The 115343-nt window shown below is 71.5% G+C and carries 99 protein-coding genes, 2 tRNA genes and 2 pseudogenes (2 of these 103 only partly in view); 38 read left to right on the forward strand and 65 right to left on the reverse strand.

The annotated features are described in order from the left end of the window. Both ilvA and CVS47_RS09665 read right to left on the reverse strand, forming a co-directional pair. Nucleotides 1–632, reverse strand: the 5' portion of a protein-coding gene (ilvA, locus tag CVS47_RS09660; protein ID WP_127095888.1) for a threonine ammonia-lyase. 595 nt of this gene lie to the left of the window's left edge; the window shows 632 of its 1227 coding nt (coding positions 1–632); the start codon lies at nt 630–632; its stop codon lies off the left edge, out of view. Continuing rightward, nucleotides 629–1825 carry an AI-2E family transporter gene (locus tag CVS47_RS09665; protein WP_127095889.1) on the reverse strand — a complete coding sequence of 399 codons (1197 nt, stop codon included), beginning with the start codon at nt 1823–1825 and terminating at the stop codon, nt 629–631. The genes ilvA and CVS47_RS09665 overlap by 4 nt, the downstream gene beginning before the upstream one ends. A 67-nt stretch (nt 1826–1892) precedes the next feature. On the opposite strand from CVS47_RS09665, the gene CVS47_RS09670 reads away from it, so the two are divergent. Beyond that, nucleotides 1893–3122 (forward strand): winged helix-turn-helix domain-containing protein, encoded by a 1230-nt coding sequence (locus CVS47_RS09670; RefSeq protein ID WP_127095890.1) that lies wholly within the window; start codon nt 1893–1895, stop codon nt 3120–3122. Nucleotides 3123–3177: 55 nt separating this feature from the next. On the opposite strand, the gene CVS47_RS09675 is transcribed toward CVS47_RS09670, so the two are convergent. The 13 genes from CVS47_RS09675 to CVS47_RS09735 form a co-directional block, all read right to left on the reverse strand. Beyond that, a complete protein-coding gene (locus CVS47_RS09675) occupies nt 3178–4299 on the reverse strand; it encodes a DNA glycosylase AlkZ-like family protein (RefSeq protein WP_127095891.1) in 1122 nt (373 codons plus the stop codon). 32 nt (nt 4300–4331) lie between these two features. Next, nucleotides 4332–5219: a M48 family metalloprotease gene (locus CVS47_RS09680; protein WP_127095892.1), complete on the reverse strand. Its 888-nt coding sequence runs from the start codon at nt 5217–5219 to the stop codon at nt 4332–4334. 8 nt (nt 5220–5227) lie between these two features. Further along, nucleotides 5228–5797, reverse strand: a complete 570-nt coding sequence (locus tag CVS47_RS09685) for a LemA family protein (RefSeq protein ID WP_127095893.1) — start codon at nt 5795–5797, stop codon at nt 5228–5230. Between the two features lie 81 nt (nt 5798–5878). Beyond that, the gene (locus CVS47_RS09690; protein WP_127095894.1) at nt 5879–7192 is read right to left on the reverse strand and encodes a D-arabinono-1,4-lactone oxidase; all 1314 of its coding nucleotides are present in this window, start codon (nt 7190–7192) and stop codon (nt 5879–5881) included. Further along, nucleotides 7189–8436 (reverse strand): alanine racemase, encoded by a 1248-nt coding sequence (locus CVS47_RS09695; RefSeq protein ID WP_127095895.1) that lies wholly within the window; start codon nt 8434–8436, stop codon nt 7189–7191. The genes CVS47_RS09690 and CVS47_RS09695 overlap by 4 nt, the downstream gene beginning before the upstream one ends. Before the next feature lie 37 nt (nt 8437–8473). Beyond that, a tRNA-Leu gene (locus CVS47_RS09700) sits at nt 8474–8550 on the reverse strand. Nucleotides 8551–8629: 79 nt separating this feature from the next. Beyond that, nucleotides 8630–10033, reverse strand: coding sequence for an NAD(P)/FAD-dependent oxidoreductase (locus CVS47_RS09705; RefSeq protein WP_127097296.1), 1404 nt, complete (start codon nt 10031–10033; stop codon nt 8630–8632). Nucleotides 10034–10078: 45 nt separating this feature from the next. Beyond that, nucleotides 10079–11398, reverse strand: coding sequence for a S8 family serine peptidase (locus CVS47_RS09710; protein WP_127095896.1), 1320 nt, complete (start codon nt 11396–11398; stop codon nt 10079–10081). Further along, entirely contained in the window at nt 11395–11910 is a 516-nt protein-coding gene (locus CVS47_RS09715) for a DUF501 domain-containing protein (protein WP_206502589.1), read from the reverse strand. Before CVS47_RS09715 ends, CVS47_RS09710 begins: the two co-directional genes overlap by 4 nt. A gap of 54 nt (nt 11911–11964) precedes the next feature. Further along, nucleotides 11965–12495: an FtsB family cell division protein gene (locus CVS47_RS09720; RefSeq protein ID WP_241240102.1), complete on the reverse strand. Its 531-nt coding sequence runs from the start codon at nt 12493–12495 to the stop codon at nt 11965–11967. Nucleotides 12496–12525: 30 nt separating this feature from the next. Then, the gene (gene eno / locus CVS47_RS09725) at nt 12526–13806 is read right to left on the reverse strand and encodes a phosphopyruvate hydratase (RefSeq protein WP_127095898.1); all 1281 of its coding nucleotides are present in this window, start codon (nt 13804–13806) and stop codon (nt 12526–12528) included. 83 nt (nt 13807–13889) lie between these two features. Further along, entirely contained in the window at nt 13890–14558 is a 669-nt protein-coding gene (locus tag CVS47_RS09730; protein WP_127095899.1) for an O-methyltransferase, read from the reverse strand. Between the two features lie 32 nt (nt 14559–14590). Beyond that, on the reverse strand, nt 14591–15418 hold the full coding sequence (locus tag CVS47_RS09735; RefSeq protein ID WP_241240103.1) for a cytochrome c oxidase assembly protein: 828 nt from the start codon (nt 15416–15418) through the stop codon (nt 14591–14593). A 177-nt stretch (nt 15419–15595) separates the two neighbouring features. On the opposite strand from CVS47_RS09735, the gene CVS47_RS09740 reads away from it, so the two are divergent. Next, the gene (locus CVS47_RS09740) at nt 15596–16840 is read left to right on the forward strand and encodes an APC family permease (protein ID WP_127095900.1); all 1245 of its coding nucleotides are present in this window, start codon (nt 15596–15598) and stop codon (nt 16838–16840) included. Here CVS47_RS09740 and hisS read toward each other — a convergent pair. The 3 genes from hisS to CVS47_RS09755 form a co-directional block, all read right to left on the reverse strand. Continuing rightward, nucleotides 16824–18080 (reverse strand): histidine--tRNA ligase, encoded by a 1257-nt coding sequence (hisS, locus tag CVS47_RS09745; RefSeq protein WP_241240343.1) that lies wholly within the window; start codon nt 18078–18080, stop codon nt 16824–16826. The genes CVS47_RS09740 and hisS overlap by 17 nt on opposite strands. Before the next feature lie 98 nt (nt 18081–18178). Beyond that, nucleotides 18179–18796: a nucleoside triphosphate pyrophosphohydrolase gene (locus tag CVS47_RS09750; protein WP_241240344.1), complete on the reverse strand. Its 618-nt coding sequence runs from the start codon at nt 18794–18796 to the stop codon at nt 18179–18181. A gap of 101 nt (nt 18797–18897) precedes the next feature. Beyond that, the gene (locus CVS47_RS09755) at nt 18898–20094 is read right to left on the reverse strand and encodes a Na+/H+ antiporter NhaA (RefSeq protein ID WP_127095902.1); all 1197 of its coding nucleotides are present in this window, start codon (nt 20092–20094) and stop codon (nt 18898–18900) included. Nucleotides 20095–20227: 133 nt separating this feature from the next. Here CVS47_RS09755 and CVS47_RS09760 point away from each other — a divergent pair, with 133 nt between their 5' ends. Together CVS47_RS09760 and CVS47_RS16790 are read left to right on the forward strand one after the other, a co-directional pair. Next, complete coding sequence (locus CVS47_RS09760; RefSeq protein ID WP_127095903.1) at nt 20228–22891, forward strand: phosphoenolpyruvate carboxylase; 2664 nt, start codon at nt 20228–20230, stop codon at nt 22889–22891. Nucleotides 22892–22939: 48 nt separating this feature from the next. Next, entirely contained in the window at nt 22940–23152 is a 213-nt protein-coding gene (locus CVS47_RS16790) for a hypothetical protein (protein WP_164734628.1), read from the forward strand. A 45-nt stretch (nt 23153–23197) separates the two neighbouring features. Here CVS47_RS16790 and mfd read toward each other — a convergent pair whose 3' ends face one another. Continuing rightward, entirely contained in the window at nt 23198–26824 is a 3627-nt protein-coding gene (mfd, locus tag CVS47_RS09765; protein ID WP_164734629.1) for a transcription-repair coupling factor, read from the reverse strand. A gap of 49 nt (nt 26825–26873) precedes the next feature. On the opposite strand from mfd, the gene CVS47_RS09770 reads away from it, so the two are divergent. Further along, entirely contained in the window at nt 26874–27563 is a 690-nt protein-coding gene (locus CVS47_RS09770; protein WP_127095904.1) for a DUF4064 domain-containing protein, read from the forward strand. Between the two features lie 27 nt (nt 27564–27590). On the opposite strand, the gene pth is transcribed toward CVS47_RS09770, so the two are convergent. Then, on the reverse strand, nt 27591–28178 hold the full coding sequence (pth, locus tag CVS47_RS09775) for an aminoacyl-tRNA hydrolase (RefSeq protein ID WP_127095905.1): 588 nt from the start codon (nt 28176–28178) through the stop codon (nt 27591–27593). Between the two features lie 75 nt (nt 28179–28253). Then, nucleotides 28254–28904 carry a 50S ribosomal protein L25/general stress protein Ctc gene (locus tag CVS47_RS09780; RefSeq protein ID WP_127095906.1) on the reverse strand — a complete coding sequence of 217 codons (651 nt, stop codon included), beginning with the start codon at nt 28902–28904 and terminating at the stop codon, nt 28254–28256. A gap of 556 nt (nt 28905–29460) precedes the next feature. Between CVS47_RS09780 and gndA the strand changes: the two genes are divergently transcribed. Together gndA and CVS47_RS09790 are read left to right on the forward strand one after the other, a co-directional pair. Then, nucleotides 29461–30894 carry an NADP-dependent phosphogluconate dehydrogenase gene (gndA, locus tag CVS47_RS09785; protein ID WP_277600981.1) on the forward strand — a complete coding sequence of 478 codons (1434 nt, stop codon included), beginning with the start codon at nt 29461–29463 and terminating at the stop codon, nt 30892–30894. Nucleotides 30895–30913: 19 nt separating this feature from the next. Next, nucleotides 30914–31933 carry an SDR family oxidoreductase gene (locus CVS47_RS09790; RefSeq protein ID WP_127095907.1) on the forward strand — a complete coding sequence of 340 codons (1020 nt, stop codon included), beginning with the start codon at nt 30914–30916 and terminating at the stop codon, nt 31931–31933. 4 nt (nt 31934–31937) lie between these two features. Here CVS47_RS09790 and CVS47_RS09795 read toward each other — a convergent pair. Continuing rightward, nucleotides 31938–32943, reverse strand: a pseudogene (locus CVS47_RS09795) (magnesium and cobalt transport protein CorA). A gap of 148 nt (nt 32944–33091) precedes the next feature. Here CVS47_RS09795 and CVS47_RS09800 point away from each other — a divergent pair. Both CVS47_RS09800 and CVS47_RS09805 read left to right on the forward strand, forming a co-directional pair. Then, a complete protein-coding gene (locus CVS47_RS09800; RefSeq protein WP_127095908.1) occupies nt 33092–33832 on the forward strand; it encodes a response regulator transcription factor in 741 nt (246 codons plus the stop codon). After that, on the forward strand, nt 33829–35364 hold the full coding sequence (locus CVS47_RS09805; RefSeq protein WP_241240104.1) for a sensor histidine kinase: 1536 nt from the start codon (nt 33829–33831) through the stop codon (nt 35362–35364). Before CVS47_RS09800 ends, CVS47_RS09805 begins: the two co-directional genes overlap by 4 nt. On the opposite strand, the gene CVS47_RS09810 is transcribed toward CVS47_RS09805, so the two are convergent. From CVS47_RS09810 to CVS47_RS09835, 6 genes are all read right to left on the reverse strand, one after another. Beyond that, nucleotides 35358–36950, reverse strand: coding sequence for an FAD-dependent oxidoreductase (locus tag CVS47_RS09810; protein WP_127095909.1), 1593 nt, complete (start codon nt 36948–36950; stop codon nt 35358–35360). The two genes, CVS47_RS09805 and CVS47_RS09810, sit on opposite strands and share 7 nt — an antisense overlap. Next, on the reverse strand, nt 36947–37798 hold the full coding sequence (locus tag CVS47_RS09815; protein WP_241240105.1) for an FAD:protein FMN transferase: 852 nt from the start codon (nt 37796–37798) through the stop codon (nt 36947–36949). The genes CVS47_RS09810 and CVS47_RS09815 overlap by 4 nt, the downstream gene beginning before the upstream one ends. 20 nt (nt 37799–37818) lie before the next feature. Continuing rightward, nucleotides 37819–38319 carry a hypothetical protein gene (locus CVS47_RS09820; RefSeq protein WP_127095911.1) on the reverse strand — a complete coding sequence of 167 codons (501 nt, stop codon included), beginning with the start codon at nt 38317–38319 and terminating at the stop codon, nt 37819–37821. Between the two features lie 111 nt (nt 38320–38430). Beyond that, complete coding sequence (locus tag CVS47_RS09825) at nt 38431–39465, reverse strand: ribose-phosphate diphosphokinase (protein WP_127095912.1); 1035 nt, start codon at nt 39463–39465, stop codon at nt 38431–38433. After that, nucleotides 39440–40903, reverse strand: a complete 1464-nt coding sequence (gene glmU, locus CVS47_RS09830; RefSeq protein WP_127095913.1) for a bifunctional UDP-N-acetylglucosamine diphosphorylase/glucosamine-1-phosphate N-acetyltransferase GlmU — start codon at nt 40901–40903, stop codon at nt 39440–39442. Before glmU ends, CVS47_RS09825 begins: the two co-directional genes overlap by 26 nt. Nucleotide 40904: 1 nt before the next feature. Then, a tRNA-Gln gene (locus CVS47_RS09835) sits at nt 40905–40976 on the reverse strand. Nucleotides 40977–41042: 66 nt separating this feature from the next. Here CVS47_RS09835 and CVS47_RS09840 point away from each other — a divergent pair. Both CVS47_RS09840 and CVS47_RS09845 read left to right on the forward strand, forming a co-directional pair. Then, entirely contained in the window at nt 41043–41540 is a 498-nt protein-coding gene (locus CVS47_RS09840; RefSeq protein ID WP_127095914.1) for a MarR family winged helix-turn-helix transcriptional regulator, read from the forward strand. Next, complete coding sequence (locus tag CVS47_RS09845) at nt 41537–42127, forward strand: hypothetical protein (protein ID WP_127095915.1); 591 nt, start codon at nt 41537–41539, stop codon at nt 42125–42127. Before CVS47_RS09840 ends, CVS47_RS09845 begins: the two co-directional genes overlap by 4 nt. Before the next feature lie 15 nt (nt 42128–42142). Here CVS47_RS09845 and CVS47_RS09850 read toward each other — a convergent pair whose 3' ends face one another. The 8 genes from CVS47_RS09850 to CVS47_RS09885 all read right to left on the reverse strand — a co-directional run bounded on the left by CVS47_RS09850 (nt 42143) and on the right by CVS47_RS09885 (nt 49858). Beyond that, on the reverse strand, nt 42143–43936 hold the full coding sequence (locus tag CVS47_RS09850) for an ABC-F family ATP-binding cassette domain-containing protein (protein ID WP_127095916.1): 1794 nt from the start codon (nt 43934–43936) through the stop codon (nt 42143–42145). An 84-nt stretch (nt 43937–44020) separates the two neighbouring features. Beyond that, on the reverse strand, nt 44021–44959 hold the full coding sequence (locus CVS47_RS09855; protein ID WP_127095917.1) for an ABC transporter substrate-binding protein: 939 nt from the start codon (nt 44957–44959) through the stop codon (nt 44021–44023). Further along, complete coding sequence (locus CVS47_RS09860) at nt 44956–45744, reverse strand: ABC transporter permease (protein WP_127095918.1); 789 nt, start codon at nt 45742–45744, stop codon at nt 44956–44958. The genes CVS47_RS09855 and CVS47_RS09860 overlap by 4 nt, the downstream gene beginning before the upstream one ends. Beyond that, a complete protein-coding gene (locus tag CVS47_RS09865) occupies nt 45741–46442 on the reverse strand; it encodes an ABC transporter permease (RefSeq protein ID WP_127095919.1) in 702 nt (233 codons plus the stop codon). The genes CVS47_RS09860 and CVS47_RS09865 overlap by 4 nt, the downstream gene beginning before the upstream one ends. Further along, nucleotides 46439–47263, reverse strand: a complete 825-nt coding sequence (locus CVS47_RS09870; protein ID WP_127095920.1) for an ABC transporter ATP-binding protein — start codon at nt 47261–47263, stop codon at nt 46439–46441. The genes CVS47_RS09865 and CVS47_RS09870 overlap by 4 nt, the downstream gene beginning before the upstream one ends. 90 nt (nt 47264–47353) lie before the next feature. Continuing rightward, the gene (locus tag CVS47_RS09875) at nt 47354–47656 is read right to left on the reverse strand and encodes a DUF427 domain-containing protein (RefSeq protein WP_127095921.1); all 303 of its coding nucleotides are present in this window, start codon (nt 47654–47656) and stop codon (nt 47354–47356) included. A gap of 146 nt (nt 47657–47802) precedes the next feature. Continuing rightward, the gene (locus CVS47_RS09880; RefSeq protein ID WP_127095922.1) at nt 47803–48741 is read right to left on the reverse strand and encodes a 4-(cytidine 5'-diphospho)-2-C-methyl-D-erythritol kinase; all 939 of its coding nucleotides are present in this window, start codon (nt 48739–48741) and stop codon (nt 47803–47805) included. 46 nt (nt 48742–48787) lie between these two features. Further along, nucleotides 48788–49858, reverse strand: coding sequence for an aldo/keto reductase (locus CVS47_RS09885; protein ID WP_127095923.1), 1071 nt, complete (start codon nt 49856–49858; stop codon nt 48788–48790). 204 nt (nt 49859–50062) lie between these two features. Here CVS47_RS09885 and CVS47_RS09890 point away from each other — a divergent pair, with 204 nt between their 5' ends. Next, complete coding sequence (locus CVS47_RS09890) at nt 50063–51658, forward strand: stealth conserved region 3 domain-containing protein (RefSeq protein ID WP_241240106.1); 1596 nt, start codon at nt 50063–50065, stop codon at nt 51656–51658. Here the strand turns inward: CVS47_RS09890 and CVS47_RS09895 are convergent. Both CVS47_RS09895 and rsmA read right to left on the reverse strand, forming a co-directional pair. Next, nucleotides 51603–52532, reverse strand: coding sequence for a phosphodiesterase (locus tag CVS47_RS09895; protein WP_127095924.1), 930 nt, complete (start codon nt 52530–52532; stop codon nt 51603–51605). The two genes, CVS47_RS09890 and CVS47_RS09895, sit on opposite strands and share 56 nt — an antisense overlap. Nucleotides 52533–52663: 131 nt before the next feature. Continuing rightward, nucleotides 52664–53521 carry a 16S rRNA (adenine(1518)-N(6)/adenine(1519)-N(6))-dimethyltransferase RsmA gene (gene rsmA, locus CVS47_RS09900; RefSeq protein ID WP_127095925.1) on the reverse strand — a complete coding sequence of 286 codons (858 nt, stop codon included), beginning with the start codon at nt 53519–53521 and terminating at the stop codon, nt 52664–52666. 68 nt (nt 53522–53589) lie between these two features. On the opposite strand from rsmA, the gene CVS47_RS09905 reads away from it, so the two are divergent. The 3 genes from CVS47_RS09905 (at nt 53590) to CVS47_RS09915 (ending at nt 58062) form a co-directional block, all read left to right on the forward strand. Beyond that, on the forward strand, nt 53590–55059 hold the full coding sequence (locus CVS47_RS09905; RefSeq protein WP_127095926.1) for a sugar porter family MFS transporter: 1470 nt from the start codon (nt 53590–53592) through the stop codon (nt 55057–55059). Between the two features lie 234 nt (nt 55060–55293). Next, nucleotides 55294–56562 carry an MFS transporter gene (locus tag CVS47_RS09910; RefSeq protein ID WP_127095927.1) on the forward strand — a complete coding sequence of 423 codons (1269 nt, stop codon included), beginning with the start codon at nt 55294–55296 and terminating at the stop codon, nt 56560–56562. 96 nt (nt 56563–56658) lie between these two features. Beyond that, entirely contained in the window at nt 56659–58062 is a 1404-nt protein-coding gene (locus CVS47_RS09915; RefSeq protein WP_127095928.1) for an HNH endonuclease signature motif containing protein, read from the forward strand. Nucleotides 58063–58171: 109 nt separating this feature from the next. Here CVS47_RS09915 and CVS47_RS09920 read toward each other — a convergent pair whose 3' ends face one another. From CVS47_RS09920 to rsmI, 3 genes are all read right to left on the reverse strand, one after another. Next, a complete protein-coding gene (locus CVS47_RS09920) occupies nt 58172–59050 on the reverse strand; it encodes a TatD family hydrolase (protein ID WP_127095929.1) in 879 nt (292 codons plus the stop codon). Further along, nucleotides 59047–60624: a methionine--tRNA ligase gene (gene metG / locus CVS47_RS09925; RefSeq protein WP_127095930.1), complete on the reverse strand. Its 1578-nt coding sequence runs from the start codon at nt 60622–60624 to the stop codon at nt 59047–59049. Before metG ends, CVS47_RS09920 begins: the two co-directional genes overlap by 4 nt. A gap of 64 nt (nt 60625–60688) precedes the next feature. Next, nucleotides 60689–61507, reverse strand: a complete 819-nt coding sequence (rsmI, locus tag CVS47_RS09930; protein ID WP_127095931.1) for a 16S rRNA (cytidine(1402)-2'-O)-methyltransferase — start codon at nt 61505–61507, stop codon at nt 60689–60691. A gap of 55 nt (nt 61508–61562) precedes the next feature. Here rsmI and CVS47_RS09935 point away from each other — a divergent pair, with 55 nt between their 5' ends. Beyond that, entirely contained in the window at nt 61563–63287 is a 1725-nt protein-coding gene (locus tag CVS47_RS09935; protein ID WP_127095932.1) for a dolichyl-phosphate-mannose--protein mannosyltransferase, read from the forward strand. Here CVS47_RS09935 and CVS47_RS09940 read toward each other — a convergent pair. Then, a complete protein-coding gene (locus tag CVS47_RS09940; protein ID WP_127095933.1) occupies nt 63284–65140 on the reverse strand; it encodes a thioredoxin domain-containing protein in 1857 nt (618 codons plus the stop codon). The two genes, CVS47_RS09935 and CVS47_RS09940, sit on opposite strands and share 4 nt — an antisense overlap. An 11-nt stretch (nt 65141–65151) precedes the next feature. Beyond that, the gene (locus CVS47_RS09945; RefSeq protein ID WP_127095934.1) at nt 65152–65988 is read right to left on the reverse strand and encodes an aldo/keto reductase; all 837 of its coding nucleotides are present in this window, start codon (nt 65986–65988) and stop codon (nt 65152–65154) included. A gap of 169 nt (nt 65989–66157) precedes the next feature. Here CVS47_RS09945 and hrpA point away from each other — a divergent pair, with 169 nt between their 5' ends. Together hrpA and CVS47_RS09955 are read left to right on the forward strand one after the other, a co-directional pair. After that, nucleotides 66158–70135: an ATP-dependent RNA helicase HrpA gene (gene hrpA / locus CVS47_RS09950; protein ID WP_127095935.1), complete on the forward strand. Its 3978-nt coding sequence runs from the start codon at nt 66158–66160 to the stop codon at nt 70133–70135. Nucleotides 70136–70187: 52 nt separating this feature from the next. Next, entirely contained in the window at nt 70188–71126 is a 939-nt protein-coding gene (locus CVS47_RS09955; protein ID WP_127095936.1) for a quinone oxidoreductase family protein, read from the forward strand. A gap of 66 nt (nt 71127–71192) precedes the next feature. Here the strand turns inward: CVS47_RS09955 and CVS47_RS09960 are convergent, their stop codons facing one another. From CVS47_RS09960 to CVS47_RS10005, 10 genes are all read right to left on the reverse strand, one after another. Beyond that, nucleotides 71193–71819 (reverse strand): alkylhydroperoxidase domain protein, encoded by a 627-nt coding sequence (locus CVS47_RS09960; protein WP_127095937.1) that lies wholly within the window; start codon nt 71817–71819, stop codon nt 71193–71195. Continuing rightward, nucleotides 71816–72427, reverse strand: coding sequence for a CMD domain protein (locus CVS47_RS09965; protein WP_127095938.1), 612 nt, complete (start codon nt 72425–72427; stop codon nt 71816–71818). Before CVS47_RS09965 ends, CVS47_RS09960 begins: the two co-directional genes overlap by 4 nt. Continuing rightward, nucleotides 72424–73461 (reverse strand): putative FMN-dependent luciferase-like monooxygenase, encoded by a 1038-nt coding sequence (locus CVS47_RS09970; RefSeq protein WP_127095939.1) that lies wholly within the window; start codon nt 73459–73461, stop codon nt 72424–72426. Before CVS47_RS09970 ends, CVS47_RS09965 begins: the two co-directional genes overlap by 4 nt. Then, complete coding sequence (locus tag CVS47_RS09975) at nt 73458–75089, reverse strand: dipeptide ABC transporter ATP-binding protein (protein ID WP_127095940.1); 1632 nt, start codon at nt 75087–75089, stop codon at nt 73458–73460. The genes CVS47_RS09970 and CVS47_RS09975 overlap by 4 nt, the downstream gene beginning before the upstream one ends. Continuing rightward, nucleotides 75086–75976: an ABC transporter permease gene (locus CVS47_RS09980; RefSeq protein ID WP_127097304.1), complete on the reverse strand. Its 891-nt coding sequence runs from the start codon at nt 75974–75976 to the stop codon at nt 75086–75088. The genes CVS47_RS09975 and CVS47_RS09980 overlap by 4 nt, the downstream gene beginning before the upstream one ends. 53 nt (nt 75977–76029) lie before the next feature. Continuing rightward, nucleotides 76030–77007 (reverse strand): ABC transporter permease, encoded by a 978-nt coding sequence (locus CVS47_RS09985; RefSeq protein ID WP_127095941.1) that lies wholly within the window; start codon nt 77005–77007, stop codon nt 76030–76032. A 1-nt stretch (nt 77008) separates the two neighbouring features. After that, complete coding sequence (locus tag CVS47_RS09990) at nt 77009–78646, reverse strand: TIGR04028 family ABC transporter substrate-binding protein (RefSeq protein WP_127095942.1); 1638 nt, start codon at nt 78644–78646, stop codon at nt 77009–77011. Nucleotides 78647–78792: 146 nt separating this feature from the next. Beyond that, a complete protein-coding gene (locus tag CVS47_RS09995; RefSeq protein WP_127095943.1) occupies nt 78793–80196 on the reverse strand; it encodes an NtaA/DmoA family FMN-dependent monooxygenase in 1404 nt (467 codons plus the stop codon). Beyond that, nucleotides 80193–81041 carry a sulfurtransferase gene (locus tag CVS47_RS10000; protein WP_127095944.1) on the reverse strand — a complete coding sequence of 283 codons (849 nt, stop codon included), beginning with the start codon at nt 81039–81041 and terminating at the stop codon, nt 80193–80195. Before CVS47_RS10000 ends, CVS47_RS09995 begins: the two co-directional genes overlap by 4 nt. A gap of 93 nt (nt 81042–81134) precedes the next feature. Continuing rightward, a complete protein-coding gene (locus CVS47_RS10005) occupies nt 81135–82463 on the reverse strand; it encodes a M20/M25/M40 family metallo-hydrolase (RefSeq protein WP_127095945.1) in 1329 nt (442 codons plus the stop codon). Between the two features lie 66 nt (nt 82464–82529). Between CVS47_RS10005 and CVS47_RS10010 the strand changes: the two genes are divergently transcribed. From CVS47_RS10010 to CVS47_RS10060, 11 genes and pseudogenes are all read left to right on the forward strand, one after another. Beyond that, nucleotides 82530–83537, forward strand: a complete 1008-nt coding sequence (locus CVS47_RS10010) for a Gfo/Idh/MocA family protein (RefSeq protein WP_127095946.1) — start codon at nt 82530–82532, stop codon at nt 83535–83537. Then, nucleotides 83530–84207 (forward strand): annotated as a pseudogene (locus tag CVS47_RS10015) (NYN domain-containing protein); the annotation flags it as partial. The gene CVS47_RS10010 and the pseudogene CVS47_RS10015, both read left to right, overlap by 8 nt. Before the next feature lie 399 nt (nt 84208–84606). After that, nucleotides 84607–84882, forward strand: a complete 276-nt coding sequence (locus CVS47_RS10020) for an OST-HTH/LOTUS domain-containing protein (protein WP_127097305.1) — start codon at nt 84607–84609, stop codon at nt 84880–84882. A 74-nt stretch (nt 84883–84956) separates the two neighbouring features. Beyond that, the gene (locus CVS47_RS10025; protein ID WP_206502593.1) at nt 84957–86144 is read left to right on the forward strand and encodes an ROK family transcriptional regulator; all 1188 of its coding nucleotides are present in this window, start codon (nt 84957–84959) and stop codon (nt 86142–86144) included. Between the two features lie 9 nt (nt 86145–86153). Then, nucleotides 86154–87239 carry a sugar ABC transporter substrate-binding protein gene (locus tag CVS47_RS10030; RefSeq protein WP_127095947.1) on the forward strand — a complete coding sequence of 362 codons (1086 nt, stop codon included), beginning with the start codon at nt 86154–86156 and terminating at the stop codon, nt 87237–87239. A 61-nt stretch (nt 87240–87300) separates the two neighbouring features. Then, nucleotides 87301–88191, forward strand: a complete 891-nt coding sequence (locus tag CVS47_RS10035) for an ATP-binding cassette domain-containing protein (protein ID WP_241240347.1) — start codon at nt 87301–87303, stop codon at nt 88189–88191. 92 nt (nt 88192–88283) lie between these two features. Continuing rightward, on the forward strand, nt 88284–89438 hold the full coding sequence (locus CVS47_RS10040; RefSeq protein WP_127097307.1) for a sugar ABC transporter permease: 1155 nt from the start codon (nt 88284–88286) through the stop codon (nt 89436–89438). Nucleotides 89439–89713: 275 nt separating this feature from the next. Continuing rightward, nucleotides 89714–90802 (forward strand): sugar ABC transporter substrate-binding protein, encoded by a 1089-nt coding sequence (locus tag CVS47_RS10045; RefSeq protein WP_127095949.1) that lies wholly within the window; start codon nt 89714–89716, stop codon nt 90800–90802. A 73-nt stretch (nt 90803–90875) separates the two neighbouring features. Continuing rightward, nucleotides 90876–91661, forward strand: coding sequence for an ATP-binding cassette domain-containing protein (locus tag CVS47_RS10050; protein ID WP_127095950.1), 786 nt, complete (start codon nt 90876–90878; stop codon nt 91659–91661). Next, nucleotides 91658–92926 carry a sugar ABC transporter permease gene (locus CVS47_RS10055; RefSeq protein WP_127095951.1) on the forward strand — a complete coding sequence of 423 codons (1269 nt, stop codon included), beginning with the start codon at nt 91658–91660 and terminating at the stop codon, nt 92924–92926. Before CVS47_RS10050 ends, CVS47_RS10055 begins: the two co-directional genes overlap by 4 nt. A 180-nt stretch (nt 92927–93106) precedes the next feature. Beyond that, nucleotides 93107–94213: a class I SAM-dependent methyltransferase gene (locus tag CVS47_RS10060; RefSeq protein WP_127095952.1), complete on the forward strand. Its 1107-nt coding sequence runs from the start codon at nt 93107–93109 to the stop codon at nt 94211–94213. A 124-nt stretch (nt 94214–94337) separates the two neighbouring features. Here the strand turns inward: CVS47_RS10060 and CVS47_RS10065 are convergent, their stop codons facing one another. Then, the gene (locus CVS47_RS10065) at nt 94338–95861 is read right to left on the reverse strand and encodes an ATP-dependent DNA ligase (RefSeq protein ID WP_127095953.1); all 1524 of its coding nucleotides are present in this window, start codon (nt 95859–95861) and stop codon (nt 94338–94340) included. A 59-nt stretch (nt 95862–95920) separates the two neighbouring features. Between CVS47_RS10065 and CVS47_RS10070 the strand changes: the two genes are divergently transcribed. Beyond that, on the forward strand, nt 95921–96331 hold the full coding sequence (locus tag CVS47_RS10070) for a DUF6157 family protein (RefSeq protein WP_127095954.1): 411 nt from the start codon (nt 95921–95923) through the stop codon (nt 96329–96331). A 10-nt stretch (nt 96332–96341) separates the two neighbouring features. Here the strand turns inward: CVS47_RS10070 and CVS47_RS10075 are convergent, their stop codons facing one another. Both CVS47_RS10075 and CVS47_RS10080 read right to left on the reverse strand, forming a co-directional pair. After that, nucleotides 96342–97220, reverse strand: coding sequence for an LLM class flavin-dependent oxidoreductase (locus tag CVS47_RS10075; RefSeq protein ID WP_127095955.1), 879 nt, complete (start codon nt 97218–97220; stop codon nt 96342–96344). A gap of 57 nt (nt 97221–97277) precedes the next feature. Then, complete coding sequence (locus tag CVS47_RS10080) at nt 97278–97697, reverse strand: DoxX family protein (RefSeq protein WP_127095956.1); 420 nt, start codon at nt 97695–97697, stop codon at nt 97278–97280. Between the two features lie 199 nt (nt 97698–97896). On the opposite strand from CVS47_RS10080, the gene CVS47_RS10085 reads away from it, so the two are divergent. After that, a complete protein-coding gene (locus CVS47_RS10085) occupies nt 97897–98688 on the forward strand; it encodes an LLM class flavin-dependent oxidoreductase (RefSeq protein ID WP_127095957.1) in 792 nt (263 codons plus the stop codon). A 137-nt stretch (nt 98689–98825) separates the two neighbouring features. Here the strand turns inward: CVS47_RS10085 and CVS47_RS10090 are convergent, their stop codons facing one another. The 3 genes from CVS47_RS10090 to CVS47_RS10100 all read right to left on the reverse strand — a co-directional run bounded on the left by CVS47_RS10090 (nt 98826) and on the right by CVS47_RS10100 (nt 103854). Then, nucleotides 98826–101387, reverse strand: coding sequence for an ATP-dependent Clp protease ATP-binding subunit (locus CVS47_RS10090; protein WP_127095958.1), 2562 nt, complete (start codon nt 101385–101387; stop codon nt 98826–98828). Between the two features lie 121 nt (nt 101388–101508). Further along, nucleotides 101509–103353, reverse strand: a complete 1845-nt coding sequence (nhaA, locus tag CVS47_RS10095) for a Na+/H+ antiporter NhaA (protein WP_241240108.1) — start codon at nt 103351–103353, stop codon at nt 101509–101511. A 45-nt stretch (nt 103354–103398) separates the two neighbouring features. Next, nucleotides 103399–103854, reverse strand: coding sequence for a MarR family winged helix-turn-helix transcriptional regulator (locus CVS47_RS10100; protein WP_241240109.1), 456 nt, complete (start codon nt 103852–103854; stop codon nt 103399–103401). 97 nt (nt 103855–103951) lie between these two features. Here CVS47_RS10100 and CVS47_RS10105 point away from each other — a divergent pair, with 97 nt between their 5' ends. From CVS47_RS10105 to CVS47_RS10115, 3 genes are read left to right on the forward strand one after another with little or no spacing between them, the layout of a single operon-like run. Beyond that, nucleotides 103952–104323 (forward strand): VOC family protein, encoded by a 372-nt coding sequence (locus tag CVS47_RS10105; protein WP_127095959.1) that lies wholly within the window; start codon nt 103952–103954, stop codon nt 104321–104323. A gap of 45 nt (nt 104324–104368) precedes the next feature. Continuing rightward, nucleotides 104369–106063 (forward strand): alpha-keto acid decarboxylase family protein, encoded by a 1695-nt coding sequence (locus CVS47_RS10110; RefSeq protein ID WP_241240110.1) that lies wholly within the window; start codon nt 104369–104371, stop codon nt 106061–106063. Nucleotides 106064–106083: 20 nt separating this feature from the next. Further along, complete coding sequence (locus CVS47_RS10115) at nt 106084–106899, forward strand: EI24 domain-containing protein (RefSeq protein ID WP_127095960.1); 816 nt, start codon at nt 106084–106086, stop codon at nt 106897–106899. On the opposite strand, the gene CVS47_RS10120 is transcribed toward CVS47_RS10115, so the two are convergent. Next, entirely contained in the window at nt 106856–107320 is a 465-nt protein-coding gene (locus CVS47_RS10120; RefSeq protein WP_127095961.1) for a DUF3817 domain-containing protein, read from the reverse strand. The two genes, CVS47_RS10115 and CVS47_RS10120, sit on opposite strands and share 44 nt — an antisense overlap. A 721-nt stretch (nt 107321–108041) precedes the next feature. On the opposite strand from CVS47_RS10120, the gene CVS47_RS10125 reads away from it, so the two are divergent. Then, entirely contained in the window at nt 108042–108380 is a 339-nt protein-coding gene (locus tag CVS47_RS10125) for a DUF7882 family protein (protein ID WP_127095962.1), read from the forward strand. 66 nt (nt 108381–108446) lie between these two features. Here CVS47_RS10125 and nrdF read toward each other — a convergent pair whose 3' ends face one another. From nrdF to nrdH, 4 genes are read right to left on the reverse strand one after another with little or no spacing between them, the layout of a single operon-like run. After that, entirely contained in the window at nt 108447–109421 is a 975-nt protein-coding gene (gene nrdF / locus CVS47_RS10130) for a class 1b ribonucleoside-diphosphate reductase subunit beta (RefSeq protein ID WP_127095963.1), read from the reverse strand. 30 nt (nt 109422–109451) lie between these two features. Continuing rightward, nucleotides 109452–111608: a class 1b ribonucleoside-diphosphate reductase subunit alpha gene (gene nrdE, locus CVS47_RS10135; protein WP_127095964.1), complete on the reverse strand. Its 2157-nt coding sequence runs from the start codon at nt 111606–111608 to the stop codon at nt 109452–109454. Next, a complete protein-coding gene (gene nrdI / locus CVS47_RS10140) occupies nt 111590–112048 on the reverse strand; it encodes a class Ib ribonucleoside-diphosphate reductase assembly flavoprotein NrdI (RefSeq protein ID WP_127097311.1) in 459 nt (152 codons plus the stop codon). The genes nrdE and nrdI overlap by 19 nt, the downstream gene beginning before the upstream one ends. Nucleotides 112049–112053: 5 nt before the next feature. Beyond that, nucleotides 112054–112287 (reverse strand): glutaredoxin-like protein NrdH, encoded by a 234-nt coding sequence (gene nrdH, locus CVS47_RS10145; protein WP_127095965.1) that lies wholly within the window; start codon nt 112285–112287, stop codon nt 112054–112056. A 408-nt stretch (nt 112288–112695) separates the two neighbouring features. Between nrdH and CVS47_RS10150 the strand changes: the two genes are divergently transcribed. Beyond that, nucleotides 112696–113901 (forward strand): MFS transporter, encoded by a 1206-nt coding sequence (locus CVS47_RS10150; protein ID WP_127095966.1) that lies wholly within the window; start codon nt 112696–112698, stop codon nt 113899–113901. 12 nt (nt 113902–113913) lie between these two features. Here CVS47_RS10150 and CVS47_RS10155 read toward each other — a convergent pair whose 3' ends face one another. Next, nucleotides 113914–114318, reverse strand: coding sequence for a pilus assembly protein CpaE (locus tag CVS47_RS10155; RefSeq protein WP_127095967.1), 405 nt, complete (start codon nt 114316–114318; stop codon nt 113914–113916). Nucleotides 114319–114373: 55 nt separating this feature from the next. Here CVS47_RS10155 and CVS47_RS10160 point away from each other — a divergent pair, with 55 nt between their 5' ends. Together CVS47_RS10160 and CVS47_RS10165 are read left to right on the forward strand one after the other, a co-directional pair. Then, nucleotides 114374–115126 (forward strand): alpha/beta fold hydrolase, encoded by a 753-nt coding sequence (locus tag CVS47_RS10160; protein ID WP_127095968.1) that lies wholly within the window; start codon nt 114374–114376, stop codon nt 115124–115126. Further along, a protein-coding gene (locus tag CVS47_RS10165; RefSeq protein ID WP_127095969.1) for an acyl-CoA dehydrogenase family protein crosses the window boundary here: on the forward strand, nt 115123–115343 show its beginning. 967 nt of this gene lie beyond the right edge of the window; only the first 221 of its 1188 coding nucleotides appear in the window; it begins with the start codon at nt 115123–115125; the stop codon falls past the right edge of the window. Before CVS47_RS10160 ends, CVS47_RS10165 begins: the two co-directional genes overlap by 4 nt.

Genomic DNA, 115343 nt, shown 5'->3' on the forward strand with positions numbered 1-115343 from the left:
TTCGTGGCCTGCACGCCGATGATGCGGACCTTCCGGCCCACCGCCTCCGTGCGCGCGCGCACCGCCGCGGCCACACCCGCGGCCAGTCCTCCCCCGCCGATGCTGAGGACGACGGTCTCGATCTCGGGCAGATCCTGCACCAGCTCTAGCCCGAGCGTGCCCTGCCCGATGATGATGTCGCGGTGGTCGAAGGGGTGGATGAGCACGGCGCCGGTGCGCTCGGCGAACTCGGCCGCCAGTCGCAGCGGGGTCTCGACCGTCGCGCCCTCCAGCACCACCTCGGCGCCGTAGCCGCGGGTCGCCAGGAGCTTGGGCACGGGGACACCCAGAGGCATGAAGATCGTCGCGGCGATGCCGAGCTTCTGCGCGGCGTGCGCCACGCCCTGCGCGTGGTTGCCCGCGGAGGCCGCCACCACGCCACGCGCGCGCTCCTCCTCGGTGAGGCGCGACAGGCGGTAGGTCGCGCCGCGGATCTTGAACGAACCCGTGCGCTGCAGGTTCTCCAGCTTGAGGTAGGCGGGCACTCCGAGCACCTCGGACAGGTGCTGGGACTCCTCGAGCGGCGTGTGCGAGATCACGCCGTTCAGCACCGCCGCGGCATCCTCGAATTCCGCCAGGGTGGGGATGTTCACGCGGATCTCCTCCGACGGGTGCGGGGGACGGTGCTCCAGATGAGGTCGCCCGGTGGTGGCTTCTCCCCCGTCGCCCAGGCGCGGGAGCCCAGATAGACGGCGACGACGTTGACGAAGGCCGCGAGCGGCACGGCGAAGAGCGCCCCCGGGATGCCGCCGATCATGGCGCCGCCGGCGACGACGAGCACGACGGCCAGCGGGTGCACCTTCACGGCCGAGCCCATCAGCAGGGGCTGCAGCACATGCCCCTCGAGCTGCTGCACGCCGAGCACGACGATCAGCATCCAGAGGGCGATCAGGGGTCCGTTGTAGACCAGCGCGAGGAACACGGCGACAGCACCCGTGAGCACGGCGCCGACGATCGGGATGAAGGCACCGAGGAACACCAGCACGCCGATCGGGATCGCCAGCGGCACGCCCAGGAGGAAGGCGCCGAGGCCGATGCCGATCGCGTCGATGGTCGCGACGAGCAGCTGGGTGCGCGCGTAATTGACGACGGTGACCCACCCGTTGCGACCGGCGCCGTCGACCGCCGCGCGCGCGGCGCGGGGGAAGAGGCGGACGGTCCAGCGCCAGATGCCGGCGCCGTCGGCCAGCACGCACAGCAGGATGAAGACGGCGAGGAGCCCGCCGGCGGCGACGTGACCGACGGTCGAGCCGATCGCGAGGGCGCCCGTCCACAGCGTCTCCGCCTGCTGCTGCAGGAACGTCATGGCCTGCGAGAGGTAGTCGTCGATCTGCCCCGTGGTGAGGTGCAGCGGACCGTCGATCAGGTACTGCCGCAGCTGCCGCGTCGCCTCGACGGTGCGCTGCTGCACGGAGGACAGCTCACGGGAGATCTGCCACCCGGCCAGCCAGAGGAGTCCCCCGACGATGCCGATCGTGCCGAGCAGCGAGACGACGATGGCGAGCCACCGAGGAACGCGGTGCCGCAGCATCCATGTGAACGCCGGCCACAGCAGCGCCGTGACGAGGATCGCGACCAGGAGCGGGATGACGAGGAGCTTGAGCTGGATGACCAGCCAGATGAGGAGGGCGATCCCGGCCGCGACGACCAGCAGCCGCCACGAGTAGGCGGTGGCCACCCGCAGGCCGTACGGCACGTGGGAGGACAGCTCGGAGGAGACCGTGCGGTGGGGGTTGCGGATCGCATCGAAGATCGAGCCCCGGGGCTTGTCGTCCGATCCACTCATCCCGCCAGTCTAGAACCGCCTCCTCCGCGCGAAGACCGTGTCGCCGCCCGTCGCTAGGCTTCCCCGCATGAGGGGTCGGCGGTTGGGAGCGGCGGAGGCCCGGCGGGTGGCTCTCGCCGCGCAGGGCTTCGACCGCGCCCGCCCCGTGACGGTCGGCACGCGCCGGCTGAACACCGCCCTCGCGCGGATGGGCGTGCTCCAGATCGATTCGGTCAACGTCTTCGCCCGCTCGCACTACATGCCGCTGTTCTCCCGGCTCGGTGCGTACGACCCTGCGCTCCTGGACCGCCTGCTGTTCTCCCGCCGCCCCCCGTACGCCGAGTCGTGGGCGCACGTGGCCGCCTTCATCCCGACCTCCGACTGGGGCTTGCTGCAGTTCCGGCGCGACGACCACCGTGCGAAGCACTCCGACCCGCCCGACAGCTGGATGGCGCAGCACGGTGCGGTGGTGGAGCGCGTGAAGGCGGAGCTCGCCGGCCGGGGTCCGCTGCGTCCCGCACAGCTGGAGCGGGTGGCGCCTGCGGCCGCCCGAGGGCCGTGGTGGGACTGGGATGCCGCGAAGACGGCTCTCGAGCACCTGTGGCGCATCGGCGAGGTGGCCATCGACGGTCGTCGTGGCTTCGAGCGTCGGTACGGCCTCGCCGAGGACGTCCTGCCCGCGAGCGTCCTGACCGCGCCCGTCCCCCGCGACGACGCGATCCGCGAGCTGATCCGGCGCGCCGCGCGGGCCTATGGCGTGGCCACCGCATCCGATCTGGCCGACTACTTCCGCATCAAGGACCGCGCCCGCGTCGTCGCCTCGATCCGCGATCTCGAAGACTCCGGTGATCTCCTCCCCGTCACCGTCGACGGCTGGACCAGCGCGGGCCGGCCGGCGAAGGCCTGGCTGCACCGCGACGCCGCGATCCCCCGTTCGGTCGACGTCGCCGCGCTGCTGACGCCCTTCGATCCGATGGTGTGGTTCCGCGATCGCGCCGAGCGCCTGTTCGGCTTCAGCTACCGCATCGAGATCTACACCCCGGCGCCGCTGCGCCGCCACGGCTACTACTCGCTGCCGGTCCTGATCGGCGACGACGTCGTCGGCCGGGTCGACCTCAAGGCCGATCGCGCGGCGTCCACCCTGCTCGTGCAGTCGGCGTGGTGGGAGCACGGGCGACCCGCGGATGCCGCTCCCCGGCTCGCCGCGGAGCTCGAGGAGGCCGCGCGCTGGCGTGGGCTCGCGCACATCTCGGTGTCGCGGTGGGGTGACGCGACCGATGATCTCGCCGCCGCCCTGCCCCGTGCCGCGCGGCACTGAGCCGCCTGGCGCTGATCGGTGCCGGCGCTTCGACCGTTCCGGCCGCAGCGGGCCGCTACGGCCGACCGGCGTCGGCCAGTCCGGTCCCCTCGAGCCCGGTGACCTCGAGCCCGAGCCACTCGGCGAGAGCCTCGATCTCGGCGCGCACGGCGGCCGCCACAGGACGGGTGAACGGCTCGTCCTGATGGACGGCGAACACGCGCAGCATCCCGGCCTTGCGGTCGGCCTTCGCGTCGAGCTTGCCGACGAAGCGGTCGCCGTGCAGGATCGGCAGCGCGAAGTAGCCCCAGCGCCGTGTGGCCGCGGGCTTGTACATCTCCAGGATGTACTCGAAGCCGAAGAGGTCCTGCAGGCGCTCCCGATCGAAGATGAGCCGATCGAACGGCGACAGCAGCGCCGTCCGCCCGGCGAAGCGATCGACGGCCTCCAGCGCCTCCGCATCGACGCGCCACTCGCCGTCGACGCCGTCGACGGTCGCCGGCTCTCCGACGGCGCCGACGTCCAGCGCCTCGTAGGGCTGCGCGACGCCCGTGCTGCGTGCGATGCCGAGCGAGCCCAGCCGGCGCTCGGTGCGCTCGCGTGCGGCATCCTCGGCGGACAGCTCGGGAAGGTCCCCGGGGTAGACCCGTTCGGCGAGGTCGAACAGCCGCCCCTTGCGATCGCGCCGGGACACCGCGACCGTGCCGTCGGACAGCAGCAGCTCGAGCATCTGCGCGGCGTTGCGGTTGTTCGTCCACCCGCTGGAGGCCCAGGACACCTGCGCGGTGTCGGGGATCTCGGCCGCGTGCAGCGGCCCCTCCGCGCGCAGCCGCGCCAGCACGTCTGCGCGGAATCCCTCGTTCGCGGCCAGCCACTGCCGGCCGTACTCGTGGAGCGGACGACGGGCCATGTCGGGCCGGATGAGGGGCAGATCCGACATCAGCCGGTAGAAGCCGCCCCATTCGAAGAGGTCGCGCTCGTCTTCCACGGCCCGCACGAGGTCGGCGGGCTGAAAAGGTGCGCCCAGCCGCGACCAGAGGATGAGGTCGGCGCTCGGCGCGATCGCGGCGGTGGGCTCGATGTTGACCGCCGTCAGCCCGTACACGGTCTCCACGATCGCCGCGGGGCGCTCGGCCGACAGCAGCTGCGCCTGGATGGCCAGGCGGCGCGCGTCCCGCGCCGAGAGCGTCATCGCCATGCGGCGAGGCTACCCCCGATGCCGGACACCGCTCAGAACGAGCCGCCGATCTGCGTCAGACGCGCGATCCGATCGGCGATCGGGGGGTGCGTCGAGAACATCCGCGAGAACGCATGCGGCTTCAGGGGGTCCGAGATCCACAGGTGCGCCATCGACGTGCTCGCTCTCTGCAGCGGCCGCCCGTACTCGTCGAGCTTGGCCAGTGCGGAGGAAAGTCCGTCGGGATCGCGGGTGGTCATCGCGCTGGTGGCGTCGGCGAGGTATTCGCGCTGGCGCGAGATGGCGGCCTGCACCGCCCCCGCGAGAAGCGGCGCCACGACGGCGGCGACGAGACCGAACAGCAGGAACACGACCTGCGCCTGGTTGTTGCCGCCCCGCGATCGCCCGCCGAAGAACGCGACGCGCAGCATGACGTCGGCCAGGATCCCCACGGCCACGACGAGTCCGAAGACGATCAGCGAGACGCGGATGTCGTAGTTGCGGATGTGGCCGAGCTCGTGTCCGAGCACGCCCTCGAGCTCGCGGTCGGTCATCAGCTCGAACAGACCCGTCGTCACGGTGATGGCGGCCTCTTCGGGCTTGCGTCCGGTGGCGAGGGCGTTGGGTGCGCCATCTTCCACGACGTACAGCTTCGGCATCGGCGTGCCGGTCGTGATGCAGAGGTTCTCCACCAGGCGCCAGTAGCGCGGGGCATCGGCCTTCGTGACCTCGACGGCTCCCGACAGGGCCAGCGCCTCGCGATCGGCGAGGAAGTACTGCACCGTGGCGTAGCCCGCGGCGAAGAGGAGGATACCGGCGGTGATCCACCAGTTGTTGCCGGCCGGCCACCCCGCGAGCAGCCCGACGGCGCCCAGCAGCAGCACGAACGCGATGAGGATGAACCAGGTGTTGCGCTTGTTGCGCGCGATCGCGCTGTACACGGGTCAGATCAGAACTGCACCCGGGGAGGCTCCGAGATCGCGGCGCCGTCGACCACCTCGAAGAACTCGCGCTCCGAGAACCCGAGGTTGCGGGCGAACAGGTTGTTCGGGAACACCTTGATCTTGGTGTTCAGCTCGCGCACGCCGCCGTTGTAGAACCGGCGCGAGGCCTGGATCTTGTCCTCGGTGTCGACGATGGACTGCTGCAGCTGAAGGAAATTCTGGCTCGCCTGCAGCTGCGGGTAGGCCTCGGCCACCGCGAACAGCGACTTCAGCGCCTGCTGCATGTGACCCTCGGCGACACCGGCGTCGGCGGGACTGCCCGCGGTCAGTGTCTCGGCCCTCGCACGGGTGACGTTCTCGAAGACCGCCTTCTCGTGGGCGGCATACCCCTTCACCGCCTCGATGAGGTTCGGCAGCAGGTCGGCGCGGCGCTTCAGCTGCACCGTGATGTCGCTCCACGCCTCATCCACCCGCACATTCAGCTGCACGAGCGAGTTGTAGGTCGCCCAAAGGTAGATGCCGCCGATCACGACCAGCGCGACGACGATCAGGACAGGGATCAGCCATTCCCACATAGCGTGGACTCCGTTCGAGGTTGTGTACATCGTACCGAGCGGGCGCTTACGAGCCTGCGACCGGGAGGCGACTCCCAGGGGTTATTCACCGAGTATGCGGCCGGTATACCGGTTCGTGAAAACCCGCTCCGGGTCCCATCGGTCGCGGAGCGCGACGAAGTCGTCGAACCGCGGGTAGCGGTCTCGGAGGGCTGCAGCATCCTGCGTGTGCATCTTTCCCCAGTGCGGACGACCTTCGTGCGCCAGCAGGATCTCCTCCGCGGCGGCGAAGTACGCCTCGGGATCCTCGCGCCAATACCGGTGCACGGCGATGTAGCCCGTGGCGCGGCCGTGCGCGGTAGAGAGCCACAGGTCGTCGGCCGCGGCGAAGCGCACCTCGACGGGGAACGAGATGCGCCACCCCCGCTGCCGGATGAGGTCGCGGAGCTCCTCGAATGCGGGCCGCACGTGCTCGGCGGGCAGGGCGTACTCCAGCTCGCGGAAGCGCACGGTGCGCGACTGCGTCAGCACCCGGTCGGAGCGGTCGGTGTACTCGCGATCTCCGGTCAGGCGCACGGCCAACCGCGAGAACGGCGGGATGATCGCCGGCACGATCCTTCCCGTCGCGCATGCGACCCGGTAGACGCCGTTGGACAGCAGACTCTCGTCGAGCCAGCGTCCGACCGGCGGAAGCGGCCGGCGCACGGCGTCGCCGGGCAGACGGGTCTGCGTCTTCGTCAGCGCCACGTCGGTGTGGGGAAACCAGTAGAACTCGAAATGATCGGATGCCGCGGCCCGCTCCCCGAGGGTGCCGAGCACGTCCGGCAGCGGCTCGGGATGCTCCACCGCCGCGAGGAGGAAGGCCGGCACGCACTGGAGGGTGACGTCGACGAGGATCCCTAGCGCTCCGAGCCCGACCGCGACGGCGGGGAGCATCTCGGGGTGTCTGGTCTCGTCGACGGTCAGCAGTTCTCCCTCCGCCGTGACCAGCGTCGCGCCGACCACCCGGGCGGAGAGGCCGGCGAAGCGCGCGCCCGTGCCGTGCGTGCCCGTGGAGATCGCGCCCGCGATCGACTGCCGGTCGATGTCGCCGAGGTTCTCCATGGCGAGACCGTAGGGTTCCAGCAGCGCCGGGATGAGATGGAGCCGCGTGCCCGCGTGCAGGCGGACGCGCCCGCGGGGCACGTCCACCTCGATCAGACCGGAGAGGTCGGACAGGTCGAGGAGCACACCCGGTGCGACCGCGATGCCCGAGAAGCTGTGGCCCGCTCCGACGGCCTTGACCCGCATCCCGCGGCGGCGGGCAGCCTGCACCGCGCGCTGAACGGCCTCGGCGGATGCCGGGCGCTCGACGCGCTGCGGGCGGATCGTCTCCGTGCGTCCCCAGTTCTGCCACGGTGCTCCGGGCCGGGTCACAGGAACGCCTTCCCTTCGCCGCGGTACGTCGGGGCATCGCCGACGACGCGGTCGCCCTCGACGAGGCGGTAGCGGTCGACGCGCTCGGCGAGCTCACCGCTCTTCGCGTGGCGGAACCAGACGCGGTCGCCGACCCCGAGACGGCGGGCGGCATCGCCCTGCAGCGGCGTCTGCACCTCGCCCGCACCCTCCCGCCCGAGCATCCTCAGCCGCGGCGGCCAGACGGGCAGCGGCTGACGAGACGGCGCCGGCGGGCCGGAGGCGACCCAGCCTCCGCCGAGCACGGTGACGATGTCGGGGGCGGGCTTGCGCACCACCTCGAGCGCGAACGCGGCCGCGGGCGCCGGCTGGAACGAACGGTAGCCGTCGAAGAGATGGCCGGCGAGCAGTCCGCTGCCCGCGGTCAGCTCGGTCACCGCCGGTTCGGAGGACGTGCGCTCCAGCGACCCGGTGCCTCCGCCGTTGACGAACTCGAGCGGGGCGATGCGCCGGAGGGCAGCCACGATGGCGGCGCGTCGGTCGGCGAGCTCTCCGGCCGATCGCCGCTGCATCCAGCGGATGACCGGATCGCCGGGGCCGGCGGCATCCGGCTGCCCCGCGATCTGCGCCTCGTACATCATGAGTCCGACGAGCCGGAAGCCGGGGCGCGCCGACACGGCACGCGCGAGTGCGGTCACCTCCCCCGCGTCGTGCACGGGAGACCGGCGCACGCCGATGTGGCCGAGCCCGCGTGTGCGCCACGACGCGTCGGCGTCGATGGCGACCCGCAGCACGGGCCTCCGCCCGGCGGGGGCGACGGCGTCGACCAGGTCGAGCTGGGCGACGTCGTCGATCATGAGCGTCACGCGCGCGGCCGCCTCGTCGTCGGCGGCGAGACGGGCGATCGCGGCGCGGTCGGCGGTGGGATAGCCCAGCACGACGTCGCGGTGGTCCTCCGCGAGCCACAGAGCCTCCGGCAGTGTGAAGGCGAGCACCCCGGCGTAGCCCGGCAGGGCGAGGGTGTCCTCGAGCACCCGGCGGACGCGGACCGACTTGCTCGCCACGCGGATCGGCACGCCCGCGGCGCGCGCGACCATGTCGAGCGCGTTGCGGCGCAGGGCTGACACGTCGATGACGGCCACCGGGCCGGACAGGTGACCGATCGCGCGGGTCAGCGCCGCCCAGTTCTGCGCCGGATCACGCCGGGGCTCGGATTCCGGCGCCGTCGGTGGGTCGCGTCGTGATCGCCCCGTCCGTCCGCGCATGGGGCTCAGCCTAGGACGCGCGCCCGACGGGCGCCGGTGGTGCCCCCGCTGGGATTCGAACCCAGACCTGGAGCGATTTTAAGTCGCCTGCCTCTGCCGTTGGGCTACGGGGGCGCCGCGCGCGGCACGCGACCAGGCTACCCAGAGGACGGCGGCCCGCCGACGTCGGAACGTCGGCGGGCCGCCGGGAGCCTCAGGAAGCGGCGGACGTCTTCGCGCCCGCACCGACCTTCTCGGGAGCCGCCTTGTCAGAGGGCGCCGCCTCGACGGGCTGCGGCGGACGGGGGCGGGCGGCGAACTGCTCGAACACCTCGCGCGGCTTCTGCACGGTCTCGAGGTTGACCAGGTCGCGGCCCAGCCAGAAGTTGTTCCAGAAGCCCCACAGGATGCGCCACTTGCGCTCCCACGAGGGCATCGCCAGCGTGTGGTAGCCGCGGTGGGCGAACCAGGCGATGAGGCCCTTGAGCGCGATCTTGCCGGACTGGAAGACGCCGTTGTACAGACCGAGGCCGGCGACGGCGCCGAGGTTCTTGTGGAAGTACTGCTTCGGCAGCTCGCCGCGGAGCACCGCGGTGAGGTTCTTCGCGAGAAGCTTGGCCTGGCGCACCGCGTGCTGCGCGTTGGGCACGCAGAATCCGCCGACACCGCCGCCCGACAGGTCGGGCACGGCCGCGACGTCACCGGCGGCCCAGGCGCCCTCGACGAAGGCCTCCTCGGTTCCGACGCGCAGGTCGGCGCGGGTCTGGATGCGACCGCGCTCCTCGACGGGCAGGTCGCCGCCGCGGACGACCGTGGGGTTGGCCATGACGCCGGCGGTCCAGATGATGAGGTCGGTCGGGATGACCTCGCCGGTGGAGAGCTCGACGTTGCCGTCGACGGCGCTGGTGAGCTGGGTGTCGAGGTGCACGTTGGCACCACGCTTGGCGAGGTCCTTCAGCACCCACTCGCTCGTCTTCAGCGACACCTCGGGCATGATCCGGCTCATCGCCTCGATGAGGTGGAAGTGCGTGTCGTCGAAGGACAGCTGCGGGTAGTTCTTCAGGAGCGCCGAGGCGAAGGAGCGGAGCTCCGCGAAGATCTCGATGCCCGCGAAGCCGCCGCCGACCACCACGACCGTCAGAAGACGGTCGCGCTCGGGACCTGCGGGGATGACCGATGCGCGGTCGAAGTTCGACATCAGGCGGTCGCGGATCGCGACGGCCTCCTCGATCGTCTTCAGTCCGATCGCGTTGTCGGCGATGCCCGGGATCGGGAAGGTGCGCGAGACGGCGCCGGCCGTCACGACGATCTGGTCGTACTCCTGCTCCCAGGGCTCGCCCTCGATCGGCGTGATCGTGGCCACCTTCTGGGCGTGGTTGATGCCGGTGACCTTTGCGGCCACGACCGTGGTGCGCTTGAGGTGGCGACGCAGGGCGACGACCGCGTGACGCGGCTCGATGGAGCTCGCGGCGACCTCGGGGAGGAACGGCTGGTACGTCATGTAGGGCAGCGGGTCGACGATCGTGACCTCGGCCTCGCCCTTGCGCAGCTCCTTCTCGAGCTTCCAGGCGGTGTAGAAGCCGGCGTACCCACCACCCACGATGAGGATCTTGGGCACAGCGGTGGTGACGGTGCTGGTCACGATGGGGGGTCTCCTAGCGGATCAACTGCTCGAAGCGCGGGACGGGCGCGCCGATCGGATGCGTCGGACAGCTGCGGTGACGCCGAGCGCCACCAGTATAGCGCTGAGGGTCAGAGCCAGGAGCGGGAGGGTTCCATACAGGAGCGTGTCCGAGCTCGGCAGCAGCGGCGACACGGGCCGCGCTGCAGCGTCGGCGGGCGGCAGCGCCGGGATGACGACCGGCGCCGATGTCGGGCCCGGTGCGGGGTCCGCGTCGGCCCTCCGGTAGAGCCGGATCCACTCCGACAGGCTCCCCATCGGGTTCTCGGAGACGTTCGGCACGGTGGCGGAGGTCGCGGCGACGGCGGCCGCGGCATCCACGATCCCGTAGCCGTACAGGAGGGGGTCGTCCCCCGCAGCAGGACGGGTGGTGCGGATGATGCGGTTGATGACGTTGTTCGCGTCGAGCTCGGGGTGGGCGGCCCGCACCAGCGCGATGATGCCGGCCACGATCGGCGCGGCACCGCTCGTGCCGCTCCACTGCACGAGGCGACCGTCGGCCGAGACGCCCAGGAGGTCCTCGCTGGGCGCGGACACGCCGAGCGTGATGCCCTGGGTGGACGCCTCGACGCTCGCCCGTCCGGAGCGGTCGACGCCGGCGACGGTCAGGACGCCCGGGATCGTCGCGGGTGCGCCCACACGGGTGGTGCCGCTCCCCCGATTGCCGGCGGCCACGACCACCACCACGTCGTGCTCGTAGGCGTAGAGGAACGCGCTGTCCCAGCTGGGGTCCCAGTCGGGCATGTTGGTGGTGAGGGACAGGTTGATGACGTCGGCGTCGTTGTCGACGGCCCAGCGCATGGCCGTGGCGATCTGCTCGACGAAGGGCACCTCGGCGGAGGCGCCGAAGCCGACGGAGATCGAGAGGAGCTCGGCTTCGGGGGCGACGCCGATCATGCCGGTGCTCGGTCCCGTGCCGCGCGCGGCGGCGAGTGACGCCACCCAGCTGCCGTGGTTGGCGTCCACCGCGCCCACCGGCGTGCGTCCGTCGTCGGTGCCGGTGCCCGACACGTCGGTGCCCGCGGCGACGGCGCCGGTGAATTCGACCGGACCGCGCGCGATGCCGGTGTCGATGATCGCGATGCGCGTGCCGGCTCCGCGGGAGGTCTTCCACGCCTCGGTGATGCCGGTGCCGTCGAGCCAGTACTCGGCGGAGCGCACCGGATCGGCCGTCGGCGAGGGCGCGACGGCGGCGGACACGGATGCCGGGACCGCGGCCGCACCCGCCGGCACAGCGGCCGCGCCGGTGAGCAGCGCGGCCAGCACGGTCATGGCGACCGCGGCGGCCGCGCGGCGCGTCATCCCGCCGCCCCCGGCTCCGCGCACACGCAGCGCGACGGCGACCACGTCGACAGCGCGAGCGCGCGGTCGCCGATCGGGTTGACGCCGGGCCCTGCGGCGAGTGCGTGCCCGGCGAGCGCGTGGAGGCACTTGACGCGGGTGGGCATGCCCCCGGCCGAGATGCCCGCGATCTCCTCCACGTCGCCGTAGCCGGCCCGGTCGGCCAGGTATGCCTCGTGCGCGGCACGGTAGGCGGCGGCGGTCTCCTCGTCCTCCAGCTCGGCGGCGAGGTCGGGCATGACATGGTCGGCTTCGAGGACCGAGAGCGCGGCCGTGGCCGCGGGGTGGGTGAGGTAGTAGAAGGTCGGGAACGGGGTGCCGTCGGGCAGCCGCGGCGCGGTCGCGACCACGGTCGGGTTGCCGCAGACGCACCGCGCGGCGATCCCCACGACGCCGCGCATCGGCCGACCCAGCTGCTGACGCATGACCGCCAGGTCGGCGTCGGTGACGGGCGGGAAGGGTGGGGTGCTCACCCCTCCAGAGTACCGGCGAGGCCGCGCGGGCCTCCCGCGGCGAGGCACTCGACGTCAGCCGGTGGGGGCCGGCGCCGGATCAGGGACGCCGATCTGCACGGGCACGGCGGTCTGCGCCAGCCCGCTCTCGGTGACCGAACGCACGAGCTGCGCCATCCAGTCGGAGCGGGTCTGCTCGACGGTGTCGCTGACCTCGGGCTTGTCCTGCGGAGCCAGCGAAGCGGGCAGGTCGTCGATGACGAGATAGAGCACCTCACCCGGGCGCGTGTAGTACAGCCGCTCACGCGCCTGCGCGGTGATGTACGCCGAGTCCTTCCACTGCTCCTGCTGCGCCTCGAGCGCGGAGACCTCGTCGGCCGTCACGGATACGGCGTCCTGCAGCGCGGCGATCTGCTGGCGCTGCGAGACGTAGGTGCCGATCGTGGGCACCAGCACGAAGGCGGCGAGCACCACGAGGCCCATCATGATCACCATGAAGCCGGAGAGGCGGAGGTTGCCGAGCCACCCGCGCACGTCGACACCGCCGGCCGCGGCATCCGTCGTCCTCCTGCGGGGACGGGAAGGGGGAGCCGTCCGATCAGCCACGGCTCCCCCTCTCGTCATGCCCTGCGGGCGTCAGCTCTTGAAGCGCGGGAAGGCGGCGCGCCCCGCGAAGATCGCGGCGTCGCCTAGGTCCTCCTCGATGCGCAGAAGCTGATTGTATTTCGCGACGCGCTCGCTTCTTGCGGGCGCGCCGGTCTTGATCTGACCCGCGTTCACGGCGACCGCGAGATCGGCGATCGTGGTGTCCTCGGTCTCGCCCGAGCGGTGCGAGAGCATAGAGCGGTAGCCGTTCTGCGTCGCGAGCGAGATCGCGTCGAGCGTCTCGGACAGCGTGCCGATCTGGTTGACCTTGACCAGCAGCGCGTTGGCCACGCCGAGGTCGATGCCGCGCTGGAGGCGCTCCGGGTTGGTGACGAACAGGTCGTCGCCGACGAGCTGCACCTTCGCGCCGAGCGCGTCGGTCAGCGCCTTCCACGCGTCCCAGTCGTCCTCGGCGAGGGCGTCCTCGATGGTGACGATCGGGTAGTTGGCGACGAGGTCGGCGAAGTAATCGGTCAGCTTCTCGGCTGACCACGACTGGCCCTCGACGGTGTAGACGCCGTCGGCGAAGAACTCGGTGGCCGCGACATCCAGGCCGACCGCGATCTCGGTGCCGGGCGTGAAGCCCGCCTTCTCGATCGCCTTCATGAGGAAGTCCAGGCCCTCGCGGTTGCTGGGCAGGTCAGGGGCGAATCCGCCCTCGTCGCCGAGCGCGGTGTTGAAGCCGGCCGACTTCAGCTCGCCCTTGAGGACGTGGTAGATCTCGGTGCCCCAGCGCAGCGACTCGCTGTACGTCTCCGCCCCGATCGGCGCGAGGAAGTACTCCTGGAAGTCGATGCCGTTGTCGGCATGCGACCCGCCGTTGATGACGTTGAACAGGGGGACGGGCAGGACATGGGCGTTGGGTCCGCCGAGGTAGCGGAACAGCGGCAGGTCGGCGCTGTCGGCGGCGGCCTTGGCCACGGCCAGGCTGACGCCGAGGATGGCGTTGGCGCCCGCGCGCGACTTGTTCTCGGTGCCGTCGGTCTCGATCAGCACCTCGTCGATGATGCGCTGCTCGCTGGCCTCGAGGCCCTCGATGGCCGGTCCGAGCTCGTCGATGACGGCGGCGACCGCCTTCAGGACGCCCTTGCCGCCGTAGCGGCTCTTGTCGCCGTCGCGCAGCTCGTACGCCTCGAACGCCCCGGTGGACGCGCCGGAGGGGACGGCCGCCCGCTGCACGATTCCGTCGTCCAGGAGCACCTCCACTTCCACGGTCGGGTTTCCGCGAGAGTCGAGAATCTCGCGCGCGCCTACTGCCTCGATGAGTGCCACAGGAGTGCTCCTTGCTGGTGGGAGGTGTTGCGGATGGAGCGTCGTCGGTCCGCATCCGAGTCTAGTGATGAGGGATGCCGCGGTCAGAGGACCAGCGCGACCGCGATGCCGTCCCATCCCTTGCGATCGAGCGTCTGCAGCGCCGTCGCGTCGAAGCGGGGATCCCGCGCGAGCATCTCCAGGGCGCGCTGCGTGCCGATCACCTGGGCGTCGTCGCTCACCGGGTCGGCGACGCCGCCCGAGCGGCCGATGTTGTCGAGCACGACCACGGTGCCCGGATGACCCAGCCGCGCCGCCCAGTCGAGGTAGATCGTGTTCGACTCCTTGTCGGCGTCGATGAACACCAGGTCGAACGCGTCCTCGTCGGCGAGCGTCGGCAGCACGTCGGCCGCCCGGCCCTCGAGGACCGTCACCTTGTGCGCCACCCCGGCGCGCGTGAGGCTCGCCCGCGCGACGTCGGCATTGCGGGCCTCCGCCTCGATCGAGACGACGACGCCGTCGGCCGGGATGCCGCGGGCCAGCCAGATCGTCGAGTAGCCGCCGAGCGTGCCGACCTCCAGCACACGGCGCGCACCGGCGATGCGTGCGAGGAGGTGGAGCAGCTTGCCGTGGAGCGGCGCCACCTCGATGGACGGCAGACCCGCGGCATCCTGATCCGCGATCGCGGACTCGAGCGCGTCGTCGTGGCCCACGAGGAGGTCGGACAGGTACGCGTCGACGCGCTGCCAGCCGTCACGGGTCGGTTCGGCCATGGCCACAGCCAATCCGTCGCGCCGGGGCCGTGTCAAGCGGCGCGGTCGCCGCGCAGGTGCGCGCGGGTGAGCTCCTCGTACTGCTCGTCGCTGAGGTCGTCGTAGGACTTCGCCTCCGTGCGGTCGGCGCGCATCCACCGCACCAGGAGGATCACGAGGATCGGCACGTCCACCGCCTCCGCGATGAACCAGAGCAGGTCTCCGGCGAGGTGCTGGTCGTGCAGCGGGGTCGGCCACCAGCCCGCCGTCCCCGCGACGCTCGCGCCGGCGTCGATGACGGTGTCGTTCAGGCGGAGCAGGATGCCCGGGATGGAGTCGATGACGAGCTCCACGAACGCGAGGAGGAATTCGATGGTGATGAACATGCCCGTGTGCACGGCGCCCAGCGCCCCCATCGGAAGCACCATCGCCAGGCCCACCAGCGGCGTGATGACGCCCAGGCCGGCGTCGGTCCACGGCGTCGTGCGCATCACTCCGGCGAGGGGCGTGAGGAAGAGGCAGAACACCGCCGCGATGAAGATCGTCGCGAAGATGGCGTTTCCGAACAGCCGCACGGGGCGTGAGCGCAGCAGGGCTGCGACGCGCGCCTCGGCGGCGGGACCACCGGCGCGGACGATGAGGTCGAGCGGCGCGCCGGCCGCCACGCCGGCCGGCACCGCGAAGATCAGGAGCGCGATGCGGGTGGTGAAGGCGAAGCGGAGGTCGGCGGACTCGGTGCCGAGGAAGCCCAGCTCGATGACGGCGTAGGAGCCGACGCCCAGGATCAGGAAGCCCAGGGTGCGCCGGAGCGGCCACGAGCCTCCGCGACGACGCACGCGCGCCACGCCCCACAGGTATGCCGCGACCGCGACGAGGATCACGCCGATCGCGAGGGGATCGGCGCGCCAGGTGAGGAGGAGGTCTGCGAGCGGAGGCGTGAGCGCACTGTAGGTCGCGGGTCTATGAGCGAGCCCTGGATGCGCGGCCCGTCGTGACCGCCCCTGCCGGTCACCGGGGACGACCCCCTGCCGGTCACCGGCGATGAGTAAGGTGTCGCCGTGTCCTCCCCCGGTCTGCAGCGGAGCCTCGGCCTCGGCGATGCGGTCTTCCTCGGTCTGGGATCGATGATCGGCGCCGGCGTCTTCGCGGTGTGGTCACCGGCAGCGGATGCCGCGGGCACCGGACTGCTGTGGGGACTCGCGATCGCCGCCGTCGTGGCGTTCGCGAACGCCACCTCGTCCGCGCAGCTCGCCGCCGCCCACCCGACCTCGGGCGGCACCTACGCGTACGGCCGGGCGGAGCTCGGCCCCTGGTGGGGCTTCACGGCCGGCTGGGGCTTCGTGATCGGCAAGACGGCGAGTTGCGCGGCGATGGCGCTGACCTTCGCGGCCTACGCCGCCCCGGCGGGGTGGGAGCGGCCCGTGGGGATCGCGGCGGTCATCGCCCTGACGGCGACGAACCTCTTCGGCATCACGCGCACGGCCCTGCTCACACGCATCGTCGTCGTGCTGGTGCTGCTGTGCCTGACCGTGGCCGTGGTGGCCGCGGCATCCGCTCCTCGTGGCCCTGTGGCCCCCGTCGACGCGGTCGACGGGGGCTCGTACGGCATCTTGCAGTCGGCCGGGCTGCTGTTCTTCGCCTTCGCCGGATACGCGCGCATCGCCACGCTGGGCGAGGAGGTGCGCGACCCGGCCCGCACGATCCCCCGCGCCATCACCCTGGCCTTCGCCGGCGCCGTCGTCGTCTACGCCGTCGTCGGGGTGGCGGTGCTCTCGGCGCTCGGGCCCGCGGGGGTCGCGGCATCATCCGACCCGCTGGCTGCCGCGGCGTCGGCCGGAGCGGCGTGGACGACGCCGATCGTCCGGATCGGAGCGGCCGCGGCATCCCTCGGCGCGCTTCTCGCGCTCATCGCGGGCATCGGGCGCACGACCTTCGCCATGGCGCGGGAGGGCGACCTCCCCCGCGCGCTGGCGGCTGTGCACCCGCGCCGGCACGTGCCGCACCGTGCAGAGGTGGCGGTCGGCATCGCGGTCGTCGCCCTGGTGGCGTTCGCCGACCTGCGCGGCGCCATCGGATTCTCCTCGTTCGGCGTGCTGCTGTACTACCTGGTCGCCAACGTCGCCGCCGCACGGCAGGGCGCCGCGGCCCGTCGCTATCCGCGGGCGCTGCAGGTGCTCGGCGCGGCCGGCTGCGCGGTGCTCGCCGCCACCCTCCCCTGGCAGAGCGTCGTCGCCGGGCTCGCGGTCGTGGCGATCGGACTGCTCCTCCGGGCGGTGCGGCTCCGCATCACGCGAGCGGCTTGACCTGCAGGGTCTCCCGCGTCGCACCGGCCGCCGCGGTCGCGAACGAGGTGAACCCGTCGGCCGCCGATCGCTCCAGCAGCGCCTTGAGGTTCTTGGGGCGCCGCTCGAGCCGCACCCGGCCGCCGTCCGCCACCAGCTGGGCTTTGAGTGCGAGAAGGTCGGCGAGGGGCACGTCGGCGTCATGCACGATGACGACGGATGCCGCGGCATCCGTCTCCGGATCCTCGAGCAGGTCGACCAGACGCTCGAAGCCGATGGAGAAGCCGACGGCGGGCACGTCCGAGCCGAGGAACCGCCCGATCATGCCGTCGTAGCGGCCGCCGCCGCCGAGGGAGTAGTCGACGCTCGGGTGCGCGAGCTCGAAGATCGTGCCGGTGTAGTAGCCCATGCCGCGCACGAGGAACGGGTCGAACACGAGGGGCGGCTCCCCCGCGCCGCGTGCGGCGGCGACCGCGGAGCCGATCGCGACGAGGTCGGCGATGACGGCGTCGGGTGCCCCCTCGGGCAGTGCGGCCCGGATCTGGCGCTCGCCGTAGGGGTGGTACTCCATCGTGCGGGGGCGGGTCAGGAACGCCTCGAACGCGTCGACCGCCGACGAGGTGGCGCCGCGGTCGCGGAGCTCGGCGACGACCCCCGTCGGGCCGATCTTGTCGAGCTTGTCGATGGTGATGAGCACGCCCGGCCGCTCGTCCGCGACGAACCCGAACACGTCGAGCATCGCGTCGAGCACGCGCCGGTCGTTGATGCGCACGGTCGCCCCCTCGAGCCCGAGCGCGTCGACGGCGTCGAGGGTGGCCGTGATGAGCTCGGCCTCGGCGCGGGTGGTCGCATCGCCGATGACGTCGATGTCGCACTGCACGAACTGGCGGTAGCGGCCCTTCTGGGGGCGCTCGGCACGCCACACAGGCGCGGCCTGGATCGCGCGGAAGACGCCGGGGAGCTCGGTCCGGTGGCTGGCGTAGAAGCGCGCGAGGGGCACGGTGAGGTCGTAGCGCAGGCCGAGGTCGGCGAGCGCGGCCGGGTCGGCGGCGGCCGCGGCGATCGCGTCGGCATCGAGCCCGCGCTTCAGGACGTTGTAGGCGAGCTTCTCGTTGTCGCCGCCGATGCCGGCGTGGAGACGGTCGTAGTCCTCCATGACGGGGGTCTCGATCTCGTCGAACCCGTGCGCGCGGTAGCGCTCGCGGATCACGGAGAGCACGCGCTCGCGGCGCGCCTTGTCGGCGGGGAGGAAGTCGCGCATGCCGCGCGGCGGGTTCACGGATGCCACTGCCCCATTCTTCCAGGCACGCCGCCCCACGGTGATCACGCCGGCTCTAGGAGAGGCGGGAATCTGCCGGGTCAGTGGGCCGGCGGGCGCTCCGCCGCGCGGACCTCGGCCTCCAGGCCGCGGAGCTGCACGCGCAGAGCGCGTTCGGCGTCCCAGCCGCGTGCGCGGGCGACGGCCACGAGATCCAGCAGAGCCGCGCCGAGGTCGGCCTCCGTGCCGGGTGCGTCTTCCGACTCCTCCCGGAGCGACGGGGCCGACACCCCCACCTGTGCCGCCTTGCCGAGCACCTTCTGCGCGAGCGCGAGCGACGGCATCCGCTCGCTCACCCCGTCCAGCACGCTCGTGCGCGTGTGCTTCTCCGCGGCTTTGGCCGCGTTCCAGTGCACGAGCACCTCCTCGGGCGTGTTCGCGACGGCGCCGGCGAACACGTGCGGATGCCGGCGCACCATCTTCTCGGTCAGGCCGCGCGCGACGTCGTCGATGTCGAACGGATCGTCGGGGTCGCGCGCGGCGATCTCGGCGTGGAACAGCACCTGCCACAGGAGGTCGCCGAGCTCCTCGCGGAGATCGGCGCGCGTTCCCTCCTCCACGGCGTCGATGAGCTCCGCGCTCTCCTCCACGAGGTACGGCACCAGGTCGTGGTGGCCGATCTGCTGCGTCCACACGCAGCGGTCCCGCACCGCGCGCATCGTCTCGGCGGCCTCGCGGAGGGCATCCGCGCCGGTGGCGCCGACCTCCGCCGGCGCGGACGGGAGACCGGATGCGGTCGGAGACGCGGCGTCGTCCATGGTCACGTGATGCGGCTCTCGTCGGGAGTCAGGTGGTGGGGGTCGTTCTCAGCGGGGGCGGCGCCCAGCCGGCGGTAGTGCCGTGCGCGCAGCGATACCAGCACGGCCGCGAGGACGAGGGACAGGGCGGACCCGGCGAGCACGCCGAGCGTCGCCTCGTCGCGCACGAGGGCGTCGCCGGTGAAGGCCAGCTCCGAGAGCAGGAGCGACACGGTGAACCCGATGCCGCCGAGCGCGCCCGCGGTCAGCAGATCGGCGACGGTCAGGCGAGGCGCGTCACCCGTCCCGCCGATCCGCTGGGAGATCCATCCCGCTGCCGTGATTCCCACGACCTTGCCCACGGGCAGCGCGACCAGCACGCCCCAGAACGCGGGCGACAGTTCACCGGGCGACACCCGGGGGATCACCACGAGTGCCGCGGAGAAGGCGAAGAGCGGCAGGATGATCGCGTTCACCCACGGCTCGAGGACGTGCCGCGCGCGCAGCGCGGGTCGCTGAACCATCGCGAGTCCGAGCGCGACGCCGGCGATGGTGGCGTGGACCCCCGACAGGTAGACCAGCACCCACGTCGCGACGGCGAGCACGATCAGCACGGCGACGATCACCGGCGCCCGCGGACCGCCGAGCTGCCTGCTCAGCAGGGCGAAGACCACCACCGATACGGCGGCGACGGCGAGCAGCAGGACGTTCACGCCCTCGGTGAAGAGGACGGCGATGAAGACGATGCCCACGATGTCGTCGAGGATCGCGAGGGCCAGCAGGAAGATGCGGATGCCGCTCGGCAGACCCTTGCCGAAGACGGCCAGAACACCGAGGGCGAAGGCGATGTCGGTGGCGGTCGGGATCGGCCAGCCGGACGAGGCGTCGGATCCGCCGGCGATCAGCAGGAAGACCGCGATGGGGACGAGAACGCCGCCGGCCGCCGCGATGGCGGGCTGCAGCGCCTTGCGGGCGGAGTTCAGCTCGCCCTTCGTCAGCTCGAACTGCAGCTCCACGGCGACGACGAAGAAGAAGATCGCGAGCAGTCCGTCCTGCACCCAGTGCCCGAGTGACATCTCGAACACGCCGGGCACGCCGACGTAGGTGTCCTTCACGGCCACGACGGCATCGCCCCAGGGCGAATTCGCGAGAGCCAGGGCGAGCACGGCCGCGATGAGCAGCACGACGGCGGGGAAGCGGGCGGAACGGAGCAGAGACATCCGCATCCTTTCGGTGGGGTCGGTCGACGTGACGCCGACCAGACTTCCCGGCACTCCGTCATCCATCGTAACGTGCGCCCGCGACCGGCCACCGCGGTCGGGGGCACCCCACCGGCGGCCCTACCCTGGTGCCATGCAGGAGCTCACGCAGACGCAGGCGATCGACATCGTCGGACGGTTCGAGGCGGGCCAGGAGATCCCCGAGGAGATGCGGGGAGACGTGCGGATGCTGGGGTCGCTGCTCGGCCGTGTGCTGCGCGAGAGCGGCTCCGAGGGGCTCTTCGAGGACGTCGAGCGCCTGCGCACCGCCACGATCCAGGCGTACACCGATGAGACGCCGGAGGCGTTCGCCAAGGCCGCGGGGATCGCGGACTCGTTCACGGTGGAGCGCGCCGACGAGGTCGCCCGTGCGTTCACCTGCTACTTCCACCTGGTGAACCTCGTCGAGGAGCACCAGCGCGTGCGCATCCTCCGCGAGCGCGACGCCCGTCCGGAGCGACAGGACGCCGCCGACTCCGTCGCCGCGGCCTTCACCCACCTGTCCGGAGAGGTCGGCGAGGAGACCGCGCTGCAGCGGCTGCAGAGCCTCCGGTTCCACCCCGTCTTCACCGCGCACCCCACCGAGGCCCGTCGGCGGGCGATCTCCACCAGCATCCGCCGGCTCGCCACGCTTCTCGAGGAGCACGACGGCGCCGTCCGCAGCGGGGCCCAGGCGCGCCGCACGCAGCGCCGCATGCTCGAGGAGATCGACACCCTCTGGCGCACGGCGCCGCTGCGCTCCGAGAAGCCCTCGCCCACCGACGAGGTGCGCGCGGTCATGGCCGTCTTCGACGACACGCTCTTCACCGCGGTGCCGCACGTGTACCGCCGCGTCGACGACGCGCTGCAGGGCGCCGCCTCCGGTGGCCGCCCACCCGTGGTGCGCCCGTTCGTGCGCCTCGGCTCCTGGGTCGGCGGCGACCGCGACGGCAACCCCTTCGTCACCGCCTCCGTCACGCGCAAGGCGGCCGGCATCGCCAGCGAGCACGTGCTCCTCGGCCTGGAGCGCGCCGCCCTGCGCATCGGACGCGGTCTGACGCTGGATGCGGCGACCACGCCGCCGAGCGACGCCCTCGTCGCACTGTGGCAGCGCCTGAAAGACGCGGACGAGGACGCGGCCAAGGAGATCGCGACCCGCTCCCCCGACGAGCCGCACCGGCGGATCGTGCTGCTGCTCGCGCGCAAGATCGCCGCGACGCGCACGCGCAACGCCGACCTCGCCTACCGCGACCCCGAGCACCTCCTGTCCGACCTGCGCGTCGTGCAGGACTCCCTCGCCGCCGCCGGGGCGCCCCGTCAGGCGTACGGGCACCTGCAGCAGCTGATCTGGCAGGTCGAGTCGTTCGGCTTCCACCTCGCCGAGCTCGAGGTGCGTCAGCACTCGGCCGTGCACCGCGCGGTGCTGGCGGAGGTCGAGGCCGGCGGCGCCCTGAGCGACCAGGCCGAGGAGGTGCTGGAGCTCTTCCGCGTCATCGCGTTCCTCCAGGAGCGCTACGGCCCGCGGGCCGCGGGGCGCTACGTCGTGTCGTTCACGCAGTCCGCCGACGACCTCGCCACGGTGCACCGCCTCGCCCGCGCGGCGGTCGGACCGGCCGGCACCGTCCCCGTCCTCGACGTCGTGCCGCTGTTCGAGACCTTCGCCGACCTCCGTGCGGCCCCCGGCATCCTCGCTGAGATCGTCGAGCACGAGGAGTTCCGCACGCGACTGGATGCCACGGGCCGCCGTCTCGAGGTGATGCTCGGCTACTCCGACTCCAGCAAGGACGTCGGCCCGGTCGCCGCGAACCTCGCCCTCTACGAGGCGCAGGCGGAGATCGCCGCCTGGGCCGACCGTGAGGGCATCGAGCTGACGCTCTTCCACGGCCGCGGCGGCGCGCTCGGCCGTGGCGGGGGGCCTGCGAATTCCGCGATCCTCGCCCAGCCGCCGCACTCCGTCGACGGGCGGTTCAAGCTCACCGAGCAGGGTGAGGTCATCTTCGCCCGCTACGGCGACCCCGCCATCGCGATCCGGCACATCGACCAGGTCGCCGCCGCCACCCTCATGGCCTCCGCGCCCTCGAACGAGCAGCGCAACAGCGAGGCCGCCGCGCGCTACGCGGACGTCGCCGAGGCGATGGACGCGGCATCCCGCGAGCGCTTCTTCGCCCTCGTGAAGGCCGACGGCTTCGCGTCGTGGTTCGCCCGTGTCACTCCCATGGAGGAGATCGGACTTCTCGCGCTCGGGTCGCGGCCGGCGCGGCGCGGTCTGTCGGTCGAGTCGCTGGAGGATCTCCGCGCGATCCCGTGGGTCTTCGCGTGGACGCAGGCGCGCATCAACCTCGCCGGGTGGTTCGGCCTGGGTACGGCGCTGGAGGCGGTCGGCGACGAGGACCGTCTGCGCGCGGCCTACCGCGAGTGGCCGCTGCTGCGGACGCTCGTGGACAACGTCGGCATGAGCCTGGCGAAGACGGATGCCCGCATCGCCCGGCAGTACCTCGACCTCGGCGACCGCGACGACCTCGCGCAGCTGGTGCTGGACGAACTCGAGCTGACCCGCTCGTGGGTCATCCGCGTCACCGGCGGTGAGCAGCTGCTCGACGGGAAGCCCGTGCTGCAGCGCGCCGTGAAGATGCGCAGCCCCTACGTCGACGCCCTGTCGCTCATCCAGCTCCGCGCGCTCCGTGCGCTGCGCGCGGCCGAGACGCCCGACCCGGAGCAGCAGCGTCTGCTGCTGCTGTCGGTCAGCGGCGTGGCGGCCGGGCTCCAGAACACCGGGTGACGCGCGTCGCTGCCTCCGGCGGCGCAGCACGGGTCTACCGTGTCAGCCATGGAGCACATCGGCGTCTCCGCCCACGTGGTGATCGAATCCTGTCCGGCCTGCGGGTCGGTGGACGTCTGCACGCTCGAGCCGCGATGGTTCCGCGTCGAGGTCGATCGACGTGACGAGCTGCACGACGCGGCGCACGCCGCACGGCACGATGACGGCCTGGCCGTCGAGGTGCGCTTCGCCTGCCGCGGCTGCGGCATCAGCTGGGACTGACACCGCCGCCGGGATCGTGGCCTGGACCGTCGCCGAGATCGTTGCCTAGACCGTCGCCGAAGCCTCCGCCGCGGCATCCTTCGGCTCCGGCCACAGCGCGTCGAGGAGCTGACCCACCCACGCGATGAGGTCGGCGTCGCGCATCGGCTCGCCGCCCGCGTTCGGCAGCGGCACCACGAGTGCGTCGCCGCTGGAGATCAGCTTCGCCTTCGGGTACAGCCGCTGCAGGCGCACCCGCATCGAGTCGGGCAGCACGGCCGGCGCGATGCGCAGGTTCGGACCCATCGCCACGACGTCGGCCAGCGACGCGCGTGCGGCGCGGCGACGCAGACGGGCGACGGCGATGAGGCCGTCGACCTCGGCGGGCGGCTCGCCGTAGCGGTCCTGCAACTCCTCGATGACCAGGTCGATGGCGTCGGGCTTGGCCGACGCGGATGCCGCGGCCGACAGCTTCTGGTACGCCTCCAGCCGCAGGCGCTCGCTGTCGATGTAGCTCTCGGGTATGCGGGCGTCCACGGGAAGCTCGAGCCGGAGCTCGGCCGGACCGTCGGTCTCGTCGCCGCGGAAGGTGGCGACGGCCTCCCCGATCATGCGCAGGTAGAGGTCGAAGCCGACGCCGGCGATGTGCCCCGCCTGCTCCGCACCGAGCAGGTTGCCGGCGCCGCGGATCTCGAGGTCCTTGAGGGCGACCTGCATGCCGCTGCCGAGGTCGTTGTTCACGGCGATGGTCTCGAGGCGGTCGGCCGCGGTCTCGGAGAGCGGCTTGTTCTCGTCGTACAGGAAGTAGGCGTACGCCCGCTCGCGGGCACGGCCCACGCGGCCGCGCAGCTGGTGCAGCTGCGACAGGCCGTACTTATCGGCGCGGTCGATGATGATCGTGTTCGCGTTGGCGATGTCGAGCCCGGTCTCGATGATCGTCGTCGAGACCAGCACGTCGGCGCGGCGCTCCCAGAAGTCGTCGACGACGTTCTCCAGCGCCTGCTCCCCCATCTGGCCGTGGGCGACCGCGACGCGGGCCTCGGGCACGAGCTCGGCGATGTGGGCGGCGACCCGCTGGATCGACTGCACGCGGTTGTGCACGTAGAAGACCTGGCCCTCGCGCAGCAGCTCCCGGCGGATCGCCGCCGCGACCTGCTTGTCGTTGCGCGGCCCGACGAAGGTGAGGATCGGGTGGCGGTCCTCCGGAGGCGTCTGCAGCGTCGACATCTCGCGGATGCCGGTCACCGCCATCTCGAGCGTGCGTGGGATCGGCGTCGCGCTCATGGCGAGGATGTCGACGTTCGTCTTGAGCTTCTTGAGCTTGTCCTTGTGCTCGACGCCGAACCTCTGCTCCTCGTCGATGATCATGAGGCCGAGGTCCTTGAAGAGCACGCCCTCGGTGAGGATGCGGTGGGTGCCGATCACCATGTCGACGGTGCCGTCGGTGATGCCCGCGAGCGTCTCCTTGACCTCCTTGTCGGTCTGGAAGCGCGACAGCGCGCGCACCTGGACCGGGAAGCCGGCGAAGCGCTCGGTGAACGTCTCGATGTGCTGCTTGACCAGGAGCGTGGTCGGCACGAGCATGGCCACCTGCTTGCCGTCCTGGATCGCCTTGAACGCGGCGCGGACGGCGACCTCGGTCTTGCCGAAGCCGACGTCGCCCGACAGCAGACGGTCCATCGGGATCGGCTTCTCCATGTCGGCCTTGATCTCGTCGACCGTCTGGAGCTGATCGGGCGTCTCGGCGAACGGGAAGGCCTCCTCCAGCTCGCGCTGCCAGGGGGTGTCGGGCCCGAAGGCATGCCCCTTGGAGGCCATGCGCGCCGAGTAGAGCTTGACCAGCTCGACGGCGATGTCGCGGACCGCCTTGCGGGCGCGACCCTTGGCCTGGGCCCAGTCGCTGCCGCCCATCTTCGACAGGGTCGGAGCCTCGCCCCCGACGTAGCGCGAGAGCAGGTCGAGCTGGTCGGTGGGCACGAACAGCTTGTCGCCCGGGTAGCCGCGTTTGGCGGGCGCGTACTCGATGACGAGGTACTCGCGCGTCGTCTTGACGGCGTTGCGCCCTCCGGTCGACACCTCGCGCTGGCTCAGCTCCACGAAGCGGCCGATGCCGTGCGTGGCGTGCACGACGAAGTCGCCGGCCTTGAGCTGCAGCGGGTCGACCACGTTGCGGCGGCGCGAGGCGAGCTTCTTCACCTGACGCGAGTCGCCCCCGATCGTGCGGCCGTAGAACTCGGCCTCGGTGAGCACGGCGAGCTTCGCGTCGGGCACCTCGAAGCCGCGCTCGAGCACCGCGGTGACGGCGTGCGCCACGCCGGGCTCCGGCGGCTCGAGGACGTGCTCGACCTTGCGCGCGGCGATGCCGCGCTCGGCGAGGACGTCACGGGCGCGGTCGACGAGGCCCGTTCCGGAGGCGGCCACCACCACGCGCCAGCCGTCGGCGAGCAGCTCGCCGATGTGCGCGGTCGCGCCGTCGACGTTGCCGTGGAAGCTCGGCACCGCGGCACCGGGCACGCGGATGAGCGCGGCCTGCTCGAGGGCGACGTCGATGTCGAGGAGGCCCTCCGCCGTGGCATCCGCCGCACCGGAGTCGAACGTGCTCATCGTCCACCACACGCCGTCGCGGTCGCGCGCGGCGTCGCGGAGGGCCGGCAGCGTGAGGAAGTCGCCGGCACCGAGATCGACCGGGGTCTCCGCGCCGGCGGTGGCGGCGTTCCACGCGGCCTCGAGGAACTCGCGGTTCGTCTCGCCGAGCGTGCGCGCACGGGTGAGCGAGCGCTCGGGGTCGACGAGGGCGACCGCCGAGCGGGGCGGGAGGTAGTCCGCGAGCGTCACGACACGGTCGACGAGCACCGGGGTGAGTGATTCCATGCCCTCGACCGGAATTCCCTCGGCCATCTTCTCGAGCATGCCGCGGATGCCGGGGAAGTCGCTCATGAGACCCCGCGCGCGCGAACGCACGCTGTCGGTCAGGAGCAGCTCGCGGCTGGCGGGCAGCTCGATGCCCGCCACGTCTCCCGGGAGAGATCGCTGGTCGGCGACGGAGAACGCGCGGATCGCGTCGACCTCGTCGCCGAAGAACTCGACGCGGTAGGGGTGGTCGGCGATGGGCGGGAAGACGTCGAGGATGCCGCCGCGGACGGCGAACTCGCCTCGCCGGGACACCATGTCGACGCGGTGGTACGCCAGCTCGACGAGCCCGGCGAGCACGGAGTCGAGCTCACGGCCGCGGCCGCCGACGCGGAGCTCGATCGGGGGCCGGTCGGTGAGGCCGCCGGCGAGCGGCTGGAGCGCGGCGCGCACCGAGGCGGTGATGATGAGCGGCGTCTCGTCGTCCTCCGCCACCTGACGGAGCACCGACAGCCGCCGACCCACCGTCTCGGGGCTGGGACTGAGCCGCTCGTGCGGCAGCGTCTCCCACGCGGGGAAGTGCAGCACGCGCGCTCCGGGCATCACGGACTCGAGCGCGGGGACGAGCGATTCGGCGCGGCGGCCGGTGGGTGCGATCACGAGCAGGGCGCCCCCGCGCGAAGCGGCGGCGTCGAGCCCCCGCCGCTGCGCGAGGAGCGCGGACAGGAGCGGAGCGTCGAGGCCTTCGACGAGCGAGAAGTCGGCGTCGGCGGATGCTGCGGCCACGGCATCCCGGAACGCCTCGGACTGCGCGAGGGCGCGCACGATCCCGGGAACTGTCACCGGAGAAGTCTACGGGCGTGCTCGGACACCGGCTCCTAGGATGGGCTCCGTGAGCGACGCGCAGAACGGTACGCAGGGGCAGACTCCGGCCTGGCCGGCTCCCGGACAGCAGTCGCCGCCGCCGGTTCCGCCGTACGGTCAGCCGCAGCCGCAGTCGCAGTCGCAGCAGCCGTACGCCCAGCCGCGGCCGCCGTACGGTCAGCCGCAACCCTACGCGCAGCCGCCGTACGGGTCGCCCCACGCCCAGCCGCAGCAGCCGTACGGGCCGCCGCAGGGCTACGCGCGGCCGCCGCAGTTCGCGGCGCCGTACGCCGCGGCTCCGACCGGCACGTTCGCGCCGGCCGTCGAGGCGGAGCGGGGCAGGGCGCTCGGAACCGTCGCGCTCGTGCTGGCGCTGATCGCCTTCGTCGTGCCGACGGTGATCGCCGCGGCCGCGGGGTACGACATCGGCGTCGGTCTGGGCCGCGAGGTGCCGTCGGTGTCGTCGGACACGTTCGACCTCGGGCTGCTGACGCCGGTGCGGGGATCGGTCCTGCTGGCGGAGGTCGCGTTCTGGGGCGGCACGGTGCTCGGCGTCTGGGCGATCGTCCAGGGCATCGTGGCTGCCGTCAGGAACCGCGGACGCGGTGCCGGCATCGCGGCGATCGTCATCGGCGTGCTGGGCGTGTTCGCGTTCGGCACCGCCGTCACGTGGGCGTTGACGGCCGGCGTCACGGTCTCCGCCGCCTCGGCGTTCTGAGCGCCGCGGCGCACTGCCGGGGCCGCCTCAGTCGCGCGGAGCGTGGTGCCGCTGCTGCGCGGCGAGCAGTCCGTCGCCGATGAGCTCTTCGACCGCATCCGCGGCGTCCGAGATGAGGATCGGCAGGTTCGGACGCTCCGCCGCGCCGAACGGATCGAGCACCCAGTCCGCCGGGTCCTGCCGGCCGACCGGACGGCCGATGCCGACGCGCACGCGCGGGAAGTCGGCCGTGCCGAGCGCCTTGGCGATGTCGCGCACGCCGTTGTGACCACCGTGCCCGCCGCCGACCTTGAGTTTGATCGTGTCGAAGGGGATGTCCAGCTCGTCGTGCACGACCACGACGCGCTCGGGAGCGATGCCGTAGTACGCCGCGAGCGCCGACACCGGTCCGCCGGACGTGTTCATGAAGGAGTTGGACTTCGCGAGCACGAGCTTGTCGGCCCCCGGGCGCAGCCAGGTCTCCGCGACGCGCGCATTCGCCTTGGTCGCGCTCTTCAGCACCTCGCTGCGGCGCCGGGCGAGCTCGTCCACGACCATCTGACCCACGTTGTGCCGGGTCGCCTCATACCTCGGGCCCGGGTTGCCGAGACCGACCACCAGCCAGGACTGCACCATTCCGACATCCTCCCCGGACGACGACGGAGGGGTGCGCGATCGCGCACCCCTCCGATGTTCTGACGAACGATCCGATCAGGACTCGTCGGACTCTTCCTTGGCCTCTTCGGCCTCGATGGCCTGGTCGGCGGCCACGGCCGCGTCCAGCTCCGCGATCTCGGCCTCGGCGGCCAGCGTGTCGGTGGGGATCGCGACGGCGACCACGAGCGTGTCGGCGTCGACGGCGAGCTTCGCGCCGTCCGTGAGGGTGAGGTCACCGGCAGTGATGCGCGTGCCGTCCTCGAGCTCCTCGACGTTCACCTCGATGTTCTGCGGGATGTGGGTCGCCTCGACGTCGAGCGTGATGGTCGCGGAGTCGAGGTTCGCGACGGTGCCGGCGGCGGGCTCGCCGACGACGACCACGGGCACCTCGACCTGCACGCGCTCGCCGCGCGTGACCACGAGGAGGTCGATGTGCTCGATGATCTGGTGCACCGGGTCCTTCTGGACGTCCTTGACCAGCGTCAGCTGCTTCGCACCGGCGACGTCGAGCTCGAGGACCGCGTTCGCGCGGCGGATGAGCAGGGCGACCTGGTGACCCGGCAGCGCGACGTGGGTCGGCTCGGTGCCGTGGCCGTAGATGACGGCGGGGATCTTGCCGGCGGCGCGGAGTCGGCGGGCGAAGCCCTTGCCGAAGTTCTCGCGCGGCTCGGCGTGGACGGTGTTGTCGATTGCCTTCTCGGCCATGGTGATTCTCCTTGCGGGCTGACGGGCCCGGTGGTGGGTCTGTGGTTTCGACTCGAACGCGAGCGCGTGAGGAAAGCCGTGAGCCTGCATCACTGCGTCGATCACGGATGCGGCAGCCGCGTCCCTCGCCGAAGTTCAGCCCTGAGTCTACCAGGGCCCCCGCTACGATGAAGACGGACATCGCCCCGCACCACGGAGGACCATCATCGACAGCCAGCTCGCCGCGAACATCCTCGTCGGACTCATCGCGATCATCACCGTCGTCGGCCTCATCGGCACCGTCGGAGCCTTCTACTCCCTGGGCCGTTCGGGCTACCGCAAGGACTGAGCCGCCCCGTGCCGACGCGCTAGCCTGGACGCACATCCCGTCGCGTCCAAGGAGTCCCGCGTGCCCGAGAACGACCCCGCCGCCCTGCCCCTGTCGAGCACCGAGGGGGCGACGTCGCACACCGCCGCGACCGAGCATCAGGGCGGTCCGGCAGAAGAGGACGTCGCACGCCCCGCACCCTCGGCGGGTGAGCAGACCCCCGGCACCTCCGGTGTCGCGAACATCGGCGTGGTCGGCCTGGCGGTGATGGGCTCGAATCTCGCCCGCAACCTCGCGAGCCGCGAGGGCAACACCGTCGCCGTGTACAACCGCAGCCACGACAAGACCGAGCTCCTCGTCTCCGAGCACCCGGAGGCGCAGTTCGTGCCGGCCGGCAGCTACGCCGAGTTCGCGGCCTCGCTGCGCACCCCCCGCGCCGCCATCATCATGGTCAAGGCCGGCCGCGCGACCGACGCCGTCATCGACGAGCTGGTGAAGGTCTTCGAGCCCGGTGACATCATCGTCGACGGCGGCAACGCCCTCTTCACCGACACGATCCGCCGCGAGAAGGCGGTGCGCGAGACGGGCATCAACTTCGTCGGCGCCGGCATCTCCGGCGGCGAGGAGGGCGCGCTCAAGGGCCCGTCGATCATGCCGGGCGGATCCGACGAGTCGTGGGTGACCCTCGGGCCGATCCTCCGCTCGATCGCCGCGGTCGCGGAGGGCGAGCCGTGCGTCACCCACATCGGGCACGACGGCGCGGGGCACTTCGTGAAGATGGTGCACAACGGCATCGAGTACGCCGACATGCAGCTCATCGCCGAGGCGTACGACCTCATCCGGCGTGCGACCGGCAAGTCTCCCGCCGAGATCGCCGACGTCTTCGCCGAGTGGAACCGCGGCGAGCTCGAGTCCTACCTCATCGAGATCACCGCCGAGGTGCTGCGCCAGGTCGACGCCGAGACCGGCATGCCGCTGGTGGACGTCATCCTCGACCAGGCCGGCGCCAAGGGCACGGGAGCATGGACCGTGCAGACCGCGCTCGACCTGGGCGTTCCGGTGTCGGGCATCGCGGAGGCCGTGTTCGCCCGTTCGCTGTCGAGCCACCCCGAGCAGCGCGCGGTCTCGGGCGGGCTCCCCGGTCCCGACGACGAGATCGGCGACCACCTGACCGGCGAGGACGCGGACGCCCTCATCGAGCAGATCCGCCTCGCCCTCTACGCCTCCAAGATCGTCGCCTACTCGCAGGGCTTCGACGAGATCCGCGCGGGCGCCGCCCAGTACGACTGGAGCATCGACCTCGGGGCCGTGTCGAAGATCTGGCGCGGCGGCTGCATCATCCGCGCGCAGTTCCTCAACCGCATCGCCGACGCCTATGCCGACGCCCCCGACCTGCCCGTGCTGCTCACCGCGCCGTTCTTCGTCGAGGCCCTCGGCCGGGCGCAGCGCGCATGGCGCAGCGTCGTCGCACTGGCGGCGGCAGCCGGCATCCCGGCCCCGGCCTTCGCCTCGTCCCTGGCGTACTACGACGGGCTCCGCGCCGAGCGCCTGCCCGCCGCGCTCGTCCAGGGCCAGCGCGACTTCTTCGGCGCGCACACCTACAAGCGCATCGACAAGGACGGCACCTTCCACACGCTGTGGTCGGGCGACCGCACCGAGATCGAAGCGGTCGACACCCACTGACCCGGCCTAGGGTCGGAGGATGAGCGCTCCCCGCATCCTCTACATCGGCGGCACCGGTGCCATCAGCACCGCCTGCGTCGCCCGTTCGCTCGCCCTCGGCGCGCAGGTCACGGTCCTGAACCGCGGCCGCCGGTCACGGCCGCTCCCCGAGGGCGTCGAGAGCGTCGTCGCCGACATCCGCGATCCCGACGCGGTGCGTGCGGCTCTGCGCGGCCGCGACTTCGACGCGGTGGCGCAGTTCACGGCGTTCACCCCCGCGCACGTGACCACCGACATCGACCTGTTCGAGGGGCGGACGGGACAGTACGTGTTCATCAGCTCGGCGTCGGCGTACCAGAAGCCCCCGGTGCGCCTCCCCGTCCTGGAATCGACGCCGCTGCGCAACCCGTTCTGGGAGTACTCGCGGGACAAGATCGCCGCCGAGGACGTCCTGACGGCCGCCTACCGCGACCGGGGCTTCCCCCTGACCATCGTCCGCCCCTCCCACACCTACGACCACACGCTCTTCCCGAACTCCGGCGGGTGGACCGACGTGGTGCGCCTGCGGGCCGGACGGCCGGTCATCGTGCACGGCGACGGCACCAGCCTGTGGACGCTGACCCACAGCGACGACTTCGCGGTCGGCTTCGCGGGCCTGCTCGCGCACCCGCTCGCGGTCGGCGACGCGTTCACGCTCACGGGCGACCACGCCCCGACCTGGAACCAGATCTACACGTGGCTGGCCGAGGCGGCCGGCGTGTCCGACCCGACCCTGGTGCACATCGCGTCGGAGACGCTGGCGCGGCTCGACCCGGCGTCCGGGCCCGGCCTCCTCGGCGACAAGTCGCACTCGGTGCTGTTCGACAACAGCAAGGTGAAGGCGCTCGTGCCCGCCTTCGGCACCACCATCGGGTTCGACGAGGGTGCGCGCCGCCTCGTCGCGCACCACGACCGCCACCCGGAGGCGCAGCGCTACGACGCGGAGCGCGACGCCTGGACCGATCGGGTCATCGCCGCCGCCGGACCGGATGCCGCGGCATCCCGCTTCGCCGGACTCTGAGGCTCTACAGCCACCCCCGCTTGCGGAAGACGGTGAAGAGGGTCACGCTCGTGGCGACCATGAGCCCGAGCGCCATCGGATAGCCGTACGGCCAGCAGCTCGGGCATGTTGTCGAAGTTCATGCCGTAGACGGTGCCGACGAGGGTCGGCGCGAACAGGATGGCCGCCCACCCCGACACCTTCTTGACCTGATCGTTCTGGTCGAGTCCGAACTCCGTCATCCGGCGCATCTCCTCGTTCTGGTCCTGCGCGACCAGGGAGCTGTGCACGAGCAGCGCGCTCTCGAGGATCGAGCGGAACGCGTCGGCGCGCTCTGCGGCGTTGACCGCGTGGTCGAGCACGTCGCGGAGTCCGCGCCGCAGCTCGAGGTCGAGGCCCTCCTCCGCGCGGAGCGTCTCGATGATCGGCACCAGCGGCTTGACCGCGCGCTGGAACTCCATGACCTCGCGCGAGAGACCGAAGATGCGCCGCGAGACGTCCGGATCGCCGCTGAACAGCTGATCCTCGATCTCGTCGATGTCGTTCTCGAGCCCGGCGATGACCGGGGCGTACTCGTCGACGACCTCGTCCAGCACGGCGTAGAGGATCGCCGACGGCCCGAGGGTCAGCAGCTCCGGCTGGGACTCCATGCGGCGCCGCACGCGACCCAGATCGGGCGACTCGGCATGGCGGATCGTCACCACGAAGTCACGGCCGACGAACAGGTGCACCTCGCCGAACTCGACCTCCTCCTCCGCGTCGAGGTAGCGCGCGGGGCGCAGCACGACGAAGCGCGTGTCGCCGTAGCGCTCGAGCTTGGCCCGCTGGTGGCCGAGGAGCGTGTCCTCCACCGCGAGCGGGTGGAGGGTGAACTCCTCCGCGATCTCGCGGACCTCCTCCTTGCTCGGCCGATAGAGGCCGATCCAGGCGACTCCCCCGCGCTCGTGCATCACCTCGAACGAGTCGGTGAGGGATGCCGGATCCGGCGTCCGCTGACCGTCCACGTACACCGCGAGATCGACGAGGGGCATGGGGCACCGCCTTCCGCACCGCACGAGCCGCGGCATCCGCGCTCACGATAGCCCAGCGGGGTGTCGCCGCAGACCCCGTCGCCGATTCACAGCGGGCGCATAGCCGAATCCATAGGAGACGCATAGTTATGGGTCCACAATGACCTTCATGACCTCGTCGACCACCGCGCCTTCACCCGCCCTCCACCGCTCCGACGGCACGCCCCTGCGCGTGCTCGTCGTCGACGACGAGCAGATGCTCACCGACCTCCTGTCGATGGCACTGCGCATGGAGGGCTGGGACGTGCGCTCGGCCGCATCCGGCTTCCAGGCGCTGCAGTCGGCACGCGACTTCGAACCCGACGCGCTGGTGCTCGACATCATGATGCCCGACCTCGACGGCATGGCCGTCCTGCAGCGGCTGCGCCAGTCGGGCAACGACGTGCCCGTGCTCTTCCTCACTGCCAAGGATGCCGTCGGCGACCGCGTCGCGGGCCTGACCGCCGGAGGCGATGACTACGTCACGAAGCCCTTCAGCCTCGAAGAGGTCGTCGCCCGGCTGCGCGGACTCATGCGCCGCGCCGGCACCGCCTCCATCGGCGAGGGCGAGCCGATCCTGCACGTCGGCGACCTGTCGCTGAACGAGGACAGTCACGAGGTCATCCGCGGCGGCGATGAGATCGAGCTCACCGCGACGGAGTTCGAGCTGCTGCGCTACCTGATGCGCAACCAGCGCCGCGTCGTGTCGAAGGCCCAGATCCTCGACCGCGTGTGGAACTACGACTTCGGGGGGCGCTCCAGCGTCGTCGAGCTCTACATCTCCTACCTGCGCAAGAAGATCGACCAGGGACGCGAGCCGCTCATCCACACCGTCCGCGGTGTGGGCTACATGGTCAAAGCCCCCCAGTGACGCAGACGGCGGACGCGGAGACGGTGCCGGCCGATGCGGACGCGCCGCCGGAGCCGTCTCGCCGGCGTCCCCCGTGGACGCTGCAGCGTCGCCTCATCCTGACCGTCGTCGGGATCGTCTCGCTCATCCTCGTGCTCGTGGCCGTCGTCACGAGCGCCGTGCTGAACAACGTGCTGGAGGAGCGTCTCACCCAGCAGATCCGCGGCGCGCTCGACCGTCTCACCATCGCGGTGCAGCAGTCTCCGGGCGTCGGCGCGGGAACCGCTCTGCGGGAGAGCCCCGTCGCCCCCGGCACGCTCCTCCTCGTGCAGGAGGACGGCGGACCGACCCTCGGCGCCGTGCTCGAGTTCGACGGCGACACCGTGGGCCTCGACGACACGCAGATCTCCGACATCGCCGCCGCGCTGTCGCGCCCGACGGTGAGCACCGTCTCGTTGGACGGCCTGGGCGACTTCACCGTGGGCGTGCGCAGGTTCGACGGCGCGACGGTCGTCGTCGGCATCTCGCGCGAGGAGATCTCGGCCACCGTCGGCCAGATGCTGACCGCCATGGGCATCCTCACCGCGGGCGGACTGGTGCTGCTGGCGGCGGCCACCGCCTGGACCATCCGCGTCGGGCTCGCGCCGCTGCGCGACGTCGCCGAGACCGCGACCCGCGTCTCCCGCATCCCGCTCGACCAGGGCGAAGTGACCATCACGCAGCGCGTGCCCGAAGACCGCGCGGACCCGAGCACGGAAGTGGGTCAGGTCGGCGCGGCGCTCAACACCCTGCTCGACCACGTCGCGGCCTCCCTCTCGGCGCGTCAGCAGAACGAGGAGCGGATGCGCGCCTTCGTGGCCGACGCGAGCCATGAGCTGCGCACGCCGCTGGCCTCCATCCGCGGCTACTCCGAGCTGTCGCTGCGCGCGCTGAAGCAGGATCCGGATGCCGCGGCCCAGACCACCGGCCCGTCGCTCGAGCGCATCCAGGCGCAGTCTCTGCGCATGACCACCCTCGTGGAGGATCTGCTGCTGCTCGCGCGCCTCGACGAAGGGCAGGAGCTCGTGCACGGCACCGTCGACCTCACGCGCATGGCGGTCGAGGCTGTCGGCGACGCGCGCCCCGCGGGGCCCGACCACCGCTGGCTCGTCGACGTCGACGAGACCCCCGTCGTCATCACCGGCGACGCCGGACGCCTCCAGCAGGTGCTGGCGAACCTTCTGGCCAACGCGCGCACGCACACGCCGTCCGGAACGTCGATCACCACGTCGGTGCGGCACGAGGGCTCCGACGCGGTGCTCCGCGTGCACGACGACGGCCCCGGCGTCGACCCGGACGTCGCCTCCGAGCTGTTCGAGCGCTTCGCGCGTGCCGACCGCTCGCGCGCCCGCAACACGGGAGGCACCGGGCTCGGCCTCTCGATCGCCCGGGCCATCGTGGAAGCCCACCACGGCAGCATCCGCGTCGACAGCACGCCCGGCGATACGACCTTCACCGTGCGGCTGCCCACGGAGCCGGTGGTCGCCACCACCGGCTCCGTGCCCGCTCAGTAGCCGCTGAACGCGTCCGTCGTCAGCGAGCGGCTCTTCTCCAGCGCCGGCGCCAGGTCGGCGATGAGCGCGGGCGGTCCGGAGATGTACGTGTGGCGGGCGGCCAGGTCGGGCACGACCTGCTGCAGGCCGTCGGCGTCCAGCCGGACGCCCTGGGCCCACATCCAGGTGCGCGGGAGGTCGGCGGGGCGGTCGCGGGTGAAGACGATCACCGGCACGCCGGACTGCTCCAGATCCTCTCGGAACGCCAGCTCCGACGCCTCGGAGGCGACGTACACCAGCACGATGTCGCGATCCTCGCCCGCGAGCCGCAGCTGCCGCAGCTGGGAGACGAACGGCGTGATGCCGATGCCCGCGGCCACGAGGAGAAGCGCACTGTCGGTGCGCTTGGGCAGGACGAAGTCGCCCCAGATCCCCGTCAGGGACAGGGCGCCGTCGTCGGGCACGGCGGCCAGCGCGCGCTTGAAGCTCGAGACCGCGCGCTTCCCGGTCGCGTTGTCCTTGTAGGCGATGCGCAGCAGCGGCAGATCGGCCGGCGCCGAGGCGATGGAGAACTCGCGGCGCGTGCCGCGGGCGTCCGCGTGCCGGTGCGGCACGTCGATCTCGAGGTACTGCCCCGGCGCGAAGGACAGCGGCCGCGACACGCGGAACTCGAGCTGGCGCACCGTGGGCGTGACGTCGGCGCGGCGCTCGAGGCGCAGCCGGACGGCGGCGCGGGCGGAGAACGCCAGCGCGAAGGCGACCAGGTTGCCGATGAGCAGCGCGCGCTCCTGACCCAGGCTGATCGCGCCGAGGGAGATCGGCCACCCGGCCAGCACGCCCACGACGAGCGCGACCGTGAACTGCTGCCACCGCCGCGGCGGGAGGGTGAGCGGCTCGGAGAGCATGAAGGCGCCCAGGAACAGGAAGGGCGACGACCACAGGAGCTGCCAGAACGTCGTGCCGAGATCGAAGGGGAAGCCGGCCGCCTGGGACTGCACCGACACGCGCAGCACCGCCACGGCGACGGCGGCCACGAGGAACACCAGCACGATCCGCACCTTCTCGGTGCGCCACAGCACGGCGAGACCGGCGATGATCACCGGCAGCGCCATGGCCGGCGTCCCGACCCACCACGAGGGCGTTCCCAGGTCGGGGGCGACGATCGACAGCACCGCGAGTCCGGCCGCACCGGCCGAGGCCGGGTTGAGGATGTGCCGTCCCCGCCAGGCGATGACGTACTTCGACAGGGAGGCGACGGCCGCGGCCACAGCGATGCCGAGGAGGCCGAGCGGCTCGACCGTCGGGCGCAGGATGAACAGCAGGATGCCGGCGGTGATGAGCGACGACTCCAGCCGCCACGACAGCCCGAGCACGCGCCGGGCTCCGGCGTCCGCCGCCGCGCACACGACCACGAGCACGGCCGCCGTGGCCAGCAGCTCCAGCGGGGCGGGGGTGATGAGGGGCTCGGCGGAGAACACGCCGAAGGCCGACAGCACCAGGGCGATCACCGCCAGTGCCGACAGCGCCATCAGCACCAGCCGGTACATCGACACCCGCCCGAGGACGGCGACCACCCGGTGGGACAGGGACGTCAGGGTTCCGATCACGTGAACAGCTCCGCTTCGCACTGAGGCGACCACTCGACGTGGCCGTCGGTCATCATCCGCACCCAGGACGCGCCCCAGGCGACGGCCGCTTCCGGCCCGCCGTCGAAGAAGAGCGCGGTGGCGATCGCGTCGGCGCGCATCGCCTCGGGGTGCACCGCCCATGTCGCCGCGACCGTGCGCACGGGCGCACCCGTACGGGCGTCGAGCACGTGGTGCAGGCCCCCGCCCCAGGCACGCCGGTTGGTCGCGGAGGCGCAGAGCGCAGCATCCTGCACGCTCCACACGCCGATGGCCCGTCGCGGGTCGTAGGGGTGCTCCAGGCCGATGCGCACGGCGGCGCCGCGGACGGCCAGGTCACCGCTCGCGTCGACGACGAGATCACCGGACGCGTCCGCCGCGAGTGCGGCGAGCACGAGGTCGACGAGCCGGCCCTTTCCGAGAGCGCCGACGTCGATCAGTCCCGGTCCCGACTGGGCGAGGGTGTCGCCGGTCCAGTCGAGGAGGGCCCGCCACTCCCCCGGCGCAGGCGTGGGGACGCCGGCGCCGAGGGTGTAGGTCGCGTCGTAGCCGAGGCTCTCCAGCGACCGGCCGACGAGAGGGTTCACCGCTCCGCCGGTCATCGCCGAGAGCTCCGCGTAGGCGTCGAGCATGGCGGCTCCGTCGGAGGGCAGGGGGACGGCCCGTGCGCCGCGGGCGAGCGCCGTCACGTCGGAGTCCGCGCGGAAACGCGACCACTCGCGGTCGAACCGGTCGATGAGTGCCGTCACGCGCGCACGCGCATCGGCCGGCAGCTCGGTGTCGCTCTCGATCTGCCAGCTCGTGCCGATGGCCTCGAAGCGCCAGAGCACCCGAGCCGCCGTCGCGGGCACTAGGCGGTCGCTTCGGACTTGATCTCCCCGATCGCCTGGTTGAATCCGCCGCTGGTCAGCGACGATCCGGCGACGCGGCTGACGGAGATCTCGTCGATGCCCTTGCCGACCACCACATCGCTGATGCCGCCGATGAACTTCGACTGGTACTCCTTCGACTCCGCCTTCTGCGGGTCACCGGTCACCTCGACGGCCGTGATGACGTCGTCGGCCAGCGTCACGGTCACCGAGATCTTCTCGACCGACTCGGGCGTCTGGTAGGACCCCTCGGCCGTGTAGGTGCCGTCGGCATAGGTGGACGTGGATGCCGCGGCACCCGCCGTCGCAGCGGGAGCCGAGGATGCGGCGGTGCTGGGGGCCGTCGTGGCGGGGGCGCTCGGCGCGGTCGTGGCGGCGGTCTCGGTCGTCCCCGCGCAGCCGGCCAGGATCAGGACCCCGGCGATGCCGGCGGTGGCTGCTCCGACGCGGACGGGGCGGGGTACGGCGGTGGTGCGGATCATGAGAGGTCCTCCTTCTGCGGTGCCTCGCGGCGTGATGTACATCTACGCTAACGACACGAAGAAGAAGGCCCTGGGGTTCAGCTTGGAGCTTCCCCAGTATCCGGAATCACGTCAGGCGGCGCCGTCGAACATGCTGGTGACGGAGCCGTCCTCGAAGACCTCGTGGATCGCGCGCGCGAGCAGCGGCGCGATCGGCAGGATCGTCAGCGACGGGAAGCGCTTGGCCTCGGGCACGGGCACGGTGTCGGTGACGACCACCTCGTCGATGGCCTCGCTCTGGAGCCGCTGGGTGGCCGGGTCGCTGAAGATCGCGTGCGTCGCCGCCACGATGACGCGCACGGCGCCGTTCGCCTTGAGAGCCTCGGCGGCCTTGACGATCGTGCCGCCGGTGTCGATCATGTCGTCGACGAGGAGGCAGACGCGGCCGGAGACGTCGCCGACGATCTCGCTGACCGTCACCTGGTTGGCGACGTTCGGATCGCGGCGCTTGTGGATGATGGCGAGGGGCGCGCCCAGGCTGTCCGACCAGGTGTCGGCGACGCGCACGCGGCCGGTGTCGGGCGACACGACCGTGAGCCGCGCCCGGTCGTCGGGGCTCAGCGTCTTCTGGAAGTACTCCAGCAGCACCGGCTTGGCGAAGAGGTGGTCGACGGGTCCGTCGAAGAAGCCCTGGATCTGCGCGGCGTGCAGGTCGACGCTCATGACGCGGTCGGCACCGGCGGTGCGCATCAGGTCGGCGACGAGGCGCGCGCTGATGGGCTCGCGGCCGCGGCCCTTCTTGTCCTGACGGGAGTACGGGTAGTAGGGCGCCACGACGGTGATGCGCTTGGCGCTGGCGCGCTTGGCGGCGTCGAGCATGATGAGCGTCTCCATGAGCCACTCGTTGACCGGCGGCCCGAAGCTCTGGATCAGGAAGAAGTCGCAGCCTCGGATCGACACCTCGAAGCGGGTGAGGATCTCTCCCGAGGCGAACGTGCGGTACTCGGTGGGCACCAGCTCGGTCCCCATGTGCTCGGCGACCTGCATCGCGAGCTCGGGGTGGGAGCTGCCGCGGGCGACGACCAGCCGCTTCTTCGTCTTGGCTACCAGGCCGGGGGCGATGTCGTGCTCCCGGTCGAGCTCAACGGTCTTGCTCTTGCGCGCCATCGTCCGCTTCCTGTGTGGACCGGGAGACGGCGTCTGCCGCGGGGGTTCCCGGTCGGTTCTTCTCGACCCACCCCTCGACGTTGCGCTGAGGGGCCACGCTCAGTGCCAGGGCTCCGGCGGGGACGTCCTTGCGGATGACCGCTCCGGCCCCGGTCTTGGCGCCGTCTCCGATCCTAACCGGCGCGACGAAGACGTTGTGCGACCCGGCGTGCACGTGGTCGCCGATCTCCGTGCGGTGCTTGGAGATGTCGTCGTAGTTCGCCGTGATGGCCCCGGCGCCGAGGTTCACGCCGACCCCGATGGTCGTGTCGCCGATGTACGAGAGGTGCGGCACCTTGCTGCCCTCGCCGATGGTGGAGTTCTTGGTCTCCACGAAGGTGCCGATCTTGCCCTTGTCGCCGAGGTAGGTGCCCGGTCGCAGGTAGGCGAACGGACCGACGGTCGCCCCCGCGCCGATGACGGCCAGCGTGGCGTCGGTGCGGCTGACGACGGCGTCCTCGCCCACCTCGCAGTCCACGAGGCTCGTGTCGGGCCCGACCGTGGCACCCTCGGCGATGGTCGTGGATCGCAGGATCTGGGTGCCGGGCAGCACCGTGACGTCGGGGGCCAGGGTGGCGGTGACGTCGATCCACGTCGTCGCCGGATCGAGGATCGTGACCCCCTCGCGCTGCCAGTGGCGCACGGTGCGCGCGTTGAGCAGGCGCGCGGCCTCGGCCAGCTGCACCCGGTCGTTGACGCCCAGGGCCGCTGCGGCATCGGGAGCCACCGTCGCCGACACCCCCAGCCGGGAGTCGCGCAGCAGGGCCACGACGTCGGTCAGGTACTTCTCCCCCTGCGCGTTGGCGGTGCCGACGAGCGCGAGATGCGAGCGCAGGGATGCCGTGCGGAAGACGTAGACGCCGGCGTTGATCTCGCCGACGGCCGCCTCCTCGGCGGTGGCGTCCTTCTGCTCCACGATGCGGTGCACCTCGCCTGCGTCGTCGCGCAGCACGCGACCGTAGCCGGAGGCGTCGTCGAGCCGGGCGCTGAGGAGGGTGACGGCGGCGCCGCCCTCGCGGTGCGCGCGCACGAGGTCGGTGAGCGTGGCGGTCTCGAGGAGCGGCACGTCGCCGCTCAGCACGAGCACGTCGCCCTCGAACTCCGACAGCGCCTCCAGCGCCACCTCGACGGCGCGTCCGGTGCCGGGCACGTCGTCCTGGTCGACGACCTGCACACCCGGGAACTCCGTCACGACGGCGTCGGCGACGAGGTCGCGCTCGTGGCGCACGACCACGAGCATGCGCTCGGGCTCCAGCTCGAGGGCGGTCGCGAGCACGTGGCCCACGAGCGCGCGCCCGCCGATGCGGTGGAGCACCTTGGGCGTGCGGGACTTCATGCGCGTGCCCTGGCCTGCGGCGAGGACGATGACGGCGAGCGGGGTGGCGGTGATGTCGGACATGCTCCGCCGCCAGGATTCGAACCTGGACCGAACAGCTCCAAAGGCTGTCGTGCTGCCGTTACACTACGGCGGACCGTGCGGCCGGGACACGGACGCGCGTCAAGTCTGCCAGTCCCGCCCCCCAGTCGATAATGGAGCCATGGCGAACACCAGCGACGAGGTCGACCGCATCGTCGAGGCGTGGATCGCCCAGCGACCCGACCTCGACTTCTCGCCGCTGGAGGTCCTGTCCCGCGTCGATCGGCTCTCCCGGCACCTCGACCGCGCACGCCGCGACGCCTTCCGCCGCAGCGAGCTCGAGCCGTGGGAGTGGGACGTGCTGTCGGCCCTGCGCCGCGCGGGCGAGGACTACCAGCTCAGCCCGAAGCAGCTGCTGCAGCAGACGCTCGTCTCGAGCGGCACCATGACCAACCGGATCGACCGGCTGGTGGCACGCCGGCTCGTCAGGCGCGAAGCCGACCCCGACGACGGGCGCAGCATCCTGGTCACCCTCACCGATGACGGGCGCATCCGCGTGGACGCCGCCATCACGCGTCTCGTCGACGCCGAGGCCCTGCTGCTGGACAGCCTGTCCAGGGCCGACAGGGACCGCCTCGCCGGCCTGCTCCGCAAGCTCAGCCTGGGGTTCGACGCGTGAGCGCCGAGGATCCGGCCGCCGACGCGCAGGCCACCGACGCGCAGCCCGCGGATGCGCACACAACCGAGCCGGGGCATCCCGCCGCTCCTCACGCGCACCGGCCCCGCAAGGGCTTCGCCCACTGGTTCGACCGGCGCTTCCGCAGCTCGGTGTCGATCTACGGTCTCGTCGTCTACGCCGCCCTGATCACGATCAACGCCGACCACGCCGAGAGCGTGTGGGACATCCTGTGGCCGGCCTTCAGCACGCTGGTGGTCTTCTTCATCGCCCACACGTTCGCCCACACGCTGACCGACCATGGCGAGCGGGGTCTGTGGAAGGCGACGCGACACGCGATGCGGCACGCGTCCGGCATGCTCTACGCGGCCGTGCCCGCCTCGCTGGTCCTGCTGATCGCCGTCTTCGAGGAGGCCTCGGTCGACGACGCCTTCCGCGCGGCGATCTGGACGACGACGATCGTCCTCGGCCTGCTCGGCTTCTTCGCCTACGGCCGTCGCGGGGCGTCCGTGTTCGTGCGCGTGCTCGGCGGCGTCGGCACGGCGCTCCTGGGGCTGATCATCGTCCTGCTGGAGTACGCCTTCCACTGACGACCGCGGCGGCGCTCAGCCGATCTCCTCCGTCAGAACGAACCAGCGCTCCTCCATGGCCGCGACGTCCGTCTCGGCGGCCGTGATGCGGGCCATCCGCGCCGCGAGCCCCTCGTAGTCGGCGTGGTCGTGCTCCGCGAGCGCGGCGCGCGCGGCGTCCACCTCGCCCTGCACCTTGCCGATGCGCCGCTCGAGCGCGGCGACCTCCTTCTTCGCGGTGCGCAGGTCGGCACCCGAGAGTCCGGAGGCGGGGCCTGCCGCGGCCGATCCGGCGGAAGACGTCGGCGCGGCATCCTGCAGCGCGCGGAGGCGCAGGTACTCGTCGACGCCGCCGGGCAGGTGCCGCAGCCGGGCGTCGAGGATCGCGAACTGGTTGTCGGTCACGCGCTCGAGGAAGTAGCGGTCGTGCGAGACGACGATGAGCGTGCCGGGCCAGGAGTCGAGCAGGTCCTCCATCGCCGCGAGCATGTCGGTGTCGAGGTCGTTCGTCGGCTCGTCGAGGATCAGCACATTGGGCTGCTCGAGCAGGATGAGCAGCAGCTGCAGGCGGCGCTTCTGCCCGCCCGAGAGGTCCTTGACCGGCGTGGAGAGCTGCGCCGAGGAGAAGCCGAGGCGCTCCAGAAGCTGGCCGGGCGTGAGTTCCTGCGTCTTCGAGCCCGTGCCGAACGAGTAGCTGGTGCGCAGGCGCTCCAGCACGACGCGCACGGGGTCGTTCAGGTGCGCCTCGAGCTCGTCCAGGCGCTGCGTCAGGGTCGCCACCTTGACGGTCTTGCCGCGCTTCACGCGGCCCTCGGTGGGAGCGAGCGAACCGGCCACCAGGCCGAGGAGCGTGGACTTGCCCGCGCCGTTGACGCCGAGGATGCCGGTGCGCTCCCCGGGGGCGATGCGCCACTCGACATCGCGCAGGACGGTGTGGTCGCCGTAGCTGACGCCGGCGTCGAGGAGGTCGACGACGTCTTTGCCGAGGCGGGACAGGGCGAGGGACTGCAGCGCCGTCTTGTCGCGGATCTCGGGCACGTCCTCGATGAGCGCGTTCGCGGCGTCGATGCGGAAGCGGGGCTTGGAGGTGCGTGCCGGCGCCCCGCGGCGGAGCCACGCCAGCTCCTTGCGGGCGAGGTTCTGCCGTCGCGCCTCGGACGAGGCCGCCATGCGGTCGCGCTCGACGCGCTGCAGGATGTACGCGGCGTAGCCGCCCTCGAAAGCCTCGACGATGCGGTCGTGCACCTCCCACGTCATGGTGCAGACCTCGTCGAGGAACCACCGGTCGTGCGTCACGACCAGGAGGCCGCCCGAACCGGCGGGCCAGCGTCGCTTGAGGTGGCCGGCGAGCCAGGTGATGGCCTCGACGTCGAGGTGGTTCGTGGGCTCGTCGAGGAACATGACGTCCCAGTCCTGCGCGAGCAGATGCGCGAGGGCGACGCGGCGGCGCTGTCCGCCGGAGAGGTCGCCGAGCCTCGACTCCCACGGAAGGTCTCCGAGGAGCCCGGCCAGCACATCACGCGTGCGGGCGTCGCCGGCCCACTCGTGCTCCGGGCGGTCGCCCACGACGGCCGAGCGGATCGTGTCGTCGTCGGCGAGGGTGTCGGCCTGGTCGAGGACGCCGACCCGCACGCCGCCCCGCACCGTGACGCGGCCGCCGTCGGGCTCGACGAGCCCGGCGAGCATGCCGAGGAGCGTGGACTTCCCGTCGCCGTTGCGCCCGACGATGCCGATGCGGTCGCCCTCCGCGATGCCGAGGGTGACGGAGTCGAACACGACCTTCGTCGGATACTCCAGATGCAGGGATTCGCCCCCGAGAAGATGCGCCATATCCTTCCCAGGCTAGGCGAGAAAGCCGGGAGGCCGCCCCGCGGGTGCGGGACGGCCTCTCGGTGAAGCGGTGGCGGGCGCCGGTCAGAGCAGCCCGGCCTCCTTCAGCCAGTCGGCGGCGGCGGTGTTCGCGGACGCCTGCTCGTCACCCTCGACACGGTCGCGGAGCGTGATGAGGTCGTCGGTCGTGAGCTTCGCGGAGACGGCGTCCAGCACCTCCTTGAGCTCGGGGGTGTCGATGGAGGAGCTCAGGAGCGGGATCACGTTCTGGGCCGCGATCAGGTTCTCCGGGTCTTCGAGCACCGTGAGGTTCTCGGCTTTGAGGGCCGGCGACGTCGTGTAGATGTCGGCCACCTGCACCGTGTTGTCCACGAGCGCCTTGACCGTGTCGGGTCCGCCGAAGTCCTCGTAGGGCACGAAGGTGACCTGGTCGACGCCGTAGACCGACGCGAGGCCCGGGAGGCCGTAGCCGAGCTCGGCGAACTGCGGGTTGGCGCCCAGGGTCAGCGGCTGCACCTTGGAGAGGTCGCCGATCGAGGTCAGGCCGTTGGCCGTGGCGTAGTCGCTGGTGACGACATAGGCGTCCTTGTCCTCGGCCTCGGCGGACGAGTAGACCGTCAGCTCGTCGGCCGCGACCGCATCGGTCAGGGCGCTGTCGACGTCCTCCGTCGTGCGCTGCGTGAAGGCGGTGTCGTAGTACGCGAGCAGGTTGCCGTTGTACTCCGGGATCAGGTTGATCGAGCCGTCCTGCAGCGCCGGGATGGTCTGCTGACGCGGTCCGATGTTGAACTTGGTCTGCACGTCGAAGCCCTTGGCCGTGAGTGCCTGCGCGTAGATCTCGCCGAGGATCTCGCTCTCGGGGAAGGCGAACGAGCCGACGATGATGGTGCTGGAGGATCCGCCACCGGCCGCATCACCTGTTTCGGGAGCGGTGGGATCTCCTTGGGCGCACCCTGCCAGAGCCACCACAGCTCCGACCGCGATGACGCCGAGGGCGACCCGGCCTTTCTTGAGAATATTCATGCTGTGACATTCCTCTCTTGGTTTGGTGTTTCCACCGCCGCCGAGGGACGGGACGCCCGTCGGCGGAGTCGTGCACCCGGGGTCGCGGCGTCGGCGCCGCTCCCGGGAATTCTGGTGAAGCGCTGCACCAGCGCGAACGCGCCGTCCACGATGAGCGCCAGGACGGTCACCAGGATGGCGCCGCCGAGGATCTTGTCGTAGTCGTTCAGGCCGATGCCGCTGCCGATGATGCGGCCGAGGCCGCCGAGGCCCGCGTAGGAGGCGATGACCGCGGTGGCGATGATCTGCAGCGCTCCGGCGCGGAGTCCGCCGATGATGAGCGGCAGGGCGAGCGGGATCTCCACACGCGTGAGGATCTGCGCCTCGGTCATCCCGATCGCGCGGGAGGCGTCGATCGTCTGACGTGACACCGACTCGAGGCCGGCGTAGGCACCGGCGAGGATCGACGGGATGGCCAGGATGATCAGCGCGATCATCGTGCCCCAGAAGATGCCCGACGCCCCCCGCACGATGTTGCCGAGCACCATGGTGAGGAAGAACAGGACGCCGAGGGTGGGCAGGGCGCGCATCGCGCCGGTGAAGCTGATGACGAACTGGCGTCCGCGGCCCGTGTGGCCGATGTAGAAGCCCAGTGGCAGCGCGATGAGCGCCGCGATCGACAGCGCGACGACCGCGTAGAGCAGGTGCTCTCCGATGCGGTCCTGGATCGGGAGCGGCGAGATGCCGCCCGGCTTCCAGTTGGCCGGGTCGAGGATCCACGCGATGGCGTTGAGGAAGAGGTTCATGCCGGACCCCCCGCCGCGATGGGCGCGCTCAGGGCGACGCGACGGCTGCGGCGACGCGCGGAGCGGTCGACCTTCGACCACGGCATCAGCACGCGACCGAGCATCACGAGGATCACGTCGAACAGCAGGGCGATGAGGAGGCTCGCGACGATGCCGACGACCACCTCCTCGAGGTTGTTGCGCGCTTTGCCGTTCACGAAGAGGTAGCCGAGGTTCTGTGAGCCGATGAGCACGCCGACCGAGACGAGCGCGATGGTCGAGACCGACACGACGCGCAGCCCTGCCAGCATGACCGGACCCGCGAGGGGGAACTCGACCTGCCAGAAGCGGCGCCAGGAGGAGAAGCCCATGGCGGTGGCCGCCTGCTTCGTATCGGCCGAGACGGAGGAGAACGCGTCGCTGGTGGCGCGCACCATGATCGCGACCGCGTAGATCGTCAGCGCCACGATGAGGTTGACGTCGCTGAGCACCTTCGTGCCCAGGATCGCCGGGAGGATCACGAACAGCGGGAGCGACGGGATCGTGTAGAGGAGGCTCATCGAGGTGATGATCGTCGCGCGCGGGACGCGCCCGGACAGCGTCAGGCGGCCGAGCGGAATGGCGATCACGAAGCCGAGGAGGATCGGGATGACGCTCAGACGCATGTGGTTGAGCGTCAGATCGATGACGAGCGGCAGGTTCCCGAAGAGCCAGTTCACGGCGCCGGCTCGTCGATCAGCGCACCCTGGGTGCGGCCTTCGCCGTCGACGACGACCGTGCCGGTGGCGGTCTTCTTGAGGCGCAGGGCGCGCTTGCCCTTGTCGCTGCCGATGAAGGAGGCGACGAAATCGGATGCCGGCTGCTCCAGGATCTCGCTCGGGCTGCCCACCTGCGCGACGTGGGCGCCCTTCTCGAGGATGACGACCTGGTCGCCCAGGAGGAACGCCTCGTCGATGTCGTGCGTGACGAAGACGATGGTCTTGCCGATGTCGCTCTGCAGGCGGATGAGCTCCTGCTGGAGTTCGGTGCGCACGATCGGGTCGACGGCGCCGAACGGCTCGTCCATGAGCAGGATGTTCGGGTCGGCCGCGAGCCCGCGGGCCACGCCGACGCGCTGCTGCTGTCCGCCCGAGAGCTGGCTCGGGTAGCGGTCTGCCATTGCGGTGTCGAGGCCGACCGTGGCCATGAGGTCGAGGGCGCGCGTGCGCGCCTCCTTGCGGCTCGTGCCGAGCAGCACCGGCACCGTGGAGATGTTGTCGGCCACGGTGAAGTGCGGCATGAGGCCGGAGTTCTGCATCACGTACCCGATGCCGCGCCGCAGGGCGACGGGCTGCTTGCCGGAGATGTCGTCGCCGTCGATGTGGATGGAGCCGCCGGTCGGCTCGACCATCCGGTTGATCATCCGCAGCAGCGTCGTCTTGCCGCAGCCGGATGATCCGACGAACACCGTCGTCTGGCGCGACGGGATCACGAGACTGAAGTCATCGACGGCGCGGGTGCCGTCGGGGAACTCCTTGGTCACATGGCTGAACTCGATCACGGCTTCTCCTCGTCGGGCGCATGCGCCAGGCGGCGCCACGCGGGTGCGATGGTGGTGTGCGACCCTCGGGGCGGTGAGCCGGGTCGTCGGTCAATCGACGACCTGGACCTCTTTCCAGAACGCGACGTAGCCCGAGAAGTCGGTGCCGACCCGCTCGATGGCCGTGGGGTACGGGGTCGGGTAGGACCAGGCGCGGTCGTCGAGTCTCCGGCCGTCGGCCACGACGGCGTAATACTGCGCCTCGCCCTTCCAGGGGCAGGTGTACGGCGTGGCCGTCTCCTCGAGAGCTCCCGCGGTGACGCTGGCCGGGGGGAAGTACCAGTTTCCCTCGATGCGGACGAGGTCTTCCTGCGGGGCTTCGGCGATGACCGAGCCGTCGAGTACTGCCTTCATGATTCCTCCTGGCCGGCGATCCGATTCACGCCGTCGTCCGCTGCGGGCTGGCCGCAGCGGTGTTCCACGGTACCCCCCACCGCGGACAGGGACCCGGAAAAGACACCCCCTTGCCCTGAACGCGTCACGGAGTGTAATAGTGCGCGTCAGCCGATGACGCGGGCTCCCGCCACCGGGCCGTGCACGTGGAGTGCCGTCCGGCCGGAGGCCGACAGCGTGACCTGCAGCTCGAGAGCATCTTCCGGGCCCGCGGCCAGGAAGGCGAGCGTCGGACCCGAGCCGGAGACGAGGCCGACCAGGGCGCCGGAGCGCTCCCCCAGCTCGAGCGTGTCCCGCAGGTCGGGCCGCAGCGACAGCGCGGCCACCTGCAGGTCGTTGCGGGCGTGCTCGGCGAGCACGGAGGCATCGCCGGCGCGCAGCGCCTGGAGCACCTCGGGGGCGACCGCCGGGGCGCGGGGCGGCGGTGCGATGTCGACGTTGCGGCGACGGCGCAGTTCGTCGAGCCGTCCGTACACGTCCGGCGTGCTCAGGCCGCCGGCATCCGGCACGATGACCCAGTCGAACCGCCCCTTGGCCAGAGCCGGGCTCAGCTGATCGCCGCGACCCGTGCCCACGGCGGTGCCGCCCATCAGCGCGAACGGCACGTCGGCCCCCAGCCGGGAGGCGAGGCGCTGCAGCTGCGCGGTGCCGAGGTCGGCGTTCCACAGGGCGTCGCAGGCGACGAGGGCGGCCGCGGCATCCGCCGATCCGCCTCCCATGCCGCCGGCGACCGGCACCTGCTTCACGATGTCGAGGTGCACGCCGCCCCTGTGCCCGATCTCCTTCGCGAGCAGTCGCGCCGCGCGCAGAGCGAGGTTGCGGTCGTCGGAGGGCACACCGGAGACGTCCACGGCGCCCGTCACCGAGATCGTGAAGTCATCCGCCTCCTCGGCCCAGCAGTCCTCGTGGAGCGAGACGGCCTGATAGGCGGATGCCACGTCGTGGTAGCCGTCCGGCTGCACGTCGCCCACCTCGAAGAACAGGTTGAGCTTGCCGGGGGCGCGCACATGCACGCGGCCCGGGCGCCATGCCGTCGATCCGCTCATGCGTCGACCGGCACCCGGGGCCGCGGCATCCGCTCGCCGGCAGCGCTCATCTGTTCGCCGACTCCGCCCACAGGTCGACGTCGATGGCGTCGGAGAGGGCGTCGATGCGCTCGATCTCCTCCGTGTCGAACGCCGCCCCCTGGAGCGCGGCGATGTTCTCGTCGAGCTGCTCCGGGCGCGAGGCGCCGATGAGCGCCGAGGCGACCACCGGGTCGCGCAGCACCCACTGGATGGCCATCTGCGCGAGCGACTGGCCGCGCTCCTTCGCGATGACGTCCAGGCCCCGCAGCGCACCCAGCGCCGACTCCGACAGCGTGCCGTCGGGCAGCGTCGAGCGCTTCTGCGACCGCTCCGCCGCGCCGTCGGCGAGGTACTTGTCGGTCAGCAGGCCCTGCGCGAGAGGGGTGAAGGCGATCGCGCCCATCCCCTCCTGCGAGAGGACGCCGGTGAGACCGTCCTCGACCCACCGGTTCAGGATCGAGTAGGCCGGCTGGTGGATGACGAGCGGCGTCCCGAGGCTCCGCGCCACCGCGACGGCCTCGGCGGTGCGCTCCGCGCTGTAGGACGAGATGCCCACGTACAGCGCCTTGCCCTGGCGGACGAGCGTGTCCAGCGCGCCGACGGTCTCCTCGATCGGGGTCACCGCGTCGACGCGGTGGGAGTAGAAGACGTCGACGTAGTCCAGCCCCATGCGTCGCAGCGACGACTCGGCGCTGGCGATGATGTGCTTGCGCGAGCCCCAGTTGCCGTACGGTCCGGGCCAGAAGTCGTAGCCCGCCTTCGAGGAGATGAGGAGCTCGTCGCGGTACGGCGCGAAGTCCTCGCGCATCATGCGGCCGAAATTCGTCTCGGCGCTGCCGTAGGGCGGTCCGTAGTTGTTCGCCAGGTCGAAGTGCGAGATGCCGACGTCGAAGGCGTGGCGCAGCACGGCGCGCTGGCGGTCGAACGGGATGTTGTCGCCGAAGTTCCACCACAGGCCCAGCGAGACGGGCGGCAGGAAGAGCCCGGAGGTGCCCACCTGCCGGTAGCGGGTGGCGTCGTACCGCTCGGCGGCGGCGGCGTACGGACGGTGGATCTCGGGGATCCCGGTGCGGAAGCGGGGGTCGACGTCGGTCACGCTCCGAGGCTAGCGCGGCTGCGGCACCAGCGGTGCGGGCGGCCGCGTCGGATGCCGTCGTCCCCCGCCGCCCTCGCCCGTCGCCCGCCGGGTCGCGCGCGGGAGACAATGGAGCTCTGGCCCGCCGACGGGATCACCCTCCGCAACATCCCGGAAACGCCGAGCCGTTAGCGTGGCCTGCCTGCCTGCACCTCGAGGAGCACATTGACGATCCCACTCACCGCACTCCCCCGCGAACCCCGCCTCTGGCCCGTCCTCGCCGAGCGCGAGGACCTGATCCTCGCCGGCGGCGTGCTGCACGTTCCGCACGACGACCTCACGCCCGAGCAGGCCCGCACCGAGGACCTCCTCCTCATCCGCGACGCGCTCGATGCCGCCGGCATCCCCGTCCTGCTGCTGCGTCGCAGCGCCCGGGTGCCCGCGCTGGCCGTGGACGAGGAGCTCCGGGTCGAGGCGCTGGCGGCGATCGCGGAGCTGTGCGAGCGGGAGCCCGTCTACGGGAAGGTGCAGGGGCACGCGCCGCTGCCGATGCAGGACCTCCCCGTGGCCGAGGCCGGTCCGAGCGTCGTGCGGGTGTTCCGACCGCGCATCGCGGCCTCCGGACTGCGCTACGGCGCCGATCACGCGGTGGGTGTGGAGTTCTGGCGGATCGGCGAGGCCCTCGTGGAGGCTCCCCGTGAGAACGTCCTGACGCGCCGCGTGTTCGCCCGGTCGGATCTCGACATCGTCGAGGTGGAAGCCCACGGTCGCTCGTGGCGCACGATCCGCGGCATGTTCGACGCCCAGCCCCACGAGGTGACGGCCGAGATCGACATGGTCTTCTCGTGGGTCGACGGCTCCTCGAGCGAGTTCCTGCGCCAGCGTGCCGCGCGCCTGACCGAGTACGTCGTCGGCGAGGGCGATGACGGCCCGGCGCGCTTCCGCCAGGTCGACGAGCTGCGCTACGCGCTGCGCAGCGTGCACATGTACGCGCCGTGGGTGCGGCGGATCTTCATCGCCACCGACTCCCCCGCGCCGGCCTGGCTGCGGGATCACCCGCGTGTGACGGTGGTGCCGAGCGACGCCTTCTTCGCCGACACCTCGTCGCTGCCGACCCACAACTCGCACGCCGTGGAGGCACAGCTGCACCGCATCGACGGGCTCAGCGAGCACTTCCTCTACTCCAACGACGACATGTTCTTCGCGCGCCCCGTCGACCCCGACCTGTTCTTCACTCCCGGCGGCGTCACGAAGTTCGTCGAGAGCGACGTGCGGATCGGCCCCGGCGCCGCGCGCATCGAGCGCAGCGGGCACGACAACGCCCTCCGCGTCAACCGCGCACTCCTGGAGGAGCGCTTCGGCCGGATCATCTCGCGCGACCTCGAGCACTGCGCGACGCCGCTGCGCCGCAGCGTGATGGCCGAGCTCGAGGACGTGTTCGCCGACGACTTCCGTCGCACCGCGGCATCCCGGTTCCGCGCCGCCACCGACATCTCGGTCACCAACAGCCTGTACCACTACTACGCGCTGCTGACCGGGCGGGCGGTGTCGACCGAGCGGCCGCGCACGCGCTACGTGCAGACGACGCTGGCGCGATCGCTCGCCCAGATGGAGAAGCTCGCGGAGCGTCGCGACATCGACATGTTCTGCCTCAACGACGGCGGCGAGACCGAGGTGCCCGAGACGGTGCGCGTGCGCGCCGTGCTCGACCTGCTCGGACGCATGTTCCCGGTCGCCGCCCCGTGGGAGGACCCTGCCGTCGGCGTCAGCGCAGGACCGTCAGCGGCTCCGTCGGAGGAGAGATCCGCCGCGCATCGCTGAGAGGCGTCTCGATGCCCGCGAGCCGCAGCCGCCGCTGCGCCTCGTCGGCGTCGATGTGCTCGAGGGCCGGGGCGGCGTCGACCGCGACGACGGAGTGCACGACCGTCTCGTCGTAGACGTGCACGAGGTTGAACGAGTGCGCGCCGTCCTGCGGGCGTGTGCCCCCGGTCGGCACCGTGAGGTCCTGCGCGTAGCACGTGGATGAGGCGACCGACACGGGGATGCCCGCGAACGTCGCGAAGGTCGAGTAGTGCAGGTGGCCCGCGATGATCGCGCGGACGTCGGTGCCGCGGAGCACGCGGGCGAGCCGCTGCTGGTCGCGTAGCTCCACGCTCGCCGCCAGCGGCAGCACGGCGGGCACGGGCGGGTGGTGCATGGCCAGGATCGTGCCCAGCGGCGCCGGTGTGGCCAGCACGTCGGCGAGCCACGCGAGCTGGTCGTCGCCGATCTCACCGTGGTGGTGCCCGGGCACGGTGCTGTCCAGCGTCACCAGACGCAGGCCGTCGAGCTCGTCGACGCGGTCGACGGGAGCGGAGGGGTCGGCGGGATGCTGCCCCCACAGCTCCGCGCGGAAGGACGCACGGTCGTCGTGGTTGCCCATCACCCAGAACACGGGGGCGCCGAGCCGCTCCGCGAACGGCTCGACGAGCGCGCGCAGGGTGCCGTAGGCATCGGTCTCACCCAGGTCGACGAGGTCGCCGGTGAAGACGATCGCGTCGGGTCGCACGCGGGAGGCCTCGATGGCGCCGAGCGCACGGGCCAGCCGCCGGGCGCCGTCGATGCTGTCGAAAAGCATCGGGCCGGGCGCGCGCAGGTGGGTGTCACTGAGGTGGAGCAGGATCCGTTCGGGTGCCGGATACTCCGCGATGCGCATGATGTCCCTTTCGCGAACAGCGCCGTTGCCGCGAAACCGCGGTGGTCCATGTCTAGGACATGGTGGGGCGCTCTCCTGCGAACGACACATGACATCCGTGAGAACCGGCCGAGAACGTCCGGTGCCGGCGACTAAGACGCTGCGCGCGCAGCGGCGGCCGCGATCCGCTGGAAGTCGGCGATCGAGAGCTCCTCGCCCCGCGCCGTCGGCGCCACATCCGCCGCCTCGAGCACCGCGGAGGCCTCGGCGGAGCTCCCGCCCAGCACACCCGACAACGCCTGACGCAGCATCTTCCGGCGCTGCTGGAACGCGGCGTCGACGATCGAGAACGTGCGACGCCGTTCGTCGTCGTCACCGCGGGCCGCGGCATCCCGCGTGAAGGACACCAGGACCGAGTCGACGTTCGGCACCGGCCAGAAGACCTGCCGCGACACCGTCCCGGCGAGACGCCACGGCCCGTACCAGGCCGCCTTCGCGCTGGGAGCGCCGTAGACCTTCGACCCGGGCGGTGCGGCGAGACGTTCGCCGACCTCCGCCTGCACCATCACCACGCCGCGACGGAGGAAGGGGAACGTCTCGAGGAAGTGCAGCAGCACCGGCACGGAGACGTTGTAGGGCAGGTTCGCCACGAGCACCGTCGGCTCCCCGGGCAGCTCGGTGATGCGGAGGGCATCGGCGTCGAGCACCGTCAGTGCGCCGTCCGGCACGCCGCGCGCCGCCGCGGTCTCGGGCAGCCGTGCGGCCAGGCGGTGGTCGATCTCGACGGCGAGCACCCTCGCGCCGGTCTCGAGCACCGCGAGGGTGAGCGAGCCGAGCCCGGGTCCGACCTCCACGACGGTCTCGCCCGCACGGACACCCGCGACGGTGACGATCTTGCGGACGGTGTTGGCGTCGACGACGAAGTTCTGGCCCAGCTTCTTGGTGGGGGTGACGTCGAGCTCGGCGGCCAGCGCGCGGATGTCAGCGGCCCCCAGGAGGTTCACGGGCATTGTCTCACTGTAGCCATCGGCGACGCAGGTCCCTGTGCGGGCGGCACGGGCGTGGGTAGTGTGTGCCCATGACTGACGCCGGCGCCATTCCCACAGGTTCGTTCTCGTTCCGCAGTCCGTACGGTCGCAGAGCCGTCGGGCTCTCGGTGGCGGCGGCGGTGGGCGGGTTCCTCTTCGGCTTCGACTCGTCGGTCATCAACGGAGCCGTCGACTCGATCGAGGGCAACTTCGAGCTGAACCCCGTCATCACCGGCTTCGTCGTCGCCGTCGCGCTGCTGGGCTGCGCGGTCGGCGCGATCATCGCCGGCAGCCTGTCGGACCGCTGGGGCCGTCTGCGGGTGATGTTCCTCGGCGCGATCATGTTCTTCGTCTCGTCGATCGGCTCCGGTCTCACCTTCAGCGTCGGCGACCTCATCCTCTGGCGCGTCATCGGCGGTCTCGGCATCGGCATCGCCTCCGTGGTGGCACCGGCCTACATCTCCGAGATCGCCCCGCGCCAGATCCGCGGCGGTCTCGCCTCCCTGCAGCAGCTCGCGATCACCCTCGGCATCTTCACCGCACTGCTCAGCGACGCGGTGCTCGCCTGGGGTGCGGGCGGCGCGTCCTCGCCGCTGTGGTTCGGGCTGGAGGCCTGGCGCTGGATGTTCCTCGTCGGCGTCGTCCCCGCGGCGGTCTACGGCATCCTCGCGTTCACCGTCCCCGAATCGCCCCGGTTCCTGATCAGCAAGGGCCGTCACGACGAGGCACGCGCCATCTTCGCGCGCCTCATCCCGAAGGCCGACCTCGATCAGTCGATACGGGAGCTGACGAAGGCCATCGAGTTCGACAAGGAGACGCAGGGCGTCACCCTCCGCGGACCCGTGCTCGGCCTGCAGAGCATCGTCTGGGTCGGCATCATCCTGTCGGTGTTCCAGCAGTTCGTCGGCATCAACGTGATCTTCTACTACTCCACGACGCTGTGGCAGTCGGTGGGCTTCCCCGAGAGCGCCTCGCTCGGCATCAGCGTCGTGACCTCGATCACGAACGTGCTCGTCACGCTCATAGCGATCTTCCTCGTCGACCGGGTCGGCAGGAAGCCGATCCTGCTCACCGGGTCGGTGATGATGGCCGTCTCGCTCGCCTTCATGGCGATCTGCTTCATGTTCTCCACGACCGACGCCGAGGGCAAGGTGTCGCTGGACGCCCCGTGGGGGCCGATCGCCCTCGTCGCCGCCAACCTCTTCGTCATCGGCTTCGGCGCGTCGTGGGGCCCGCTCGTGTGGGTGCTGCTGGGCGAGATCTTCCCGAGCCGCATCCGCGGCAAGGCGCTCGGCGTCGCCGCCGGCGCGCAGTGGATCGCCAACTTCCTGATCACCGTCAGCTTCCCGGCCATGTCGGCCTGGTCGCTGCCGCTCACCTACGGCATGTACGCCCTGTTCGCCGCGCTGTCGTTCTTCTACGTGTGGCTCAAGATCCCCGAGACCAAGGGCATGGAGCTCGAGAAGACCGAGACGCTGTTCGTCACGCGCCCCAAGGGCACGGCGAAGACCACGTCGTAGGATCTGGGCATGACGAACAACAAGCCGGAGCACGAGAAGGTGCGCGAAGAGCGCGAAGCCGCCCAGAAGGAGAAGGACCGCCTCGAAGAGCGCGAGCAGGAGCGCCTCGACGACGAGGACCGCTGAGCCGTCGCCGGATGCCGGACCGTTCACGGCCGGCATCCGGCACCTGGTGTCCGGCACCTGGCGCGCGAGTCCGACGGCCGTGTCGGGCGTGCTCCCTAGGATGAGCCGATGACACCCGTCGCCGAGCTCATCGCTCCGCGGCGTCTCGGCCGGGACTTCCGCTGGCTGCTGTCGTCGTCGTGGACGAGCAATCTCGGCGACGGCATCGCGCTGGCCGCCTCCCCGCTGCTGATCGCCTCGCTGACCTCCTCACCGCTGCTGGTGGCGGCAGGGGCCATGATGCAGTTCCTGCCGTGGCTCCTCTTCGGCCTGTTCGCGGGCTCCCTCGCAGATCGCGTCGATCGGCGCCGGCTCGTCATGATCGCGAACGCCTCGCGCGCCGTCGTCGTCTCCGTGCTGGTGGTGTTCCTGGCGACCGGGCACATCACCGTGTGGGTCGTGCTGGCGACCGCATTCCTCTACGGCACCGCGGAGGTGTTCGCCGACACCGCCGGCAGCACGCTGCTGCCGATGCTCGTCGCACCCCGCGATCTCGGCATCGGCAACGCGCGCCTGCAGGCCGGCTTCCTGGTCGGCAATCAGCTGGCCGGTCCCCCGGTAGGCGCCTTCCTGTTCGCGCTGGGATCGTTCTGGCCGTTCCTGGTGCAGATCCTGGCGGTCGGCCTCGCGGTCGTGCTCGTGTCGCGCATCGCGCGGACGTCGATCCCGGAGCAGGATGCCGCCGGCGACCGTGACGCGCATCCCATCCGCGAGGGGCTGCGGTGGCTCCGGACGAACGCTCCGGTGCGCTCGCTCGTGCTGATCATCCTCGTGTTCAACGTGACGTGGGCGGCACCGTGGAGCATCCTCGTGCTCTACGCCACCGAGCACCTGCAGATGGGAGCGGTCGGATTCGGCGCGCTGACGACGGCCTCCGCACTGGGCGGACTGGTGGGGACGACGATCTTCGGCCGGCTCGAGCGGCGCCTGCGCTTCTCGACCCTCATGCGCATCTGCCTGACGCTGGAGGTGCTGATGCACCTGGGCTTCGCTCTGACCACCTCGCCGCTGGTGGCCTTCGCGATCATGTTCGGCTTCGGTCTGTACGCCTTCGTCTGGGGCACGATCTCCACGACGGTGCGCCAGCGTCTGGTGCCGCTCGGGCTGCAGGGCCGCATCGCGTCCGTGAACATGGTGGGCATCTTCGCCGGCCTGGTCGTCGGACAGCTCCTGGGAGGGACGATCGCCCAGATCTGGGGGCTGACCGCGCCGTGGTGGTTCGCGTTCGCCGGGTCGGCGGTCACGCTCGCGCTCGTGTGGCGCACCATCTCGCACATCGCGGCCGCGCCGGTGGCGCTGGGCGACGCCGATCAGGCGGCGGAGCGGCGCGAGCGGTAGTAGGTCTGTCGGCGAGCTGTTCACCAACGAATATTTGCTTCTCATCAGCGTTTTCAAAGTCGATGGATGTCGGAGGCCCTCGGCAGGATAGAGGGTATGGACCTCCTTACCGCGCCGCTTCACAGCCTGCAGCAGCAGGCTCGTGAGGTGCTGCGCGGAGCGGAGGACGAGCGCGCGTTCCAGCGATCGAACGAGAGTGAACTCGTCCGTCAGGTAACGGCGATCGGCGCGCTGAGCCGGCTCGTCGACGCCCTCCTGATCGACGCGGTCGGCGAGGTCGTGCGCCGCTCCGAGCAGCCCGATCGCGATGAGCGCATGACCACGCACCTCGGCTGCCGCGACGTCTCCGAACTCGTGCAGATCCTCACGCGCGTCAGCCCGCAGACCGCCTCGCGCCTGCAGAGGGCCGCTCAGGTCGTACGGCCCACCGTGTCGGACATGACAGGCGAACTGCTGGATGCCGCGCTCCCCTGCCTGCGCGAAGCGATGACCGACGGCGTGCTCGGCCTCGACGGCATCCTCGCGATCTGCGAGCCGCTGCAATCGACGGCGCCACGAGTTCCGACCGACGCCCACCGTGAAGCCGCCGGGATCGTCGTCGCCGAGGCACGGGGAGAGGGTCCGGACGGCGCTCCCCCGGCGTGCGCATCGCTGCTGAAGATCCACGCGCAGACGTGGGCGCTCGCCCTCGATCAGGACGGGGCCGAGCCTAGCGAGCGTGCCGCCATCCGGCGCCGCTCCTTCACCATCGGGGTGGCCACGCCGTCGGGGGTGGCCGTGCGCGGCATACTGCTCCCCGACGTCGCGGCGCAACTGCAGACGATCTTCGACGCCCAGATCTCACCCAAGGTGGCGTTCGTCGACACCCACGAGGCCGACGGCTCACCGATTGCGCCCCTCGACGACCGCAGCCGCGCGCAGAAGCAGCACGATGCCCTTGCCAGCGCCCTTGATGTCGCCGCCTCCAGCGGACTGCTGCCGACGCTCGGCGGCCACGCACCGACACTCGTGGTCTCGGTCGACGCCGACGATGTCGCCGGCGGCACGGGCTACGCGTACGCCCAGGGCTGCGATCAGCCCCTCACGATCGCCGCCGCCCACCACATCGCCTGCCACGGCGCCATACAGCGTGTCACCAACCGCGACGGCCGCATCGTCGCGATCAGCACCGCGGAGCGCGTCTTCAACCGCCACCAGCGCCGCGCGATCGCGCTCCGTGACGGAGGCTGCGTGATCCCCGGATGCGGCGTCCCCGCCGCATGGTGCGAGATCCACCACGTGCTCGAACACGCGAACGACGGACCGACGCACACCGACAACGGTGTGCTGCTGTGCTGGTTCCATCACCGGTTCCTCGACCGGATCGGCTGGCGCATCCGTATGAATTGCGGTGTGCCCCAGGTGCGGGCGCCGGGGTGGTTCGACCCATCGATGCGATGGCGCACCGTCACGACATCGCCGACCCGCCTCGCCGGTGCCGCCGCCGTCCGGAGGACGTGACGCAGACCTGCGTCCTACCCGAAGCCGAACCGGCGTCCGACGAATACGATCGCGAACCCGCGTCCCGCCGGCAGCAGGATCCGGCGTCACACCGACAGCCGGACCCGCGTCAGTCGTCGAACGCGCCGTAGACCTCGAGGGTGTTGGCGGCGAGCTGAGCGCACAGCTCGTCGAGCGGAAGGTCGAGCTCCGCGGCCAGGAACCGCACCGTCACCGGCACGAGGTAGGGCGCGTTGGGACGACCGCGATGGGGCACGGGGGTGAGGAACGGGGCATCCGTCTCCACCAGGATGCGCTCCCGCGGCGTGACGGCGAGGGCGTCGCGGAGGTTCTGCGCGTTTTTGAACGTCACATTGCCCGCGAACGACAGGTAGTAGCCCGCCTCGGCCGCGACGCGCGCCATGGCGGCGTCGCCGGAGAAGCAGTGGAACACCGTGCGCTCCGGAGCTCCGACGCGCACCAGCGTCTCGAGCACGGCGTCGTGGGCGTCGCGATCGTGGATCTGCATGGCGATGCCGTGCTTCTTCGCGAGGGCGATGTGCGCCTCGAAGCTCTCGAACTGGGCCGGCCGGCCGTCCTCGGCGGTGCGGAAGAAGTCCAGCCCCGTCTCACCGACGGCCCGCACGCGCGGCTGTGCGGCCAGCTCGTCGATCACGCGGATCGCCTCGTCGAGCCGACCGGCCGCCGCGTACTCCGGCGCCTCGTTCGGATGGATGGCGACCGCGGCGAGCACGCGCGGATGGGATGCCGCGGCCCACGCCGACCAGCGGCTGGAGTCGATGTCGCCGCCGGCCTGCACGACCCCGATGACGCCGACCTCTGCGGCACGGTCGAGCTGCTCGTCGAGCGACAGTCCGACGCCGTCCTCGATCTCGAGGTGCGCGTGGTTGTCGTAGACCGGCACGCTGAGCGGCGCGGGCGCGTCGGGGTAGGTCACGTCGCGCGAGCCCTTCTCGCGCGTGCGGACGTACTGCGACGGGTCGGTCACCGCGCCTGCTCGACGCGGGGGAAGAGCGGGGCGAGGCCGTTGACCGACGTGCCCGGACGCAGAGCCCCCCACCGGCCCGCCTCGCGCAGCGGCTGCGCGTCGAGCGCGCCGAGCTCCGCACCGGCGCCGAGCGCCTCCCACAGCTTCTGCGTCGCGATCGGCGTCACCGGCGACAGCAGCACCGCGAGGGCGCGGAGTCCCTCGGCCGCCGTGTAGAGCACGGTGCCCAGGCGCGCGCGCTGCGCATCGTCCTTCGCCAGAGCCCACGGCTCGTTCTCGGTGATGTACAGGTTCAGCGCGTCGACGATCGTCCAGATCGCCGCGATGGCCTCGTCGATGCGGAAACGCTCGATCGCGGCATCCGCGTCGTCGGCGGCCTTCGCGACGATCCGCTGGATCTCGATGTCCTTCTCCGTGTACTCCGCCGGCGGCGGCACGATGGCCTCGAAGTAGCGCTCGACCATCGCGACGGTGCGGGAGGCGAGGTTTCCGAAGCCGTTGGCGAGCTCGGCCTGGTAGCGGGCCGACAGGTCCTCCCAGGAGAACGAGCCGTCCTGGCCGAAGGCGATCGCCGACAGGAAGTAGAACCGGTACGCGTCCGACCCGAAGACGTCGGTGATCTCGGTCGGGGCGATCCCCGTCAGCTTGGACTTCGACATCTTCTCGCCGCCGACCAGCAGCCAGCCGTGCGCGAAGACGCCGCGCGGCACCTCGACGCCGGCGGCCATCAGCATCGCCGGCCAGATGACGGCGTGGAAGCGCAGGATGTCCTTGCCGACCACGTGGTACGCCGGCCACCGGCGGGCGAACTCCTCGGGGTCGCTGCCGTAGCCGACGGCGGTGGCGTAGTTCAGCAGCGCATCGACCCACACGTAGATGACGTGCGACTCGTCCCAGGGCACCTTGATGCCCCAGTCGAACGTCGACCGCGAGATCGACAGGTCCTTCAGTCCGTTCTTCACGAACGAGACGACCTCGTTGCGGGCCGACTCGGGCCGCACGAAGTCGGGCACCGTGCGGTAGAGCTCGAGCAGCTGATCCTGGAACGCGCTGAGCGTGAAGAAGTAGTTCTTCTCCTGCAGCAGCTCGAGCGGCTTCGAGTGGATCGCGCAGACCTTCAGGCCCTCGAACGCACCGGTGCCGTCGACGATCTCGGATTCGGTCTTGAACTCCTCGCAGCCGACGCAGTAGAGCGCCTCGAACTCGCCCGCGTAGATGTGGCCGCGGTCGTAGATCGCCTGCACGAACTTCTGCACGCGCTCCTCGTGGCGCTCCTGCGTCGTGCGGATGAAGTCGTCGTTGGCGACGTCGAGCGTCTCCAGCAGCGGGAACCACGATTCGCTGACGAGCCGGTCGACCCACTCCTGCGGCGTCGCGCCGTTGGCGGCGGCGGCGCGGAGCATCTTCTGACCGTGCTCGTCGGTGCCCGTCAGCATCCAGGTGTCGTCACCGGCCTGGCGGTGCCAGCGCGCCAGCGCGTCCACGGCCACGGTCGTGTAGCCGTGGCCGATGTGCGGCACGTCGCTGGGGTAGTAGATCGGCGTCGTGATGTAGAAGGAGCCGTCGGAAGTCACCAGCCGATTCTAGTTCGGCGGGATGCCGCGGCCCCGCGCTGTGACAGCGCCCCGCGTGCGCGGCTCAGCCCTGGACGGCGAGGGCCGCCTGGTACAGCTCCCGAGAGGAGTGCCCGGTGTGCGCGGACACCTCGGCTGCGGCATCCTTCAGACGCAGGCCCGAGCGCTTCAGCTCGAGCACCTGCGTCACGGCATCGGGGAACGCGATGCTGCGCGGCGGCGCACCCTCGACGACGAGGACGACCTCGCCGCGCACGCCGCCCTCCGCCCACGCGGCCAGCTCCGACAGCGGGCCGCGCACGACCTCCTCGAAGAGCTTCGTCAGCTCGCGGCAGACGGCCGCCCGCCGGTCGGGCCCGAAGGCCGCGGCGAGATCGGTCAACGTCTGGCCGACCCGCGACGGCCCCTCGAAGAACACGAGGGTGCGCGGCTCGTTCGCCAGCGCGCGGAAGGCGGCGGCCCGCTCCCCCGGCTTGCGAGCCGGGAACCCCTCGAACGCGAAACGGTCGGTGGGCAGGCCGGACACGGCGAGCGCGGTGATGACGGCACTCGGTCCGGGGAGGGCGGTCACCCGAACCCCCGCGGCGACGGCGGCGCTCACGAGGGCGTATCCCGGATCGCTGACGGTGGGCATGCCCGCGTCGCTGACCAGGAGGAGGTCCTGTTCGGCGGCGAGCGCGGCCAGTTCGGCGGCCTTGTCCTTCTCGTTGTGGTCGTGGAGCGCGATGAGGCGCGGCCGGTTCTTCACACCGAGGCCCGCGAGCAGGCGCTGCGTCGTGCGCGTGTCTTCGGCGGCGACGACGGCCACCTGCTCGAGGGTCTCGACGAGCCGCGCGGTCGCATCGGACAGGTTGCCGATCGGGGTGGCGGCGAGGATCAGCATCGTCCCAGTCTGACAGCGGACGGCTCCCACCGGCCACGACCGTATCCTTGTGGTCGTGACGTCGACCGAGGAGCCGCTGCTCGGCGGGCCCCCGACCGAGGCCGCCCGCCCGCCGCTGTACGAGCGTCTCGTCGGCCGCCTGTACGCCGACGCGGGTCGCCGCCGCCTGGTCGATTGGCTCGCACCGGTGCTGATCACGCTGATCGCCGGCATCCTGCGCTTCGCGAACCTCGGCCAGCCGCACGCGCTCGTCTTCGACGAGACCTACTACGTCAAGGACTCCTGGAGTCAGTGGAATCTCGGGTATCCCGCGACGTGGCCCGACGGCGCCGATGAGAGCTTCGTGGCCGGCGACACGAACGTCTTCACCACGATGGGCAGCTTCGTCGTGCACCCGCCGCTGGGCCGCATGCTCATCGGGCTGGGGATGTTCCTCACCGGTGCCGACTCGTCGGCGGGCTGGCGACTCGCCACCGCGGTGTTCGGCACGGCTCTCGTGCTGCTGGTCTACCTGGTCGCCAAGACGCTGACCTCTTCGACGGTGTTCGCCTCGGTCGCGGGCGGTCTGATGGCGATCGACGGCCTCGCGATCGTGATGAGCCGCGTGGCCCTGCTCGACGTGTTCCTCGCGTTCTTCGTGCTGCTGGGGATCTGGTTCGTGATCCTCGACCGGAAGACGCACGCCGCGCGGTTCCGCACGCCGGCCGCGGGTGGAGCGCCCTGGGGACCGGTGCGCTGGAACCGGCCGTGGCTGCTGGCCGCCGGTGCCGCCTTGGGGGCCGCATCGGCCGTGAAGTGGTCGGGGCTCTACGTCATCGCCGCGGTCGGCCTCTACGTCGTCGTCTCCGATGCGCTCCTTCGTCGACGCGCCGGCGTCGCGATGTGGCCGACGGATGCCGCATTCCGCCAGGGTGCGGTGTCGTTCCTGCTGCTCGTCCCCGCCGCCGCCGTCGTCTACCTCGCGTCGTGGACGGGATGGCTGACCACGACGGGCGGCTGGGCCCGCGACGCCGCGGACGCGCACCCGGCGACCGGCTTCCTCGGCTGGGTGCCGCTCGCGCTGCAGAGCCTGTGGGACTACCACCGGCAGATCTACGACTTCCACGTCGGACTGACCTCACCGCACAGCTATGCCAGCCCCGCGTGGCAGTGGCCGCTGCTCGTGCGCCCGACCTCGATGTACTACCACCAGGACGCCTTCGGCGAAGCGGGCTGCGGCGCGGTGAACGGCTGCGTGCAGAACATCTACAGCATGCCGAATCCGCTGCTGTGGTGGGCCGGCGTCGCTGCGGTGCTGTGGATCGCGTACCGCTTCGTGCGCACGCGTGACGCGCGCCTGGCCGTCGTGCTCGTCGGGGCCGGCGCGACGTATCTGCCGTGGCTCCTCTACCCTGAGCGGACGATCTTCGAGTTCTACACGATCGCGATCCTGCCGTTCATGGTGCTGGCGGTGACGTTCGCGCTGCGCGATGTCGCGGGGCTGGCGCGGGCTGCGACCGCTCCTGCTGCCACGGTCGGAGAGGACGTCCCTGGCGCCGCGGTGGCAACGGACGTTCCGGGCGCCTCGGTGGCCTCGGTGGCCTCGGTGGCCTCGGTGGCCTCGGTGGCCTCGGTGGCCTCGGTGGCCTCGGTCGAGCGTCGGCGCACCGGTCAGCGGATCGTGCTCGTCTTCCTCGCCCTCGTGCTCGCCACGGCGATCTTCTGGTACCCGGTGCTGACCGCGATGCCCGTGCCCTACGACTTCTGGCGGGCGCACAATTGGCTCCCGTCCTGGATCTAGCGCTCGGCGCTGACCTGGTCCGGCTCGGTGACGGGCAGTCGGCACGCGAAGTCGCGGCAGTCGTAGAGGGTCGGGGCACCGCCCTGGGAGGTCTTCCCCTCGAACAGCGAGAAGCCCGCCGCGGCGAACGCCTCCGCCTGCGCGGGGGTGACGAAGGTGAGCACGTCGGCGCGGACGCGGCGCGCGGCATCCACCAGCGCGCCGGTGGGCGGGGCCGCGATGACGACGACCTGGCGTGGACCCTCGGCGAGCTGCGCGGCGACGCGAAGCATCGCTCCGGCGCCGATCGGCTGCGCCAGCGCTGACGGAGCGGCGGTCGCCGTCATCGCCGCCGCGACGCGGCGGTAGCGGTCACCGGCGCCCAGCGCCCAGGCCGTGAACGCCGCAGCGGCGACCGCGGAGCGTCCGGACGGGTGATCGCCGTCGGACTCGTCGGCGGGGGCGGCGAGGCCCTGCGCCGCCAGCACCGGGTCGCCGCCGCCCGGGGCGCGGACGATCAGCGTGCCGGAACCGTCCGTGAGGCACGCGTCGAGGAGCTCCCGCGCCCTCACCGCGTAGGCGACCTCTCCGGTCGCCGCGGCCAGGTCGAACAGCCCACCGGCCAGCAGGCCCCAGTCCTCCAGGGCGGCCGGTGCCCGGGAGGGGATCTCGTCGAGCGACGCGCGGCGCAGCATCCCGTCGTCGTCGACGTTGACCTCGAGCACGGCGTCGGCCGCCCACCGGGCCGCTTCGAGGAGGTCCGGCTCGTCGAGGGCGAGGGCGGCGCGCGCCAGGGCGCCGATCGCCATGCCGTTCCACCCGGTGACCACCTTGCCGTCGACGGCGGGCGGAGCCAGGTCGCGGCGCCCCGCGGCATCGCGCAGGTAGTAGCCGCCCTCGGAGCGGGCGCCGTCGATCGTCGACTCGGAGTCCTGTGCGGCGGCGAAGCCGCCCGAGGGAAGCTGCAGCACCTCGCGGACGAAGGAGGCTATGCCGCGGGCGACACGGTCGTCGCCCGCGTCGAGGGCGACGTCGATGAGCCCGGCATTGTCGGTGAGCATGCGCTCGTAGTGCGGCACGGTCCAGTCGCGCCGGGTGGCGTACCGGAAGAAGCCGCCGTCGACAGCGTCGCGCAGCTCGGATGACGCCATCGCCGTCAGGGCGCGCGTGGCGACGTCTGCGGCGGTGCGGTCGAGCCGCGGCGCCTGGAGGAACCGCAGCGCGGGCACCGTCGGGAACTTCGGCGTCTGCATGCCGGCGCCGGCGGCCGCGAAACCGCCGTGCTCGCGGTCTTCGAGGGCGATGAGCCGCCCGGCGGCGTCCGAGAGCTGCTCACGCGTGGGCGTACGCGACTCGTCGGCCGCCTCGGCCTCCGCGAGGCGCGCGAGGGCGGCGGCGAGCTGCGTGCCGGTGTCGAGCACCTCGCTGCGGCGCTGCGTCCATGCCTCGCGCACGGCGCCCAGCACCTGCGGGAAGCCCGCCATCGGCGGACGCGCCTCCGGAGGCCAGTACGTGCCCGCGAAGAACGGCTGCCCGTCGGGGGTCGCGAAGACGGTCAGCGGCCAGCCGAGGTTCCGCGTGAACGCACCGGCGGCGGCCATGTACGCCGCGTCGACCTCCGGGTGCTCCTCGCGGTCGACCTTGACCGACACGAATCCGTCGTTGAGGACGGCTGCGACGGCGGCGTCCGAGAAGGACTCCCGCGCCATCACGTGACACCAGTGACAGGTCGAGTAGCCGATCGACACCATCACCGGGACGTCGCGCCGCCTCGCCTCGGCGAAGGCCTCCTCGCCCCACGGGAACCAGGCGACAGGGTTGTCGGCGTGGGCCCGGAGGTAGGGGCTCGTCGCGTCGGCGAGGCGGGAAGCCACGTCGCGTCCGATCAGTTGACGTCGTCGGGGTGGCTGCCGACGCGACCCGAACCGTCCTGCGGGTCGAGGGCGTCGATCGCGGCGACCTCGTCGCCGGTCAGCTCGAAGCCGAACAGGTCGGCGTTCTCGCGGATCCGCTCGCGGCTCGACGACTTCGGGAACACGATGAAGCCGCGCTGCAGGTGCCAGCGGAGCACGACCTGCGCGGGCGTGACATCGTGCGCAGCGGATGCCGCTGCCACCGGCTCGGCACCGAACAGGTCGTACTTGCCCTGGCCGAGGGGACCCCACGACTCGATGGCCACGCCGTGCGCGGCCGCCCAGTCGGTGACGTCGCGCTGCTGGTAGGCGGGGTGCAGCTCGATCTGGTCGACCGCGGGGGTGACGCCGGTCGCCTCGATGATGCGCTCGAGGTGCTCGACGCGGTGGTTGGAGACGCCGATGCTGGTCGTGAGGCCCGCGTCACGGAGCTCGATGAGCTTCGTCCAGGCGTTCACGTACTGGTCGTTCCGGGGTGCCGGCCAGTGCACCAGGTACAGGTCGACGCGGTCGAGCCCGAGCTTGTCGAGGCTCTCACCGAGCGCGGCGCGGGGGTCGTCGCCGGCCTGACGGTCGTTCCATAGCTTCGTGGTGATGTAGAGCTCGTCGCGCGCCAGGCCGCTGGCCGCGATCGCCGCACCGACACCCTCTTCGTTGCCGTAGATCGCGGCGGTGTCGATGTGGCGGTAGCCGGCCTCGAAGGCCTCGCTCACGAGGCGCTCGGCGTCATCGGCGGGAACCTTGAACACGCCGAAGCCGAGCTGGGGGATGGATGTGCCGTCGTTGAGCTGCACGGAGGGAATCGTCATCCCCCAAGCCTAGGTCGGCCTCACCTCGCGTCATCCGGATCGGTCGCAATCCGTGCCGCCGATTGCCGACCGCGGTGTCCTCGTGCTAGCGGGTGTCCCGATGCACGGCGAGGACGGGCGTCGAGGACCGCGCCGGAGGGCGCGGCCCGCGACTTTAGACTGGAGGGCTATGTCCGTCCCGGAACCCGTCCTCTTCTTCCCGCCGGAGCTGCCCGTCAGCGGCGCGCGCGAGGAGATCGCGCGCGCCATCCGCGAGTCGCAGGTCGTGATCGTCGCGGGCGCCACGGGGTCGGGCAAGACGACGCAGCTGCCGAAGATCTGCCTCGAACTGGGCCGCACGCGCATCGCGCACACACAGCCGCGCCGCATCGCGGCCCGCACGATCGCCGAGCGCATCGCCGAGGAGATGCACGTGCCGCTCGGCACCACCGTCGGCTACAAGGTGCGCTTCACCGACAAGGTGCAGGACGACACCCGCGTCGCACTGATGACCGACGGCATCCTGCTCAACGAGATCCACCGCGACCGCCTGCTGCGCAAGTACGACACGATCATCGTCGACGAGGCCCACGAGCGGTCGCTGAACGTCGACTTCCTGCTCGGGTACCTGCGCCGTATCCTCCCCCGGCGCCCCGATCTCAAGGTCATCGTCACGAGCGCGACCATCGACCCCGAGAGCTTCGCGAAGCATTTCGCGGATGCCGCGGGCACGCCCGCGCCGATCGTCGAGGTGTCGGGGCGCACGTACCCGGTGGAGATCCGCTACCGCGGACACGAGGACGCCGACGCCGAAGAGGACGACGACGAGACGGACGCGCCGGCGAAGGGCCGCGCGAAGCCGAGCCGGCGCCGGTCACCGTCCACGGCCCGCGACGACGACGAGGACGACGTCGGAGCCATCGTCGCGGCGCTGCGCGAGCTGGATCGCGAAGCCCCGGGCGATGTGCTGGTCTTCCTCCCCGGCGAGGCCGAGATCCGCGACGCGGCGGAGGCCGTCCGCGGCGCCTACGCCGGAGACGCGGCGCCCACGGAGGTACTCCCGCTCTACGGTCGCCTGAGCTCGGCCGAGCAGCACCGGGTGTTCGAGCGCTCCACCGTGCCCGGCGTCCGACGCCGGGTCATCCTGGCCACGAACGTCGCCGAGACCAGCCTCACCGTCCCCGGCATCCGCTACGTCGTCGACACCGGCACGGCGCGCATCTCGCGCTACAGCAGCCGCACGAAGATCCAGCAGCTCCCCATCGAGGCCATCTCGCAGGCGTCGGCGCAGCAGCGCTCCGGACGCGCGGGCCGCACGGCCGACGGCATCGCGATCCGGCTCTACGCCGAGGACGACTTCGCCCGGCGCCCGGAGTACACCGAGCCCGAGATCCTCCGCACGAGCCTGGCGTCCGTCATCCTGCAGATGCTCTCGCTCGGCTTCGGCGACATCTCCGCGTTCCCGTTCCTGACGCCGCCCGACTCGCGCGGCGTCAAGGCGGCCCTCGAGCTGCTCGTCGAGCTGGGCGCCGTCGAGGCTGGCGGTCGGAGCGAGCGGAGCGCGACCCTGACCGAGCGCGGCCGCGAGATCTCCCGCCTGCCCATCGACCCGCGCTTCGCGCGCATGCTGCTCGAGGCCCGCGCAACCGGCGTGCTGCCGACGGTCCTCGCGATCGTGGCGGGCATGTCGATCCAGGACGTCCGCGAGCGCCCTGAAGAGCGCCGAGAGGAAGCCGACCGCCTGCACGCGCGGTTCGTCGACCCGTCAAGCGACTTCCTCACGCTCCTGAATCTCTGGAACCACCTGCAGGAGCAGCAGTCCGCACTCGGGTCCAGCGCGTTCCGCCGGCTGTGCCGGTCGGAGCACCTGAACTACGTGCGGGTCCGCGAATGGGTGGACGTGCACCGCCAGCTGCGCTCTCTCATCGGCGCCGGTCGCGGATCAGATCGCGACGGCGTGACGGCGGGCGACCCCGACACCGTGCACCGCGCGATCCTGTCGGGACTGCTGTCTCAGATCGGCGTGCTCGACGAGCGCACGAAGGCGAAGGCTCCGGCCGGCGGACGCCCCGCTCCCGGGGAATACGTCGGCGCCCGCGGCGCACGCTTCGCGATCTTCCCGGGGTCGGGCCTGAAGAAGAAGCGGCCGTCCGCCGTGATGGCGGCGGAACTCGTCGAGACGTCCCGCCTCTTCGCCCGCACCGTCGCCGCGATCGATCCCGCGTGGGCGGAGCCGCTGGCCGGCGACCTCGTGAAGCGTCAGCTCAGCGACCCGCACTGGTCGAAGGACGCCGGCGCTGCGGTCGCCGCCGAGAAGGTCACGCTCTTCGGCGTCGAGATCGTGCCGCGACGCCGGGTGCAGCTCGCCCGCTTCGATCGGGCGCTCGCCCGCGAGCTCTTCGTCCGGCACGCCCTCGTCGAGGAGGAGTGGGACGTCTCCGCACTCGACAAGCGCCTCACCGCCTTCCTCCGCCGCAACGTCGAGCAGCGCCGCCGCCTCGAGAAGATCGAGGAGCGCGAGCGTCGCCGCGACATCCTCGTCGGCGACGAGGCGGTCTTCGCGTTCTACGACGGGCGCGTGCCCCACGACGTCTTCGACGCCCGCTCGTTCGAGACGTGGTGGAAGGATGCCGCAGCCCGCACGCCACGGCTGCTCGACCTGACGGAGGCCGACCTGCTCGAGGGCGGTGCCCGCCGCGACGATCGCGACTTCCCCGCTCGATGGACGCAGGGCGATCAGGTGCTCACCCTGGCCTACCGCTTCGAGCCCGGAGCGCCCGACGACGGCGTGACCGTCGTCGTGCCGCTGGCGCTGCTCGCGCAGCTCCGCCCGGACGGCTTCGACTGGCAGGTGCCCGGTCTCCGCGACGAGCTGGTGACCGCGCTGCTGCGCGCGCTGCCGAAGGTCATCCGCCGCAACGTCGTCCCCGCCGCGGACTGGGCCGCCACCTTCGCCGACGAGCTCGCCGGGCAGGGCCCGGAATCCCACGACGGGATGCCGGAGCTCACGCTCCGTCAGGCGCTCGCCCGACTCGTGCAGCGCGTCGCGAACCAGCGCGTGTCGGAGGACGACTTCGAGGTCGAGCGGGTGCCCGGGCACCTGCAGGTCTCGTTCCGCGCAGTGGACGAGCGCGGACGCACCGTGGGCTCCGACCGCGACCTCGTCGCGCTCCAGCAGCGGCTCGCCGGCCGCGCGCGCACCACGGTCGAACGCTCGCTGGAGCGGTCCCGCGAACCCGGCGCCGTGACGCGGCCGGCCGCCGCCCACGCCGGTCCGCCGCTCCCGGCCGGCGCGCCCCTCGTACGCTCCGGACTCACCGACTGGACGATCGACTACCTGCCCGAGGTCGTCGACACGCGCGTGGCCGGCGGCGTCGTGCGCGGATACCCGGCGCTCCACGACGAGGGGGCGACGGTCGCCGTCCGCATCGAGACGACCCCGGAGGAGGCCGCGCGCACGACGCGGGCGGGCGTACGGCGGCTGCTGCTACTGAACGTCGCCTCCCCCGCGCCGTACGTCCTGGAGCATCTCACCTCCGCCGAGAAGCTGGTGCTCGCCGCGTCGCCGTACCCGTCCGCCAAGGCGCTGATCGAGGACGCCCGGCTGGCCGTCGCCGATGCCGTCCTCGATCGCGTCGCCCCGGATGGAATCGTGCGCACCAAGGCCGACTTCACGCGCGTGCGCGACGAGCTCTCGTCGGTGGTCGTCGACGAGCTGTTCCGGACGGTGTCGCTGACCGCGCGCATCCTGACCCTCTCGCGCGAGGTGGACCGCGCTGTGCGCGGCCAGAACTCGCTGACCCTGCTGGGGGCGCTCAACGACGTCCGCGGGCAGCTGGCCGGCCTCATCTTCCCGTCCTTCGTCTCGCGCACCGGCATCGCCCGCCTCGCGCACCTGCCGCGATACCTGCAGGGCATGGTCGACCGGGTGACCGGGCTCACCGACAATCCCGGACGCGACCGCCAGCGCATGACGGAGTTCGAGCGGGCGGCCGCCCTCTACGCCGATGCCGGCGGCACGATCCCCCTCGCTGCCGACGCGGCGCCGGCCCTCGCCCGCGCGCGCTGGCTGCTGGAGGAGCACCGGATCAGCCTGTTCGCACAGCGGCTCGGCACCGCCGAGCCCGTCTCGCTGCAGCGCCTCACCAAGACCCTCGCGGGCGGGTGAGCCGCGGCATCCGTCACGGGGATAGGGTGTCGCTCGGAGAGGCAGGTGCGACATGACCACAGCCATCGCGTACACACGACTCGGCGGCCCCGAGGTGCTCGAGCCGATCGAGGTGCCCGAGCCCGTCGCGGGCGAAGGGCAGGTGGTCGTCGACGTGCAGGCGGTCGGCGTGAACCCGATCGACGCCAAGCTGCGCTCGGGTCAGCGACCCTCGGACCCGATCGTCGAGCCGCGTCGGATCGGCTCGGATGCCGCGGGCACCGTCAGCGCGGTGGGCGAAGGAGTCGAGGGGTTCCGCGTGGGAGACGCCGTGATCGTCTCGGGCGGCAACGGCACCTACGCGTCGCGCATCGCCGTGTCCGCGGACGCGGTCTGGCCCCGGCCGCCCGCCGTGCCGGCGCCCGTCGGCGCGGCGCTGGGCATCCCGGTCGGCACGGCCTATCAGGCGCTGCGCTCGCTCGACGTGGGCGCCGGCGACACCCTCCTCGTGCACGGCGGCTCGGGCGCGGTCGGCCAGGCCGTGATCCAGTTCGCGCGCCTGTGGGGCGCGACGGTCATCGCGACGTCGTCCGAGTCGCGCTTCGACCGGGTGCGGGCGCTCGGCGCCGAACCCGTCGTCTACGGCGACGGCCTCGCCGATCGCGTTCGCGCCGCGGCGCCGCAGGGCGTCACGGTGGCGATCGACGCGGCCGGCACCGACGAGGCGATCGAGACGTCGATCGAGCTCGTCGCCGACCGATCCCGTATCGCCACGCTCGTGCGCGGCAAGGACGCGGCCGGCTACGGCATCCGCGCGTTCAGCGGCGGCGGCCCGACGCCGCTGACCCCGCGTCAGCTGGCCTGGCGCGCGGAGGCGATGCCGGTCGTGCTGGCGCTGCTGGCCGCCGGCGCGTTCGACGTCGAGCGGGGGCCGGAGTTCCCGCTCGCCGACGCCGCCGACGCGCACCGGGCGCTGGACGGCGTGCGCGGGAAGATCGTCCTCCTCCCCTGAGGTCTGCCCCCGCCCGGGAACGAGCTCAGCGCCGCCGGGTGCGCGAGCGCGGCGAGTCGGAGCACCCTACCCCTGGGCGGGTGCGACGGGGCGTCCGAGCGACAGCATGAGCCGGTTCGCCCAGTTGAAGAACGCCGCGCCGTGGATGACGTCTGCGATCTCGACGTCGTCGAGACCCGCCGCGCGCAGGCGTGCGACGTGCTCGGGTCCGAACGACAGGGGGGTGACGGTGAGGGCAGCCGCAGCATCCGTGATCGCGTTCCAGCGCTCCCCGAGGTCGGCCTGGACGCCCTCCGCGAGCAGCAGGTCGACGACGTCGGGCTGCTTCGAGTAGTGCGCGGCGAACCGCGCGTGCACCGAGGCGCAGAAGACGCAGCCGTTGACGCGGGAGGCCGCAGCCGCCGCCAGCTCGCGATCGGCCCGCGGCAGGCCGCCGGCGACGTTGTAGAAGATGTCCTTGTCGACGAGGGTGCGCGCGCGCAGCACCTCGGGGTCGCGCGCGAGCAGCCGGAAGTAGTCGCTCGTGTCGCGGTTGCGGTCGACGAGTCCGTCGTAGTGGCGATCGGTCAGCTCGTCCACGGCGAGCGGGTGGAGCCACGGCAGCCAGCCGACCTCCGCGCGCGTGAAGGCGTGCGGGTGCGGTGCGTCGTGCGTGAGGAGCTCCGTCGTGTCCAGAGCGGTCGTGTCGGTCATGCGGCGTCCTGTCGGTCGGTGTCGGCGAGCACGCGGAGCCCGTGGGCGACCCGCTGCTGGAAGGCGAGGAAGGCGATGAGCTGCGAGAGGGTGACGATGCCGTCGACGCTCCATCCGGCACTCCGCAGCTCGGCGAGCGCGGTGTCGTCGGCCTCGCGCGGGCGGAAGGTCAGCAGGTGGGCGTGCACCAGGGCGGCGGCGAGCCGCTCCCCCAGCTGCTCCGCCACCTCGGCCGAGGGCCGGTAGCGGGGACCATCGGTGCTCTCCTCGCGCAGTCCTTCCTCGCGATACGCGCCGTACGGACCGGATGCCGCGGCTCCCGCCGCCTCGGCGAGCACGATCGCCGCGCGCTCGGCGCCGGCGACCTCGACCGCATGCCGGGCGTGCCACGCTGCCGTCGCGTCGTCGGCGGTCAGCCGCGTGGCGAAGGCGGCGACGAGCGCGCGCTCGGCGACCGCGAGGTGCGTGTCGTCGACCGGCTCGAACAGAGCGTCGTGGCTGGCCTGCAGCTGCTCGCGCGTGACGGGGCGGCGCCGGCGCAAGACGTCGATCGTCCCGTCGGCGCGGACGCCGGCGAGTTCGTCGAGGACGTCGGTGGGAGGGGTCATGCGTGATCCTTTCCAGAGGTGGTGAGGGAGGCGGCATCCCGTGTCGTCCAGCCGAGCGAGGGGGCGACCTCGGTCGCGAAGAGCTCGATGGAACGCAGGATGAAGTCATGCGGGGCGTCGACGGAGTGCACCTGGAAGGCGACCGCGGTGGCGCGCTCGAGGGTGGCGTCGGCTGCGAGCGAGGCGGCGACCTCCTCGGGCGTGCCGAGGTGCGTGTCGAGCGAGTCGATCAGCTCGTCGAGCGTCTCCCCCGGGATCGTCTGCCCCTGCCGGCGGAAGTTCGCGGCGGCGCGGCGGAGGCCGATCTCGGCGAAGCGGAGGGCGTCGGCGCGGTCGTCGGCGACGAAGACGGTGCGGGACGCGGTGATCCGCGGCGCGACGCCCGCGGGCAGGGCCTCGAGGTAGGCGTCGACGATCGGCTGCTGCAGGTCGGCGAGCGGCGCCCCGAGCCGGTCGGCGGGACGCGGCTGGGTGCGCGAGAGCAGCAGCCCGTCGCCCGCGACACCGGCCCGCGCGCCGCCCGGTGCCGAGAAGGTCGCCTGCCAGATGCGCTGGTCCAGCGTGCCCGCCGAGGGGTAGATCCGGTTGCCGGCGCCGACGTCCTCACCCCGCAGCGCCGCCCGCAGCACGCGCAGCTTCTCGGCGTGGACGGCGGCCTTGTCCGAGGCGTCGAGTCCGAACGGCACGAACGACGACGGCGTGCCGCCGGAGCCCAGCCCGAGGTCGATCCGGCCGCCCGACAGCAGGTCGGCGACCGTGGCGTCCTCCGCCACCCGGACGGGCTCCTCGAGGGGAAGTGTCACGACGCCCGTGGCGAGACGGATCTCGCTCGTGTGGGCGGCGGCGTGCGTGAGGAACACGAACGGCGACGGCAATCCGCCCTCACCCTCGGTGAAGTGGTGCTGCGCGACCCAGGCGCGCTGGATGCCGAAGCGCTCCGCGTGACGGATCTGATCGGTGCCCAGCCGGTACCGCTCGTCTGCGGGGACGTCGTCGAGCAGTCGACTGAAGAAGGCCAGGGTGGGTGCGCTCATGCGGCGACCTCCGATCGTCCGGGCACGGCTGCCAGCAGCTCGCGCGTGTAGGGGTGGGCGGGGCTCCGGAAGATGTCCTCCGTCGCCCCCTCCTCCATGATCCGCCCGCGCTGCATGACCGAGACGGTGTGGCTGATGCGACGCACCACGGCGAGGTCGTGCGAGATGAACAGGTAGGTGAGGCCGAGCTCCGACTGCAGACTCTCCAGCAGCTCGAGGATGCGCGCCTGCACCGTCACGTCGAGCGCCGAGACCGCCTCGTCGAGCACGACGACGTCGGGACGGATGGCCAGGGCCCGGGCGATGGCCACGCGCTGGCGCTGGCCGCCCGAAAGCTCCCGCGGCGTGCGCGTGAGGACGTCGCCGGGCAGCGCGACGCGGTCGATGAGTTCGGCGACGCGGGCGCGTCGCTCGCGAGTGCTGCCGTCGCGGAAGTTCTGCAGCGGCTCCCCCACGATGCGGGCGATGCTCTGCCGCGGGTCCAGCGACGAGAACGGGTTCTGATAGACGAGCTGGATGCTGCGGCGCAGCCGTCGGAGGGCGTCGCCCTTCAGCCCCGCGACGTCGACGCCGTCGAGTTCGATCGACCCGGCGTCGGGGTGGAGGAAGCGGGTGATCAGCCGGGCCGTCGTCGTCTTGCCCGACCCCGACTCGCCCACGAGGGCGTGCGTCGTCCCCCGTCGCACCCGGAACGAGACATCGTCGACCGCGCGGAAGGGCTCACGGCCGCGCGTCGCGAACTCCTTCACGAGGCCGCGCGCGACGACGGCGAACGGGTTCTCGGCGGAGGCGGCCGCGGCATCCCGCAGGTAGAGCGGCGCCTTCGGCCGCACCAGTGTCGACGCCAGCGCGGGCGCGTCGGCCAGGAGCTGACGCGTGTACGGGTCACGCGGGTCCGCCAGCAGCGCCGCGGTCTCACCCTGCTCGACGATCGACCCGTCCTTCAGCACGACGATCCGCTGCGCGCGATCGGCGGCGACGCCGAGGTCATGCGTCACCAGGAGCACCGACGTACCCTCCTCCCGACGGAGGTCGTCGAGGAGATCCAGGATGCGACGCTGCACCGTGGCATCCAGGGCGCTCGTCGGCTCGTCCGCGATGATCAGCCGCGGCCGCAGCGCCACCGCGATCGCGATGAGCACCCGCTGGCGCATGCCGCCGGACAGCTCGTGCGGGTACTGCCGCGCCCGCAGTGCCGGGTCGTCGAGGCCGACGCGCTCGAGGAGCTCGAGCACGCGTGCGGTGTTGGTTCGGCGATCGCGCGCCCCGTGCACGCGGAGGATCTCGGCCACCTGCACGCCGATCGGACGGACGGGGTCGAGCGACGCGCCCGGGTCCTGCGGCACGAGCCCCACGTGCGCGCCGCGCACCGAACGCAGCCGGCGCGGGCCCCAGCCGGCGATGTCGAGACCTTCGAGGCGGACGGCTCCGGCATCCACGCGTCCCCCCTCGGGGAGGAGCCCGACCAGCGCGTGCGCGGTCGTGGACTTGCCCGAGCCGGACTCGCCGACGACGGCGAGCACCTCGCCGTCGCCGACGCCGAACGACACGTCGTGCACGACCTCACGACGACCGTGACGCGGGGCGGCGTACGACACCCGCAGTCCGTCGACCTCCAGAACGGTCATCGCGTGCTCCTTCCGAGCGACTGGCTGATGCGGTTGGCGCACAGCACCAGGACGACCACCACGAGGCCGGGCAGGGTGGTCAGCCACCACGCCGTCGAGACGTAGTTGCGCCCCTCGGCGATGAGCAGGCCCCACTCGGGGGTCGGCGGCGGAGCACCGTAGCCGAGGAAGCCGAGCGTGGAGATGGCGAGGATCGCAGCGCCGAACTGCAGCGCGGCGAGGCCCACGACCGCCGTGAGGGAGTTGGGAAGGACGTGACGCAGCAGCACCGAGAGGAAGGTGCCGCCGCTGCCGAAGGCCGCCTCGACGTAGTCGGTGCGGCGCACGCGCACCACCTCGGACCGCGACAGGCGGGCGAAGGAGGCGACGGAGCCGATGCCCACCGCGATCGCCGCGTTCACCGTGCCGAACCCGAGCAGGATGATGATCGACAGCGACAGCAGCAGGCCGGGGATCGACAGCAGCACATCGACGGTGCGCATGAGGATGTCGTCCAGGATGCCGCCGACGGTGCCCGCGACCACGCCCAGCGCGGTACCCAGCGTGAGCCCGACCGTGACCGCGATCAGCGCCCCCGACAGCGAGTGGATCGCGCCGAAGACGACCCGCGCGTACACGTCGCGCCCGATCGCGTCGGTGCCGAACCAGTGCACGGCGCTCGGGGGCAGGAGCTTGTCGGCCGGTACGCCGTCGATCGGATCGTAGGAGGTGAAGATACCGGGGACGACCGCCCACAGGACCCCGACGGCGATCACGGCGATGGCGAGGACCAGAGTCCACGAGGCGCCGCGGCGCGCGGCCCACGCCCAGGCGGCGGACGCACGGCGCGGTGGGCGGTCTCCCGAGCCACCGGCTCGCCGGACGATCGGGTCGAGGACCGTCCCGATCTCCTCGTCGCGGCGGGCCGCGTCCACACCGGTGGACGGCAGGATGGATGCGCTCACGCGGTCACCTCCGAGGTCGTGGCGGGCAGGCGCACACGCGTCCGCCGGGCACTCAGGCGCAGCCGGGGGTCGAGCACCGGATAGAGCAGGTCGACGGCGAGGTTGACGACGACGAAGGAGAGGGCGGCGAGCACCACGATGCCCTGCAGCACGGGGATGTCCTGATTCGCGACCGCCTGCTCGGTGAGGCGCCCGATGCCCGCGCGTCCGAACACGGTCTCGGTGACCACCGCTCCCCCGATCAGCTCGCCCAGCAGGACACCGGCGATGGTGAGGGTGGGCAGGATCGCGTTGCGCGCCACCGAGCGCCACAGCAGCCACGACTCCGACGCACCCTTGGCCCGCACGACCGTCGCGAACGGCTGCAGCCGCACCTCGTCGATGCTGCGCACGAGCACCTGCGCGAGCGGGGCCGAGATCGGCACCGCGAGCGTGAGGACCGGCAGGACGAGCGCCGCCACCGGGTCGGCCCCGACGATCGGCACCCAGCCGAGTCCGAACGAGAAGACCTGGATGAGCAGGATGCCGAGCCAGAACACCGGCACCGACACGAACAGGCCCGGCAGGGCGCGCAGCGCCCCCCGCAGCCAGGCGAACGGTGCGAGGGTCGACAGGAACGCGATGGCGCCCGCGAGGAGCGCCGCGACGCCGAACCCCAGCGCGGCGAGCGCCGCGGTGGCCGGCAGCGCGTCGGCGATCAGGCGCAGCACCTCGGTGCCGTACTGGGATGAGTAGCCGAAGTCGCCGCGGACGTAGCCGCCGAGTGTGTGCAGGTACTGCTGCCACACCGGCACGTCGGCGCCGTAGAGCGCGCGGATGTCGGCGATCTGCTCCGGCGAGAGCCCCAGCTCGGGGCTCTCGAACTTGATCAGGATCGCGTCGCCCGGCAGCAGCTGCAGGAGGAGGAAGGTGGCCGTGAAGGCCGCGATCAGGACGATCGCGGCCTGCCCGGCGCGTCGGAGCGCGTAGCCCATGTCAGCCCTTGTCGCCGAGCCACACGTCGTAGAACAGCGGACGGGCGACGGATTCGAACTCGACGCCGTGGACGTACGGCGCGACGCCGTAGACCTGCGGCTCTTCGAACAGCGGGATCACGTAGGCCTGCTCGGCGAGGTAGTCCTGCACGGCCTGGGAGTCCTCGATGCGGGCGGCCGGGTCGGGGTCGCCCGCGACGTTCAGCAGCAGCTGGTCGAGCTGCGCGTCGTCGGAGAGCAGCGTGTTCCGGTTCTTGGTGAAGAACTGGCTCTTGATGACGTCGAGATCCGCGCGCCCGACCATCGAGTGGTACAGCGGGGTCTTGAGCGGATCCTTGATGTCGGCGGCGTAGGTGCCGGAGTCGGCGGCCTTCACGTTCAGCTCGACGCCGATCTTCTTCAGCTGCTGCGCCACGAGCTCCAGCGTCTGCTTCGACAGCGGCTGCGGGGCCGCCTCGTACACCGTGAGCGACAGGCGCTGGCCGTCCTTCTCGCGGATGCCGTCCGAACCGGCCGTCCAGCCGGCCTCGTCGAGGAGCGTCTCGGACTTCTCCGGATCGTAGGCGTAGAACGCCGACTCGTCCTTGTACCCGGGCGCACTCGAGCTGAGAGCAGAGGTGGCCTTCGGGTAGTTCGCGGTGAAGAGCGTGTCGACGACCTCCTGGGCGTCGACACCGGCGACGAGGGCCTGGCGCACCCGCAGGTCGCTCAGCAGCGGGTTCGTGAAGCGCAGGCTGAGCCCGTTGTTCACACCGCGGGTCTGCGGAGCGAACAGCTGGAAGCCGGAGGATTCGACCCGCGGCTCGTCGAACGCCTGGACGTAGCGGATGTAGTCCGCCTGGCCCGCGAGCAGCGAGCCGATCCGCACGCTGTCCTCGGGGGTGACGATGATCTTCACGGCGTCGACGTACGGCCGGCCCTGGTGGCCCTCGGTCGCCGGCGCCCAGTCGTAGTCGTCGCGTGCCGTCAGCGTGATCTCGGTGCCGATCTTCTCGTCGGTCGCGGTGAAGGGGCCGCTGCCGATGATCTTCTCCGCGTTGCCGGCACCGAAGTCCTCGAGCGAGAGGTCGAGGGTGGCCGGCGAGACGAGGCCGGAGGTGATGGTCGAGGTGGCCTGCAGGAACCCGGGCGCGGCAGCGGAGAAGCGGAAGACCACCGTGTCGGCGTCGACGACCTCGCTGGAGGCGTAGTTGTTGATCGCCTCGGAGACGGTCAGTCCGCGGTCGGGGGCGCCGAGACCGTACGTGTCGAAGTTCTTGGCCACCGCCGCGGCATCCAGCGGCGTGCCGTCGGAGAAGGTGACGTCGTCGCGCAGATCGAACGTGTACTCGGTGGCGTCGGCGTTCACGGTCCAGTCGGTCGCGACCCACGGCTCGATCTCGAGCGTCTCGGGGTTCTGCCACGTCAGGCGCGCGTTCAGGTTGTTGACCAGACCGCCGTTCGGGTAGAAGCCGGCCTGCGGCGGGTAGAGGTTCGTGTACGCCTGGTGCTCGAGGTAGGTGAGGGTTCCCCCGGTGACGGGGTCGCCGGCCGGGGCGGCCGAGCCGGTCGGCGCGCTGCCGGAGGCGCAGGCCGTGAGGGTGGCGACGACCGCGACGGCGAGGACGCCGGCCGCGGCGCGGAGGACGGGACGATTCATGGAGGGCTCTCCTGGGGCACGGGGGTGGTGCGGGACGTCGGCCACGCTACGGAGCCGTCGGACCGGCTGCCGAAGATGACGACACGGCAGGACACCGGCCGTCACGGAGCGTCACGGGGCGTCACACGGACGCCTCGTGAGGCGCCTCAGGATGCTGCGGCGACCGCGGTCGTGTACGTCAGACGCGGTGCGCCCAGGCCCAGCCGGTCGCGCAGGGTCGCGCCGGAGCGGCCGAGGAGACCGCGGGTACGGAGCTCGGGCACGGCCAGGGTGGCGAAGGCCTCGAACTGGCCGGGCTGGAAGGCGGAGAGCACGTTGAAGCCGTCGGCGGCCCCGGCGTCGCGCCAGCTCTCGAAGTGGTCGGCGATGGTCGCGGCATCTCCGACGACGAAGGCCGCCGGCACCGCGTGCGCGGCGACCAGGTGCCGCCAGGTGAGGGCGGTCTCGTCACGATCGGCGCCCGCGCGACGGCCGGTGCGCTGAGCGACGAGCTCCACGATGCGGGTTCCCGTCGCGCCGAACTGCGCCACGACGCCCGGGGTGACGACGTCGTCCAGTCGAGCGGTGCGGGCCTCGTGGTCGACGGAGAGCTCGATCGCGTCGAGGAACCCCGTCAGCGTCCGCCCCGAGGGGAACCCCGTCCGCTCTCCGTGCCGGTCGGCGAGCGGCACCAGCTGCAGCAGCCGGTCGACGACGGCGCGGGCCGCGGCATCCGTCTCGGCCACGACCGGCAGCACCGGGGCGATCACCTTCACCGAGGCGGGATCCCGTCCGGCGGCGGCCGCGGCGGCGCGCAGCTCGGCCCGGGCGATGCGGGCGGCGTCGATGTCGGGCGCGGCGATGAGCGCGAGGTCGGCCTCGGAGCCGGCGAGGGCGCGCGAGCGCGGCGACGTGCCGGCGTGCACCAGCGGCAGGTGGCCCTGCGGCGGCCGGGCGACGTTCAGCGGACCCTCGACGCGCAGCGCCGCCCCCTCGAACGCCGCGGGCCGCAGGCGGTCCGGATCGATGAGCACCCCGGAGTCGCGGTCGGCGATCCAGGCGCCCTCGTCCCACGACTCCCACAGCCGCCGCAGCACCTGGACGAACTCCTCCGCCCGGTCGTAGCGGCCGGCGTTGTCGGCGTGCGCGTCGCGGCCGTGGTTGCCGGCTGCGCGGGGCTCCGCGCCGGTGACGAGGTTGACGCCGCCGCGGCCGCCGGTGAGGAGATCGAGGGATGCGGTGGCCCGGGCCGTGGCGTACGGGTCGGCGTAGGTGGTGTTCACGGTCGCGATGAGGCCGATGCGCTCGGTCACCGACGCCAGGTAGAGCACCGCGCTGATCGGGTCGATGCGGGCGAGGAGATACGGGTCGCGGAACTCGAGGTCGGGGCCCGTGGCCAGCCAGTCGCCGAAGAAGAGGTAGTCGAGGTCGGCGGCCTCGGCGACCCGTGCGATGCGGCGCAGGATCGCGGCGTCGTCCGTCGGATCGGCGTGCGCCCCGGGGTGGCGCCACCCGGCCGGATGCGCGCCGAGGGTGCGCACCATGGCGCCGAAGATCAACGGCTCGGTCATGCCGGCGCTCCGCCGTGCGGCTCCGCGCCCGTCGCCACCGGCCGGCCCGGCGTCTGGGACCACTGGCTCCACGAACCGGGATAGACCGTGACTTCGATGCCCGCGAGTGCTCCGGCGAGCGCGGCGTGAGAGGCCGCGATGCCGGAGCCGCAGTAGGCGGCGACGGGAACGTCGTCGCGCGCGCCGGCGCCGGCGAACGCCGCACGGAGCTCGTCCGGCGAGCGGAAGCGCCCGGCGTCGGTGAACGAGGGAGTCGGAAGGTTGACGGCGCCGGGGATGTGCCCGGCCACGGGGTCCATCGGCTCGGTCTCGCCGCGGTAGCGCTCGGGGGCGCGCACGTCCAGGAGCACGCCGTTCTCAGGCCAGGCGGCGGCCTCGTCGATGTCCAGGCCCGGGAGAAGGGGCTCGAGGTCGACGTCGCCGGGGACGGGGACGACCTGTCCCTCTTCGAGCGCGCGGCCGTCGCCGGTCCAGGCGCGCAGACCGCCGTCGATTACGCGGACGTCCGTGATGCCGCTGCGACTGAGAAGCCACCAGGCACGGGCAGCCGCGACGGATCCCGCATCGTCGTAGACGACGACCGTGTCACCGTTCGAGACACCCCACCGGCGTGCGGCCGCCTGCAGCGTGTCGCGGTCGGGCACGGGGTGACGTCCGTCCTGCGGGGCGCCGTGGGTGGACAGCTCGTGGTCGAGGTCGACGTACACGGCGCCGGGGATGTGCCCGGCACGGTAGGCGATGCGGCCGTCGGGGGCGTCCAGTCGCCATCGCACGTCGAGCACGCGGACGGCGTCTTCGGCGGCGATCAGCTCGGCCAGGTCGGCGGGTGTCGTGAGAAGAGGCATGCGGCCATCGTGCCCCGCCGCGGCCGGGTCCCGGCAGGCGCCCGGCAACAGTTCGACACACGCCCGCCGGCGCCGCGGCATCCGTCCGTCGCGTCAGGACGCGGCGATGAGGGCCCGGTAGAAGCCGATGCCCCGCAGCCACGACGACACCCGGATGCGTTCGTTGTGGGAGTGCAGCGCGTCGCGCTCGGCTCGGCTCATCGCGAACGGCGTGAAGCGGTAGACGTGCGTGCTCAGCTCGGTGAACCAGCGGCTGTCGCTGGCCCCGAGCTGCAGGTAGGGCGTCGTCACGACGTCCTGGCCGAGCGTGTCGCGCACGGCGCCCGCGAGTCGGCGCCACTCCTCGCCGCGCCAGGGTGAGACCGGCGAGGGCTCGGACGCGTGCCGCACCACGACCTCGACGGCCGGGTCGTCGATCGCGCGGCGGACGTGCGCGACGGCGCCGATCGACGAGTCCCCGGTGAGCAGTCGGATGTTCACCGAGGCGCGCGCGGTCGTCGCGAGCACGTTCTCCGCGGGGGCGCCGCTCAATTCTGTGACCACCGCCGTCGTGCGCACGAGGGCGTTCGTCTCGGGGCCGAGCCGGGTGAGGGCGGCCGCGACCAGCGGCGCCGTGACGCCGAGCGATCCGAAGACCGCGCTGAGCGGCCGGGCGGCGTGCGGGGCGACGGTGGCGAGCATCGCCCGCACCGGCGGGGTGATGCGCGCGGGGAACGGATGCCGGTAGAGCCGGTCGATGGCACGGGCGAGGCGCACGGTGGCCGGGGTGGCCGGCGGCGTCGAGGCGTGCCCGCCGTCCTCGCGGACGACCAGCTCGAGCGTCATCACCCCGCGCTCGGCGACGCCCACCATGGCGGTGGGCACCGAGACGCCGGGGAGCACCCCCTCCACGACGGCCCCGCCCTCGTCCAGCACGAGACCCGGCCGCACGCCGCGCTCACGCAGGAGGGACACGATCGCCCGCGCGCCGTCGCCGGCGGTCTCCTCGTTGTGGCCGAAGGAGAGGTACACGTCGCGCTCCGGCGTCACCCCCTCGGCCAGCAGCTGCTCCACGGCCTCGGCGACGGCCACCAGCGCGCCCTTGTCGTCGATCGCCCCGCGGGCGTGGATCGCGGCATCCTCCCCGTCCCCGACGAGATCCGCGGCGAACGGCCCGTGCTCCCACTCCTCCTCGACGACCGGCACGACGTCGTAGTGGGCCATGAGCACGAGCGGCGCCGACGCGGAGCGGCCGGGCCAGCGGTACAGCAGCGAGTGACCGGCGACGACGTCGCGCTCGAGACGCGCGTGCAGCAGCGGGTAGAGGTCGGCGAGGGCATCGGCGAACTCGTCGAAGCGCGCCCAGACGGTGCGCGCCTCGTCGACGTGGGACACCGTCGGAATGCGGAGCAGATCACGGAAGCGGTCGACCGGGGATGCCACGGCCCGAGCCTAGCCGCGCGGGCTCCGCCGACGCGGGCGGGCGCCGCGGTCGGTACGCTCGGACACATGACCTCTTCCGCCCCCACCGGTCTGCGCTGGGGCATTCTCGCCACCGGCGGGATCGCGCACGCCTTCGCCTCCGACCTCCGCACCGCAGGACTCGACCTCGTCGCCGTCGGCTCCCGCCGCCCCGACGCCGCCGCCGCCTTCGCGGCCGAGTTCGGCATCCCCCACGTCCACGGGTCCTACGAGGACCTCGCCGCCGACCCCGACGTGGACATCGTCTACGTCGCCACCCCTCACCCCGCGCACGCCGAGAACGCGCTGCTGCTCATCGAGCACGGCAAGCACGTGCTCGTCGAGAAGCCCTTCACCCTCACCGCCGCCGAGGCCGCGCGCGTCCAGGAGGCGGCCGCGGCACGTGGCGTGCTGGCGATGGAGGCGATGTGGACGCGCTACCTGCCGCACATGGTGCGCATCCGCGAGATCGTCGCCGCCGGCACGCTCGGCGAGGTGCGCGCGCTGACCGCCGACCACACGCAGAAGATCAGCGACGACCCCTCGCACCGGCTCAACGACCTCGCACTCGGCGGCGGCGCGCTCCTCGACCTCGGGATCTACCCCGTCTCGTTCGCGTGGGACATCCTCGGCGCACCCGCGACGGTCGCCGTCGCCGCGCGCGTCGGCGAGACCGGTGCCGACACCGAGATCGCGGCGATCTTCACGCACGCGTCCGGGGCCCTGTCCACGAGCATCTCGTCCTCCCGTGCCGCGGGCCCGAACACGGCCAGCGTCGTCGGCACCGAGGCCCGCATCGAGATCGACCGCGTCTGGTACACCCCGACGTCGTTCCGTGTGACGGCGACCGACGGCACCGTGCTCGAGGAGTACGTCTCCGAGGTCGAGGGCCGGGGCATGCAGTACCAGGCGCTCGCCGCCGAACGGATCATCGCGGAGGGCGGCACCGACAGCGACGTGCTGCCGATCGCCGAGAGCGTCGCCATCATGGCGAACCTCGACGAGATGCGCAGGACGATCGGGGTCCGCTACCCCGGAGAGGCAGATCATGGCTGACCCGCAGACCAATCGCGTCGCCGTCTACCTGGACTTCGACAACATCGTCATGTCCTGGTACGACCGCGTCCACGGACGCAACTCCTACGCCAAGGACCGTCAGCGCATCGCCGAGGATCCGACCGCGCCCGATGTCGCCGAGCGGCTCGCCGCCGCGACCATCGACGTCGGCGCGATCATCGACTTCGCAGCGTCGTTCGGCACCCTCGTACTGACACGCGCCTACGCCGACTGGTCCTCGCCGGTGAACGCCGTCTATCGCTCGCAGCTCGTCGCGCGCGCCGTCGACCTCGTCCAGCTCTTCCCGGCCGCCGCCTACGCCAAGAACGGCGCCGACATCCGTCTGGCCGTCGATGCCGTCGAGGACATGTTCCGCCTCCCCGACCTCACGCACGTGATGATCGTCGGCGGCGACTCGGACTATGTGCCGCTCGCCCAGCGCTGCAAGCGGCTCGGCCGCTACGTCATCGGCGTCGGGGTGGCCGGTTCCACCGCCAAGTCGCTCGCCGCCGCGTGCGACGAGTTCGAGGCCTACGACTCGCTGCCGGGCGTGCCCTCGCTGCCGCGCCGCGCGCCGCGCACCTCCGCGCCCGCAGCCGCCTCCGAGGCCTCCGCCGACGACGCGGCCGCCGGGCAGGAGCCGGCACCCGCGAAGAGCTCCCGCCGTCGTGGCGGTCGCGGAGGGTCGAAGGAGGCCGCCGCGGAGTCGAAGCCGATCGAGCCCACCGCCGATTCCGACGTCGCGGCCGACGCCACCGCTGCGGAGACGGCGCCGGAGTCGGACGCCGCCGCGGCCGCGCCCGCCCGGACCACCCGCAGCCGCGGTGCGAAGGCCCCCGCGGCGGAGGCCGCCGAGGCCGTCGTCGAGATCTCTGCGGAGCCTGAGGCTGAGCCCGAGGCTGAGGCTGAGGCGGAGGCGCCGCAGGATGAGGATGCTGCGGCCACCCGTCCCGCGCGCCGTCCGCGCCGCGCGACCTCGGCCTCCACCGCCGCCGCTGCGGCGAGCGCCGCCGGACAGGGCGGAGCCGACGCCGGCTCGCTGTTCCTCGCGCCGTCGACCTCGAGCGTCATGGTCGTCGAGGACGACCAGCAGGACGAGGAGGACCCGCAGGAGAGCGCGACGCGACTGCTCGAGCGGGCGCTGCGGCTCGGCGTGAAGGACGATTCCGAGTGGCTCCACAGCTCCGCCGTGAAGACGCACATGCGCCGCATGGACCCGTCGTTCAGCGAGAAGGCGCTCGGCTTCCGGTCGTTCAACGACTTCGTGAAGGCGCGCGCCGACGTCGCCGAACTCGAGGAGACCGGTCACGAGCGCCTGGTGCGCCTGCACCCCTCGCGCTCCTGACGCGCGGCCCCGCGGGAGACCGCGGGCCGCAGCATCCTTCTGTCCCTGCGCGGCCGTCGAGTAAAGTGACGCTCGTGGCCCGCCTGACTTCGCCCCCAGGCTCTCAGTCTTCGCTCCGCGAAGCCAACAGAGCCCGGCTCGTCGAGTCGTTGAAGCGCCACGGACGCCTCACGCAGGTGGAGCTCGCCGGCAGCACGGGGCTGTCGCCGGCGACCGTCTCCAACATCGTCAAGGAGCTCACCGCGGCGGGGCTGCTGCACACATCCATCACCTCGCGCAGCGGTCGCCGCGCGACCCTCGTGTCGCTCTCGCGGCGCCTCGGGCTCGTCGCGGGCGTGCACTTCAGTTCGCGGCAGCTGCACATCGCCATCGCGGACGTGACGCGCACGATCGTCGCGCAGACCTCGCTCCCCCTCGCCCTCGATCACCGCCACGACGCCGAGCTCGATCGCCTCGCGATCCTGCTCAGCGACATGATGGAGTCGCTCGGCGGCAGCGTGGGAGACCTGCTCGCCGTCGGTCTCGCGCTGCCGGCTCCCGTCGATCCGCGCACCGGCATGGTCTCCACGCCGGGACTCCTCCGCGGCTGGGAGGGCGTCGACATCGGCGCCGACCTCGCCTCGCGCATCGACCGGCCGGTCTACGTCGACAGCGAGGCCAACCTCGGCGGTCTCGCGGAGGCCCGCGAGGGCAGCAGCCGCAGCGTCGGCTCATCGGTCTTCATCCGCGTCGGTCACACCATCAGCGCCGGACTGGTCGTGAACGGCGACCTGTTCCGCGGCGTCAACGGCAAGGCCGGCCAGATCGGCCACGTCACGATCGACGAGAACGGCCCGATCTGCCGCTGCAGCAACCGCGGCTGCCTCGAGACGTACGCCGGCGGCCCCGCCCTGCTGTCCCTGTTCCCGCCGTCCGACGGCATGCACCGGCTCGGCGATCTGCTCCAGGCGGCGGAGGACGGCGACGGCAGCTCCCGCCGCGTCATCGCCGACGCCGGACGCCATCTCGGCATCGCTGCCGCGAGCCTCTGCAACCTCTTCGACCCCGAGCTCATCGTCGTCGGCGGCGAGCTCGGCCAGGCGGGCGAGATCCTGATGGCCCCGATGCGCCACTCGCTCGACCGCAGCGCGCTGGCCACCGACACGGGCCTGCCCGAGATCGTCGGCGCCTCCTTCGGAGAGTGGGCCGAGGCCCGCGGGGCGATCGCGATCGCGCTGGACCACGTCACGGTCGACGCCGAAGCCCTGCCCTACTCGGCCTGAGGCGCCGTCGTGCCGCTCCCGCTTTCCTCCCGTCCGTCGACCCGTCGCGGGCACGCCCTCCGCACGGGAGCGCTCGTCGTCATCGCGAGCGTGCTGGCAGGCCTCACCGCGTGCGCCCCGTCCGCACCGAACGAGGGGACGATCGCGCTGCTGCTGCCCGACGCCAAGACGGCACGGTACGAGACGTTCGACCGCCCGTGGTTCGAGGCGCAGGTCGCCGCCACCGGCGACTTCACGGTGCAGTACGCGAACGCCGATCAGGATGCCGCGAAGCAGCAGCAGCAGGCCGAGTCGGCTCTGGCGGCCGGGGTCGAGGTGCTGGTGCTCGACCCGGTCGACGGGCGCGCCGCGGCGACGATCGTCAGCCAGGCGAATGCGCAGAACGTGCCGGTCATCGCCTATGACCGCCTCATCTCCGGGGGCCGGATCGCCTACTACGTGTCCTTCGACAACGAGAAGGTGGGACTCCTGCAGGCGACCGCGCTCGTCGACGGGCTGGCCGGCCGCGGAGAGGCCGGGGGCGGCATCCTCATGGTCAACGGCTCCCCCACCGACAGCAACGCGGCCCAGTTCAACGCGGGGGCACGACGTGTGCTGGATGCCAGCGGACTGAACGTGCTGGCGACCTACGACACCCCCGACTGGAGTCCCGACAAGGCGCAGCAGTGGGTCGCCGGTCAGATCGCCCAGCGCGGCGACGGCATCGCCGGCGTGTACGCCGCGAACGACGGCACAGCGGGGGGCGCCATCGCCGCGCTCAAGGCCGCGGGCGTCGCGCCCCTCCCGCTCGTGACGGGTCAGGATGCCGAGCTCGCCGCCATCCAGCGCCTCGTGACCGGCGACCAGTACATGACCGTCTACAAGGCGATCCGGCAGCAGGCCGAGCGCGCCGCCGACGTCGCCGTCGCCCTCGCCCGCGGCGAGACGGTCACCGCTCCGATGGAGCAGGACGGCATCCCGACCACGCTGCTGGAGCCGGTCGCCGTGACGGTCGACGACATCCTCGCGACGGTGGTCGCCGACGGGGTGTGGAGCGTCCAGGAGATCTGCACGCCCGACTACGCTGAGGCATGCGATGCGGCCGGGATCCGGTGATCGCGGGAAGAATCCGGTGACACAGCCCAGGACAGGACGCGCGCGGGAGCGCGTGCTGACGATGCACGGCATCGGCAAGCACTTCGGGGCCGTCCGCGCGCTCGTCGACGTCGACTTCTGGGTGAACGAGGGCGAGGTGGTCGCGCTCGTCGGCGACAACGGCGCGGGCAAGTCCACGCTCGTGAAGATCCTCGCCGGCGTGCACACCCCGGATGCCGGCACGATCGAGTTCGACGGCGACGCCGTCACCATCCCCGGACCCGCGCACGCGCAGGACCTCGGCATCGCCACCGTCTTCCAGGACCTCGCCCTCTGCGACAACCTCGACGTCGTCGCGAACCTGTGGCTGGGGCGAGAGCTGGTCGAGGGCGCACGCCTCGACGAGGTCGATATGGAGCAGCGCACGTGGTCGCTGCTGCGTGAGCTGTCGGCGAAGATCCCCTCGGTGCGCATCCCGGTGGCGGCCCTGTCGGGCGGCCAGCGGCAGACCGTCGCGATCGCGCGCTCGCTGGTCGGCGACCCCCGCATCGTCATCCTCGACGAGCCGACGGCGGCGCTCGGCGTGGCCCAGACCGCCGAGGTGCTGAACCTCATCGAGCGGCTGCGCGAGCGCGGCCACGGCGTGGTGCTCGTCAGCCACAACATGGCCGACGTCATGGCGGTGGCGGATCGCGTCGTGGTGCTGCGGCTGGGCCGCAACAACGGCGTGTACAACGTCGCCGACGTCACCAGCGCCATGCTCATCGCCGCGATCACCGGCGCCACCGACAACGCGGTGACCCGGAGGGCGGCCGGCGATGCGGATGCTGCGACGAGACCCATCGCCGCACGCCCGCGTCTCGCCGCCGACCCCGTCGGCGCTCCGGAGCCCCGCGTGCGTGCGCCCGGCGAGGCGGAGATCATCACGCTGCCCGGCGTCCGGCGGCGGGACCGCGACGAGGGCCGCGAGTGAGCGGCGAGCGCGGCGGTCGGACGCCGACGGGCAGCACCGTCGCGGACACCTCGACCGACCGCATCGGCGTGCTCGGCGCGGCGGACTCGGTCATGTCGCGTCTGCGGGGCGGGGACCTGGGGGCGCTGCCCGTCATCCTCGGTCTCGCCGTGATCTGGACCGTCTTCCAGATCCTGAATCCGGTCTTCCTCTCCAGCGGCAACCTGGTCAACCTCACCATGCAGTGCGCGGCCATCGGCACGATCGCCCTGGGCGTGGTGATCGTGCTCCTCGTCGGGGAGATCGACCTGTCGGTGGGCTCGGTCGCCGGACTCGGCAGCGCGGTGCTCGCCGTCACCTTCGTGCAGCTGCAGTGGAATCTGGCGCTCGCTCTGCTGGCCGCCGTCGCGATCGGCACCTGCGTGGGTCTGCTGTACGGCATCGTCTACACGCGGTTCGGCGTGCCGAGCTTCGTCATCACCCTCGCCGGCCTGCTGGGGTTCCTGGGTCTGCAGCTGTGGGTGCTCGGCGACACCGGCTCGATCAACCTCCCCTTCGACTCCTGGATCGTGCTGTTCGCCCAGCAGCTGTTCCTCCCCGCCTGGCTGTCCTACGTCGCGGCGGTGCTCGCCGCCGCGGCCTACGCCTCCTCGCTCCTCCGCCGTGCGCGGCGGCGGGTGGCCGCCGACCTCGACAGCCAGAGCCTCCGCGAGATCGGCGTGCGCGCGGGTGTGCTGCTCGCGGTGCTGCTCGTGTCGGCGTGGTATCTCAATCTCAGCCGCGGAGTCGGGGTGATGTTCCTCTTCTTCCTCCTGCTCGTGGTCGCCGCCCACCTCACCCTGACCCGCACGAGGTGGGGTCGTGCGGTCTACGCCGTGGGCGGCTCCGAGGAGGCCGCACGCCGGGCGGGCATCCGCGTCGACCGCATCTACATCTCCGTCTTCATGCTCTGCTCGACGCTCGCGGCCGTCGGCGGCGTCCTCGCCGCCGCCCGCCTGTCCTCGGCCGGGCAGAGCAGCGGCGGAGGAGACACGAACCTGACGGCGATCGCCGCCGCCGTCATCGGCGGAGCGAGCCTGTTCGGAGGTCGCGGCACCGCGTTCGCCGCGCTCATCGGCATCGCCGTGATCCAGTCGATCTCCTCCGGTCTCACGCTGCTCAGCCTGGCCAGCTCGGTGCAGTTCATGGTGACCGGCCTGGTGCTGGTGCTGGCCGTGATCGTCGACTCGGTGTCGCGGCGGTCTCGCGCAGCATCCGGTCGCGCCTGACCCCTGCGTTCAAGGGACGAACGCTCGCGCGGCGCAGAGCAGACCCGTCGCGGTCGTACTTGGCAGAGTGCTGGGAATCAACGCTGGCGACTGCGCATTTCTCCGGCTGAGCGTGCGACTTCTGCGATCACCGAATGCCGTTCGTGAACGGAGACCGCCGTGTTGCCAAAGCGTTACGTTCAAGACTTGACGCCAAGAACCGCAGTGGAGAAGATCGCTGTACCGCGATCGCCGTCTGCTACCCGGATCGCGGATTCAATGACGAAAGGCGCAAGATGAAGAAGTCTTCCCTCCTGGCCGCAGCCGCTCTCAGCGGCGCGGCCGCTCTGCTGCTGGCCGGCTGTGCCGGCTCCAGTGGCGGAACCGCCAGTGGCGGATCCTCCGAAGGCGGTGGCGGCGAGGCCGCCGCCGGTGCACGCGCGTGCGTGATCCTCCCCGATGCGGCCTCGTCGCCCCGCTGGGAGAACTTCGACCGCGAGTACCTGCAGAAGGCGCTCACCGACGCCGGCTTCGAGGCCGACATCCAGAACGCCCAGGGCGACGTCAGCAAGTATTCGACGATCGCCGACCAGCAGCTCACCCAGGGCTGCGGCGTCATGCTGCTGACCGACTACCAGGGCGCGGCCGAGGCCGTCGCCGCAAAGGCCAAGGCCGAGGGCATCCCGGTCATCGCCTACGACCGTCCGTTCTCCGGCGCCGACTACTACGTCTCCTTCGACAACATGAAGGTCGGCGAGCTCGAGGGCCAGACCGTCCTCGACGGCCTCAAGACCGCCGGCAAGGACCCGGCGACCGCGGTCGTCGTCTACATGGGCGGCGACCCCACCGACGGCAACGCCAAGATGTTCAAGGACGGCGCCGTCAAGGTCATGGAGGCCGCGGGCATCAAGCCGGCCGCCGAGCCCCCGGGAATCTGGGACCAGGCCAAGTCGCAGACCAACTTCGAGCAGGCGCTGACCTCGCTCGGCGGCAAGGTCGACGGCGTGTGGGTGGCCAACGACACCAACGCCGCCGGCGTGATCAAGGTCCTGCAGGACAACAACCTGACCGGCGTCGCCGTGTCGGGTCAGGACGCGAACGTCGCCGGTCTGCAGAACGTGCTGCTCGGCTGGCAGACCGCCACGGTCTACAAGCAGGTCTCCCTCGAAGCGGATGCCGCTGTGAAGGTCGTCACGCAGCTGCTGAACAAGGAGACCCCGACGGCCGACCAGAAGCTCGACGACGGCACCCCGTACATCTCGGTGACGCCCGTCCTGGTCGGACCCGAAGAGGTCAAGACCGTCATCGAGAACGGCGACGCCTCGGCGTCGGACGTCTGCACCGGTGACGTCGCCGCCAAGTGCACGGAGTACGGCGTCAAGTAAGGCCCACATCACCGGGGCGTCGCGTCGTCATGGCGCGGCGCCCTCGTGTGTGATCGACCGCAAGGAAGCGAGCATGCCAGAACCGATCATCGAACTCGTGGGCGTCAAGAAGTCGTTCGGCCCCGTCAACGTCCTGAAGGGCGTCAACCTCCGCGTCTACCCCGGCCGCGTCACCGCCCTCGTGGGCGACAACGGCGCCGGGAAGTCCACCCTCATCAAGGGTCTCGCCGGTGTCCAGCCGTACGACGAGGGCGATGTCCTCTTCGAGGGCGCGCCCGTGTCCCTCGCCACCCCGCGCGATGCCGGAGCGCTCGGCATCGAGGTCGTCTACCAGGACCTCGCGCTGTGCGACAACCTCGACATCGTCCAGAACATGTTCCTCGGGCGCGAAGAGCTCTCCGGCGGCACGTTCGACGAGGGCCGCATGGAGAAGGAGGCCTCCGACACCCTGCGGTCGCTCTCGGTGCGCACCGTCAAGTCGGTGCGTCAGAAGGTGTCGTCGCTCTCGGGCGGACAGCGCCAGACCGTCGCCATCGCGCGCGCCGTGCTGAAGAAGGCGCGCGTCGTGATCCTCGACGAGCCCACCGCCGCGCTCGGCGTGGCGCAGACCGAGCAGGTGCTGCACCTCGTGGAGCGTCTCAAGGAGCAGAACGTCGCCGTCGTGCTCATCAGCCACAACCTCGCGGACGTCTTCGAGGTCGCGGACGACATCGCCGTGCTGTACCTCGGGCAGCTGGTCGCCCAGCTGGAGACCAAGGACACGAACCGCGACGACGTCGTCGGCTACATCACCGGCACGAAGACCCAGGGCGTCGAGCTCATCGGCACCACCAACATCCCCACCGGAGGCGCTGAATGAGCAGCAACACCCGCACCAACGCCGCTCCGGACCCGGTCGCCAGCGACCTCATCGGCAGCGGCGTCGAAGGCGGTCTGAGCGATCAGATCAAGGCATGGTGGCAGCGCGTGCGCGGCGGCGACATGGGCGCCCTGCCCGCCGTCGGCGGTCTCGTCGTGCTGACGGTGCTCTTCACCTCGCTCAGCCCGTTCTTCCTCACGGAGCGCAACTTCGCGAACCTCCTCAACCAGGCGGCGACGCTCGTGATGCTCGGCATCGCGCTCGTCTTCGTGCTGCTGCTGGGCGAGATCGACCTGTCCGCCGGCGTCACCGGCGGTGTCGCGATGGCGCTGTTCGTCGTGCTGAACGTGCAGTTCGGCATCCCGTGGCCCCTCGCGCTGCTCATCGGCTTCGGCTTCGGCATCATCACCGGCGCGCTCATCGGCTTCTTCGTGGCCAGGGTGGGGATTCCCTCGTTCGTAGTGACACTGGGCCTGTTCCTGGGCTTCCAGGGCCTTGCCCTCGTCATCATCGGTCCCGGCGGCCTCTACCGCCTCGAGGTGCCCGAGCTGCTGGCGATCCAGAACGGCAACCTGCCGGTCTGGGGCGGATGGGCGATGCTCGTCGTCATGCTCGTGATCTCGGCGGCGACGTCGTTCTGGGATCGCGCCCGCCGCACGCGTGCCGGGGTGCCCAACCGCGCCATCTCGCTCGTGTGGATCAAGCTCGCCGTCATCGCCGTCATCGGCGGGGTGGCCGTCTACATCCTCAACTCCGACCGCGGGCAGTCGGTGGTCGCCGTCCAGGGCGTTCCGATCATCGTGCCGATCGTGCTCGTGATCCTGTGGATCGGCACCTTCGTGCTCGACCGCACGAAGTTCGGCCGCTACATCTACGCGATCGGCGGCAACGCCGAGGCGGCACGCCGTTCGGGCGTCAAGGTGCGCTGGGTCAAGTGGACGGCGTTCGTCATCTGCTCCTCCCTCGCCGTCATCTCCGCGCTCTTCAGCGTGGCGCGTGTCGGCTCGGTGGACGCGACCGTCGGTCGCGACATCGTGCTGAGCGGCGTCGCGGCCGCCGTCGTCGGCGGTGTCAGCCTCTTCGGCGGACGCGGCCGGCTGCTCCACGCGGCCATCGGCGCCCTGGTGATCGCCGTGATCACCAACGGACTGGGTCTGCTCAACCTCCCGGCGGGCATCAACCTGCTGGTGACGGGCGGCGTGCTCATCCTCGCCGCCACGGTCGACGCCGTCTCGCGGCTCCGATCCGGCGGCGCGAGGACCTAGCGGTTCCGTTCACCGACGCGGTGGTCGCAGCATCCCTCCCGGGACCTGCGGCCACCGCGTCGTCGTATGCCGGCCACCCTGTCGTCGTACCCCGGGGACTCGTCGTCGTACCCCGGGGCCTTCTCGTCGTACCCCGGGGCCTCGTCGTCGTCCCGCGGCCGGCGACGGTAGCGTCGGGGGGTGGACTTCCCGTTCGATGCGCTCCGGCGCCGCCCCGACCTCGAGGCGCCCGAGCTGCAGGCGTGGGATGCCGCGGACCTCCTTCTTCTGGACGAGTCCGCCGACGACCGGCGACAGGCCGGCCCGGGAGAGCTCGTCGTCATCGGCGACGGGTACGGAGCGCTGACCCTCCCGGCCGTCTCCGACGGCGCCCAGGAGGTGCGCGTGCACCAGGATGCGCTCACCGGGGAGCAGGCCCTGGCGGCCAACGCCGCCGAGCTGCTGCCCGACGCGGGTGTGCGCTCGCTCGACCTCGACGCGGACCTCGTGCGCGGCGCGCGCGTCGTGCTGCTCCGGCTCCCCCGGTCGCTCCACGCCCTCGAGGACATCGCCGGGCTCATCGCCGCCCACGCCGCACCGGATGCGGTCGTCTACGCGGGCGGACGCATCAAGCACATGACCGTGGCCATGAACGACGTGCTGCGGCGCTTCTTCGACCGCGTCGACGTGACGCACGCCCGCCAGAAGTCACGGGTGCTGATCGCACGCGGCCCGCACGACGGGGCCGATCCGCGGCCGCGGCGGCAGCAGCATCCCGGACTTTTGGTCGTCTGCGCGTTCGGCGGCGCCTTCGCCGGCACGTCGGTCGACATCGGCACCCGGCTGCTGCTGGAGCACCTGCCCGCCGCGTTCCCCGACGAGGTGGTCGACCTCGCGTGCGGCACGGGGGTCATCGGGGCGTTCATCGCGATGCGGGATGCCGCCGCTCACGTGTACGCGACGGATCAGTCGGCCGCGGCCGTCGCCTCGGCACGCGCGACGGCGGACGCCAACGGCGTGGCCGAGCGGATGCGCGTCGTGCGCGACGACGCGCTGTCGTCGCGCCCGGCCGACAGCGCGCGGTTCGTGACCCTCAACCCGCCGTTCCACATCGGGGCGGCGGTGCACGACGGAGTCGCGCTGCGCCTGTTCGCCGACGCGGCACGCGTGCTGCAGCCGGGTGGCGAGCTGTGGACGGTGTGGAACTCGCCGCAGCGCTATCGGTCCGCCCTCGAGGAGCTGGTCGGCCCGACGCGCCAGATCGCCCGCAACGCGAAGTTCACCGTCACGGTCTCGACGGCGCGCTGAGCCTGCCGCTCCTCCGCCTCCCGCCGGGCGCCGAGCGCGGAAGCCGAGCGCGGGCGCCGACGAGGGCGCCGATCGAGTGCGCTGAGAAGCCGGGCTGCCCGGGCGTCGGCGCGAAGCTCCGTCGTCAGCCCTTGAGCATGGCGCGGAGGGTCTGCACGGTGTCGGCGTCGGCCGCGAGCTTGTCCTCCCGGTAGGCCTTCACCCGCGCGAACCGCAGCGCGATGCCGCCCGGGTACCGTGTCGAGCGCTGCACGCCGTCGATCGCGATCTCCACGACCACCTCCGGACGCACGAACACCGTCATCGCGGTGCGCCGCGTCTCGAGCTCCGCGAAGCGCTCGGTCTGCCAGCGCAGCAGGTCGTCGGTCAGGCCCTTGAAGGTCTTCCCGACCATCACCAGACCGCCCTCCTCGCCGAACTCCCCCGACTCGTCGCGGGCGCCCAGGTGGATGTTCGACAGCCATCCGCGTCGCCGCCCCGAACCCCACTCGGCCGCGAGCACCACGAGGTCGAAGGTGTGGACCGGCTTGACCTTCACCCAGCTCTTCCCGCGGCGTCCGGCGGCGTAGGGGGCGTCGAGCGCCTTCACCATCACGCCCTCGTGGCCGGCGGCCAGGGCGTCGCGCGACAGCTGCTCCGCGGCCTCCGCGTCGGCGGTGATGATGCCGGGCACGCGCAGGTCGCCGACGACGCGGTCGAGCTCGGCGCGTCGCACCGAGAGCGGCTCGTCGACGAGGTCGCGGTCGTCGACGTGCAGGATGTCGAAGAACCAGGGCCGCAGCGCCACCTCCCGTGCCGTCTCCGAGCCGAACCGGGCCATCGTGTCCTGGAACGGGCGCGGCGCGCCGTCTTCGTCGAGCGACAGCGTCTCGCCGTCGAGGATCAGTCGTCGCGCGGGGAGGGCGCGCACGGCCTCGACGATCTCGGGCACGCGGTGGGTGACGTCGGCCAGGGTGCGCGTGAAGACCCGCACGTCGTCGCCGTCGCGGTGCACCTGCACGCGGGCGCCGTCGAGCTTGTACTCCACCGATGCCGTGCCCGTGATGCCGATCGCCTCGGTGGGCGTCGCGGCGGTCGAGGCCAGCATGGGGAGCACGGCCCTCCCGACCTGCAGGCTCACCTCGTCGAGATCGGTCTCGGTGCCGGTCAGGGCGATGACGGCGGTCGCCCCCAGGTCGCCCGACAGCATCGCGGCGCGGCGGACGGCCGCGGCCGGACGACCGGAGGCCGACGCGATGGCGTCGAGGAGCACGCCCTCGAGCGCGCCGGTGCGGAGCTCGCCGATCAGCACGCGCGACAGGAAGTCCCACTCGGCCGCCGTCGCGCGCTCGGCGAGGTCGGTGAGCGTCGCGGTGCGGATCGCGGCCGAACCGCTGCCGGATGCCGCGACCAGCCGGTTGAGGGCGGCATCGACGTCGACGATGCCCAGCGTCGACTCGACGGCATGTCGTGGCGCCAGCGTGGACAGCCCGCGCCAGCCGACGCCGACACGGCCCTGCCGGGGGCTCGCGACGAGGTAGCCGACGGCCGGGATGATCTCGTCGGACCCGAGCGAGCGGAGCGAGGCCGCGAGCGCGGCCACCTTCCCGGTGCGGGCGGACAGGCCCGCCACCTCGTCGGTGAGCACGGCAAGGTCGGCCAGGAGCATGGTCGCATCCTCGCATCGGGTACGGACATCGTGTCGGGGCTGGACGCTACCCTCGGAGCGTGCACACCACCAACTACGTCGACACCTTCATCGCCGTGGCCCCCGACAGCCCCGCGGAGTCCGCCACCGAGCCCGCGCACCGCGAGCAGCCGACCATCGCCCAGCTCCACTACGAGCTGATCGCCGGCCATCCCTACCGGTACACCTCCGACGACGTCCTCTTCGAAACCCACGCCCGCCGTGCCGGCGTCCCTGAAGAGGAGCGCGCGGCGGCGCGCGCCGCCTTCTTCTCGAAGGGGCAGCCCTGCCTGCGATCCTCACCGCTCGGCAAGCGCCTCGGGTGGGGCACGCACCACGACGCCGAGGGCCGCGTCGCCGTCGTGGCGGTCGAGTCCGAGGAGTACGCGCGGCTGCTCGCCGACCCGTCACTCACGCAGACGCGGGCGATGCGGTCGTCCCGCGCCGGCTGAGCCTGCGCTGTCAACCGCGCGCGGCCGACAGCGCGGCCACGGCCCCCACGCCGCCGAGGAAGCCCTCGAGGTCGGGCTCATCGCCCGTGGGCTGCAGGATGACCGACGTCGCTCCGGCGTCGAAGAACGGCTGGATCGCGCGGACGACGTCCTCCGGATCACCGGACACGTCGAGCGACGGATCGGCCGCGTTCCTCCACGCGGCGTGATCGGCGGACACGCGCTCCGCCGCCCCGGCGCCGAACGCGGCGGTGACGAAGACGATGAACTCGTGCGTGCCCGCCCGACCCGCGGCATCCCGTCCCTCCTGCACGAGGGCGACGGCGTCACGGATGCGGTCCGGCGTCCAGCCCGACGGCACGACCGTGCCGTCGGCGACCTCCCCCGTCAGGCGGAGCGTCTTCGGCCCCTCCCCCGCGGCGATGACGGCCGGGGCCTGCGCGGGCGGCCAGTCGAGCTTCACTCCGTCGAGCCGCACGTAGCGCCCGTCGGTGTTCAGCTCCTCACCGGCGAGCAGGCCGCGGAGCGCCGGGACGTATTCGCGCATGAGCGTCAGCGGCGACTGCGCCCGCGCGCCGACCTGCGCCATCCAGTCGAGCACGCCGTGGCCCACGCCCGGGATCACCCGTCCGGGGAACAGCCGCTCGAGGGTCGCGATCTCCATGGCGAGCAGGGCGACGTTGCGCAACGGCATCGGCGAGACCCCGATGCCGACCTTCAGCGTCTCGGTCCAGGCGAGGACGGCGGATGCCGCGGCGAACGCGGACTCCCGGAAACAGTCCTCCCAGAGCCACAGCTCGGGCACGCCGGCCGCCTCGGCGGCGAGGGCGGCGCTGCGCAGGCGCTCGGGCGGGAAGGACGGCGTGAAGATGGCTCCGATGCGTGGCATCCGTCCACTCTGCCAGCCCCTGGGCGTCGGCGCGCGGGTCGGGTCGGGGAAGGCGCTTCAGCGACCCGCCCAGAGTGCCCACGCGACGAGGACCGGCTGCAGGAACAGGCGGCCGAAGCGGCGGCGCTCGGTGTCGAGCAGGGGCGCGGACCGCCCGGTGCGCCACTGGTGGACGTTGCCCGGGAAGACCGCCACGAAGAATGCAGCGATCGCGGCGCCGACGGTGCGCCGCTCCTTCGGCAGCGCGACGAGCGCGGCGCCGAGCATGACCTCGACGACGCCCGATGCGACGACGATCGCGTCCTTGTCGGTGCGGAGCATCGTGGTCGCCCAGTCGGGCACCACGATCCGGTACCCGCGGCGGCCCCACGAGAGGTGTGAGATCCCCGCCCCGACCAGCAGAGCGGCCAGGCCCGAGCGGGCCACCGTCCGCGTCACGTCGATCGGGCTGACGGGTCGCCTGCGGGAGCGCTTCATCGCCTCAGTCTGCCACCCGCCCCGGCGCGCCCCGCCGCGTTCCGTCTCATCGAGTCAGCCGCCGGGGCAGAAGAGGCGCGGCCACAGCTCGCGCCCGTGCAGGCGTCGTCTCGTCTCGTCGCGGCGCCCCTGCCGGCGACGCGAAACGCCCGCACCCTCCGACGTCCGTACGACGCGAACCTGCGGCAGACTCGAAGCCATGACCACGCGCGGCTTCCTCTCCCTCGGCATCGCCGGATCCCTCGGACCGGCCGCGGGCGCCCGCGTGGCCGTCGCGGCCGAGCAGGCCGGATTCCACACGCTGTGGGTCAACGACACCGCCGACGGAGACTCCCTCGCCGTCCTCGCTGCGGCCGCGGCCGTCACCGAGCGCATCGGCCTGGCCACCGGCGTCATCGCCGTCGACCGCCGATCGGCCGGCGACATCGCGGCGGCCGTGGCATCCCATGATCTTCCGCGCGCGCGACTGACGCTGGGCGTCGGGTCGGGGCAGCTCCGCCACGGCGCCCTGAAGGCTGTCCGCGAGACCGTCGACACCCTGCGTGCGGAGGCGGCACTGCGGGTCGTCGTCGGCGCGCTCGGCCCGAAGATGCGCGCCCTCGCGGTCGAGCACGGCGACGGGGTGCTTCTGAACTGGCTGACCCCGGAGACGGCCGCGGGCCAGGCGCGCGAGGCGCATGCGCTCGCACCGGACACCTCGGTCATCCTCTATGCCCGGACGTCGGTGGATGCCGCGGCCCGCGGCCGACGCGACGCCGAGGCGGCGCGCTATGCCGGCTTCCCGAACTACGCGGCGAACTTCGAGCGGCTCGGCATCGACGTACTCGACACGGTCCTTCCCCGACGGGACGAGGACGTCGCGGCCGGCGCGGAGACGTTCGCCGCCGCCGTGGACGAGCTCGTGCTGCGCGCGATCACCCCGACCGACGACGTCGACGCCTACCTGAGGTTCGTCGACACCGCGGCAGAGGCCCTCGACCTGCGCGGCTGACAGCATTTCGCCGCCCTTCGCTCAATGAGCGAGCGAAGGGCGGCGGGGTCGCTGCGGCTCGCTGCGCCCGCCTGACGGCCGGGGCGAGCCGGTCGTCAGGCGGAAGCGCGGTGACGGGGCGAAACGCCCCGCGCGGGTCATGCGGCCTGGGCGAGCTCCGCCCCGGCGGTCACGACGAGGGCGCCGTCCGCAGCATCCACCGTGACCGATCCCCCGTCCACGAGCACGCCGTCGACGAACAGCTCGGCGATCCGGTCATCGACCTCGCGCTGGATGAGCCGGCGCAGGGGCCGTGCGCCGTACTCCGGCTCGTAGCCGTGCTCGGCGATCCAGGCCGCCGCGGCGTCCGTGACCTCCAGCGCCACCTCGCGGCGGGCCAGCCGCGCGCTCGTCGCCTGCAGCAGCAGGTGCACGATGCGCTCGAGCTGCACGCGGTCGAGCTTGCGGAACGTGACGATCTCGTCGATGCGGTTGAGGAACTCCGGCCGCATCGCCTCACGCAGGCGACCCATGACGCGGTCGCGCAGGTCCTTCTCGCTGCCGAAGCCGGTGGGACCGCCGCCGTCGGCGAGGAAGCCGATGGCGCCGGAGCGCGACGCGAGGAACTCGCTGCCGATGTTCGAGGTCATCACGATGACGGTGTTGCGGAAGTCCACCGTGCGCCCCTGTCCATCGGTCAGGCGTCCGTCGTCGAGCACCTGCAGCAGCAGGTTGAACACGTCGGGGTGCGCCTTCTCGATCTCGTCGAACAGCACGATCGAATACGGGTTGCGCCGTACGCGCTCGGTGAGCTGGCCGGCCTCGTCGTATCCGACGTATCCCGGAGGGGCACCGACGAGCCGCGACACGGTGTGCCGCTCGCCGAACTCGCTCATGTCGAAGCGGATGACGGCGGTGTCGTCGTCGAACAGGGATCCGGCCAGGGCCTTCGCCAGCTCGGTCTTGCCGACACCGGTCGGGCCGAGGAAGAGGAACGAGCCGACCGGACGGTGCGCGTCGCCCATGCCGGTGCGGTTGCGACGCACCGCCTTGGCCACAGCCGCGACCGCCTCGTCCTGACCGATGACGCGCTCGTGCAGTTCGCCCTCCAGCGACGCCAGACGTCCGCGCTCCGTCTCGGTGAGACGGTTGACGGGGATGCCGGTGGCCCGGCTGATCACGGCGGCGATCTGCGTGTCGTCGACCACGGCCTCACGATCGGTCGAGATGGCCGAACGCGCGGAGACCTCATCCAGGCGCGACTGCACCTCGGCGATGGCGTCGCGCAGGCGCGAGGCATCCTCGTAGTGCTCCGCCGAGACGGCCGCGTTCTTGTCGGCCTCGAGTTCGGCCAGGCGCGCGATCAGCGCCGACACGTCGACCGCCACGCCGAGCTTCAGCCGCAGCCGGGCGCCGGCCTGGTCGATGAGGTCGATCGCCTTATCGGGCAGCACGCGGTCGGGCAGGTAGCGGTCACCGAGCTCGACGGCGGCGCGCAGCGCCTCGTCGGTGTAGGTCACGGCGTGGTGCTGCTCGTAGGCGATGCGGAGACCGCGCATAATGAGCACGGCGTCCTCGATCGAGGGCTCTCCGACGCGCACGGGCTGGAAACGGCGCTCCAGCGCCGGGTCCTTCTCGATCGTGCGGTACTCCTTGAGCGTCGTCGCACCCACGAGGTGCAGCTCACCGCGCGCGAGGCGCGGCTTGAGGATGTTGCCCGCGTCCATCGCTCCCTCGCCGCCGCCACCGGCGCCGACCACGGTGTGCACCTCGTCGATGAAGACGATGTAGGCGCCCTCGGCGGCGGCCACCTCGTCCATCGTCTGGGTGAGGCGCTCCTCGAAGTCGCCGCGGTAGCGGGTGCCGGCGAGCATCGCGGGCAGATCGAGCGAGATGACGCGCTTGTCGCGCAGCTGCTCCGGCACGGCGCCGTCGACGATCGCCTGGGCGAGGCCCTCCACGATCGCGGTCTTGCCGACGCCGGCCTCGCCGACGAGCACGGGGTTGTTCTTCGTGCGGCGACTGAGGATCTCGATCGTCTGCTCGATCTCGTCCGACCGGCCGATCACCGGATCGAGGGCGCCGGAGCGCGCGCGCTCGGTGAGGTCTGTGCCGAAACGGTCGAGCATCGGAGTGACGGATGCCGCGGCATCCGCGTCGTCGGACACCGGAGTGCCCGCGGTCGTGACCTCCTCGCGCATGCCCTGCGTCAGCGCCTCGGCTGTGACGCCGGCGCGCGCGAGCACCTGGCCCGCGGGAGCGTCCTGGCCGATGACGAGGGCGAAGAAGAGGTGCTCGGGGTCGACGTAGGTCGAGCCGGACGCGCGGGCGACCTGGTAGGCGTGGAAGAGCGCGCGCTGCACCGACGGCGCGATCACCGCGGCGTCGACCGAGGTCGAGGTCGACGGCGCCGGCAGGCGGTCCGCGGCGGCGCGGGCGATCTGCGCGGGGTCCGCGCCGACGCGCCGCACCGCGTCTTCGGCCGGCTCGTGCTGGACGATGACGTGCAGCACGTGCAGGGCGTCGAGCTCGCCCTGGCCGCGCTCGAGGGCGAAGCGCCCGGCGTCCTGCAGGATCGACTGGGTGCGCGCGCTGAGAAAGCGGCTCAGGTCGATCGAGCGCGACGAGCGGGCGCGCTCGCCCTCGATGTAGCGGGCGAGGAAGTCGTCGAAAGCGCTCGAGCCGTTGTCGGCGCCGTCGGGGGTGAAGTCTTCAGGCATTCCTGGTGTCTCCCGGAGAAGGTGAGTCTGGTGCACTCAAGATACGTACTTGAGTGCGTTCGTATCAACTTCAACGCGGGATGCTCCCGGCTATTCCCGAGGCGGGATGCCGGAGGGTTCCTCACTTCACATGGCGCTCCGACAGCGGCGTCTCGACGATGCGGATCAGCGACGCGGAGTCGTACGGACCGACGTGGCGCTTGCCGTTGACGAAGAACGTCGGCGTCGTGTTGAGGTCCATCACCTCGGCGTCGAGCCGATCGTCCTGCACGCGACGCAGCACTTTCGGCGAGCGGAAGTCCGCCGCGAAGCGCTCCTCGTCGAGGCCGAGTTCGAGGGCGTAGGCGAACAGGTCGTCGGTGTCCAGGCTGCCCTGTCGCGAGAACAGGAGGCGGGCCATGTCGTAGAACCGGCCCTGGAGCCCCGCCGCCTCCGCGGCCTGCGCCGCCTGCTGCGCGTGCGGGTGCGGACCGTCGAGGGGCAGATGCCGCCACACCCAGAGGATGTCGTCGCCGAAATGCGCGCGCACCGCGTCGACCGATCCGGTGGCGCGGCTGCAGAACGGGCATTCGAAGTCGCCGTACTCGACGATCGTGTAGCGCGCGCTCAGGGGTCCCGCGAGGTGATCGCGATCGGGGTCGACCGGGCGCACGAGCTTGGCCCCGACAGGCTGCGGCGGCCAGATGCGGTCGCCGGCCACCAGCGTCGCCCAGCCCAGCAGGAAGGCGATGACGGATGCCGCGAGCACCGCCACCCGCGCGAGATCGGCTGTGTGCGGGTCGTCGATGGCGATCGGCACGATGAACAGGGCGATCGTGAACCCGATACCCGACAGGGCCGCTCCCCCGGCGACGCGATTCAGCCCCAGCCCCGGCGCGAGCTGCCCCTTGCCGAGCACGCGCATCAGCAGCGTCGCACCGGTGATGCCGACGAACTTGCCCACCACGAGACCGACGACGATGCCCCACGCGACCGGAGAGGCCGCGGCATCCATCAGCGTCTGTCCGTCGATGTGGACCCCGGCGTTCGCGAGCGCGAACAGCGGCAGCACGCCGTAGGCGATGTACGGCCGCCAGGCGTTGTCGATGCGCTCGTTGATGGACAGCGACTCACGCAGACTCCGGGTCACCGCCGCGGCGTAGGCCGGGTTCGGCGACTCGCGGAAGGCGAGGGTGAGCTCCGCCGTGCGCTCGACGTCCGAGCGCCGCGGCGCGAACACGGGGATGAGCAGGGCCACGGCGACGCCGGCGAGGGTGGGATGGATGCCGCCCAGCGCGACGGCGATCCACAGCCCGATGGCGAGGACCGAGTAGGCGAAGCCGCGGCCGACGGGCAGGTAGCGAACGAGGGCCAGCAGCGCCATGAGCACGACCGCTGCGGCGAGGGGCCAGAGGCTGAGACCGCCGCTGTAGAACAGGCCGATCACGATGAGCGCGCCGATGTCGTCGACGACGGCGAGGGTGAGGAGGAACATCCGCAGCCGCGACGGGAACTTCGGGCCGACGATCGCCAGAGCACCGAGCAGGAAGGCCGTGTCCGTGGAGATCACGACGCCCCACGCGTCCGCGGCGTCCGTGGAGCCCGCGAACGCGAAGAACACGAGCGCGGGGATGACGAGTCCCGCCAGCGCGGCGACGATCGGCACGGCGGCGCGGGAGCGGTCGGTGAGCTCGCCGATCGTCAGCTCGCGCTTGACCTCCAGTCCGACGAGGAAGAAGAAGAGGGTCATCAGCGCGTCGTTGACGAACTGATGCAGCGTGAAAGTGACCTGCACGCCGCCGATCGAGAACGCGGCGGGCATCGACCAGACCGTCTCGTAGGTGTCGCCCGGCAGGTTCGCCCACAGCATGGCCAGACCGACGCCGATGAGCATGAGCGCCGCGGAGAGGCGGTCGCCCGAGACGTGCTTCTTCTTGGCGCGGGCCGGCGCGGACGGACGGGACGGCAGCAACGAGACGGCGGTCACGCACTCATCTTCGCGCCATTCGCGCGATGGCGTGCACCCGCCGGGTCACTCCGAGGCTGCGGACCCCTCGAACGGGCGCTCGTGGAGGCCCTCCAGCGCCGACGTCAGCGTCGGCGCACCGCCGCCGAAGGTCGCGTCGAGCGCGGCGAGGCGGGCGTCGGCCGCGCGCAGCAGGCGGATGCCCTCCGGCGTGACCCGCAGGTCGGAGGCTGCGCCGGCGTGCGCGTTCGCGTCGACGACGAAGCCGGCCTCCGCGAGCGAGCGCGCCGCGGTGTGGACGCTCTGCACCGTGATCTGGGAACGGCGCGCGAGCTCGCTGAAGGAGATGCCCGGCGTCGCCTCGACATGCGCGAGAAGGGCGTACTTGCGCGTGGAGAGTCCGAGGTCGCGCAGCTCATGCTCGAGCCGGGCGTCCCAGATCGCGGCGACGGTCAACAGGGCGATGACCGGGCTGAAGGGGGGCGTCTCGGCGGCCACGTCGTCGCCTCCTCTGGCTGGCACCTGCCCATGGTAGTCGCGGCCGGGCACGTCTGTCGGAGGCCTGCCCTACCGTGGGGCTGCCGGAGCGATCGGCGCTCCGCAAGGAGGGAGAGACGACGTGGACTGGAAGATCGAGCTCGTCTTCGTGCCGGTGACCGACGTGGACCGTGCCAGGGACTTCTACACGTCCATCGGCTTCCACCTCGACCACGACCAGTCGCCCTCCGACGGGCTGCGCTTCGTGCAGCTGACCCCGCCCGGATCGGCCTGCTCCATCGCCTTCGGCACCGGTCTCGAGATCGACCTCGAACCCGGTCGTCAGAACACCATCCAGGTGGTCGTGCCCGACGCCGACCGCGCGCTCGCCGATCTGCGGGCGGTCGGCGTCGCCGCGCGAGGCGTGGACGACCTCGGCTGGGGACGCTTCGTCTCCTTCGACGACCCCGACGGCAACACCTGGACGCTGCAGCAGCTCCCGTCGCGGGACTGAGACCTCGGCCTGGGCCTCCGGCCGCGAGCGTGGTTTGCTGTCTCCGTGACCACTGACGTCGAAGGCCGGGAGTACGCCTACACCGTCGCCGACTACCTGCTCGATCGAATGGCCGAGTGCGGCATCCGTCATCTCTTCGGCGTGCCCGGCGATTTCACGCTGGGCTTCCTCGACCACGTCGAGCGCCACCCGCTCATCGCGTGGGTCGGGACCGCGAACGAGCTCGGCGCCGCTTACGCCGCCGACGGCTACGCCCGCCTCGCAGGGCTCGGAGCGCTGAGCACCACCTTCGGCGTCGGCGAGCTGTCGGCCCTCGCCGGCGTGGCCGGCAGCAGCGCCGAGCACGTGCCGGTGCTGCACCTCGTGGGTGCGCCGACCATCGCGACGCAGTCCGCCCGTCGTGCGACCCACCACACGCTCGGCGACGGCGACTTCGACCACTTCTCGCGCATGACCGCCGAGGTCACCGTGGCCCAGGGACGCCCGACGGCCGACGGCTATGCGGCGGAGATCGACCGCGTCATCGTCGCCGCCCGCGATAGACGCCTCCCGGGCTACCTGCTCCTCGCCGCCGACGTCGCCGAGGCGCCCGCGTCGCCGCCGTCCGCTCCCCTGCCCTCCCACCCGGGGGTGACGACCGCCGAGGCCGCGTCGGCGTTCCGCTCCGCGCTGACGTCCCGTCTGGCATCCGCCCGGTCGCTCGCCGTGCTGGCCGACATCCTGGTGTCCCGCGTCGGCGCCGAGGAGCACCTGCATCGGCTGCTCGGCCTGGGCGTCCCGCACGCGACGCTGCTGTGGGGTCGACGCGTCGTCGACGAGTCCGCCGACGCCTACCTCGGCTCGTACCTGGGCGCCGCCAGCGAGACCGCCGTCCGCACGGTCATCGAGGACTCCGACCTGCTTGTTCTGGCGGGCGTGCAGTTCACCGACCTGACGAGCGGCTTCTTCTCGCAGCGGATCGAGCCCGCGCGCACGATCGAGCTGCGCGGCGAGTACGCCGCCATCGCGGGGCAGCGCTTCGAGCCGCTCGCCATGGCCGACGCGCTCGACATCCTGACGGACGCCGTTCGAACGGCCGACGAGAAGCTTTTCCTCGTGCGGCCCGGCGGCGGTGCGGATCAGCCCGCACCGCTCGCGCTGTCGCCCGACGCGCCGCTCGGGCAGGCCGCCCTCTGGAGCGAGGTGACCGCCTTCCTGCGCGCCGGCGACATCGTGCTCGCCGACCAGGGCACGTCTTTCTACGGCATGGCCGGGCACCGCCTCCCCTCGGGCGTTACCCTCATCGGCCAGCCGCTCTGGGCGGCGATCGGATTCACTCTTCCCGCCCTGCTGGGCGCCGCTCTCGCCCGTCCCGACCGGCGCCCGGTGCTGCTCATCGGCGACGGAGCCGCGCAGCTCACCAGCGCCGAGCTCGGCACGATCCTGCGCCACGACATCCCTGCCGTCATCGTGGTCGTCGACAACGGCGGCTACACCGTCGAGCGCGCCATCCACGGCCTGCAGGAGCAGTACAACGACATCGCCCGGTGGGACTGGACGGCACTGACGAGGGCGATGGATGCTGCGGGCACCGCCACGGCGGTCCGCGTGACCACGAACGGCCACCTGCACCGGGCTCTCGCGGACGCCCGCGACGCGGACACCCTGACCCTCATCCAGGCCGTCGTGCCGCCCCTCGACGTACCGCCGGTGCTGCGCGCTGTCGCCGCCGCCGCGTCGTCCGCCAACCGGCCCGGCTGAGACCGCTTTACGCTGGGGCCATGCGGGAGTTCGGACGCGGGATCAGAATGCTGTTCGCGGGATTCGGCTGGTGGGGCCGACGCCCGGGGGTGATGGCACTGGGGCTCGTCCCGGCGGCGCTCGTGGGCATCGTCCTGGTCGGGCTGCTGATCACGCTGGCCGCCTTCCTGCCCGGCCTGGCGGACGCGACGACACCCTTCGCCGACTCGTGGCCGCCGGCGCTGTCGAGCGCGTTCCGGATCGCCGTCGGCACGGCGTTCTTCGCGGGCGCCCTCTTCCTCTGCGCGATCACGTTCACGGCGCTCACGCTCATGGTGGGCGAGCCGTTCTACGACCGCGTGTGGCGCTCGGTCGAGAACGGGCTCGGCGGATCCGTGCCCGACCAGCCCTACGGCTTCTGGCGTGCGGCAGGCGACGGAGCGCGTCTGATCGCGCGCGGCATCCTGGTCGCCCTCCTGGCGGGTCTCCTCGGCCTCATTCCGGTCGTGGGGGCGGTGGCCGGCACCGTCGTCGGCACACTGCTCACCGGCTGGCTCCTCGCAGACGAGCTGTGCTCACGCGCGCTCACTGCGCGCGGTCTGGACAGGGCGGCCCGCCGCACGCTTCTGCGCGCCCACCGAGGGCGTGCCCTCGGCTTCGGCGTCGCGACGCAGCTCTGCTTCCTCGTCCCGCTGGGAGCCGTCGCGGTCATGCCCGCAGCCGTCGCCGGATCGACCATGCTCGCCCGCGCCCTGGTCGGCGAGTCAGACGGGCTCGCACGCCCGGTCGATCCGTCGGTCACGAGCGTCGAGCTCAGCCGCGACCGCCCGGCGGACCCACGATCAGCAGCACGGTGAACACGACCACCACGGCGACGACGACGCCGACGACCAGCAGGAGAGGCCGACGCAGGAGCGACCGCATGAACCGGTCGTGCCACGCCGCATCCCTCGGGTCCGCCGTCGCCTCCAGCCGCCACGAGCCGTCCAGCCGTCCGGTGCGCGTCAGCCAGATCTCGGTCGGCACGGTCGCGTAGGGGATGACAGCGCTGACGACCGCGATGACCGCGGGCGCGGCCGTCCACCGCTGGTTCTTCGCCACGAGTACGGCCGTCGCCGCGTAGGCGAGGAAGACGAACCCGTGGATGCCGCCGCCGATCGTCACGGCGACGTCCGCTCCCGCTGCCGCGCGCAGGATGAGCCCGGCGATGAGGAGCGTCCATGAGACGGCTTCGGCGATCGCCAGGGTGCGGAACAGGGTGAGCGGTGTGCGGAACACGGATCTCCTCAAGAATCTGCGGTCGGATCGACCGTAGCTTCAGTCTACCTGAAAGCCAGTTCGAACCTATTCTGGCGCATAGAGATCAGCCGTTGGCGCGTGCTGACGCAGACCCTCAAGGGCGGCGCAAGTTTTCCTCCACAAATGCAGATGTCCCCCAAATGGGGGACATGGACTGTGGTACGTTTCTCATGGCCCGAACGAGACGCTGGGAATCGTCCGCCGGGCTACTGGGGAAACTGGGGAAACACAAGGTCTGAGCGTCTGGGGCGCCCACCTGTGATTGAGACGGCCCCCTCGCGCCGCTATGCCATAGGAAGCCGAGGCGCGAGGGGAACCGGGCGGTTCCGTGACACCTTGACCCGCTGGGGACGGGGCTTCGGCACTCGCATCGCTGGGGACGAGCGAGCCGACAAGTCGGGACGCGGAACTCCATGCAAACCCTATGGATCGCCGCACGCGACTGTCCAGCGGGATGGCTCCCACCGCGCCGACTTGGCGCTCAACGGCGCATCCGCGTCACAATGCGCGCCAGAACGGAGCCGTGGGTCGGGCCCGCCGCGTCGCCTCCGTCGCCGTGCCCATCGGTACCATCCACCGACGGCCCGCCCACGTCAGCGGCTTGTGCCTCGGAGAACCGATGGCTACCGTCGAAGGAAGTTGTCCCTGGTCCCTGGTCGACGTTCACGCTCTCACCGCGATAGAACCCCAGGAGATCGCAATGGGATATTTCCAGTACGACGGCTCGACCAAGACCGACATCGAGGACCGGGTCCTCGCCCACCTCCAGATCGTCATCGGGGCAAAGCTCCGACGCTCGGAGAGCTTCTACTTCACGTGGAAGGAAGACGTCAGCCTCGGCTCAGGACGGACCACGGTGTGGATACATGCCGGCGCCGGCCTCAAGTTCAAGTTCCACGGCAGCCGCCAGCCGGCCATCAACCCGGCGTGGCTCACCGCGCTCACGATGACCGCCAACTCCGCGACCGGGCTGTACGTCGTGCCCGAGCCGGCGGATGATCACGTCGTGCGCGAACGCGAATCGATGCTCGTCGGCTGACCCAGACGAACGAGACGGGGCCGCGACTCTCGTCGCGGCCCCGTCTCGTTCGTCCGGTTGCCGGTGTCAGAAGTCCCAGTCCTCGTCTTCCGTCGCCTCGGCCTTGCCGATGACGTACGACGAGCCCGACCCCGAGAAGAAGTCGTGGTTCTCGTCGGCGTTCGGCGAGAGCGCCGAGAGGATCGCCGGGTTCACGTTCGTGACCGTCGAGGGGAACATCGCCTCGTAGCCGAGGTTCATGAGCGCCTTGTTGGCGTTGTAGTGCAGGAACTTCTTGACGTCCTCGGTCAGGCCGACGGAGTCGTAGAGGTCCTGCGTGTACTGCACCTCGTTGTCGTAGAGCTCGTAGAGCAGCGAGAACGCGTAGTCCTTGAGGTCGTCGCGCTTGGCCTGGTCGACGAGCTCCAGCCCGCGCTGGAACTTGTAGCCGATGTAGTAGCCGTGCACGGCCTCGTCGCGGATGATGAGGCGGATGAGGTCGGCCGTGTTGGTGAGCTTGGCGCGACTCGACCAGTGCATGGGCAGGTAGAACCCGGAGTAGAACAGGAACGACTCGAGCAGCGTCGACGCGATCTTCCGCTTCAGCGGCTCGTCACCCCGGTAGTACTCCATGACGATCGCGGCCTTCTTCTGGAGGTTCGGGTTCTCCACCGACCACCGGAACGCCTCGTCGATCTCCTTCGTCGAGCACAGCGTCGAGAAGATCGACGAGTAGCTCTTGGCGTGCACCGACTCCATGAAGGCGATGTTGGTGTACACCGCCTCCTCGTGCGGGGTGATCGCGTCGGGGATCAGCGAGACCGCGCCGACCGTGGCCTGCACCGTGTCGAGCAGCGTCAGACCGGTGAACACCCGCATGGTGAGCGTCTGCTCCTCGGGGGTGAGCGTGTTCCACGACTGGATGTCGTTGGACAGCGGCACCTTCTCGGGCAGCCAGAAGTTGTTCACCAGGCGGTTCCAGACCTCGAGGTCCTTGTCGTCCTGGATGCGGTTCCAGTTGATCGCCTGAACCTGGTTCAGGAGCTGCAGCTTCTCAGCCATTTCCGTCTCTTCTCTCTGCGCGGCTGCACGTCACAGCGTGCAGCTGACGCACTCCTGCATGTCGGTGCCCTCGAGCGCCATCTGACGCAGGCGGATGTAGTAGATCGTCTTGATGCCCTTGCGCCAGGCGTAGATCTGCGCCCGGTTGATGTCGCGCGTGGTGGCGGTGTCCTTGAAGAACAGCGTCAGCGACAGGCCCTGGTCGACGTGCTGCGTGGCCGCGGCGTACGTGTCGATGACCTTCTCGTAGCCGATCTCGTACGCGTCCTGGTAGTACTCCAGGTTGTCGTTGGTCATGAAGGCGGCCGGGTAGTAGACGCGACCCAGCTTGCCCTCCTTGCGGATCTCGACCTTCGCGGCGATCGGGTGGATCGACGACGTCGAGTTGTTGATGTACGAGATCGAGCCGGTCGGCGGGACGGCCTGCAGGTTCTGGTTGTAGATGCCGTGCGCCTGGATGGACGCCTTCAGCTGACGCCAGTCGTCCTGCGTCGGGATGTGGTGTCCGGCGAACATCGCCTCGACCTTGGAGGTGGCGGGCACCCACGGCTGGTCGATGTACTTGTCGAAGAACGTGCCCGACGCGTAGGTGGAGTCCGCGAAGCCGTCGAAGGCCTCCCCGCGCTCGATCGCGATCCTGTTCGACGCGGTCAGCGCGTGGAACAGCACGGAGTAGAAGTAGATGTTCGTGAAGTCGACACCCTCCTCCGAGCCGTAGTAGACGTGCTCGCGGGCGAGGTAGCCGTGCAGGTTCATCTGGCCGAGGCCGATGGCGTGCGAGCGGTCGTTGCCGCTCTCGATCGAGCGCACGGAGGCGATGTGGCTCTGGTCGCTGACGGCGGAGAGAGCCCGGATGCTCGTGTCCACCGTCTTCGCGAGGTCTCCCCCGTCCATCGCCAGCGCGATGTTGAGCGAGCCGAGGTTGCAGGAGATGTCCTTGCCGATCTCGGCGTAGGAGAGGTCCTCGTTGTACGTGGTGGGGGTGTTCACCTGCAGGATCTCGGAGCACAGGTTGGACATGTTGATCCGGCCCTTGATCGGGTTGGCCGCGTTGACCGTGTCCTCGAACATGATGTACGGGTAGCCCGACTCGAACTGGATCTCGGCCAGCGTCTGGAAGAACTCGCGCGCGTTGATCTTCGTCTTCTTGATGCGGGGGTCATCGACCATCTCGCGGTACTTCTCGGTGACGGAGATGTCGCCGAACGGCACGCCGTAGACCTTCTCGACGTCATACGGGGAGAACAGGTACATGTCCTCGCCGTTCTTGGCGAGCTCGAACGTGATGTCGGGCACGACGACGCCGAGCGACAGCGTCTTGATGCGGATCTTCTCGTCGGCGTTCTCGCGCTTGGTGTCGAGGAACCGCAGGATGTCGGGGTGGTGGGCGTTGAGGTACACCGCACCGGCGCCCTGACGCGCTCCCAGCTGGTTGGCGTAGCTGAAGCTGTCTTCGAGGAGCTTCATCACGGGGATGATGCCCGAGGACTGGTTCTCGATCTGCTTGATCGGCGCACCCGCCTCGCGGATGTTCGACAGCAGCAGGGCGACGCCGCCGCCGCGCTTGGAGAGCTGGAGCGAGGAGTTGATGCCCCGCGAGATCGACTCCATGTTGTCTTCGATGCGGAGGAGGAAGCACGACACGAGCTCGCCGCGCTGCGCCTTGCCGGCGTTGAGGAACGTCGGGGTGGCCGGCTGGAACCGGCCGGCGAGGATCTCGTCGACCAGGTTCGTGGCGAGCGTCTCGTCGCCGTCCGCGAGCGCGAGGGCGGTCATGACGACGCGGTCCTCGAAGCGCTCGAGGTAGCGCTTTCCGTCGAAGGTCTTCAGCGTGTAGCTCGTGTAGTACTTGAACGCGCCGAGGAAGGTCTCGAAGCGGAACTTCTTGCCGTAGGCGAAGTCGTTCAGCTGCTGGATGAACTCGTGCGAGTACTTCGCGAGCACGGTGGGCTCGTAGTACTCCTTCTCCACGAGGTAGTCCAGACGCTCCTGGAGCGAGTGGAAGAACACCGTGTTCTGGTTCACGTGCTGCAGGAAGTACTCCCGCGCCGCGCGCTTGTCGGCGTCGAACTGGATCCGGCCGTTCGCGTCGTACAGGTTGAGCATCGCGTTCAGGGCGTGGTAATCCATGCCCTCGAACCGCGCCTCGGTCTTGAATTCGGCGTCCTTCACAGCAGTGTCTGCCATCGTTCCCATCCCTCGCTGACGCGTCGTACGTCATCCGGTGTGCCGAATACCTCGAGCCGGTACAAGTGCGGCACGGAGCACTTGCGGCTGATGATGTCTCCGGCGAGACCGAAGCTCTCGCCGAAATTGGTGTTGCCCGCGGAGATGACTCCACGGATATTGCTGCGGTTGCGCTCGTCGTTGAGGAACCGGATGACCTGCCGGGGCACGGCCCCCTTCTCCTCACCTCTCCCCTGTCCCCCGCCGTAGGTGGGGGTCACGAGGATGTACGGCTCGTCGACGTGCAGCGGCGGTTCGCCGGGCTGCAGCGGGATCCGCACCGAGCGGATGCCCAGCTTGTCGACGAAGCGCGCGGTGTTCCCGGAGACGCTGGAGAAGTACACCAGCAGAAGCGGGGCCGCTCCGACGGCGACCGCGCGCTCAGCGCCGGCGGTCGCCATCGGGGTCACGCCAGTCGCGAGGCGAGCTCGTCGATCTTGTCGGGACGGAAGCCCGACCAGTGGTCCTCGTCGGTGATGACGACGGGGGCCTGCAGGTAGCCGAGGGCCTTGACCTGCTCGAGGGCCGCGGGGTCCTGCGAGAGGTCGAGGATCTCGTAGTCGATGCCCTTCGAGTCCAGTGCGCGGTAGGTCGCGTTGCACTGCACGCAGGAGGGCTTGGTGTACACCGTGATGGTCATGTCGCTGTGTTCCCCTCAGCTTCGTTCGTGTGTCTGTGATCGTGGATCCGGCCAACCCCCGGCCGGGAACCCAATACTACATATGGGTGCCGACATTGATAGTCACCACAAGGGGTAGTAGTTACATCCGTGTAGTTTTTGCTCCGCTCTCCACAGGTACAACACATGTTGTCCACCGTTTCATCCACAGGCGGGGGCGTGTCGGCCAACCTGGAAAACCGCTGGATGACGGCCTTCGGAGCCCTCCTGCGGACATCTGTCCACAGGCGTGACGCTAGGACGGCCCTCGGACATCGATCGGCCTGTGGAATCACGCTCCGCGTTCGTCCCCGGCGTGTCGCGGGGTGCGGCGTGGTGTCGCTGAGGGCGATCGTCACGCCGACGCCTCTCGGCCGCTACCGTGGAGAGGTGGCGGGGTATCGGGATCTTCTTCGCACCCCGGGAGTGGGGCGCATCATCGCCGCACAGCTGACGGCACGCTTCCCCAACGGGATGACGAGCCTGGCGGTGCTCCTCCACATCGAGCACGTCACCGGCTCGTACGGTGCCGCCGGTCTCGTCCTGGCCGCGGCCTCCGTGGGCCAAGCCGTCTCCGGCCCGGTGACCAGTCGATGGATGGGCATCTGGGGCATGCGCCGCGTGCTCACGCTGACGCTCCTGGTGTGCGCGTCGGCGATCACCACGCTCGCGCTCGTGCAGACCTCGCTGCCGGTGTACATGGCCCTCGGGCTCGTCGCGGGCCTGTCGACGCCGCCCGTGCAGTCGGCCGTCCGCACCATCTATCCCAAGATGGTCAACTCCCGGCAGCTCACCCCGCTGTTCTCCCTCGACGCCTCGCTGCAGGAGATCATCTGGATCCTCGCGCCGGTGGTCATCACCTTCGTCGCGACGCAGGTGGGCACGTGGGAGGCGCTCATCCTCATCGTCGTGATCCTGCTCGGCGGCGGCGGCTGGTTCATCCTCTCCCCCGAGGTCGGCCGCGTGCGCATCCCGCGCAGCCGGCGCGCGTTCGGCAAGGTGCTGACCAAGCCGCCCGTGGTCCTGGCCACGGTCATCGGCTTCCTGCTCATCGGCGCGTGCTCGGCCGTCGAGGCCGGAGTGGTGGCGACGTTCGGGCACGGCGGGCTGGAGGCCGGCATCGTGCTGGCCGTCTTCTCCATCGGCAGCCTCGCCGGAGGGCTCTCCTCCGGCTCCATCCCGATGGGTCCGTGGGCGATGGCGCGGCGCCTGGGCATCGTCGCGGTCGGGCTGGCCGCCACGATGGTCTCGTTGGACGTCTGGTGGCTCGGCGGCACGCTGCTCTTCGCCGGCATCGGCATCGCGCCCGCGCTGGCCGTCATCTTCGCGATGACCTCGGCCAGCGTGAAGTTCAGCGACACCGCGGAGGCGTACGGCTGGGTGGGCACCGGTCAGCTCATCGGGGCGGCGGCCGGCTCGGCGGTCGCCGGCTTCCTCATCGACGGCGTCGGCCCGCAGGGCGCCTACGTCGCCGCGACCGCGTTCGCCGTGATCGGGGTCGCCGTGGCCGTGGTGTTCGTCCGGGGCTTCCCCGACCTGCGCCACCGCGATGCCAGCCCCATTCCCGACACGGAGCCGGTCGGCACGATCACCTGAGCCGCCGGCGCGTCAGGAGATGCGGCGCAGCAGCTCGAGCACGGCGAGCGCGTACGCGTCGGCGGGCTCGGGGTGCTCGAACACCTGCGCCGCGCCGCCGACGACGATCTCGACCTCGTGCGTGTCGTCGAGACGTCGCAGCGCGCGGAAGGCTCCGCGCAGCAGCTCGCGAAGCTGCGCCTCGTGCGGCAGCCACAGGGCATCCTCGAGCGCGACCGAGTCCAGCGCCCACTCGGTGGTGCCGTTGAAGGCCAGGATGCGCCCCGTGGAGTACTCGCGCGGCTCGATCGTCATCTCGCTGACGGTGAAGACGTCGGCGTCGAACTCGGGCTCGTTCAGCTGGAAGCGGTCACCCGACGCGGGGTGCCAGACCAGTCCGGCGGCGCGGAGTGCGAGGGCCATGTCGCTGGAGATCATGACGTCCATCATCGACCAGGATGCCGGGGCCCGGGGCCGCTCGTAGGCTGGGAGCATGCTCGTGCCCGTCACCCTCCCGCGCCTGTCATGGGGCGATCCGTCGGCTGCGCGCCGTGCGCTCCTCGTCCACGGCCTCGGGTCGAACGGGGCGCTGATGTGGCGCTTCGGCATCGCCCTGGCCGAGGACGGCTGGTTCGCGGAGGCCGTCGACCTGCGCGGGCACGGCACCGCGCCGCGTGCGCTCGACTACTCGATCCCGGCCTACGCCGCCGACCTGCTGCACACGCGCCCTGCGGACGGCGCCTGGGATCTGGTGGTCGGCCACTCCCTCGGCGGCGCCGCCGCGACCTCGGCCGCGGCGGACGATCCGGGCTGGACCCGCCGTCTCGTGCTCATCGACCCGGCCATCCATCTCACGGCGACCGACCGCTCGACGGTGCGGGCGAGCCAGGAGCGGTCGTTCGCCGACCCGACCGAGGCCGCCGTCCGCGCGGAGCACCCCCACTGGCACGAGCAGGACATCGAGCTCAAGGTCGTCTCCGCCCGCCAGGCCGGCCGATGGGCCGTCGAGCAGACGAGCGATCAGAACCCGGACTGGGATGTGCGGGGCGCCGCCGCGCGCCTGACGATGCCGACGCATGTCATCGCGGCCGACCCCGCCGTCTTCTCCATCTTCGGCGGCGCGCTGCGCGCCGAGGTCGAGACGAACCCGCTCGTGACGGTCTCCGTCGTGGAGGGCGCGGGACACTCACCCCATCGCGACCGGCCGGACGAGACCCTCCGCCAGCTGAGAGAGGCCCTGTCATGAGCGCACCGGCGGCCGCGGCATCCATCCGCTCCTTCGACCCGGCAGCCTGGCTGCCCGACGACCTGCTCGAGCGCTTCCGCGCGCGGGCGGTGGAGCACGACCGCACGAACACGTTCCCGGAGGCCGACCTCGGCGAGCTGCGCGACCTCGGCTACCTGGCGATCCTCGTGCCCGAGGACCGCGGAGGCGCCGGGCTCACGCTCGCCGAGGCCTCGAT

Source organism: Microbacterium lemovicicum, from assembly GCF_003991875.1.
GTDB classification, from domain to species: Bacteria; Actinomycetota; Actinomycetes; order Actinomycetales; family Microbacteriaceae; genus Microbacterium; species Microbacterium lemovicicum.

Coding starts and splice junctions, on each gene's coding strand:
- CVS47_RS09665 (WP_127095889.1), bottom strand. CDS start 1,825: ATGAGTGGATCGGACGACAAGCCCCGGGGCTCGATCTTCGATGCGATC.
- CVS47_RS09670 (WP_127095890.1), top strand. CDS start 1,893: ATGAGGGGTCGGCGGTTGGGAGCGGCGGAGGCCCGGCGGGTGGCTCTC.
- CVS47_RS09675 (WP_127095891.1), bottom strand. CDS start 4,299: ATGGCGATGACGCTCTCGGCGCGGGACGCGCGCCGCCTGGCCATCCAG.
- CVS47_RS09685 (WP_127095893.1), bottom strand. CDS start 5,797: ATGTGGGAATGGCTGATCCCTGTCCTGATCGTCGTCGCGCTGGTCGTG.
- CVS47_RS09695 (WP_127095895.1), bottom strand. CDS start 8,436: ATGCGCGGACGGACGGGGCGATCACGACGCGACCCACCGACGGCGCCG.
- CVS47_RS09710 (WP_127095896.1), bottom strand. CDS start 11,398: ATGACGCGCCGCGCGGCCGCCGCGGTCGCCATGACCGTGCTGGCCGCG.
- CVS47_RS09730 (WP_127095899.1), bottom strand. CDS start 14,558: ATGGCCGAACCGACCCGTGACGGCTGGCAGCGCGTCGACGCGTACCTG.
- hisS (WP_241240343.1), bottom strand. CDS start 18,080: ATGCGCGACTTCCTCCCCGCCGACAAGGCGCGCCGCGAGCGCGTGCTC.
- CVS47_RS09750 (WP_241240344.1), bottom strand. CDS start 18,796: ATGCGCGCGGTGCGGGACCGCTGCGTGTGGACGCAGCAGATCGGCCAC.
- CVS47_RS09755 (WP_127095902.1), bottom strand. CDS start 20,094: ATGTCTCTGCTCCGTTCCGCCCGCTTCCCCGCCGTCGTGCTGCTCATC.
- CVS47_RS09760 (WP_127095903.1), top strand. CDS start 20,228: ATGCAGGAGCTCACGCAGACGCAGGCGATCGACATCGTCGGACGGTTC.
- CVS47_RS16790 (WP_164734628.1), top strand. CDS start 22,940: ATGGAGCACATCGGCGTCTCCGCCCACGTGGTGATCGAATCCTGTCCG.
- pth (WP_127095905.1), bottom strand. CDS start 28,178: ATGGTGCAGTCCTGGCTGGTGGTCGGTCTCGGCAACCCGGGCCCGAGG.
- CVS47_RS09780 (WP_127095906.1), bottom strand. CDS start 28,904: ATGGCCGAGAAGGCAATCGACAACACCGTCCACGCCGAGCCGCGCGAG.
- CVS47_RS09790 (WP_127095907.1), top strand. CDS start 30,914: ATGAGCGCTCCCCGCATCCTCTACATCGGCGGCACCGGTGCCATCAGC.
- CVS47_RS09800 (WP_127095908.1), top strand. CDS start 33,092: ATGACCTCGTCGACCACCGCGCCTTCACCCGCCCTCCACCGCTCCGAC.
- CVS47_RS09820 (WP_127095911.1), bottom strand. CDS start 38,319: ATGATCCGCACCACCGCCGTACCCCGCCCCGTCCGCGTCGGAGCAGCC.
- CVS47_RS09825 (WP_127095912.1), bottom strand. CDS start 39,465: ATGGCGCGCAAGAGCAAGACCGTTGAGCTCGACCGGGAGCACGACATC.
- glmU (WP_127095913.1), bottom strand. CDS start 40,903: ATGTCCGACATCACCGCCACCCCGCTCGCCGTCATCGTCCTCGCCGCA.
- CVS47_RS09840 (WP_127095914.1), top strand. CDS start 41,043: ATGGCGAACACCAGCGACGAGGTCGACCGCATCGTCGAGGCGTGGATC.
- CVS47_RS09850 (WP_127095916.1), bottom strand. CDS start 43,936: ATGGCGCATCTTCTCGGGGGCGAATCCCTGCATCTGGAGTATCCGACG.
- CVS47_RS09855 (WP_127095917.1), bottom strand. CDS start 44,959: ATGAATATTCTCAAGAAAGGCCGGGTCGCCCTCGGCGTCATCGCGGTC.
- CVS47_RS09860 (WP_127095918.1), bottom strand. CDS start 45,744: ATGAACCTCTTCCTCAACGCCATCGCGTGGATCCTCGACCCGGCCAAC.
- CVS47_RS09875 (WP_127095921.1), bottom strand. CDS start 47,656: ATGAAGGCAGTACTCGACGGCTCGGTCATCGCCGAAGCCCCGCAGGAA.
- CVS47_RS09880 (WP_127095922.1), bottom strand. CDS start 48,741: ATGAGCGGATCGACGGCATGGCGCCCGGGCCGCGTGCATGTGCGCGCC.
- CVS47_RS09895 (WP_127095924.1), bottom strand. CDS start 52,532: ATGCGCATCGCGGAGTATCCGGCACCCGAACGGATCCTGCTCCACCTC.
- rsmA (WP_127095925.1), bottom strand. CDS start 53,521: ATGCCCGTGAACCTCCTGGGGGCCGCTGACATCCGCGCGCTGGCCGCC.
- CVS47_RS09905 (WP_127095926.1), top strand. CDS start 53,590: ATGACTGACGCCGGCGCCATTCCCACAGGTTCGTTCTCGTTCCGCAGT.
- CVS47_RS09910 (WP_127095927.1), top strand. CDS start 55,294: ATGACACCCGTCGCCGAGCTCATCGCTCCGCGGCGTCTCGGCCGGGAC.
- CVS47_RS09915 (WP_127095928.1), top strand. CDS start 56,659: ATGGACCTCCTTACCGCGCCGCTTCACAGCCTGCAGCAGCAGGCTCGT.
- rsmI (WP_127095931.1), bottom strand. CDS start 61,507: ATGCTGATCCTCGCCGCCACCCCGATCGGCAACCTGTCCGATGCGACC.
- CVS47_RS09945 (WP_127095934.1), bottom strand. CDS start 65,988: ATGACGATTCCCTCCGTGCAGCTCAACGACGGCACATCCATCCCCCAG.
- hrpA (WP_127095935.1), top strand. CDS start 66,158: ATGTCCGTCCCGGAACCCGTCCTCTTCTTCCCGCCGGAGCTGCCCGTC.
- CVS47_RS09955 (WP_127095936.1), top strand. CDS start 70,188: ATGACCACAGCCATCGCGTACACACGACTCGGCGGCCCCGAGGTGCTC.
- CVS47_RS09960 (WP_127095937.1), bottom strand. CDS start 71,819: ATGACCGACACGACCGCTCTGGACACGACGGAGCTCCTCACGCACGAC.
- CVS47_RS09965 (WP_127095938.1), bottom strand. CDS start 72,427: ATGACCCCTCCCACCGACGTCCTCGACGAACTCGCCGGCGTCCGCGCC.
- CVS47_RS09970 (WP_127095939.1), bottom strand. CDS start 73,461: ATGAGCGCACCCACCCTGGCCTTCTTCAGTCGACTGCTCGACGACGTC.
- CVS47_RS09975 (WP_127095940.1), bottom strand. CDS start 75,089: ATGACCGTTCTGGAGGTCGACGGACTGCGGGTGTCGTACGCCGCCCCG.
- CVS47_RS09985 (WP_127095941.1), bottom strand. CDS start 77,007: ATGGGCTACGCGCTCCGACGCGCCGGGCAGGCCGCGATCGTCCTGATC.
- CVS47_RS09990 (WP_127095942.1), bottom strand. CDS start 78,646: ATGAATCGTCCCGTCCTCCGCGCCGCGGCCGGCGTCCTCGCCGTCGCG.
- CVS47_RS09995 (WP_127095943.1), bottom strand. CDS start 80,196: ATGACCGAGCCGTTGATCTTCGGCGCCATGGTGCGCACCCTCGGCGCG.
- CVS47_RS10000 (WP_127095944.1), bottom strand. CDS start 81,041: ATGCCTCTTCTCACGACACCCGCCGACCTGGCCGAGCTGATCGCCGCC.
- CVS47_RS10010 (WP_127095946.1), top strand. CDS start 82,530: ATGACCTCTTCCGCCCCCACCGGTCTGCGCTGGGGCATTCTCGCCACC.
- CVS47_RS10020 (WP_127097305.1), top strand. CDS start 84,607: ATGGTCGTCGAGGACGACCAGCAGGACGAGGAGGACCCGCAGGAGAGC.
- CVS47_RS10035 (WP_241240347.1), top strand. CDS start 87,301: ATGCACGGCATCGGCAAGCACTTCGGGGCCGTCCGCGCGCTCGTCGAC.
- CVS47_RS10040 (WP_127097307.1), top strand. CDS start 88,284: ATGTCGCGTCTGCGGGGCGGGGACCTGGGGGCGCTGCCCGTCATCCTC.
- CVS47_RS10045 (WP_127095949.1), top strand. CDS start 89,714: ATGAAGAAGTCTTCCCTCCTGGCCGCAGCCGCTCTCAGCGGCGCGGCC.
- CVS47_RS10050 (WP_127095950.1), top strand. CDS start 90,876: ATGCCAGAACCGATCATCGAACTCGTGGGCGTCAAGAAGTCGTTCGGC.
- CVS47_RS10055 (WP_127095951.1), top strand. CDS start 91,658: ATGAGCAGCAACACCCGCACCAACGCCGCTCCGGACCCGGTCGCCAGC.
- CVS47_RS10065 (WP_127095953.1), bottom strand. CDS start 95,861: ATGCTCCTGGCCGACCTTGCCGTGCTCACCGACGAGGTGGCGGGCCTG.
- CVS47_RS10075 (WP_127095955.1), bottom strand. CDS start 97,220: ATGCCACGCATCGGAGCCATCTTCACGCCGTCCTTCCCGCCCGAGCGC.
- CVS47_RS10080 (WP_127095956.1), bottom strand. CDS start 97,697: ATGAAGCGCTCCCGCAGGCGACCCGTCAGCCCGATCGACGTGACGCGG.
- CVS47_RS10085 (WP_127095957.1), top strand. CDS start 97,897: ATGACCACGCGCGGCTTCCTCTCCCTCGGCATCGCCGGATCCCTCGGA.
- CVS47_RS10090 (WP_127095958.1), bottom strand. CDS start 101,387: ATGCCTGAAGACTTCACCCCCGACGGCGCCGACAACGGCTCGAGCGCT.
- CVS47_RS10115 (WP_127095960.1), top strand. CDS start 106,084: ATGCGGGAGTTCGGACGCGGGATCAGAATGCTGTTCGCGGGATTCGGC.
- CVS47_RS10125 (WP_127095962.1), top strand. CDS start 108,042: ATGGGATATTTCCAGTACGACGGCTCGACCAAGACCGACATCGAGGAC.
- nrdF (WP_127095963.1), bottom strand. CDS start 109,421: ATGGCTGAGAAGCTGCAGCTCCTGAACCAGGTTCAGGCGATCAACTGG.
- nrdE (WP_127095964.1), bottom strand. CDS start 111,608: ATGGCAGACACTGCTGTGAAGGACGCCGAATTCAAGACCGAGGCGCGG.
- nrdI (WP_127097311.1), bottom strand. CDS start 112,048: ATGGCGACCGCCGGCGCTGAGCGCGCGGTCGCCGTCGGAGCGGCCCCG.
- nrdH (WP_127095965.1), bottom strand. CDS start 112,287: ATGACCATCACGGTGTACACCAAGCCCTCCTGCGTGCAGTGCAACGCG.
- CVS47_RS10155 (WP_127095967.1), bottom strand. CDS start 114,318: ATGATCTCCAGCGACATGGCCCTCGCACTCCGCGCCGCCGGACTGGTC.
- CVS47_RS10160 (WP_127095968.1), top strand. CDS start 114,374: ATGCTCGTGCCCGTCACCCTCCCGCGCCTGTCATGGGGCGATCCGTCG.